General features: G+C 61.3%; 77 protein-coding genes and 4 pseudogenes (1 of these 81 running past the window's edge). 39 read left to right on the top strand and 42 right to left on the bottom strand.

The window, feature by feature from the left end; translation table 11 throughout:
- A partial coding sequence (locus AC1D1B_RS18585) for a BA14K family protein (RefSeq protein WP_477333922.1) occupies positions 1 to 164 on the top strand: 164 nt, incomplete at its 5' end.
- A gap of 913 nt (positions 165 to 1,077) precedes the next feature.
- Here AC1D1B_RS18585 and AC1D1B_RS18580 read toward each other — a convergent pair.
- Positions 1,078 to 1,521 carry a hypothetical protein gene (locus AC1D1B_RS18580; protein ID WP_477333894.1) on the bottom strand — a complete coding sequence of 148 codons (444 nt, stop codon included), beginning with the start codon at positions 1,519 to 1,521 and terminating at the stop codon, positions 1,078 to 1,080.
- A gap of 147 nt (positions 1,522 to 1,668) precedes the next feature.
- Positions 1,669 to 1,917 (bottom strand): annotated as a pseudogene (locus tag AC1D1B_RS18575) (terminase small subunit); the annotation flags it as partial.
- Between the two features lie 521 nt (positions 1,918 to 2,438).
- Between AC1D1B_RS18575 and AC1D1B_RS18570 the strand changes: the two are divergent.
- Entirely contained in the window at positions 2,439 to 2,735 is a 297-nt protein-coding gene (locus tag AC1D1B_RS18570) for a PilZ domain-containing protein (protein ID WP_477333893.1), read from the top strand.
- 286 nt (positions 2,736 to 3,021) lie between these two features.
- On the opposite strand, the gene AC1D1B_RS18565 is transcribed toward AC1D1B_RS18570, so the two are convergent.
- The 3 genes from AC1D1B_RS18565 to AC1D1B_RS18555 form a co-directional block, all read right to left on the bottom strand.
- Complete coding sequence (locus AC1D1B_RS18565) at positions 3,022 to 3,231, bottom strand: hypothetical protein (RefSeq protein WP_477333892.1); 210 nt, start codon at positions 3,229 to 3,231, stop codon at positions 3,022 to 3,024.
- A 150-nt stretch (positions 3,232 to 3,381) separates the two neighbouring features.
- Positions 3,382 to 3,714: a low affinity iron permease family protein gene (locus tag AC1D1B_RS18560; RefSeq protein ID WP_477333921.1), complete on the bottom strand. Its 333-nt coding sequence runs from the start codon at positions 3,712 to 3,714 to the stop codon at positions 3,382 to 3,384.
- Between the two features lie 206 nt (positions 3,715 to 3,920).
- A complete protein-coding gene (locus tag AC1D1B_RS18555; protein WP_477333891.1) occupies positions 3,921 to 4,205 on the bottom strand; it encodes a hypothetical protein in 285 nt (94 codons plus the stop codon).
- A 210-nt stretch (positions 4,206 to 4,415) separates the two neighbouring features.
- Between AC1D1B_RS18555 and AC1D1B_RS18550 the strand changes: the two genes are divergently transcribed.
- From AC1D1B_RS18550 to AC1D1B_RS18540, 3 genes are all read left to right on the top strand, one after another.
- The gene (locus AC1D1B_RS18550) at positions 4,416 to 4,715 is read left to right on the top strand and encodes a DUF1236 domain-containing protein (protein ID WP_477333920.1); all 300 of its coding nucleotides are present in this window, start codon (positions 4,416 to 4,418) and stop codon (positions 4,713 to 4,715) included.
- A 216-nt stretch (positions 4,716 to 4,931) separates the two neighbouring features.
- Positions 4,932 to 5,231: a helix-turn-helix domain-containing protein gene (locus AC1D1B_RS18545; RefSeq protein ID WP_477333890.1), complete on the top strand. Its 300-nt coding sequence runs from the start codon at positions 4,932 to 4,934 to the stop codon at positions 5,229 to 5,231.
- A 94-nt stretch (positions 5,232 to 5,325) separates the two neighbouring features.
- Positions 5,326 to 5,598 (top strand): hypothetical protein, encoded by a 273-nt coding sequence (locus AC1D1B_RS18540; protein WP_477333889.1) that lies wholly within the window; start codon positions 5,326 to 5,328, stop codon positions 5,596 to 5,598.
- A gap of 22 nt (positions 5,599 to 5,620) precedes the next feature.
- On the opposite strand, the gene AC1D1B_RS18535 is transcribed toward AC1D1B_RS18540, so the two are convergent.
- Positions 5,621 to 5,752: a hypothetical protein gene (locus AC1D1B_RS18535; RefSeq protein WP_477333888.1), complete on the bottom strand. Its 132-nt coding sequence runs from the start codon at positions 5,750 to 5,752 to the stop codon at positions 5,621 to 5,623.
- Positions 5,753 to 6,428: 676 nt separating this feature from the next.
- Here AC1D1B_RS18535 and AC1D1B_RS18530 point away from each other — a divergent pair.
- Positions 6,429 to 6,638: a hypothetical protein gene (locus tag AC1D1B_RS18530; protein WP_477333887.1), complete on the top strand. Its 210-nt coding sequence runs from the start codon at positions 6,429 to 6,431 to the stop codon at positions 6,636 to 6,638.
- A gap of 68 nt (positions 6,639 to 6,706) precedes the next feature.
- On the opposite strand, the gene AC1D1B_RS18525 is transcribed toward AC1D1B_RS18530, so the two are convergent.
- From AC1D1B_RS18525 to AC1D1B_RS18505, 5 genes and pseudogenes are all read right to left on the bottom strand, one after another.
- The gene (locus tag AC1D1B_RS18525; RefSeq protein ID WP_477333886.1) at positions 6,707 to 8,785 is read right to left on the bottom strand and encodes a response regulator; all 2,079 of its coding nucleotides are present in this window, start codon (positions 8,783 to 8,785) and stop codon (positions 6,707 to 6,709) included.
- Between the two features lie 10 nt (positions 8,786 to 8,795).
- Complete coding sequence (locus tag AC1D1B_RS18520) at positions 8,796 to 14,507, bottom strand: HAMP domain-containing protein (RefSeq protein WP_477333919.1); 5,712 nt, start codon at positions 14,505 to 14,507, stop codon at positions 8,796 to 8,798.
- 408 nt (positions 14,508 to 14,915) lie between these two features.
- Positions 14,916 to 15,575, bottom strand: a complete 660-nt coding sequence (locus tag AC1D1B_RS18515; protein WP_477333885.1) for a hypothetical protein — start codon at positions 15,573 to 15,575, stop codon at positions 14,916 to 14,918.
- Positions 15,576 to 15,765: 190 nt separating this feature from the next.
- On the bottom strand, positions 15,766 to 16,161 hold the full coding sequence (locus AC1D1B_RS18510) for a response regulator (RefSeq protein ID WP_477333884.1): 396 nt from the start codon (positions 16,159 to 16,161) through the stop codon (positions 15,766 to 15,768).
- A gap of 354 nt (positions 16,162 to 16,515) precedes the next feature.
- Positions 16,516 to 16,708: pseudogene (locus AC1D1B_RS18505) on the bottom strand (plasmid stabilization protein); the annotation flags it as partial.
- Between the two features lie 121 nt (positions 16,709 to 16,829).
- On the opposite strand from AC1D1B_RS18505, the gene AC1D1B_RS18500 reads away from it, so the two are divergent.
- From AC1D1B_RS18500 to AC1D1B_RS18490, 3 genes are all read left to right on the top strand, one after another.
- Complete coding sequence (locus AC1D1B_RS18500) at positions 16,830 to 17,534, top strand: DUF899 family protein (protein WP_477333883.1); 705 nt, start codon at positions 16,830 to 16,832, stop codon at positions 17,532 to 17,534.
- 37 nt (positions 17,535 to 17,571) lie between these two features.
- Positions 17,572 to 18,177, top strand: a complete 606-nt coding sequence (locus tag AC1D1B_RS18495; protein ID WP_477333882.1) for a cupin domain-containing protein — start codon at positions 17,572 to 17,574, stop codon at positions 18,175 to 18,177.
- Between the two features lie 67 nt (positions 18,178 to 18,244).
- The gene (locus AC1D1B_RS18490) at positions 18,245 to 18,970 is read left to right on the top strand and encodes a hypothetical protein (protein ID WP_477333881.1); all 726 of its coding nucleotides are present in this window, start codon (positions 18,245 to 18,247) and stop codon (positions 18,968 to 18,970) included.
- Between the two features lie 196 nt (positions 18,971 to 19,166).
- On the opposite strand, the gene AC1D1B_RS18485 is transcribed toward AC1D1B_RS18490, so the two are convergent.
- The 3 genes from AC1D1B_RS18485 to AC1D1B_RS18475 all read right to left on the bottom strand — a co-directional run bounded on the left by AC1D1B_RS18485 (position 19,167) and on the right by AC1D1B_RS18475 (position 23,287).
- Entirely contained in the window at positions 19,167 to 20,567 is a 1,401-nt protein-coding gene (locus AC1D1B_RS18485) for a phospholipase D family protein (protein WP_477333880.1), read from the bottom strand.
- Between the two features lie 278 nt (positions 20,568 to 20,845).
- Positions 20,846 to 21,199 (bottom strand): hypothetical protein, encoded by a 354-nt coding sequence (locus AC1D1B_RS18480; RefSeq protein ID WP_477333879.1) that lies wholly within the window; start codon positions 21,197 to 21,199, stop codon positions 20,846 to 20,848.
- A 147-nt stretch (positions 21,200 to 21,346) separates the two neighbouring features.
- Positions 21,347 to 23,287 (bottom strand): hybrid sensor histidine kinase/response regulator, encoded by a 1,941-nt coding sequence (locus AC1D1B_RS18475; RefSeq protein ID WP_477333878.1) that lies wholly within the window; start codon positions 23,285 to 23,287, stop codon positions 21,347 to 21,349.
- A 464-nt stretch (positions 23,288 to 23,751) separates the two neighbouring features.
- Between AC1D1B_RS18475 and AC1D1B_RS18470 the strand changes: the two genes are divergently transcribed.
- The 6 genes from AC1D1B_RS18470 (at position 23,752) to AC1D1B_RS18445 (ending at position 28,726) form a co-directional block, all read left to right on the top strand.
- The gene (locus AC1D1B_RS18470; RefSeq protein WP_112564507.1) at positions 23,752 to 23,955 is read left to right on the top strand and encodes a CsbD family protein; all 204 of its coding nucleotides are present in this window, start codon (positions 23,752 to 23,754) and stop codon (positions 23,953 to 23,955) included.
- A gap of 439 nt (positions 23,956 to 24,394) precedes the next feature.
- Entirely contained in the window at positions 24,395 to 25,153 is a 759-nt protein-coding gene (locus AC1D1B_RS18465; protein ID WP_477333877.1) for a DUF4142 domain-containing protein, read from the top strand.
- Positions 25,154 to 25,187: 34 nt separating this feature from the next.
- Positions 25,188 to 25,796 carry a hypothetical protein gene (locus tag AC1D1B_RS18460; RefSeq protein WP_477333876.1) on the top strand — a complete coding sequence of 203 codons (609 nt, stop codon included), beginning with the start codon at positions 25,188 to 25,190 and terminating at the stop codon, positions 25,794 to 25,796.
- An 84-nt stretch (positions 25,797 to 25,880) separates the two neighbouring features.
- Positions 25,881 to 27,992, top strand: a complete 2,112-nt coding sequence (gene katE / locus AC1D1B_RS18455) for a catalase (protein WP_477333875.1) — start codon at positions 25,881 to 25,883, stop codon at positions 27,990 to 27,992.
- Between the two features lie 39 nt (positions 27,993 to 28,031).
- Positions 28,032 to 28,241, top strand: coding sequence for a hypothetical protein (locus tag AC1D1B_RS18450; protein ID WP_477333874.1), 210 nt, complete (start codon positions 28,032 to 28,034; stop codon positions 28,239 to 28,241).
- Between the two features lie 2 nt (positions 28,242 to 28,243).
- Positions 28,244 to 28,726, top strand: coding sequence for an outer-membrane lipoprotein carrier protein LolA (locus AC1D1B_RS18445; protein ID WP_477333873.1), 483 nt, complete (start codon positions 28,244 to 28,246; stop codon positions 28,724 to 28,726).
- A gap of 445 nt (positions 28,727 to 29,171) precedes the next feature.
- Here the strand turns inward: AC1D1B_RS18445 and AC1D1B_RS18440 are convergent, their stop codons facing one another.
- Together AC1D1B_RS18440 and AC1D1B_RS18435 are read right to left on the bottom strand one after the other, a co-directional pair.
- Positions 29,172 to 29,393 carry a hypothetical protein gene (locus AC1D1B_RS18440; RefSeq protein WP_477333872.1) on the bottom strand — a complete coding sequence of 74 codons (222 nt, stop codon included), beginning with the start codon at positions 29,391 to 29,393 and terminating at the stop codon, positions 29,172 to 29,174.
- Positions 29,394 to 29,757: 364 nt separating this feature from the next.
- Complete coding sequence (locus tag AC1D1B_RS18435; RefSeq protein ID WP_477333871.1) at positions 29,758 to 30,234, bottom strand: Hsp20 family protein; 477 nt, start codon at positions 30,232 to 30,234, stop codon at positions 29,758 to 29,760.
- A 970-nt stretch (positions 30,235 to 31,204) separates the two neighbouring features.
- On the opposite strand from AC1D1B_RS18435, the gene AC1D1B_RS18430 reads away from it, so the two are divergent.
- Complete coding sequence (locus tag AC1D1B_RS18430; protein ID WP_477333870.1) at positions 31,205 to 31,531, top strand: hypothetical protein; 327 nt, start codon at positions 31,205 to 31,207, stop codon at positions 31,529 to 31,531.
- Between the two features lie 589 nt (positions 31,532 to 32,120).
- On the opposite strand, the gene AC1D1B_RS18425 is transcribed toward AC1D1B_RS18430, so the two are convergent.
- The 4 genes and pseudogenes from AC1D1B_RS18425 to AC1D1B_RS18410 all read right to left on the bottom strand — a co-directional run bounded on the left by AC1D1B_RS18425 (position 32,121) and on the right by AC1D1B_RS18410 (position 35,895).
- Positions 32,121 to 33,929 (bottom strand): OmpA family protein, encoded by a 1,809-nt coding sequence (locus AC1D1B_RS18425; protein ID WP_477333869.1) that lies wholly within the window; start codon positions 33,927 to 33,929, stop codon positions 32,121 to 32,123.
- Between the two features lie 372 nt (positions 33,930 to 34,301).
- Positions 34,302 to 34,983 (bottom strand): annotated as a pseudogene (locus AC1D1B_RS18420) (class I SAM-dependent methyltransferase).
- A 299-nt stretch (positions 34,984 to 35,282) separates the two neighbouring features.
- Entirely contained in the window at positions 35,283 to 35,516 is a 234-nt protein-coding gene (locus tag AC1D1B_RS18415; protein WP_477333868.1) for a hypothetical protein, read from the bottom strand.
- Between the two features lie 199 nt (positions 35,517 to 35,715).
- Positions 35,716 to 35,895, bottom strand: coding sequence for a hypothetical protein (locus AC1D1B_RS18410; RefSeq protein WP_477333867.1), 180 nt, complete (start codon positions 35,893 to 35,895; stop codon positions 35,716 to 35,718).
- A 710-nt stretch (positions 35,896 to 36,605) separates the two neighbouring features.
- On the opposite strand from AC1D1B_RS18410, the gene AC1D1B_RS18405 reads away from it, so the two are divergent.
- The 4 genes from AC1D1B_RS18405 to AC1D1B_RS18390 all read left to right on the top strand — a co-directional run bounded on the left by AC1D1B_RS18405 (position 36,606) and on the right by AC1D1B_RS18390 (position 42,446).
- On the top strand, positions 36,606 to 38,396 hold the full coding sequence (locus tag AC1D1B_RS18405) for a DUF1963 domain-containing protein (protein ID WP_477333866.1): 1,791 nt from the start codon (positions 36,606 to 36,608) through the stop codon (positions 38,394 to 38,396).
- A 288-nt stretch (positions 38,397 to 38,684) separates the two neighbouring features.
- Positions 38,685 to 38,933 (top strand): hypothetical protein, encoded by a 249-nt coding sequence (locus AC1D1B_RS18400; RefSeq protein ID WP_477333865.1) that lies wholly within the window; start codon positions 38,685 to 38,687, stop codon positions 38,931 to 38,933.
- A 79-nt stretch (positions 38,934 to 39,012) separates the two neighbouring features.
- Positions 39,013 to 40,059 carry a DUF4274 domain-containing protein gene (locus AC1D1B_RS18395; RefSeq protein ID WP_477333864.1) on the top strand — a complete coding sequence of 349 codons (1,047 nt, stop codon included), beginning with the start codon at positions 39,013 to 39,015 and terminating at the stop codon, positions 40,057 to 40,059.
- A 635-nt stretch (positions 40,060 to 40,694) separates the two neighbouring features.
- The gene (locus AC1D1B_RS18390) at positions 40,695 to 42,446 is read left to right on the top strand and encodes an adenylate/guanylate cyclase domain-containing protein (RefSeq protein ID WP_477333863.1); all 1,752 of its coding nucleotides are present in this window, start codon (positions 40,695 to 40,697) and stop codon (positions 42,444 to 42,446) included.
- Positions 42,447 to 42,610: 164 nt separating this feature from the next.
- Here the strand turns inward: AC1D1B_RS18390 and AC1D1B_RS18385 are convergent.
- Positions 42,611 to 42,760, bottom strand: a pseudogene (locus AC1D1B_RS18385) (integrase); the annotation flags it as partial.
- Here AC1D1B_RS18385 and AC1D1B_RS18380 point away from each other — a divergent pair.
- Positions 42,692 to 43,183, top strand: coding sequence for a hypothetical protein (locus AC1D1B_RS18380; RefSeq protein ID WP_477333924.1), 492 nt, complete (start codon positions 42,692 to 42,694; stop codon positions 43,181 to 43,183). The pseudogene AC1D1B_RS18385 and the gene AC1D1B_RS18380 overlap by 69 nt on opposite strands.
- 595 nt (positions 43,184 to 43,778) lie before the next feature.
- Here the strand turns inward: AC1D1B_RS18380 and AC1D1B_RS18375 are convergent.
- The 5 genes from AC1D1B_RS18375 to AC1D1B_RS18355 form a co-directional block, all read right to left on the bottom strand.
- Complete coding sequence (locus AC1D1B_RS18375; protein WP_477333918.1) at positions 43,779 to 45,644, bottom strand: DUF2264 domain-containing protein; 1,866 nt, start codon at positions 45,642 to 45,644, stop codon at positions 43,779 to 43,781.
- An 80-nt stretch (positions 45,645 to 45,724) separates the two neighbouring features.
- Positions 45,725 to 47,011: an ABC transporter substrate-binding protein gene (locus tag AC1D1B_RS18370; protein WP_477333862.1), complete on the bottom strand. Its 1,287-nt coding sequence runs from the start codon at positions 47,009 to 47,011 to the stop codon at positions 45,725 to 45,727.
- Between the two features lie 34 nt (positions 47,012 to 47,045).
- On the bottom strand, positions 47,046 to 48,149 hold the full coding sequence (locus AC1D1B_RS18365) for an ABC transporter ATP-binding protein (RefSeq protein WP_477333861.1): 1,104 nt from the start codon (positions 48,147 to 48,149) through the stop codon (positions 47,046 to 47,048).
- Between the two features lie 43 nt (positions 48,150 to 48,192).
- Entirely contained in the window at positions 48,193 to 49,092 is a 900-nt protein-coding gene (locus AC1D1B_RS18360) for a carbohydrate ABC transporter permease (RefSeq protein WP_477333860.1), read from the bottom strand.
- Positions 49,082 to 50,008 (bottom strand): carbohydrate ABC transporter permease, encoded by a 927-nt coding sequence (locus AC1D1B_RS18355; RefSeq protein WP_477333859.1) that lies wholly within the window; start codon positions 50,006 to 50,008, stop codon positions 49,082 to 49,084. Before AC1D1B_RS18355 ends, AC1D1B_RS18360 begins: the two co-directional genes overlap by 11 nt.
- A gap of 164 nt (positions 50,009 to 50,172) precedes the next feature.
- Between AC1D1B_RS18355 and AC1D1B_RS18350 the strand changes: the two genes are divergently transcribed.
- Positions 50,173 to 51,363: a hypothetical protein gene (locus tag AC1D1B_RS18350; RefSeq protein ID WP_477333858.1), complete on the top strand. Its 1,191-nt coding sequence runs from the start codon at positions 50,173 to 50,175 to the stop codon at positions 51,361 to 51,363.
- An 81-nt stretch (positions 51,364 to 51,444) separates the two neighbouring features.
- On the top strand, positions 51,445 to 52,491 hold the full coding sequence (locus AC1D1B_RS18345; RefSeq protein ID WP_477333857.1) for a LacI family DNA-binding transcriptional regulator: 1,047 nt from the start codon (positions 51,445 to 51,447) through the stop codon (positions 52,489 to 52,491).
- Between the two features lie 41 nt (positions 52,492 to 52,532).
- Here the strand turns inward: AC1D1B_RS18345 and AC1D1B_RS18340 are convergent, their stop codons facing one another.
- Together AC1D1B_RS18340 and AC1D1B_RS18335 are read right to left on the bottom strand one after the other, a co-directional pair.
- The gene (locus AC1D1B_RS18340) at positions 52,533 to 52,691 is read right to left on the bottom strand and encodes a hypothetical protein (RefSeq protein ID WP_181057026.1); all 159 of its coding nucleotides are present in this window, start codon (positions 52,689 to 52,691) and stop codon (positions 52,533 to 52,535) included.
- Between the two features lie 176 nt (positions 52,692 to 52,867).
- Positions 52,868 to 53,170 (bottom strand): DUF982 domain-containing protein, encoded by a 303-nt coding sequence (locus AC1D1B_RS18335; protein ID WP_477333856.1) that lies wholly within the window; start codon positions 53,168 to 53,170, stop codon positions 52,868 to 52,870.
- 193 nt (positions 53,171 to 53,363) lie between these two features.
- On the opposite strand from AC1D1B_RS18335, the gene AC1D1B_RS18330 reads away from it, so the two are divergent.
- The 5 genes from AC1D1B_RS18330 to AC1D1B_RS18310 all read left to right on the top strand — a co-directional run bounded on the left by AC1D1B_RS18330 (position 53,364) and on the right by AC1D1B_RS18310 (position 60,972).
- Positions 53,364 to 54,425 carry a glycosyltransferase family 4 protein gene (locus AC1D1B_RS18330; protein WP_477333855.1) on the top strand — a complete coding sequence of 354 codons (1,062 nt, stop codon included), beginning with the start codon at positions 53,364 to 53,366 and terminating at the stop codon, positions 54,423 to 54,425.
- A gap of 45 nt (positions 54,426 to 54,470) precedes the next feature.
- Positions 54,471 to 56,633 (top strand): amylo-alpha-1,6-glucosidase, encoded by a 2,163-nt coding sequence (locus AC1D1B_RS18325; RefSeq protein ID WP_477333854.1) that lies wholly within the window; start codon positions 54,471 to 54,473, stop codon positions 56,631 to 56,633.
- 134 nt (positions 56,634 to 56,767) lie between these two features.
- Positions 56,768 to 58,549 carry an alpha,alpha-trehalose-phosphate synthase (UDP-forming) gene (locus tag AC1D1B_RS18320; protein WP_477333853.1) on the top strand — a complete coding sequence of 594 codons (1,782 nt, stop codon included), beginning with the start codon at positions 56,768 to 56,770 and terminating at the stop codon, positions 58,547 to 58,549.
- Positions 58,546 to 59,316 (top strand): trehalose-phosphatase, encoded by a 771-nt coding sequence (gene otsB / locus AC1D1B_RS18315; RefSeq protein ID WP_477333852.1) that lies wholly within the window; start codon positions 58,546 to 58,548, stop codon positions 59,314 to 59,316. The genes AC1D1B_RS18320 and otsB overlap by 4 nt, the downstream gene beginning before the upstream one ends.
- Before the next feature lie 198 nt (positions 59,317 to 59,514).
- Entirely contained in the window at positions 59,515 to 60,972 is a 1,458-nt protein-coding gene (locus AC1D1B_RS18310; protein WP_477333851.1) for an NCS1 family nucleobase:cation symporter-1, read from the top strand.
- Positions 60,973 to 61,094: 122 nt separating this feature from the next.
- Here AC1D1B_RS18310 and AC1D1B_RS18305 read toward each other — a convergent pair whose 3' ends face one another.
- The 5 genes from AC1D1B_RS18305 to tpiA all read right to left on the bottom strand — a co-directional run bounded on the left by AC1D1B_RS18305 (position 61,095) and on the right by tpiA (position 66,212).
- On the bottom strand, positions 61,095 to 61,634 hold the full coding sequence (locus AC1D1B_RS18305) for a DUF1697 domain-containing protein (protein ID WP_477333850.1): 540 nt from the start codon (positions 61,632 to 61,634) through the stop codon (positions 61,095 to 61,097).
- Positions 61,635 to 61,649: 15 nt separating this feature from the next.
- Positions 61,650 to 63,287, bottom strand: a complete 1,638-nt coding sequence (locus AC1D1B_RS18300) for a CTP synthase (RefSeq protein ID WP_112561656.1) — start codon at positions 63,285 to 63,287, stop codon at positions 61,650 to 61,652.
- Positions 63,288 to 63,443: 156 nt separating this feature from the next.
- Entirely contained in the window at positions 63,444 to 64,562 is a 1,119-nt protein-coding gene (locus AC1D1B_RS18295) for a L,D-transpeptidase (RefSeq protein WP_477333849.1), read from the bottom strand.
- Between the two features lie 202 nt (positions 64,563 to 64,764).
- Positions 64,765 to 65,259 (bottom strand): preprotein translocase subunit SecG, encoded by a 495-nt coding sequence (gene secG / locus AC1D1B_RS18290; RefSeq protein ID WP_477333848.1) that lies wholly within the window; start codon positions 65,257 to 65,259, stop codon positions 64,765 to 64,767.
- A 182-nt stretch (positions 65,260 to 65,441) separates the two neighbouring features.
- A complete protein-coding gene (gene tpiA, locus AC1D1B_RS18285; protein WP_477333847.1) occupies positions 65,442 to 66,212 on the bottom strand; it encodes a triose-phosphate isomerase in 771 nt (256 codons plus the stop codon).
- A 146-nt stretch (positions 66,213 to 66,358) separates the two neighbouring features.
- Between tpiA and AC1D1B_RS18280 the strand changes: the two genes are divergently transcribed.
- The 5 genes from AC1D1B_RS18280 (at position 66,359) to AC1D1B_RS18260 (ending at position 71,903) form a co-directional block, all read left to right on the top strand.
- Positions 66,359 to 68,254 carry a peptidyl-prolyl cis-trans isomerase gene (locus tag AC1D1B_RS18280; protein ID WP_477333846.1) on the top strand — a complete coding sequence of 632 codons (1,896 nt, stop codon included), beginning with the start codon at positions 66,359 to 66,361 and terminating at the stop codon, positions 68,252 to 68,254.
- A 30-nt stretch (positions 68,255 to 68,284) separates the two neighbouring features.
- The gene (gene trpD, locus AC1D1B_RS18275) at positions 68,285 to 69,295 is read left to right on the top strand and encodes an anthranilate phosphoribosyltransferase (RefSeq protein WP_477333845.1); all 1,011 of its coding nucleotides are present in this window, start codon (positions 68,285 to 68,287) and stop codon (positions 69,293 to 69,295) included.
- A 4-nt stretch (positions 69,296 to 69,299) separates the two neighbouring features.
- Positions 69,300 to 70,148, top strand: coding sequence for an indole-3-glycerol phosphate synthase TrpC (gene trpC / locus AC1D1B_RS18270; RefSeq protein WP_477333844.1), 849 nt, complete (start codon positions 69,300 to 69,302; stop codon positions 70,146 to 70,148).
- Between the two features lie 66 nt (positions 70,149 to 70,214).
- On the top strand, positions 70,215 to 70,697 hold the full coding sequence (gene moaC, locus AC1D1B_RS18265; RefSeq protein WP_477333843.1) for a cyclic pyranopterin monophosphate synthase MoaC: 483 nt from the start codon (positions 70,215 to 70,217) through the stop codon (positions 70,695 to 70,697).
- Positions 70,698 to 71,903, top strand: coding sequence for a molybdopterin molybdotransferase MoeA (locus tag AC1D1B_RS18260; protein ID WP_477333842.1), 1,206 nt, complete (start codon positions 70,698 to 70,700; stop codon positions 71,901 to 71,903). It begins immediately after the preceding gene.
- A 44-nt stretch (positions 71,904 to 71,947) separates the two neighbouring features.
- On the opposite strand, the gene AC1D1B_RS18255 is transcribed toward AC1D1B_RS18260, so the two are convergent.
- The gene (locus AC1D1B_RS18255; protein WP_477333841.1) at positions 71,948 to 72,778 is read right to left on the bottom strand and encodes an alpha/beta hydrolase; all 831 of its coding nucleotides are present in this window, start codon (positions 72,776 to 72,778) and stop codon (positions 71,948 to 71,950) included.
- A 165-nt stretch (positions 72,779 to 72,943) separates the two neighbouring features.
- Here AC1D1B_RS18255 and AC1D1B_RS18250 point away from each other — a divergent pair, with 165 nt between their 5' ends.
- Positions 72,944 to 74,569 (top strand): AMP-binding protein, encoded by a 1,626-nt coding sequence (locus tag AC1D1B_RS18250; protein ID WP_477333840.1) that lies wholly within the window; start codon positions 72,944 to 72,946, stop codon positions 74,567 to 74,569.
- Entirely contained in the window at positions 74,566 to 75,402 is an 837-nt protein-coding gene (kynA, locus tag AC1D1B_RS18245) for a tryptophan 2,3-dioxygenase (protein ID WP_477333839.1), read from the top strand. The genes AC1D1B_RS18250 and kynA overlap by 4 nt, the downstream gene beginning before the upstream one ends.
- Positions 75,403 to 75,491: 89 nt before the next feature.
- Here the strand turns inward: kynA and kynU are convergent, their stop codons facing one another.
- Positions 75,492 to 76,739, bottom strand: a complete 1,248-nt coding sequence (gene kynU / locus AC1D1B_RS18240; protein WP_477333838.1) for a kynureninase — start codon at positions 76,737 to 76,739, stop codon at positions 75,492 to 75,494.
- Between the two features lie 166 nt (positions 76,740 to 76,905).
- Here kynU and AC1D1B_RS18235 point away from each other — a divergent pair, with 166 nt between their 5' ends.
- Together AC1D1B_RS18235 and lexA are read left to right on the top strand one after the other, a co-directional pair.
- The gene (locus AC1D1B_RS18235; RefSeq protein ID WP_477333837.1) at positions 76,906 to 77,685 is read left to right on the top strand and encodes a GntR family transcriptional regulator; all 780 of its coding nucleotides are present in this window, start codon (positions 76,906 to 76,908) and stop codon (positions 77,683 to 77,685) included.
- 219 nt (positions 77,686 to 77,904) lie between these two features.
- A complete protein-coding gene (gene lexA, locus AC1D1B_RS18230; RefSeq protein WP_181057046.1) occupies positions 77,905 to 78,657 on the top strand; it encodes a transcriptional repressor LexA in 753 nt (250 codons plus the stop codon).
- Here lexA and AC1D1B_RS18225 read toward each other — a convergent pair.
- Complete coding sequence (locus tag AC1D1B_RS18225; protein WP_477333836.1) at positions 78,651 to 81,122, bottom strand: ComEC/Rec2 family competence protein; 2,472 nt, start codon at positions 81,120 to 81,122, stop codon at positions 78,651 to 78,653. The two genes, lexA and AC1D1B_RS18225, sit on opposite strands and share 7 nt — an antisense overlap.
- A gap of 122 nt (positions 81,123 to 81,244) precedes the next feature.
- On the opposite strand from AC1D1B_RS18225, the gene gltX reads away from it, so the two are divergent.
- Positions 81,245 to 82,669 carry a glutamate--tRNA ligase gene (gene gltX, locus AC1D1B_RS18220; RefSeq protein ID WP_477333917.1) on the top strand — a complete coding sequence of 475 codons (1,425 nt, stop codon included), beginning with the start codon at positions 81,245 to 81,247 and terminating at the stop codon, positions 82,667 to 82,669.
- 181 nt (positions 82,670 to 82,850) lie between these two features.
- Positions 82,851 to 84,182: a citrate synthase gene (gltA, locus tag AC1D1B_RS18215; RefSeq protein ID WP_477333835.1), complete on the top strand. Its 1,332-nt coding sequence runs from the start codon at positions 82,851 to 82,853 to the stop codon at positions 84,180 to 84,182.
- Positions 84,183 to 84,241: 59 nt separating this feature from the next.
- Here the strand turns inward: gltA and lpxB are convergent, their stop codons facing one another.
- From lpxB to bamA, 6 genes are all read right to left on the bottom strand, one after another.
- Positions 84,242 to 85,417, bottom strand: coding sequence for a lipid-A-disaccharide synthase (lpxB, locus tag AC1D1B_RS18210; RefSeq protein ID WP_477333834.1), 1,176 nt, complete (start codon positions 85,415 to 85,417; stop codon positions 84,242 to 84,244).
- Positions 85,407 to 86,309: an LpxI family protein gene (locus AC1D1B_RS18205; RefSeq protein WP_477333833.1), complete on the bottom strand. Its 903-nt coding sequence runs from the start codon at positions 86,307 to 86,309 to the stop codon at positions 85,407 to 85,409. Before AC1D1B_RS18205 ends, lpxB begins: the two co-directional genes overlap by 11 nt.
- The gene (lpxA, locus tag AC1D1B_RS18200; RefSeq protein ID WP_477333832.1) at positions 86,296 to 87,129 is read right to left on the bottom strand and encodes an acyl-ACP--UDP-N-acetylglucosamine O-acyltransferase; all 834 of its coding nucleotides are present in this window, start codon (positions 87,127 to 87,129) and stop codon (positions 86,296 to 86,298) included. Before lpxA ends, AC1D1B_RS18205 begins: the two co-directional genes overlap by 14 nt.
- 15 nt (positions 87,130 to 87,144) lie before the next feature.
- Positions 87,145 to 87,597, bottom strand: a complete 453-nt coding sequence (gene fabZ / locus AC1D1B_RS18195) for a 3-hydroxyacyl-ACP dehydratase FabZ (RefSeq protein WP_477333831.1) — start codon at positions 87,595 to 87,597, stop codon at positions 87,145 to 87,147.
- 1 nt (position 87,598) lies between these two features.
- A complete protein-coding gene (gene lpxD / locus AC1D1B_RS18190; RefSeq protein ID WP_477333830.1) occupies positions 87,599 to 88,657 on the bottom strand; it encodes a UDP-3-O-(3-hydroxymyristoyl)glucosamine N-acyltransferase in 1,059 nt (352 codons plus the stop codon).
- Positions 88,658 to 88,731: 74 nt separating this feature from the next.
- Positions 88,732 to 89,443 carry the end of an outer membrane protein assembly factor BamA gene (bamA, locus tag AC1D1B_RS18185; RefSeq protein ID WP_477333829.1) on the bottom strand. Its footprint extends 1,661 nt past the window's final position, so 712 of the gene's 2,373 nt are visible here — the last part of the coding sequence; its start codon lies off the right edge, out of view; its stop codon occupies positions 88,732 to 88,734.

The following is an 89,443-nucleotide window of genomic DNA, read 5'->3' as shown; positions in this document are numbered from 1 at the left end:
ATGCAAGCTACTCTTCGATGGATGGAAACGCCTCAACGGACGACGTCCGCCCCCAGCTTTCGGCTGACCATGTCGACTATTGCCTCAGCCGTTACCGCTCCTATCGGCCGGAGGACAACACGTACCAACCCTATTCGGGTGGCCCACGAAGGCAGTGCCAATAGGGGAATTGCCGCTATGGAGCTTCCGCCGATTTCATAGGAACTTCGACGTGTCGAAAGGGTTGAGACCAGTGACGGCGGAGCATTTGTTTGACCCTCAACAGCGATGTCGGGTCACCCTAATTCGCCGTCACGCCCTTCCAAGAAAAACCCCGCCGAAGCGGGGTTTTGTTGTGGGCTGGGCTATGGGCTAATGCAGATACCCCAAAAACCACAGAATGATGATGATTGGTATCGGGATTCCAAGGAGCCAGAGTAGTCCGCCTCTTAGCATTATTTCCTCCCTTTAGTTGGCTGGAGGGGAAACGCTCCTCGATGGGCTTAGTTCCGGCGGCGGACCTGACTAACCGCCCGGCCGGCGCCTTATATCGGGCAAAATCTCCCGCCTGGCGGCGCCGGCCATTTTCTAAGCGGGCGGCCCGCAGGATTTAGATCGGTCGCAGGTCGCCCTAAGCAAATTGGCTGAGTCTGGAGAAGCAAACGTATGAGACGGCGCCAATTGCCTTAAAAGTGGCTTGCGCTCATTCTTAAGTCAGCCAGCACCGCGCCTCGTTCAAGCCAGACTGGTCAGGCCCAGCGACAGCCGCCGCCCCAAGTCCCCTAGACCATGCCGCTGGGCCGCCCTGCGTCCGATAAGACGCGTCGGGCGACGGCGCGCTCCCGACTAGGCGGCTGTGTACCAGTGCCGCCATAGCGAGGCCCGTCGCTGCGCGCCCCCAACAGCGGCGGGCTTTTTTGTATTCGCCTTTGACCAAGGGCCGACTTGCCGGCTAGCCCAAGATCAGGAATATAATCCTCCCGTTGCGGCGATTCCCCTCAAACGGAGTTCGCTACCATGGCCAGAACCAAACCTTCCAAACAGTCGCCTACGGCTGAGCAGCGCTGGGCACACATGGTCGACGCCGTTGCTTGCAGCCTACGCCTTTGCCTCCTCCAACGAGGCATCGTACGCCTGCTGCTCGCGCTCCCATCTTTCGTCCTCGTCAGCTTCCTCTTTGTCCAGTTCCTCCCGTCGCTGCCTGATGGAGTTCATGGCGTCATCATGGCGGCTACGAGCCCGTTCGAAAACGGTATTGGCCTTAGCAATCACTAGCTCGCGTTGCCTGATCTCACGCGCGCGCTGGGCCTCTGCTTTTGCGCGATCGAGGGCCGCACGGTTTTCTTCCTTTTCGAGAGCAGCAGACGCTTTCAGTTCCGCCTTCTCTGCGGATTTCGCGTCGGCTTTCTTGCCGGCGTCTGCGGGTTGCGCACGATCCTCCGGAGCCCGCCGACGCCCCTCGGGTGCTTTCGGAAGCATAGCCTTTTCAGTGAATTCGCCATGCGATCCGACCGGCCGCCGCAACACCACGCCACTACGCATTCCGGCTCGCACAAGGGTAGGCAGGAAGCTCATCGGGCGATTGAGACAAGCGGCCTCCAAGGGGAAACCCGACCGTTGCCATCTCGACAGCGAGAGGCATCCACACGAAGCGCGCGGCTGTGTCCTCGTCGATCTTCTCGCTTGGCACTAGCTTGACCGGATAAATGCCGACACCGTTCGGCTTGGCGTTTTCGACTCCGTGCATCGGGCTGCGGCCTCAGTGCAACCACTTGCGGATGTCGGCAAAGGCATCTTGGCCAGCTCGGCCACAATGCATTCTTGGGTGACACCAAACTCCTGAGCAATACCCGCCTGCCTAGCTGAGATGGCCTCAGCAACCATAACATTCGATAATAGGCGCGATCCCTGCACCTGGGCCGCCAAGTCGCTGTAGTCGGCCCGATTTGCGCCTGTGTGGCATTCAGGTCGATCATGAAATCATCGACGACGCGCGACAGCTTCGCCGTCAACTCGGTTGCTGGCATGGATGGATCTGAGCGAGTGCGCTGAGGTGATTTGATCGGAACAGAGCGGGCCAATCGCCGTTTGAGTCACCGGCAAACCAAGGCAATTCGGCATTGAAAAAGAAACCCCCGCTACCCGTGAATTCGTCAGTCAAACTTGAGCGCACCGATACGGGCTGGCTGCTATTCATTGTGCTGCCAGGATTGGGCGAGACTGGAATAACCGCTCCGCACAAAACATTCGATGAGGCGATTGCCACTGTAAAGGGGATGTTTGAGGTCGAGTAGGTAGTTGCCTGCTGAACTGGTTGTCGAAAGGCGCTTGCTGAACGGACCACGATCTGCGCCTTCGTGCGCTGTTACTCAGGAAAGCAAGACGCTAGGTTTAGGAGGTGCTATGATAGAATTCATTCTGACAACATTGGACGGGCAAAAGCTTCGCGGACAAAATGTATGTCACCAAATCCTCCCTCTGATGACAACCGTCGCCAGCATCGCCAACGTGTGCTGAAAGGCGGGGCGATAATCACCGGAATACAAAATTCGGAGGTCAGTTGCTCACTTAAGAATCAACATGATAGGGGTGCAGAATTACGCGTAGCCGCCGATACAAGGGTGCCGGAGCACTTTCTGCTATACGTGCCAACCGACGGAATTGCCTACCGTTGCGAGGTTCGTTGGCGGCGAAACGACCGCATCGGTGTGAAGTTTACCGGCACCGAGCCAAAACCAAAACTGCATTATGGCTAAGCTGACCGGCGACAAAGCTTCTCCCGTCGGCCCGACCGTCTTGGGGACCAGTCGGCAGCGGGAAGAGTGTGACGTCGCACCGCTGCAGCCTCACCAACTTTCGCGGCTTTGTGCCAGTTCCAGCAAACAAAAAAGCCCGCGCCAGGGAGGTGGCAGCGGGCCAGTTTGGGGAGCGCTAGATGAAAACAGTGCAGATAACTGGCTTGTTTCCCAATGGTTCCGCCTGGCCGACGCGAACGCAGCTCCCGGGCCGGCCAGGCGACACGCAATCGCCCGTTGTTCCTTGCTAGCGCCCGAGCGGCTGTCTGGACAGCGAAACGAGCTCGGCTTCATCGGTTACGCCGACCATGTAATTCGCGATGATCCGCGATGCGATTGCTTCACGCGCTTCCTGTGATTGGCCTGCAACACGAAGCTGCTCGAACACGCGCGCTAACAAATCCAGTTCGGCTGGCTGCAGAATACCGGCGTCAGTCGCTCTCCGTCGGATCGGCATGGCTACCAGCCCCCCCTCGCAAAAATCCTGTAGCGAAGCACTGTGTAGGTCCTCTTCGCCGTGCAAGTGCTTCGCTGTAGCGACGAGCCCCGCACCCATTACGCGCCTGTCGATGTCACTAGCTCCTCACTAAGTAGTTGCAGCGGATGGCTAAACTGTTTTCGCTGCTTCTTCTTCCAGAGTCTGAAGCTTTTCCCGAATTTCCTCCGGCTCGGCATGCTCTAATCCGACTACGTCATTTCTGGTTTCCTGCAGCGAGACGATAATCTCATCAAGTTTGGCGTGGATAGCAGCTGTGTCGCGATAGCCTTGGATCAGCACAACCCCGGTGATCACGATGGCCGCAACCGACAGTGCGTAAGTGACTACATTTGTCAGGCCGAATGGAACCAGCGCCGTGCAGAGCAGCATGGCTATGAGCAGGAAATAAAAACCCGGAGGGCGGGATAGAAAGTCCCCCACCATAAAGAGGAAGCGATTCATATCCAGCCAGACGTCAAAAAGACGACCACTGCCGTGACGGCGACGGAAATAGGCACGGCCGCGAGCCAGCTCGCCTCCAGGAACCAAGTCTCCTTGTCACGAAGCATCGGACATCCTCCTCTCTCTCTCTCTCTCTCTCTGCAGTCTCCGGACAACACCGCCGCTCCTGCTTGGAGCGGCGGGCATTCGCTTTTCTCGATGGAGTATCAGCCGCCACTAGCAGGGGCTGGGGCGGCAGGCTTCGCCGGTCCGGCTGGAGCTTCCACCTTAGGTGCTTCCACCTTAGGTGCTTCTACCTTTGGCGCTTCCGCCTTTGGAGCTTCCACCTTTGGCGCTTCAACCTTGACGTTGATGTCCTGGCCGCCGCCACCATGGATATTGATGACGCCGGTAAATATCAGCAAGACTACGATTGCGATAAGTCCAATAACAACAGCAATCGCAGTGCCGCCGCCACCACCAGAATTAACAACAGTTGGGCCGTCAGCCATGATGTCCTCTCCTTATTAGTTCCTTAGATTTGCATAACGATCGCTACTACATAGCGTTCCACCCCAGGGGCTAGGGTCTACGCGAGATAGGCCTTTAGTCTGATGCACTTCGGACTGAAGCCCCATGACAGGAACAATAGGCCGCTATTCAAGTTCGATTTCCTGGCGAGCAGGCGTGGTGCTGCCGCCATGTTCAACGAGGAGAAAAATATGAGAATGCACCTCACAAGCGTCGCCGCGGCGGCGGTGCTGTTGGCCGGCGTTGGCGCAGTCGCAGCGCAGGATGTCATCATCACACCTGAACAGGACACGGTCGTCCGTGAATACGTGAAAAAGCAGCCGCTCGCCTCGGTGAAGCTCCCCGGCGTCGAACTCAATGTCGGGACCGCTTTGCCTGACACGGTGGAACTTCACGAAGTCCCGAACGTCAAGTATCGGTATGTTGTGGTCGACAACCGCACCGTCCTGGTCGACCCGGGCACCCGGAAAATTATCAAGGTCTACGACTGATCGAATGGCTTGTCGCCCGCCGCCAGTCGGGCGGCGGGCTGCGGATTTCACATCGCGAACCAGGACGATCGAAAATGATGTATGACGTCGAAACTTCGCCAGCTCTTGATGCCCGCTTGGCTGATCTCAACGCTAGAATGCGGGATGCACAACTGACCTCCGATCGCCGCAGATAGGTCGAGGGAACATTTTAGCCATCTCGAATGTTCAAATCTTATGGACAGCCGACACCTACTCTCAGCAGATCAATCAAGAGCAGCACGCGCCATACTGAACTGGTCGCGAGTGCGCCTTGCCGCAAAGGCCAATCTTAGCGAGATGACGATCAGCGATTTTGAGAACGGCGTTAGGAAACCCCGTCCCCACAACATCGCGGCCATGCGCCAAGCGTTTGAGGAGGGCGGAATTATCTTCACCCTGGACGGCACTCCATCGCTGGCCCGCCCTGAAGGTGATAGCGGTCTCGCCACCGACAATAGAATGTGGAGCCGCCGGCAGAGAAAAGCATACGGATAAAGCCCCTTGAAAGGCGTATTGGCAACGCCTTGACGAAGCGTTCGGCCGCGCCAGAATCGTACGCATGGCGCGGGAGATCAATATTGGCGACTAGGTGGCGACCGTTGCCATTGTGAGCAAACGAATCGAAGAGCGCTTGGCGCTTTATATCCCCACCGCCAATTTCCCCTATTCGATCATCGACCCCCACGCCAAGCCAGGGGACAAGATCAGATTCGAGGGTGAAGTTGTGCATGTTGACGACGATCTAGGCCGGGTAACGGTCCGGGCCCTGGGCCGCGTCACGGTCGACGCTGAGACCGTCCATTTGGTAAGGAAGTTCCGCCGGTCGAAAGGCACGACGCCCCTGCGTGATAAGGCGGAATGACTATCGGGCCGGCTCGTTCCGGCTATCGATTTGGGTGATCCTTCGCCATAACCTTGAAAAAGAGAAGGCACGCCGCCAGCGACACACACACGCTCATCAAGTCGTCTGCTGTCAGGCCAGAAAGATAGACGAAATCAAACGCCAGCACGGCCATTGCTCTACCCTATGATTGGCTCGGAAATTTCACGACGATAGAACTGTTAGAGAACACTAATGTTCCGCTAGGTGTGTGGCGGTGCACCCGTCTCAATCCACTCCTTGCCGATAAGGTCTGTCCGACTTTCTGCCTCGACTGCAGATATTGAGAATGAGGGTAACGCCTCTGCTCCTCGCCCTGCCCGATGTAGCCATGCAACTCGCCCAATCTGGCGGCAAGAGTGGCCTCAGCCGCTTTGATCTCCGCCGCTAGACTCGGCCAAGTGCAGATCCTGTTGGGCTGGCGTCATAAAAAGAGCCTCCAACTGGCCGCCTGCCCCATGGTCATCTGGCGATGGACCCGCCGATCTAACATGCGTTGCCATTTCACGGTCGATTACCCTCAAACCGTTCATCCAGGAACTCCGGCGAGCGTGGCTCAGCCGAAAGGCCGCCGACGTGGACGTACTCCCTGTGGAACAGCAGCCATGCATACGCGACCTCGTCGGACCCGCTCCTTCTGTGCGCTATCGCGGCCCGGTGCGGTCCGAACCAACAGATTCCAGGTTACACTTGCCGCAACCGTAGCCCTTTCATTTGGCTAGCATGATGCGATTGCGAAACGGTCGCAGGAACCAAAGCGGTGGACGGGGATTGGTTTATCGAAGGGACGTCACACCGAAGGATTCGGAACGATGGCCGAAATTCTTGATTTTGAATTGGCGACGGCTCGCTTGCGCGTGAAACGAGCCGAACATTCTCTTGAGCGCGCCAACGGATTGCTAAACGACGAAAACCCCGGGGTTTGTCTTAGCCTCGCCCTCTGCGGTCGGATCAGATCCGAACAACGGCGGGTCGATGAAGCAAAACAGCGCTTGGCGACGCTCAATCCGTCGCGTCAGTGAGGTTGTTCCCATGATCGAACGCCGGGCCCTAGAGGCGCACGATCTCCGCCCTCGCTCTTAAAAGGTCTCTACACATGCCGCTGGCCTGTCTTGATGTTTTGGGGCTCAGCATTGGCAATAGCGAGGAAAATGCTTTCGACCAGATCCTTGTCGCGGAAGGGCTTGGCGAGCAAGGGCACGTCCGCCGGTCGATTGGCGATGTCCTCCGCATCTGCATAGCCCGTGATGATCACCGCCGGCCAATCCGAGCGCAGATTGCGCGCGAAGCGTATGACGTCCACTCCAGATACGAGCGGCATTGCAAAGTCGGTTACGATGACGTCGAAATCGGAGGGTGTGCGTTCGATCATGGCCAGCGCCTCCGCTCCTCCCCCCGCGCAGGTCACCTCAAAACCACGTTGGCGAAGCGACTCGGCTGTCAGTTGCCGCAACACGTTGCTGTCATCGATCAAAAGGATCGATGGTTGCTCCGCCGCCAGAAGCGTCTGCCCAACGTCGCTCTCCACCAAGGGGCTGGTTGGCTCCGTTGCGGAGCGTGGCAGCCACAGTTGCATGGCTGTCCCACGATCGACGACGCTGTCGATGCGTAGCGTACCGCCAGATTGCTTCATAAATCCGTAGACGGTGCTGAGACCAAGACCCGTTCCCTTCCCCACGGGCTTCGTGGTGAAGAAAGGCTCGATCACCTTTGCGAGAATGTCAGGTGCGATGCCCGAGCCTGTGTCCTTGACGGTCAAAACGACATAGTCACCTGCCGGAACGTCTTCCCACCGGTTTCCTACCGAACGGTTGTGGGCATGTACTGTTATCGTGCCACCGGTGGGCATGGCGTCGCGAGCATTGAAAACAAGATTCATCAAGGCCAGCTCGAGCTGTCCGGCGTCCACGTGTACAGGCCATACCGCGTCGTCGATCTGCCAGTCGAACCGGATCAGCCCTCCCAAAACGGGGGCCACCAGTCCGTTCATAGTGTCGCCAAGCGCGGCGAGGCGCACCGCTTCCGGCTTCAGAGTTTGACGCCGCGAGAAGGCGAGCATTCGAGTGACAAGATCGGCGCCTTGTTTGGCAGAGCGCCGCAGCAGGTCGACAACCTGGCGTCCCTGATCATCCATTCCCCGGCGCTCGAGCAATCCCAATCCACTGAGAATGGCGGCGAGCAGATTGTTGAAATCATGGGCAAGGCCACCCGTCAGCTTGCCGATCGCGTCCAGACGCTGTGATTGCAGCAACTGGTCCTCGAGGCCGCGCCGCTCGGTGACGTCAAGCAATGTCCCTAATATCTCTGGTTCGTCGCCGTCAGAGCCGTTCGACATCACACCTTGGTCAAGGAAGATGCGATACTCACCATTGGCGCACAACCAGCGGAATTCGCATGTATAGGAGCCGGTGGTTTTTGCCTCCAGCAGTGCTTGCTCCAACCTTGGACGATCGTCAGGGTGGACCCGGCTAAGGCCGAAGGTCGGATCTGAGGTCAGTTCGTCGGGCGAATAACCGGTAAGGCGCTCGACACCTTTGGTGACAAAGCGCGCTGCGAAGGGCGGCTCTGCTGCCCTCGCATGAAAACAGACCGGCAGCGAACTCAAAATGGCAGCCTGCCGTTCCTCCGAGTTGCGCAGGGCCCGCTCGGCCTGAAGCTTGTCCTTCTGCGCCTGGAGTGCCTGCGCCAGCAGCCCCTGCTCGGTCGCTGCGTTTCGCTGGATCTCCAGGGTCTTTTCGTGGAGTTCAACGAAAACCGCGACTTTCGAACGCAGCATGATCGGATCAAATGGCTTGAACACATAGTCGACCGCGCCGGCATCGTAGCCGCGCAGCATGTGAGCCTCCTCCTTGTTGATGGCGGTCAGGAAGATGATCGGCGTGCGCTTGGATTGTTCGCGCTGGCGTATGAGCGCAGCCGTCTCATAGCCATCTATACCAGGCATGAGCACATCCAGCAGGATGACGGCGAAGTCTTCCTTCAGCAGAAAGCGCAGAGCTTCTTCGCCGGATTGGGCGCAGATGACGTCGCCGGTTGTGGCGAGCACTTCGCTGATCGCGAGCAGATTGCGCTCATCGTCGTCCACGGCGAGGATACGGGCTCGCGCCAGCCCCTCGTTTGACTTCAAGAGCTCAGGTTTCCGTACTTTGCTTCTCGCTACCTTTTGCATGGACCGGCCGTCAGTTCACTGCCATGAGCATTTTTTCCGATGTGTCGACGCGTGAGCGGGAACGACCAATCCAGACGCGAAGCAACGCCAGCAGAAGATCAAGATCGACCGGTTTGGCGATGTAGTCCGAAGCACCAGCATCCAGGCATTTTTGCCGGTCGCCCTTCATCGCTTTGGCGGTCACCGAAATCAGCGGGATGTGAGCGATCGCAGGTGTGCCGCGGATGCGCCGCATCGTCTCGTAGCCGTCCATCTCCGGCATCATGATGTCGATCAACGCTGCATCGACGTCGGGAGTCTGTTCCAGAAGCGTGATGCCGTCGCGGCCGCGCTCGGCATGCAGAACCTGGATGTCGTAGGTCTCCAGGACGCTGGTGAGCGAGTAGATGTTGCGGATATCGTCGTCGACGATGAGCACCTTTGCCCCTGCCAGGTCGGACTTGCTATTCTCTTCGACCACTGGCCGTTTTTCTTCGCGGCCCTCTCCGGGCAGCGTTGCCGAAATATGAAGCGCCAGCTGCGCAAAATTCTCGGCCCGTGGCACATCCGCAAGCACCGGATTCAGCGCCAGAACCTGTTCGAGCGCATCCGGATGTGGGGCAAAGAACAGCAACTGCGGCATGGCATCGCCGAACTGGGCAGTGACCTCGTCCAGTGCTTGCGCATTGTCCTTGGCGGAGCGTCCGAAGCCGAGCACGACAGCATCATATGAAGCCATGCCGGCGTCGTCCGCATTTGCCGCGAAACGACCGACCGCGGTCACCGAAGTCACGCCGTCGCGGATCGCTTCGACAAGCGAAAGCCGGCGTTCCGGATCGGGGTCGGCGACGAGAACACGGCGCTGGATGCGCAGCTTCTTGGAATGGATGTCCTGAAACACCTTAATCAGTTCATCCGAGGATACCGGCTTGGTGGAGATGCTGGATGCTCCCTTGTGGGCAAGACCGTCAATGTCCTCTGCGCCGGAGATAACGTGAACAGGAATTCCCCTTGTCTTCTGGTCATGGCGCAACAGATCGAAAAGCACCCAGCCGTCGATATCCGAAAGCCCAAGGTCTAGTGTGATAGCGTCGGGAACCAGTTTGCGAGCCAATGCTAAAGTGCCCGAACCCGCGTTCGATAGCACGCCTTTCAAGCCGGCGGAGCGGGCTAGACCAAGCAGCAACCCTCCAAATGTCGGGTCGTCCTCGACGATCAGAACGACGCGATCGGTCGGCGATATGGAGTCGCGGTCGTCGATCAGCTCAGCCGAAGGGGGACTGCCGAGCGATGCTGGGGCGGCGATAGCGTCTGTCAGCGGAGGCAACACCGATTGCGCCGCCGCCACGCGAGGGCCGGCGAACGGGATGACCAGAGTAAATGTCGACCCTTTGCCCGGCGTGCTTTCGACCCGCAACTCGCCGCCAAGCAAGCGGGCGATCTCCCGGCTTATCGAAAGCCCGAGCCCGGTGCCGCCATATTTGCGGCTGGTGGTGCCGTCTGCCTGTTGAAAGGCCTCGAAAATCAGCTTCTGCTTGTCTTCGGGAATGCCGATGCCGGTGTCGGTCACGGCGATCGCCAGCGCCTTCACCGGCTGTGCGGAGCCGGTCCGGCGCCCGGTCTTCTCGACCCGGAAGTTCAAGCTGACCTCGCCTTGCGAGGTAAACTTGAATGCATTCGACAGCAGGTTGAGGACAATCTGCTGCAGGCGCTTCTCATCCGTGCGGACTGTCTCGGGAAGGGCTGGGTCGACTTTGATGGTAAAGACAAGGCCCTTGTCGGCCGCCAGCTGGCGGAAGGTGCGCTCCATGTGCTGACGAAGATGGGTCACCGGCATATCGTTGATGTCAATAGAGACGGTGCCGGATTCGATCTTCGACAGGTCGAGGATATCGTTGATGAGGCTGAGAAGGTCGGTTCCGGCAGAGTTTATGGTGCGCGCGAACTCGACCTGCTTTTCGTTGAGATTTCCCTGCTGATTGGTGGCAAGCAGGTTGGAAAGAATGAGCAGCGAGTTGAGCGGCGTGCGCAGCTCATGGCTCATATTGGCCAGGAATTCGGACTTGTACTTCGACGTCAGCGCCAACTGCTCGGCTTTCTCCTCCAATGCGCGGCGTGCCATCTCGATTTCGAGGTTCTTGTTTTCGACCTGCTTCTTTTCGTTTTCGAGCAGCTGCGCCTTTTCCTGCAACTCCTCGTTCGTCGTATGCAGCTCTTCCTGCTTCTTGGTCAGTTCGGTCTGACGCGCCTGCAACTCCGAAGTCAGCAGTTGCGACTGCTTGAGGAGACCCTCCGTGCGCATCGTTGCGGCAATGGTGTTGAGAACGATGCCGACGGATTCCATCAGCTGGTTGAGAAACGACTGGTGCGTGTCACGAAATTCGCCGAAGGAGGCGAGTTCGATGACGGCCTTGACCTCGTCCTCGAACAAGGCGGGAAGGATGATGACATTGGCCGGCGAGGCGCTTCCGAGACCCGATGTGACGCGCAGGAATTCCGGCGGCACATTGTCCAGCATGATGGCGCGTCTGTCGGCGGCACTTTGCCCGACCAGCCCCTCGCGCAAATCAAGGCGCTGCTTGATGGCAGCCTTGCTTTCGGCGCCGTATGACGCCGCCAGCTCGAGGTAGGATTCTTCCTCGTCGCGATTGGTGACGTAGAACACCCCGTATTGAGCGTTCACCAGCGGAGCGAGCTCAGACATGATGAGCCGCGACACAGTCGCGAGGTCGCGCTCGCCCTGCAGCATGCGCGAAAACCGGGCGAGATTGGTCTTCAACCAGTCCTGCTCGGCATTCTTCAGCGTCTGATCCTTCAGATTGCGGATCATTTCGTTGATGTTGTCCTTGAGCGCGGCGACCTCACCGGAAGCTTCGACGCTGATCGAGCGCGTCAGATCGCCCTTGGTGACCGCAGTCGAGACTTCGGCGATGGCGCGAACCTGGGTGGTCAGGTTGGCGGCGAGCTGATTGACGTTGTCGGTCAGGTCGCGCCACAGGCCGGCCGCACCCGGCACACGCGCCTGCCCGCCGAGCTTGCCCTCGATACCCACCTCACGGGCGACATTGGTCACCTGGTCGGCAAAGGTGGCGAGCGTTTCGATCATGCCGTTGATGGTATCGGCCAGCGAGGCGATTTCGCCCTTCGCGTCCACCGTCAGTTTGCGCTTGAGATTGCCTTGCGCGACCGCTGTCACGACGTCGGCGATGCCACGCACCTGGTTGGTCAGGTTCGTCGCCATCAGGTTGACGTTGTCGGTTAGATCCTTCCAGGTGCCAGCGACGCCTTCGACACGCGCCTGTCCGCCGAGCTTGCCCTCGGTGCCAACCTCGCGCGCCACGCGCGTGACCTCGCCGGCGAAGGAGTTGAGCTGGTCCACCATCGTGTTGATAGTCGATTTCAGCTCGAGGATTTCGCCCTTCACATCGACCGTGATCTTCTTCGACAAGTCCCCGCGTGCAACGGCGGTGGTGACTTCGGCGATGTTGCGGACCTGGCCGGTCAGATTCTCGGCCATAGAGTTCACATTGTCGGTCAGGTCCTTCCACGTGCCGGCAACGCCACGCACCTGCGCCTGGCCGCCGAGCTTGCCTTCTGTACCTACCTCGCGCGCCACGCGCGTCACCTCCGAAGCGAAGGAATTGAGCTGATCGACCATCGTGTTGATCGTGTCCTTGAGCTCCAGGATTTCTCCGCGGACATCGACGGTAATTTTCTTCGAGAGATCGCCGAGCGCCACGGCCGTGGTCACCTCGGCGATGTTGCGCACCTGGCCGGTCAGGTTGGCGGCCATGGCATTGACGTTGTCGGTCAAATCCTTCCAGGTACCGGCGACGCCGCGCACCTGCGCCTGGCCGCCCAGTTTTCCGTCGGAGCCGACCTCGCGCGCCACACGCGTCACCTCTGATGCGAAGGAATTCAGCTGGTCGACCATCGTGTTGATGACGTCTTTGATCTGCAGGATTTCACCGAGAGCATCGACGGTGATTTTCTGCGTCAGGTCGCCAGTCGCGATAGCCGTCGCAACCTTGGAAACGTCGCGCAACTGCACCGTCAAATTGCCCGCCATGGCGTTAACGTTGTCGGTCAGATCCTTCCAGGTGCCGCCGACGCCCTCGACGTGAGCCTGTCCACCGAGCTTGCCTTCCGAGCCCACTTCGCGAGCCACACGGGTGACTTCAGATGCGAAGGAGTTCAACTGATCCACCATCGTGTTGACGGTATCCTTGAGCTCCAGGATTTCGCCCTTGACGTCGACGGTGATCTTTTTCGACAGGTCACCACGCGCCACAGCCGTAGTCACCTCGGCGATGTTGCGCACCTGACCAGTCAGATTGGCGGCCATAAGATTGACGTTGTCGGTCAGATCCTTCCATGTGCCGCCGACGCCCCTCACCTCGGCTTGGCCGCCGAGTTTGCCTTCGGTACCGACCTCGCGCGCCACACGGGTCACTTCGGAGGCGAAAGAGTTCAGCTGATCGACCATCGTGTTGATGGTGTCTTTGAGTTCGAGGATTTCGCCTTGAACGGCGACCGTGATCTTCTTCGACAGGTCGCCCGATGCGACAGCCGTCGTCACCTCGGCAATGTTGCGCACCTGGCCGGTAAGGTTTTCGGCCATCGAGTTGACGTTGTCCGTGAGATCCTTCCAGGTGCCGGCGACGCCGCGCACCTGTGCCTGCCCGCCCAGCTTGCCCTCGGTGCCGACCTCGCGCGCCACGCGCGTCACCTCGCCGGCGAAAGAATTCAGCTGATCGACCATGGTGTTGATGGTCGACTTCAGCTCAAGGATTTCGCCCTTGACGTCGACGGTAATCTTCTTCGACAGGTCGCCCAAGGCCACTGCCGTCGTCACTTCGGCAATGTTGCGCACCTGGCCGGTCAGGTTCTCAGCCATGGAATTCACATTGTCGGTCAAGTCTTTCCACGTGCCACCGACGCCTTCGACCCGGGCCTGGCCGCCAAGCTTGCCCTCAGTGCCCACCTCGCGCGCCACGCGCGTCACTTCCGAGGCAAAAGAGTTGAGCTGATCGACCATTGTGTTGATGGTGTTTTTCAGTTCGAGGATTTCGCCTTTGACGTCGACGGTGATCTTCTTCGACAGGTCGCCCGAGGCGACCGCGGTCGTGACCTCTGCGATGTTGCGCACCTGCCCGGTTAGGTTTGTTGCCATGGCGTTGACGTTGTCGGTGAGATCCTTCCACGTGCCCGCCACACCCTTGACCCGGGCTTGGCCGCCGAGCTTGCCTTCGGTGCCGACCTCGCGCGCCACGCGCGTCACCTCCGAGGCGAAGGAGGCCAATTGGCCGACCATGGTGTTGACGATCTTGCCGATGCGCAGGAATTCGCCGCGCAGGGGTCGGCCGTCAATTTCGACCATCATGGTTTGCGACAGGTCACCCTTGGCAACGGCGCCGATGACGCGGGCAACCTCAGCCGTCGGCTGAACCATGTCTTCAATGAGATCGTTGACGGACCGAACGCTGGATTCCCAACTGCCGGTGGCGTTGCGCACCCGGCCGCGCTCACCGATCCGCCCTTCCTTGCCGACGACCCGGCTTAAGCGCTCGAATTCGCGCGTCACCTGGTGGTTGAGATTCACGATTTCGTTGAACGTTTCAGCGATCTCCGAATCAACGCCTTCATACACATTGTCGATACGGACGGAAAAATCACCGCGCCGAAAGGCTTTTAGAGAATTTAGAATGGTTCGACGGTCCAACTGCTTTTTGGATGCCTGCACGGTCACAGCGCCCCTCCCGACCCTAATGGATTATGCTGGATAGTTTGCCCGCCCCCTGTGGCCAAATGGTACATCCCGCCGCAATCCCCCAAACGCAGCACTTCCACTTTTGTTCCGCAGCAGTTCGGCGCTTCAGATGCCGGGAAGCAGCGCTGCGGCCGACTCCTCGGGATTTGATTACTGCGCTTCGCCGAAGGGCCTGCCGATGACCCGCCATTCCTGAAGGATGTCAGGTAGTCGAACGCCAAATTGGAGCCGAACCATCGGGCTCGTCGGTGGCAGCCCAAAGCACTCGCTCCACGACTTCCAGCTTATGCAATCCGCGCCTTCAGATTACGCCCGTCCCGCCATTAGCGCCAAAAACGCTTCCCTCGGTGTAGGTGACTTCTCCGGACGCACCGATTCCGATTAGCGATTTCGCTGATCGTCGTGCGGGTCCGCGCGGCCGAGATAGTCGCTGGCTGCGGTCAATACGGCCAGGAACGCAGCAGCATATCTGGCAAAGCCGAAGGCCTGGGCGGCGGCCACTTTGGCACCGCGCGCATGCTCAGCGATAAACGTGTCCGCTGCATCCTGAACTTCAGCCCCAACCTTGCCGAACAGGGCGCGCTCTTTTGCCGTGGGCTTAAATGCCTTGCCAATAATGTGGCCGATCAACAGGCCCCCCGCAGATCCAGCGAGCACCCTCGCCCGCGTTAAGTTTGTGATCGCCTTGCGCGGATTGGCGTCGTAGCGAATTGACGCCGCATCCGAATGCGTGGAGCCGGCAAACTGGTCTACAGCGTCACGATCGGCGCCTACTGGGCCGCGGGCACTTCGCCTGCCCGCATCGAATAGCGCAACTGCGCCCAGCGCGATCGCTGCGGCGGCGCCGCCGTTATCCTTCACAGCGTCGGACACACCGCCAAGGGCCTTCGTAACCTTCTGCTTCGCGTACCGGGTCGACGCATCGACCAGATTTCGGGGCTGCAGGCGCCGGCTTATTTCGCTGACAGGCTCAAACAAAGCCTGCCGCTCTGTTCGGCTTTGCAGCATGATCTCTCGCATCTCTTCATTGGGTTGAGCCAAAACGCATCCCCTGTTTTAAAGCTGCGATTCGGTGCGCACCTGGTTGACGGTCTCGACCGGCGCGACGATGAGCAGATCACCGGCAAGAGAGCCGAATTCATCCAACGGAATGGTACAGGACCCGCGCAGCCGCGGGAGGCATCAACCTAGACCAAGGATTGCCACCCTGAACCTCGACAACCTCGGCCGGTTAGGCGATCTCTGTTGCCACGGGTGGTTGTTCGTTCAGCAGCGTCGACAACGCCGTAATGATTTGCGGCAAAGCATATGGCTTGGAGATCATCACGCTGCCAGGAACGCCCTGAGCGCCCCAGTGCATGGCACCATCGCCACTCGCGTAGATCACAGGGATGGTCGCATTGGTTTGTCTCAAATGCCGAGCGATTTCCCAACCGGACTTGCCTTCCCCTAAGCGGACGTCTGTTACTAGTGCTTTGAACTTCGATGGGTCCGCATCGAACGCGGCAATGGCCTTCGCGGCGTCATTAGCGGAGACGACTTCGAAGCCAGCTTCCGTTAAAGCCGCCTGGACGTCGAGCAGGATTAGCGGTTCGTCTTCAACGACCAGAACTGCAATCTCGTCCATCGTGAAAATGTCCCCGTTGCCACTACTACGGATCAACCGCTAGTTGGTTCCATAGCAGGTCTGGGCTGGGCGTCCATTTTCAGCTGAACCGGCTCCGCGTTGTATAGCACTTGACCAAGATCCCACATATAGAGCGCCTGGCCTCTTCGTGTTCAGATCAAACCATCCGACTGTCTACTTTCGAAAGCGCCGATGCCGTTAAGGAAGCCCTATCGACTTTTTGGTCGGTCGCGAATGCAGTCAGCGGGCCGAATGCTTCTTCGCCGAGATCGAGCACACTAGAAATGTCTGTTATCCCCCGATCTCGTTGACGAGGCGGGGTTTCATAGCTGTCCTCCGGACATATTTGCTCGGTCATGCGGCGTCCCGGTTGGGCGTTGCGGCAGCTTTCTTCGAACGGCTCGCGGCCGAGCGTGAGGCTGATGCCTTGCCACCCTTCTCGCCACTATTGTACGCTGCCGGGGTGACCGGTGTGTTTGCCGTGCCCGGAGCCGCCCTCTTTCTTGCCGCCGCCGTCATCCTGGTTAACGGCGGCCCATGCGCGTCGCAGCTTGGCGCGGGTCCCGGGGACACAACCGATCCTGAGACAGGAGGATCGTTGACTTTCGAGCGGTCCGCCCAAAATTGCATGTGGCCCGCATTCCCGACGGACATCTTGGAGACCTCTCATGGGTATCGGCACACTCAAGCCCGCCGACGCACTGGCGGGAAAAGCCCGGACACCTTTTCCTGGCGCGAGCGATGAATACCGCAAGGCACGACAGGCGCTTTTGACGGACGAGATCGAATTTCGTCGGCATATGACCCGCGTTGCCGACCGGCGCAGAAGCCTGCCTGATGGACCGGTCATCGAGAAAAATTATCGCTTCAAGGATGCGAACGGCGCCGATCTCGGACTGCTCGAGCTTTTCGGCGACAAGGACACACTCGTGACCTACTTCTGGATGTTCGGGCCGAAGCGCGAGCGCCCTTGCCCGATGTGCACGAACTGGCTGGGTTCGGTGAACGGAAATGCCGCTGACATCAAACAGCGCGTCAGCCTGAAGATTCTTGGACGCAGCTCGGTCGAGCGCCAGATCGCGTTCGCCAGGGAACGCGGTTGGCGCGATTTGGATTTTGTCCAGACAGTCGGTGACGACTATGCCAACGATCTCAGGCTGATCAACGCCGACGGCACCGAGAACCCAGCGCTGGTCGTGTTCAAGCGCGACGGTGAGCGAGCACGGCTGTTTTGGGCGAGCGAGATGGCGACGGAGATGGCCGACCCCGGACAGGATCCGCGAGACGCTCCAGATATCGCGTCACTCTGGTCAATCCTTGACCTTACCCCCGGCGGACGCGGAACAGATTGGTATCCGAAGCTCAGCTACTAGGGCTCAGGCGCGGCCAGTCCGAACGCAAGGTTTCGATATGAGCATTCTTGAGAGCGTGAAGAAAGCCGTCGAGAAGGTCACCGGTGTGGCGAGGCCAGGGAAGAAAGACCTCGTCGGTCTCGTCAGGCAGCGCAAAGCGAATGCGTTCCGTTTCCAGGATGATGGCCTGGTGCCCAATCATCCGGCCTGGCCGCTGGTCGTCTACCGGGGCGCCGTGACGCTGCCGGACGAATTCGATCCCGCCGCCGTCATGGAAGCGCTCTTCCGATCCAATGGCTGGGGCGATAGCTGGCGCAATGGTATCTACGATTACGTTCATTACCACTCGCGGATACACGAAGTGCTCGGCGTCGCACGCGGCACCGCCAAGGTACAATTTGGCGGCAAGAAGGGCCGGACCCTGTCCCTGAAGGCGGGCGACGTGGCGATACTGCCGGCCGGCACGGGTCACCAATGCCTGGCCGCATCCGTCGATTTCCTGGTCGTCGGCGCATATCCGCCTTTTGGAACGTACGACGAATGCACGACTGCCGACCAACATAAGGACGCGCTCGCGACAATTCCCAAGGTTGGCCGTCCGCGCAAGGATCCAGTTTATGGAAGCAAAGGCCCGCTTCTGGGGCTTTTCCAACGCGCTCGTTAACCGCTCAATGGCGGAACGAAACCAGAGCTGAACAATTGTGAATGCGAACCCGGTCGAGACTGTTCGCATGTCCAAGATCAATGACGAGTGGAAAGTTGGGCCGCACGGTCAACTCGAAAAACTCGACGATGGCCTGCTAACCGTTGCAGGTGAAATCCAAATGCCGCTTGGACACTTTCCTCGCCGAATGACTGTGGTTGGATTGACCGGACGACGCACTGCGATCTGGAGCGCCATTCCTCTTGCCGAGCCAGAGATGCTGCAGATCGAAGCTCTGGGTGCTCCATCTTTCCTTATCGTTCCCGGCACGAGGCATCGTCTCGATATCAAACCGTGGAAGCTTCGCTACCCGCAGGCGAAGGTTCTCTGCGCGCCAGGCGCGCGGGACGCCGTGGAGCAGGTACTGCCTGTAGATAGTACAGCAGACATTCTCGACGATGCCTCCGTTCGCTTTGAGCCTGTGCCAGGCATTGCTGAGAAGGAGGCCTCGCTCATCGTGCGCCGCAAGGGCGGCACGACGCTGGTGATCAATGACATCCTCGCCAATGTGCGCCATCCGCACGGTGTCGGCGCACACATTATGGCACGCGTGCTGGGCTTCGGTGTCGATGGTCCGAGAATGCCACTGGTCGGCAAGTGGATGTTTGTAAAGGATCGAAAAGCGCTCGCTGTTGCTTTCCGCAGATGGGCGAACGAACCTAGCATGGTGCGGATCGTCGTTAGCCACGGCGACATTATCGCCGACCAGCCCCGCAAGGTTCTCAACCAGGTAGCAGAGGACTTACAGCGCTGAACTGGAGGCGCCCCTGCTTCACATTACCGGCTGCCATTCTCGCTTGCGCTTCCCATGACGATGGGCGCTCCATTTGAGGATTTAGACCAACTCTTTCGGAACGCTGTGATGGGTAGGAGGTTCCTCGGACCGCAACCTCGTGTCGGGCGCCTCTGGGGGCGGGCATATTCCGGAACAGGCAAACTTGTGTTGCCGGCTAGAGCTGAGATTCAACGGGAAGATGGCGGACCAGGGCCGCCAGTACACGGCGAAAAAATCCGGCTTCTGGTTCATGCGTATAGTCTCGCAGCTTGCCTTCGTCGCATCCATGCCAGTGCAGAACATCGTGTTTGAGTTCGAGCCGATAGCTAGCCTCCGGAGATATCTCTGATTGGAATCGATTCCGCAGCTCAGCGACCAATTTCGCATCCTCGAAGAGCACGCCCATTTCCGAATTCAATGACACTGACCGCGGATCGAAATTGAAGGAGCCGACGAAGCCGGTCTTGTCGTCAACGGTGAAAGCTTTCGTATGCAGACTGGCACCCTTTGAACCAAACACCGAGATTGCCGGCTGACGGCTGAACGGCTGAAGCTCGAAAAGTTTGACGCCGTTCCTCAGCAGCCGCTTGCGATAGTTTGCGTAGGCGCCATGGACCGCGGCGACGTCTGTGGCGGCCAAGGAATTGGTCAGAACCGAAACGTCAACACCGGCGCCGACAAGATCCAGCAAGATCGCTGTGCCTCTTTTGCCGGGGATGAAATAGGGCGACACAATTTCCAGACACCCGCGCGTCGATTGAATGATGGGACGCAGCTCTTTCATAAGCCAGCTGCGACGTCTCCAGCCACGAACCTTCTCTGGTGGGTCGGAAATAACCCGCACGCCCTCCACCCAATGAACGTCGTTGCTGGCCGCGATAAACTCTGCAATTGAGCCTCGGTCACCAATGCCGTTCAGAAATTTTGAGTCGGCATCGGGATCGCTTCCATCAAACAATTTGACATGCTCATGCTGGGCCACTGAACCAAGTGTTTTGATTGGCTTGGCTTCCTCGCACGCCCAGAAAGCATCGAATATCTCCGAGGTTTGCTGTACCGCATGGCCCAGGAGCAGCATGTCGAGGTCCCGGAAATTGGTCTCGGCCGCATCGAAATAGGCATCGCCAACATTCCGGCCGCCGACAATGGCAAACCTATCGTCGGCGATCCAAGCCTTGTTGTGCATACGTCGTGTTAGTGCAAAAAGCCGCAACAGCACTTCCACACCACGCATGATCCGGCCGCTCCTGATGCCGCTCGGGTTGAACAACTTCAATTCGATGTTTGGATGATTGTTGAGCGCCAGATAGGCAGCATCGTTTTTGCGCAGATTGACGTCGTCAAGGAGCATGCGCACCCGCACGCCGCGCTCAGCGGCTCGAAAAACCTCCTGCAAGAGCAAGCGACCGGTGTGGTCATCGTGCCAAAGGTAATACATCAGGTCGAGGGTGCGCACTGCACTCCGTGCCGCCAGCACGCGCACAGCGAAAGCGTCATAGTTGTCCGAGACAAGCAGCAACCCGCTCTTGCCGGCCTTGATGTTGTCGTCTGCGGTTTGAGAAACCGATACGTCCATGAAAATTGGCCACCCTCGGACGGCAGTCGCAGCCGGCCTTGCTCCAAATCATAGCAAGAACTTTTGAGGGGTAATCTGGTTGCATATGCAGCCCTCCTATAGCCCGGAGCTTCGACCGACCGTTGGGAACGAGCTGCCCCTTAAGTCGACGCCTATCGCTCCGAAAATGTCTCGCCACCGGCAACGGACTGTTGATCAGCGCGCTGCCTACACGCGCCACGCTCGCCCCGGCTTTCCGAAGGCAAGCAAGGAACCTATGGTTTTGTCGTCCTCGCCAATCAACTTTGCATAGAGTGCAACAGAGCCTGCATATGCTCTTCCAGGTCGAGCTCGCCACGCGCCTCGACCTTCAACAGATAGTCGGCCTTGGCTCGGCGGTCACCTGAGGCGGTCGCCGGATGGGAACAGACGGCCAGCAGTGCTTGCTGTTCGATTCGGTCTGCAATCATGCGATCGTGCCAAGTGCCCCCTTCTCGATGAACAACCTGCAGAAGCGCGGCATAGGCAGTCTCATGGGCCGCGATCAGCACCTGCAGTTGCGGTGCGGTAGCTTCGCTCCGCGCCAGAGATGGTTCAACAACGGAGGCAACGGCCGCGAAAGCGAGGAGTGTACGACGGGTGACTTTGGGCATGCGTCATCTCCTTACTGTCAGCTAATTTCCGCCACATCATATCATTGGCGGAACCGTTCGCGGAGGTGCTCCGCTAATCAAGCACATTGTCTGCTGACAAGACGAGCGCGTTTGAAATGGATGACTGATCGACAGTGCGAGGGAGCTTCATCGCTGAAGAGCGATGTCCATCGCCTTTTCCAAGTCCTCACCAAAAAAGGGCTTGGCCAAACGGGTCGCGCTTGTCTGTGTGCCGGATGGAAGTTCAGCGTAGCCCGTGGCTAGAATTGCAGGAAGGTTGGGCCGCTCGGCTCTAGCCAGTTCTATGAGCTCGGCCCCTGTCATGCCTGGCATCGCGTGATCCGTGATCAGAAGATCCAGCCCCGGTTCACCCTTCAAAATCTCTAAGGCCCGCGCGCCTGTGCCTGCCTCCAAAACCCTATGGCCGAGATCCTCCAGCAATGCGACCGTGTTCATCAGGACGAGTGGGTCATCGTCGACGGCCAAGATTGATATCGCATGCCGGCTTGATGAATTGGGCACAGGCGCTTGAGCCTTTTCGACCTGAGGCTCCGGTGCCAAAGCTGCAGGAAGCCAAATCTCTACCGTCGTTCCGGCGCCAAGTTGACTGTGAACGACAAGCCCGCCTCCCGACTGCTCTGCAAACCCCTGAGCCATTGCGAGACCCAAACCCGTCCCTTTACCGACGCCTTTGGTTGTAAAGAAGGGCTCAGTCGCCCGCGACAGCGTTTCCGCGTCCATTCCTTGGCCAACGTCTTTCACCGAGAATCGGACGTAGCGACCGGGCTTGAGCTTGTGAAGGTTGAAAACGTCCAACTCCTCAGCCTCAGCGCTAATGACAAGCGACCCGCCAGAGGGCATCGCATCTCGCGCATTGACCGCGAGATTCAAAAGCACTGACTCCAGCTGATTGGGGTCAGTGACAACGCTCGGCAGTGACAATGGGAATTGGGTCAAAACAGGTATAGACGGACCGATTGCCCTCTCAAGCATATCCGTCATCCCGCGAACGAGATCAGGAATGGAGATAGTTTGTTGATCGAGGTCTTGGCGGCGTGCAAATGCCAACATTCGCTGGGTTAGTGAAGAGCCCCTTTCTGCAGCCCGCAAAGCGTTGTCCACGAGAGACACCAGTTTCGGATCATTGGACAGGCGCCTTCGTATCATCGAAAGGCTGCTCTGGATCACCATCAAAAGATTGTTGAAGTCGTGCGCGACGCCGCCGGTCAGCTGACCTATGGCTTCCAGTTTTTGGATCTGAAAGAGTTGTTCGCGGGTTTGCTCCAGCTCTCTCTGAGCCTTACTGCGCTCGGTCACGTCGCGCGTGATTTTGGCAAAGCCAATCAGTTCCCCGCTGTCATTTCTGATTGAATCGATTATCACATGAGCGAGAAACGTCGTTCCGTCCTTGCGCAAACGCCAAGCTTCACGCTCGAAACGACCTTCCTTTGCGGCTATCGCGAGGCTCTCTTTTGGAAGTCCCGCTTTACGGTCAGCCTCAAGATAGAAGCGCGAAAAATGTTCGCCTAGAATCTCGTCGGCCTTGTAGCCTTTGATGCGCTCCGCGCCCAGGTTCCAGCTGGTTACAAATCCCTTCGGGTCCAGCATGTAAATTGCATAGTCGGCAACGCTCTGGACCAAAATTCGAAACTGTTCTTCGCTGGTTTTCAGTGCCTGTTGAGCGGTTTGTCTTTCAGTCAGGTCCCGGGTGATTTTGGCAAATCCGACTACAGAGCCGTCGGCGCCACGCACGGGATCGATAACCACGTGCGTCCAGTACTCCGTGCCGTCCTTGCGAACGCGCCACCCTTCGGCCTCGAACCGTCCTTCAGCAGCAGCCGTTTTCAGCGCAAGCTCGGGCAACCCGGAGGCCCTGTCCCCCTGCCTGTAGAAGACTGAGAAATGTTGGCCGATGATCTCAACCGCGCTGTACCCCAAGTCTTTTTGCGCGCCGGGGCTCCAACTGCTTACGATGCCGTCTGCATCGAGTAGGTACACCGCATAGTCAGTGATTGAATCAATCAGCACGCGATACCTGTCCTCTACCGGAAACGAAGAGGTCGGCTGTTCGATTGACAATTTTTGCAAAGTTACTGCTCCCCTAACAGGTAGAAACGCTTGTTCAAACCCTTGGTTCCGCTATGCCAAGGCCCGCCCACCTTCCGAAGCTCTGGTCGGTCTTCGGCGCCGACGTGCTTCCGCGCAGGCAATTGCTGACGCGGATTTCAATGTCGTCTCAGCGGGCAATATCGCGTCGACCATTTCCAGCTCTCCTGGCGAAAATCTAGAGCGGGTAAGGCGCAGTCAGGCCTCCGCGTCGCGCAAGTGCTTTAAGCGACCGATCATCCATTGAGTTCCCGGGCGCCCCTGCCCTTCGGCGGCGGATCAGCCTGCTCCAATTCAGTTCCGGCGATGAGGCTTTATCCAAATGAGCAGCGCCAAGCGGCTTGCCTGCCTCACGCTCGACGCCGAGCAGATGCAACATGCCTATTACGGGAACCTCGCACCGCAAATGGCGTTTCAACTGAAGTGCAATCAAGGAGGCTAAGGCCATGGATTGGAACCGCGTTGAAGGGAACTGGAAACAGGTCAAGGGCAAGGTCAAAGAACAGTGGGGCAAGCTCACTGATGACGATCTCGACCGCATCGCCGGCAAACGGGATCAGCTCGAAGGTAAGATCCAGGAAAGATATGGCATAGAGAAGGACCGCGTCCGGAGAGACGTCGACGACTGGTATTCAATGCAGGGTTGGTAGACTCTGTCTGGCAGGGGCGCTTAGGCGCCCCTGATTTTCTCGCCCGCCTAAAACCCCCGCGCTCGGCATAATATCTATGATTGTTCCTGGGACGCGCTGGCGATGGGGCGGCTTACCGAGACGCCCGCAGGTTGATCGCGGCGGCGAGAGAAGGGAGTTGCAGTCCCGCCATTGCTTTCGCGGCATTCAAGGCGGCTGCAATCGACCAGCGCCTGTTGCAACCGACAAACAAAAGTTCTGCACTCAAGATGTTGGACGACGTGACCAAGGACCTGCGGACCTATTAGTCTCAGCACGCAGAAAGCCTGCTGCCGGACGACGAACCGCTTCCAGGAAAGCAAAAAGCCGATCGCCCGCATAATCAGTTGCGCGCCGGAACAAAGCCCTCCGGCACTTGTTAGCTCCTCAGCACGATGGGTGCCTAACGAGGATCCTATTCATGAAAACCCGTATGCTTTTGGCTCTGTCCACGGCCACAGCCATGACCTTCGCCCTGCCTGCTTTCGCTGCCGACAGCGCGCAGGATTCTGTCAACAGGGCCGCGGTCGGCGGCATATTCGAAGTCGATTCCAGCAAGATTGCCGTGGGCAAGGCCCAGGACCAGGGCGTCAAGGATTTCGCGCAGCAGATGGTCGACGATCACGGCGCGGCCAACGCCAGGCTCGAGACCATCGCCGGTGAACAGAAACTGACGGAGCCCAAGGAACTGGACGCCAAGCACAAGGCCGATCTCGACGCCTTGCAGAACGCCAAGGACGACAAGCCCTATGTGCAGATGCAGCGCGATGCGCATTCCGAAGCGGTCACGCTGTTCGAAAGCTACGCCAAGCATGGCGACAATGCGCAGCTGAAAACCTTCGCCTCCGAGACCTTGCCGACGCTCAAGATGCATCAGGAGATGATCGAGAAGATTGCCGCCACCGGCGCTTCGACCACGGGCGAGGCAGCCCCCGCCACGAGCTCGACCACCCCTGCCGTAACCACGACCGACACCGCAAACCCCGCTGCCCCCGTTCCCGGCGCCAACAGCTTCACCGAGGACCAGGCCAAGACCCGCATCCAGGATGCCGGCTTTTCCGACGTGTCGAAGCTGACCAAGGACGACAAGGGTATCTGGCGCGGACAGGCGACAAAGGACGGCAAGAACACCGCCGTCGCGCTCGATTACCAGGGCAACGTCGTTGCGGGCGCCAACTGAACCGACTGACCTCAGAACGAGGAGATAGAAAACCATGAAGACCGTAACCGGACTTTTCGACAACTACGAAGATGCCTCCGATGCCGTCGGCGAACTGGAAGCCAGCGGTGTTCCGCACGCCGACATCAGCATCGTCGCGAACAATTCAGAGAATTGGTATGACGACGACGACGACACCTCCAAGGCGGCTGAGGACGCAGCCGGCGGCGCCGGCGTTGGCGCCGTCATCGGCGGCGCCGGCGGGTTGCTGACCGGGCTCGGCCTCATGGCCATTCCGGGTGTCGGTCCCGTTGTGGCCGCAGGCTGGCTGGCCGCCACGGCGGTTGGTGCTGTCAGCGGCGCTGTCGTCGGCGGTGCGGCCGGCGGCATTGTTGGGGCGCTGACCGATTCCGGAGTGCCTGAGAAAGATGCCCATGTCTATGCCGAAGGCGTTCGGCGTGGCGGCACGCTGGTGACCGCCAAGGTCAGCGACGAACTCGCCGAAGAGGCCGAGCGTATTCTTGGCCAGTCCAACTCGGTCGACCTGCAAGAACGCCGCAGTGCCTATGAAGCCGACGGCTGGACGCGGTTCGATGCTGATGCCGATCCCTACGGCGACATCGAGGCTGAGCGCGACAGAATACGCAACGCCAGCCCTCTCTGATCACCGAGCCCCGTCGCGAAAGGCGGCGGGGCTTCGTCATATCAACACCCAGGAACCTGTGCACTCGCTCCAAGGAATCCATCCATGACCAAGTCTCCAAGCCGCGTCAGCAACCAGGCTGTCATCCACGACCAGAAACTGGTTCGAGGCGAAGGGGGCGAATTGCATCAGATTGCCGAGGGCGACATTCGCGTCCTCACCACCGCCCAGGGCGGACCAGTATCAGACGACCAGAATTCTTTGAAGATCGGCGCGCGCGGACCGACGGTGCTCGAAGACTTTCATTTCCGCGAAAAGATTTTTCACTTCGACCACGAGCGTATCCCCGAGCGCGTCGTGCATGCCCGCGGTTACGGCGCGCACGGCTACTTCGAGACCTATGAGGCGCTGGCCAAATACACCCGCGCCGACATCTTCCAGCGCGCCGGGGAAAAGACGCCAGCCTTCGTGCGCTTCTCCACCGTCGCCGGCAACAAGGGATCGTTCGACCTGGCGCGCGACGTGCGCGGCTTCGCCGTCAAGCTCTACACGCAGGAAGGCAATTGGGACATCGTCGGCAACAACATTCCGGTGTTCTTCATCCAGGATGCGATCAAGTTTCCCGACCTTGTTCATTCTGTGAAGGAGGAGCCCGACCGCGCCTTTCCGCAGGCGCAATCGGCGCATGACAATTTCTGGGATTTCATCTCGCTGACGCCTGAGTCCATGCACATGATCATGTGGGTGATGTCGGACCGGGCGATCCCGCGCTCCTTCCGCTTCATGGAAGGGTTCGGCGTCCACACCTTCCGTATGCTCAACGCCAAGGATGAATCGACCTTTGTCAAATTCCACTGGAAGCCGAAGCTCGGCCTGCAATCGGTGGCCTGGAACGAGGCGGTCAAGATCAACGGCGCCGATCCCGATTTCCATCGCCGCGATCTGTGGGACTCGATCAAGGCCGGCGCGTTTCCCGAGTGGGAATTGCAGCTGCAATTGTTCGACCAGGACTTTGCCGACAGTTTCGATTTCGACGTGCTCGACGCCACCAAGCTGATCCCCGAAGAGATCCTGCCGCCGATCCCGGTCGGCCGCCTGGTGCTCGACCGTATGCCTGACAATTTTTTTGCCGAGACCGAACAGGTCGCGTTCATGACGCAGAACGTTCCGCCCGGCATCGACTTCTCCAACGACCCGCTGCTGCAGGGGCGGAACTTTTCCTATCTCGACACGCAGATCAAGCGACTAGGCAGCACCAACTTCACGCACATCCCGATCAACGCGCCGAAATGCCCGTTCCACAATTTCCAGCAGGACGGTCATATGGCCATTCGCAATCCAGTCGGGCGGGTGAATTACCAGCCGAATTCGTTCGGCGAAGGCCCACGGGAATCGCCGCAGCGCGGCTTCCGCTCGTTTCCAGAAGCCGAGCAGGGTCCTAAACAGCGCATCCGCGCCGAAAGCTTTGCCGACCATTACAGCCAGGCGCGGCAGTTCTACATCAGCCAGACGCCGCCCGAGCAAGGCCATATCGCGGCCGCTCTGACCTTCGAACTCAGCAAGGTGCAGACGCCTGTCATTCGCGAGAGGATGGTCTCTCACCTGCTCAACATCGACGAAGGGCTGGCGACGAAGGTCGGCGACGGGCTTGGCCTGAAGGCAATGCCGAAACCGGCCGATGTGGCCATTGCCACCAGGCAGGATCTGACAGCTTCACCTTCGCTCAGTATCGTCGCCAACGGCCCCAACCGTTTCGAGGGCCGCAAGCTCGGCATACTGGTGACCGACGGCAGCGATGCCGCACTGCTTAAGGCGCTGACCGCCGCGCTGACCAAGGCCGGCGCGGTGTTCGAGATCATCGCCCCGAAGGTCGGTGGCGCCAAAGCCAGCGACGGCAGCCTGATCGAGGCGCAGCAGATGATCGGCGGCGGGCCGTCCGTGCTCTACGATGCGGTCGCCTTGCTGCCGTCCAAGGCGGCAATGGCCGACCTGGTCAAGGAATCCACGGCCCGCGATTTCGTCGCCGACGCTTTCGCCCACTGCAAATTCATCGGCTATGTCGAGGCCGCATTGCCGCTGCTCGACAAGGCAGGCATTGCCGACAGCCTCGATGAAGGCTGCGTCGCCCTTTCCGGGCCCAAGGATGTCGCCGGCTTTATCTCGGCTCTCGGCGCGCTGCGCTTATGGGCGCGCGAGCCGAAGGTGAAGATGGCGTAGCCGCGCGTCGTCCCAGGTAGCACAAGCAAGGAGTTCGACATGAACGATGACAGCGACCGAACGAAGGTCACGGGCAAGGCGTTGCGGGTCAACAACAACAGCGCGGACGAGCGTGACGCATCCCCCTTTGCCGGCGGCGCCGGAGCACAAGCCGCGGAAGGTCGAGGGCAACTCTCTGCGGGTGAACGACAACAGCGTCGCGGGAGAAGAGCCCGTCCCTCGCCAACAACCCCTGCTCGCAAGGAATGAGTGTGGCGGGCGAGCCCGTAAACTCGCCGGCCGCCACCGCTAGCGCATCAACCCCGCCGCGAGGCAAGATTCGATTCAATTTTGCCGGCCAATCAGGGGTCAGCGTAATAGCCGACGGAAAATCGGTGGTCGTCTATAATAAAAAACTTAAGACATCGCGGCTCTATTCGCTCTCGAAGACGCCGCTCAAGCTGCTACTCGACAACAAGGTCGACTTTTCCGGCAGCCACCTCAAAAGCATCAAAGAAGAAGGCGATCTGATAACTATTAAGCTGGGTGACAAGTCAGCCTATGGCAATTCGAACATTTCGATGATGTTTGACAGGAAATCACTCGATTTACGAAAATGGAGCCTTACCGATGAGAAGGGACTAACCACAACGGTGACTATCTTTAATGTAAAACTAGGCGTTCCATTCGCCGAAGGAACCTTCACTATCGATTACGCGGCAAACCGCGAGTACAACACCGCCAAGTCGCGGTGAAGTCGGTGACCGATCTCTCAGGCAATGCCGCCCCGGAGACAGCGGACGAATCGCATCGCTTGCCGCCCCAGAACCGTAGCGCCAGTTAGCCTGGAGGGAGGTAGCCTGAGGGCTGCAACTTGCGCAAAGGTCAAGCAAACGCCAAATGCGTGACCAGGCCCTTCCTTCAATCATTAAGAACGGAACCTTCTCGATCATTCAAGGTCGTCCGAGTGTTTGTTCACCCAGACTGGAAACGACGAACAGCCCGTCTCGGCCCCCTCCGAGACGGGCTATTTGCAATGAAGTCGAACCTGTATGGAGAAGAATATAACATTTTCAAACGCCGTTGAGCCAAAAAGCCCGCGCCTCTGGCGGAGAGCGCGGGCTCCGATCGAGTTTGCGACCCGATCTCAGCAGAGAGCGAGGGGTCGTTATCTGCCCTCGATATTACTCTTAGCGCCAGCTATGTTCCAAAGAACCGGCGCGAATGGAAGCCGCATGGCATCAGGCCCACCGGCGGCCCACCCATCCTCAAACCAATGCCGGCTCTGGCGACGCCATCGCCCGCCACCGCCTCTTCTCGGGACGATTGCACGGTAGGCCGGACAGGGTGGAGGATCATCGTCATCATCCCGCCGGCGACGATGCGGCCAAGGCGCCCGCTTGTCCTGACGGCGTCGAGCATGCGGCGCTCCCCAAAGCGTGCGATTTCGATTTGGACGGTTGTCATCCGACACGCCGTCCAGGGTCTTTAACGCGCACAGGATGTCGTCGATCGTGGCTATCGCTCCATTCTCCAGCCGACGCAGCAGAGGTATCCCGGGAACCGAGCAGGCGTCGGACGCCCAGGAAGCCAAAATCGCCCGCTTCTCGGCAGCAGTCAGATCCGGAAGGCCTACAACGTCTTCAGGATGGGCAATCCCTTGTTGAGCCGTGTTGCATTTCCGATTTGGCAATAATTCGTGTCCGGTTGTCATCTCCATTCTCCGCAATCTGTGCCTCCCGGCTGGGCCGGGAGGCGGGACCGCAGTCTTGCGTTATCCGCGGAATTAGGCGACTTGGCGCTGTCGCTCCGTATCCTGGCTGATCTGCTGTTGCTGAGCGGGGGCTGCAGCACTCGACGAAACGAGACCGATGCGACGCGGCTTCAATTCCTCGGGGATTTCGCGAACGAGGTCGACTGAAAGCAGACCGTTTTCCAGCGTGGCCTTCGCAACTTTCACATAGTCCGCCAACTTGAAGACTTGCTTGAAGTTGCGGGTCGCCATGCCGCGGTGCAGGATCTGCCGATCGCTGTCTTCGGGCTGCTTCTGGCCGATCACGACCAGTTCCGGCCCGTGCTGGGTCAACTCGACTTCGTCGGGACGGAAACCGGCGATGGCCATTGTTATCCGGTAATCGTGGTCGCCGGTCTTCTCGATATTGTAAGGCGGCCAGTCCGAGCGCACGCTGTTGTCGAGCATGTCGAAGAGACGGTCGAAGCCGACCGTTGTGCGATAGAGTGGAGCGTAATCAAAGCTTCTCATAGCCATATCCTCCGTAAAGCAACATGGGATACAAGCAGCGTCGCAGCGTCACTGCGACGCCCGTTTTGTCGAGCCTAAGCCTCGACGGCAAACGATTTGGGAATGACCCGGAAATCGTTCAAGAGCCGGAATGGATTTTTTTCGCGGCTTCCCCGACACCTTTAACTTCGAACAAAAGCTCGACCAAACCTCGGCTTGGGATTGCCGGAGCAACCACTCTGCAACGTGGTATGCACAACCGGGAAGCTATTTCCAGTTCTTGGAGGCGGCGGTTGTACCGGCGCTATCGACGCTGCCGCCTAGTCGCCGCGTGGGGGCGCGGATTGTCCCTGCGTAGTCTGGCGATCCTGGTGACAACGACCGCTTGAAGCGGGGCGCCCGCGCCGCCTTAGTCTAGGCCCGAGTTTCGGTCGCTGTTTTGTTAGTACCAGCAGCAGCAGCGACGGTCTCGGCCTTTTGGGCGTGGTCCGAAGCGATTTTCAGTAGAATGGAAGCCGTTGCGTCGGCCGTCCACCCCTGCGCTTCTGCGGCAGTCACCAAGGCCGCAAAGGCTGCTTCCAAAGCCACCTCGCAGTTGACCTCCCTGTCTGGGCTGTTCTCCCGCAAGATTGGTCCTTCAACGGCTTGGGACATCTGAAAAGCGGCTGGCCGCCGAAAGGTTTCTCTTGCCACGGTTTTGCGCCGCGTCGTGTCCCCCATACCGGTTGACAGTCTGCATCTCTGGCCGAGCCCCCCGCTGGCGTCTCTTTGCCTTCCACTGTGTCCTCGATCTTTACCCCTCTCCATCGCCACCACTTCCGCCGCATAGTTGCAACCCGGGCACAGCTGGCGGCGAATGACACTTCCTGACTAAAACACGGCAGGGGCGCCCGTTCTCAGTGCTCGATGATCTGTGTGATGTCGAGGGAACAACCGCTGCTCCAGAGCGTTTTTGTCCCGACGGGACATTCTCAGCTCATGGAGAGTTGTGATGTTAAGAAAACTGGTTCTCTCATCGGTGATCGCAGTCACTTGTGCTGCCGCCGCCGTCCATCCGGCAAACGCCGGCGGTGTCATCATCGGCTTTGGTAGTGGTTATGGCGACGATTATGGAGACAATTACGACTACTATGGTGACAGTGATCGGTACCCCGACTATTACGGTCAACGCTATTCCCAATACGACGACATGTATGACAATGGCTATAGACCCCGTTACTACCATCGGCATCATCGACACCATTGCCGCGTGGTGCTGATCAAGCATTGGCGTCATCACCACCGCGTCATCGAGCGAGTTCGAATCTGCAGGAGGTAATGGTATCAGGTCCGGCCAATCTGGACGGACTGAGCGCTTGAGTTCTACAGTTCTCGTAGCCGATAAGGGTACTTAACGCAGGTGGTCCGCTCGATCGCGGAGACGTTTCCGCTCGGGCGGCCTGCCGTTTTTCAGACGGACATGACGCTGGCTTTCTCGGCAACAATTCTGCCCTTTGCCAGCTTCGCGGTCGGTAGGTGGCCATGCTTAACGACGAACGGACGACCAAGCGCCGCGCGCACCACGCAGTGGGCGGGTACATTCTGGGGGAAGTTCAAGTCCCGCATCAAACACCCGCGCGCCGGCGGCGAGGCAGTCCCCGCATTTTGATAAGAGCCGGCGGCTTGTGCCTCAGGTACCCGTCGCTCTCAGGTGGACTAAGAGCGACGGGCGGTGTTGCCTGAAAATGCGGAACTGCTACTTTAGCCGCAAGCGGGATGCTAAAACCGCTGGGTAAATGAAGTCTTAAAAAGCCCCGTCGGGGTTTGAAAGACAAGCATCTTCCGTCATCGGAGCAGGCCGGGCATTAGTCCCTTGGCGCAAGTGTCTCGCGATTCGGGAGCCATTACCGAATCGCGAGATGTCTTGGTCAGTTGGAACTGGCGACGGGGGCCACAAGTGGCGTGATGCGGCGAATAGCGACGCGGCGGTTCTGTCGTTCGGGTCCTGTCGTGTTCACCTTAAGATAGCGCTCGCCGTAGCCTTGGGTCGTCAGGTTCTCTGGCGCGATGCCAAAGGCATTGGTGAGGGCCTCGGCAACTGCCTCGGCTCGCTGGTCGGACAAGGCCAGGTTTGCATTGTCGCTACCGACGGCATCGGTGTGGCCCTCGATCAAGAAGGTTTCCGCCGGGTTCTTCTTCAGCAGCCGCTCCATTGCGTCCGCAACTCCTTGCAGCTTTTTGACTTCGCTGTCCGAGATCGTCGCCGAGCCGGAGTCGAAATTCAACGTGTCGAGATCAACGCGCCGGGCGATGTCGCGCACACGCGCCGAGCGTTTGACCTCATCGACCGAGTAGAGGCGCTGGACCTTTTCCACGGGCGGTTGCTCAAGGAAGGTGTAGTAGTCGCCAGGATCCTCTACCAAATCCGACTCCAGGATGTATTGCTTGCGCGGGATGGTTAGCCGCATCGGCGGCAAGTCATCTCCAGGGTCGCGCCAATCCTGCACGTCCTGGTAATACCGCTCGTCGACATAGCTCAACACATACTCGCGACCGTCGGGCGTGATGCGGGAGCGCTGGATGACGTCTCCATTGCGGTTGCGGATGGTGACGATTTGGTTGCCGTTGTCACGAACGATCGTCTCGCGGGTGCGGCCGCCCGGCAGATCCTCGTAATACACGTCCTTGGCACCACGGTTCATGCGCGGCGCTTCGTTGCTTTCGACGATCGTCTGGTTGTTGAACTGGATGATGACCCGGCCGCCAATTTCCGTGAGGACATCGGCGCCTTTTGGACGCTCCGGCGCTTGGGTGTCGGGCGCCTTTTCACGGCGAGTGCCCTTTTCGTTCGTCACCGGAACGATCTTCTCCGGCTTGATCTCCTGCTGCGCTGACTTGTCGTCGGCAGGTGGTGGTGCGGCATCTGCGGGGGCGGCCGCAGGCGCGGTGGCCTCATCGCTGCCGCTCTGCGGGGCGACCTTGCCATCCTTGCCCGGACGTTTCGCGTCCTTCTGGCTGTCCAGGATGGGGGCAGCGTTCGGATCGGCTGGCGCCTCGCCCTGGACTGGCTTTTCGCTTTGGGCGGGCGCGGCCGGCTCACCAACGGCCGGTTTTCCGCTGGCGGGGGGCTGCTCGGTTGAAGGTGGGGCTTTTGTCACGGGCTGGTTTGGTGCAGGCTGCTCGGCGGCAGGCTGCTCGGCGGCAGGTTTTTTCGTAGGTTCCGCCGGCTGTTCGCCCTGGGCAGGCGCAGGCTTAGCGGTCGCAGCAGGCGCCTGGGGAGCCGTGGTGGGCAAAGGCGCCTGATCCGCAGGTGGCTGGGCTTGCTTGCCTGCCGGTTCGTCTGGAGCCTTATTGGGCGCAGGCTCGGCTTGCGGCGCCGGCTCGGCCGGTTGAGCAGGCTGTTGCTTCGCGGACGGTTCAGCCGGTGCGGTGGATTCTGGAACGGGAGGTGCCTCAGACGCCGGGGCTGCCTCTTTTGGCTGCTCCTGCGGTTTAGGAGCAGGCTGTGCTTCGGTCGCTGGAGGTGGAGCAGCGTTTTCGGACGGAGCCTGCTGCCTTAGCGCGCAGGCTTCGGCGGACTCGCCCTCCTTACATTTCAACTTGATAAAAATCGGCGGTGCGGATGCGGCGAACCGTGCCGCGCCGAATGCTGCGCTGCTGAGCGAGCCCCCGAACGGCGCTGACGCGATGAGCAACCCGAGTGCGGTGCTGGCCAAAATCTTTGGTCGGCTTGTCATTTAAATTCTCCGTGTCGTGTCCCGTCGCTATCCAACTGGGCACTGGCACATTGGTTCCCCGTCAAGGATCGAATGGCGCGCTTGCCAGCAGACACGACAGGCGGATCAATCGCTACTCCCTCTGATTGGCACTAATTGTTGCTATTTCTATCTGGTAATCAGCGATACCGGCCGGGCCGCCTCACAAGATCCGCGTAAGCCCAAACTGAACCCTTCTGGCGCAATCCCGTTTGGCCGCACTAACCGTAGGCATAATAACCAGCAATCTCGAATCTGAAGGCATGCGCGGCTGCAACCTGGTGGTGTGCAAATGCGCCTCGGCTCAGAGGCTGGTCGCTACCTGATCGTGATCGAGAGCGCTGAGACCGCGCGTCACCGTCCATAAATGTCGGCCCGCGTCGGCGGCAGGCCGCTTGGACCCCGCGCGCGCTTGGTGACGACGGTCTGGAAAATCTGTGCCGAGGCGCGTTCGAAGGTGATCGAGCAGCCGGTGAGATAGAGCAGCCAGAGGCGCGCCTTGGCCTCACCCACCTCGGCGACCGCCTCGTCGAAGCGTGCCTGCAGCCACTCGGCCCACAGCCGGCAGGTGCGCATAATGCTCGCGCAAATTCTCGACATCGTAGACGAGGAAGCCATGCGCCTCGAGATTGCCGAGCGTCATCCCGATTGTGTCGAGTTCGCCGCCCGGAAAAATGTATTTGAGCAGCGCCTTGAACTCCGGCCCCTTGCGCAGGGTCTTCTTCAAATCGCCTTTGCTCCGCCTTGTGATGGCGTGGTGCAGATAGATGCCGCCGGGCTTGAGCAGGCGATGGACGGTCTTGAAATAGGTGGCGTGGTTGGCGAGGCCGAGATGCTCGAACATGCCGATCGACGATATCTTGTCGAAGGAGCCGGTGAGATCGGCGTAGGATTTGATCTCGATGGTGATGCGGTCAGCCGGTGATCCTCGACGACGCGGCCTATGACGCTTGGCTAGATCCGGCGACGCCGGTCGCCGCGGCGAAAGGCCTGTTGTTTGGCGAACCTCGACGGCGAGCTGCAGTAGCAAGCCCATTGAGCTGCCGCCTCCAGAAGCTGCCGTTTGTCTAGGCACCGCCGAGGTCGCTGCGGAGACAATCACAAGTCAGTTGGAAACGAATGTCACTTGAAGAGTAGAATGCCTTTCAAACCATTCAGTGACGCAAGACCGAAGGTCGTGCCTAGTCTCTGGCGCGCATTGGCCGGTCTTCTGGCCAGGCAGCTTTTGCCCACCCGACCGCATCGGAGTAAGATCGCTGGTTTCTAGGGTTCTCGGTCCGTCCGCGATAAGTTGCAGAGTGATCGGCAATCATTAGGACGCAAGGGCTCACCTCACTAAGCGTCACCGCTCACTCGGCCTGCGATGGCGAATGCCTGTAGGTTTTTGACCTTTCCGTGGTCTTGGTCGGCGTTAGCGATAATTGAAAAGAACGCAGCGTGGACGATGTCTTTCTTTGACGCGTCCGGGTGTTCCTTCCTTGCCGCCTTCAATAGTTTTCTCGGCGTCATATCTGGCGTCACAATCCGCATCAGGATGTTGCTGATCGTCTGTAATTCCGTTGCATCCATTGGGAAACTCCATCCACGGCTCCCCACGAGTTTAGCAGAGCGCCATTGTTAGCTGAAACTAAATTGACGTTACAATGAGAGACGGGCCAGCGCTCCGGCTGGGTCGGCTGTCTCATAAAGACGGAAGCGCTTCGCCACAATGCCGTCAACCGGCTGGCCGGCCAGTGCCGCTCGGTAATGGGAAAGTCGTGCCGACAGTTCAGTCTTCCTTCAAATCTTCGGCTTCGTCCTTAAGCTTGGCCCAGTCGGCACCATGCTTCCGCAACAAAGCGCGCGCCTGTTTCGGCGCAACTTCGGCAATTTCCGTCAGGTGCTCTACCTCCAGCTCTTGCCCCTTTACCACGCGGCTCACCTTCTTCTTTTTTTCTTTGGTAGCCATTTCCTCTGTCCTTCTCTCGCATCGTCGGATGAACGAGGACCGGGAAGAGTGGTTCCGGGTCGCGCACCGTCGCTTGCCCGCTTGAAGTCCGGCCACATAGGGGACTTAGCAAAAGTCGCGGATCTCCCACTCCAGCCACATGAAGGGCCTGGAGGACGTATTAACATCGTTGATTTTATTGGTTTTTTCGTGGGCCAAAATCAGAAATCTTCCCGTATAGTTCCGTATGCTCCCGCGGCAGCCAAACAGTCGAGTTTAGGGACAACGGAGCTTGCTGGCCAAGCTGCAGACGACGATCCAACTGCAGAGACGAACAATATCGGCACCTGCTAGAGCGCCTTCGCCTCACCCGAAACGCGCGCAGACCTCATCGACCATAGCCAGCAGCACCTGATCGTGGCGAAGATCGCCGTAGTGAGGGCGGCTTCGATCTCGCGCGATCTGTTCAGGTGATGCCACCAATCGATCGGGTGCGCATAATGTGGGTTCTCCCACTAGTTCCTGTCTGACCGACGGGCGATTGATGACCAACACCTTGGTATCATTGTTTCAGCTTCAATGACGCCAGATACCTAGAATAGAGCATCTGAGGAAAGTCCTCGAATCCGGGATGCCCGTCCCCGAGTGCGACAGGCTGGACTTGACGTCGCAGCCATACGATCTTCGGTGCGGGGTCACTTTCGACGCGATAGCTCGTGGCGGGGACACAAATGCTCGATGCAATCCTTACCTTCATCGCCACGTTGTTAGTCGCGGTATTCGCGATGATAATGCTGCTGGCCGGCGTCGAGACATGGCACGGCGCGATGATCGAGCCGCTTCTCCTGCGCCGAACGCTCCTGCTTCTCATCCCGATAGTAGGGATCGGCCTGGCGTTTCTTCAGGCTCGCCGCAGCCTACGTAAAGCTCGAGCGAAACGCGTGGCGGCGGATTCCCGCGAGAATGCCCGCGCGGCCGGGCGGGCTCGCCCTGCCGCGGACCTCGCTCGCCCGCGCACCAAGGCTGCCGACGGCGACGTCGCCGCAAAGATGGCGGCGGAGTCCCAGGCGCAGGCCAAACGCTCCGACGATGCCCACAAGGCGAAGATCCGCGCGCATGTCAAGCGCAAGGCACCGCCCACCAGCGATGCCGACCGCGCGGCGATTGCGCTCGCCTCGCGCGCCTGCCTTGCCATCCGCCACGTCTTCCCGCCGCGCCACCCGCAGGGCTCGATGAGCTTTTTCGGCGGCGTGCCGCTGGCGCCCGACGATCTGGACTGGCCGATGATCCACAACCGCAAGGGGCTGCTCGAGCCGCTCACCTTCATGGGCCAAGTCGACCTCGGCGCGCTGCCCGACGGGCCGGCACGCTCGGTGCTCCCCGCGCACGGCTATCTTTATTTCTTCGCGCCGATGTCGGGCAATTTCGACGTCGATGCGGGCCACTTCGTCGTCCGCTACGTCGAGGGCAAGGCCCGCAAGGACTGGGGTCCTCAGCACAATCCCGGATTTCTGGAGCCGATCGACGGCGCCGAGAACGCCCGCTACCGACATCCCTGGCTGACCTGGCACGACAAGCCGGAGAAGGTCTATCCACGCTTCTATCCGCGCATCGAGATCGAGCTCGGCTGGTTGGAGGACGTCGCCGAAGTAGAGGAAGGCGATCCGGATGCCGGCGACGGCTTCCCATGGGAGGTCGCCAAGCAGCGCCGCCGCCAGCAGCTCGTCGCGTTTCACGGCGCGCCGGTCTCCTGGAACAACGCGCTCTCCGCGCACGACAAGCCCACGGACCGGCTCTGGATCCCCTTCGAGGGTTTTCCGACCAACCGCCGGACGGCGGAGGTCCTGCTGGGTTACCTGAAGTCATACATCAAGGAGGAGACCATCGGGATCAAGGCTCGGCTCGACACCCTGCCGGCGAGGTTCGAGGACCCGGAGGGGTCGCGGCTCTCCGCCCTGCTCGAACGCTACGCGCAATTCGAAAAGGACCGCTGGCGGATTTTTCAGTTGGCAACGACCGGAGAGGCCCAGCGTGGCAAGGCGCTCGACGAGAACCAGCGGACCGACCTCCTTGCTCTACTCGAGGAATTGCGCGCCGGCGCGCTGCCGGAAGGTGTGCTCGAGCGCCACTATACACACAAGCGCTTGCCTATGGTGCTGAACGACTGGATCGCGAGGGCAGCGGTCGAAGGCGCCGAAAGCGCGCTCGCCGATCCGGACGGGATCGCGCAGGTGCCCGACGCTGTCGTCGAGGCGCTCCGCTACCGGCACAGCGTGCTGCGCGATCCAGACTTCAGCAAGAACGGCTCATACGCACAGCACCAGATGCTGGGCCGCGGCGTCGCCATCCAGGACGCGGCCGAGTTGATGGCGCCCGAGCACATCCTTCTGCTCCAGCTTCGCTGGGACAATGCGCTCGACTGGCACATGGGCGACGCCGGCGCGGCGCAATACTGGATCCGTCCGGCCGACCTAGCGGCGCGGCGCTTCGAGAACGCCGTGCTCACCTTCGAGAGCCACTGAAGCGAGGGTGTCTTACGCGGGCGCTGGTCGGCCCGCTGGACAGCCGGCGATAACGGGTGGGGTTAGATGGCATCCGGCAATGATAGGCAGTTGCTCGCCCCAGCTGTTCGCGCGTTGGGAGTGCTCGACCAAACGGCCCTGACGAAAATCGGCATTTAAGGGGCGCGCTGGGACGAGGAACATGCGACTTACTTCAGGGGCAATCTCGTCCCGGCGGTTGTGGCAGCACATGGATGGACGGAGGAGGTAGTCGCTTTCGCTCTCAAGGCGATGCTCCGTGATAGCGACATGGCAGGTGATGTCTGGCGCAAGCTCGGGATGCGGACGGCTATGGAAGAATCCGTTTCGCCGGAAATATTCGTCGCTCGTATCGTTTCCGAGCTGAAGGCCGACCCGCGCGAAGAGAGTTTTCGCTTCGGACACTATTCTCTGTTGCGACTCTGGGAGTCGGCGACGGAGCGAACCGCTTGGGAAGAGCGGTTGTTTGCCGAACTCGATCGGCTGACGCCTGAGGACGATGGGCGCGACGGCAGGTGACGACGATTGAGATTGCCCGTGTCCCGAAAAGCATACGCGCGGTTGTCCAAGGGTCTCGTTAAAGGCATTCTACGCGGGCATGGATGACTATATCAGCAAGATTGTTCAGCTTCGCCCATTAATGACCCAAGCTCGAGTCGACGAGACATTTCCGCGCGAGAAGTGGTCCGAACACAGTCGTGGCGGAAAGTTCGGCGTGCAGTTCGGCTTCGGGCAAAGCGCGAACAACGATCCCAGCGGAATCGCCAGCGACCACATCGTGGAAAAGATCGAATTCAGATCCCCTTTTCCGGGTTCTATCAGCCTCTACGGCTTCGTGATCGGGATGGCTCGATCGGACGCCGACAGCGAGATCGCCAGACTCGGCCTTGCCACGATGGAGATCACCCATCCCGATGTCAGGTATCTCAGCGGCAACACGGATGACGGGTTTGAAATCATGTTGATGTTCAGGAAAGACTCGCTCGAGCAACTGACCATCTGCCAACCCGGTCATTCGAGGATCATGGACGCCCGGCAAGCGTTCTGGAAGGAGCGGTCGGAGAAGGAACGAAAGCGACGCGAACTCGCCAGCGCCTGGAAATATATAAGCGCCGACGACGACGCCATGCTCCTGACCTGGGCGAAACATTGCCAGCCATGGGACGACTACTCGCCAAGCGAATTCGTGCGCTATGCAAATTGGCTGCGCCAAGCCGATCCCGATCAACGCCATGTGGCGGCGCTGAACTGGAATTGGGATTACGGCCTGGCGCCGCTGCTCTGGATCACCCGGCGCGAAGACTGCGATCTGGCGACGGCCTTGCACGTCTTCTTTGGCAGTAGCCCGGAGTTTTATCTGCAGTTCGAAGGCGACCGGTCTCGCGTTGCGGAGAAGCAATCAGATTTGACGACATTCGACATGATGATGGACATCAAAGCTCGGATGGAACGCGGCTTCTATCAGCGCTCGGCGATCCAGTTCGACTTGTCACGGAACCTCGAGATCATCACCCGGTACAAGCCAACACTCGGCCAGCTGGCCGCGGTCCTTCCGGCCAACCTTCCGACAAGCGGTGCCGGACGCCGCATCGCGCACGAAAACCGGTTCGGAGGCTTAGACATCCCAGCGTTCGGGATCAACTGATCAGCGTCGACGCGTCTCCCGGTGCGACTCTCGGCCTTGGACGACCGATCGTAAGTGGTCCCTAGTAGTTTGACTGAGCCCAAAGAGTTTTTCCGTTCGAGGCAGCGGGGGGCAGTGCACTAGCTGCAACGCGAATGCCCCGCCGGCAAAACGGACAACTTGCATGTCCGGAACTGGCGCAACCGCGACCTCCAGCTTGGTCGCCGGATCGTCTGCTTTCAGGCGGCTTCAGAGCTCACCTTAACGGCCGACATGAGGCGCATTGCTGTCCGGCCGTTTTGGGCCGCTTCCTGACTGTCCGGTTTCGGGGATCGCCCAGCGGTAAGCTGCCGTTCTTCGCCCGACCCCATTGCGGACATCGACGCGCCGCCGCTTCAACAGCGGCTCAGCGCCCCCTTCCCGCCATAGAGGCTGGTCGCACCATTTCCCGCGAGCAGTCGTTCCACTAAAAAGGCCGTGGGCGGCAAGCCGACTGCCAGGTCTTAGGCAGCAGCGTCGAAAAATCTTACCTTTAGTGGTCAGGGCGGTGGGCAACCCGCCCTCTTGGCCCATTCGACAAATCCGGCCAGATGGACATGTCCGCGGCGTCGCAATACAATTACGGATAGTTCCTGCCTTGGGGGCCATCGCACAGCATGGCTGAACAACGCGCTCAACGTCGCCTTGCCGCCATCCTGGCCGCCGATGTGGTCGGCTATAGCCGCATGATGCAGCAGGACGAAGCCGGCACGCTAGCGATACTGAAGGATCGACGGAAAACCGTTCTCGAACCGACGGTCGCCAATCACGGTGGCCGGATCTTCAAGCTGGTAGGTGATGGTGCTCTCATTGAGTTTGCCAGCGCTGTGGACGCAGTCGAGTGCGCCGCACGGCTGCAAGAACGCATGGCTGCCGGAAATGCTGACCAGTCGGACGGTCTCCAGATCGTGCTGCGCATTGGAGTCAACCTGGGCGACGTCGTAGTCGACGGCGATGATCTCTACGGGGACGGCGTGAATATTGCGGCGCGGTTGGAAGCCCTTGCCGATCCCGGCGGCGTTTGGATTTCAGAAGACGCTTACCGGCAAGTTCGAAGTAAGCTCGCGCTTTCGTTTGACGATCTTGGTGCTCGGGTTCTCAAGAACATCGCCGAACCGGTCCGCATCTATCGGGTCACAAACACGCCGGCAGTGACGGTTACGGCGACGACCACTTCGACACCTGAGAAGCCTTCGATCGCCGTGCTGCCGTTTGCCAACCTGTCGGGCGATCCTGAGCAGGACTACTTCGCCGATGGAATCGTCGCGGACCTCATCACCCAACTGTCGCGACTGCGCGATCTGCTGGTCATTGCTCGGAACTCGACCCTCATGTTCAAGGGCCGAACTGTGCGGGTTCAGGATGTGGCGCACGATCTGGGGGTACGCTTTATCCTTGAGGGGAGTGTGAGGCGCGCAGGGAACAGAATTCGCGTAACGGCTCAGCTGATCGATGGCGCGTCGGGTGGGCATGTTTGGGCCGAGCGCTATGACCGGGAGCTCACCGACTTTTTCGAACTTCAAGACGAAATCACCAAAGCCGTCACCGTTGCACTCCAGGTTAACTTGACCGAAGGCGACACAGCGCGGATCGCGGCCGAAGGGACCCGCAACTTGGAGGCGTGGGAAGCCTTCCTGCAGGGCCAGACCGCAATACTGAAGTTCACAAAGCTCGACAATATCCAAGCACGATTCTTCTACGAACGAGCCGTACATCACGATGCAAACTATGCGCTCGCCTTCGTTATGCTGGCGCACACCCATTGGTTGGATGCGCGGCTTGGCTTCACCCCCGATCCGGCGATCTCTCTTGGGCTAGCAAAGGCGGCCCTTCAGCGTGCGGAGGACCTTGTAGGCGAAACCGGCGCAGTTCTGCACTACAAGGGAAATGCTGCGCTGATGGAGTGGCGCCACGATGAAGCCCTTGAATTCCACCGCCGCGCGGGCGAACTGGCGCCGAGCGACGCCTACTGCGCGGCCGCATTCGGCATGACACAGGTCTATAGCGGCGATTTTCAGGGAGCCATAGCAACCCTGAAAACCTCGCGGCGACTCAGCCCATACGCCATCAACTGGGCTATCTACTACCTCGCCTGGGCCGATCTCTGGCAGGGCGATCTGGAGCAAGCGCGGTCCGATGCTGCGCTCTACCTGGCGCGCGAGCCACACGAGCCTTTTGCCTACATCTTATCGGCAATCACCGCTGCCGCCACTGGCCGGCTCGACGCCGCCCGCGGTCACATCACTGTCCTGCTTGGCAAGCATTCGGAGATGACTCGCTCTGGTGTTGCCGCCGCACAGTTCTATCGCGATCCCGAGCGCCTGCAGCGAATTATGGCTTGGCTCGAGGATGCGGGTCTGCCCGAATGACAGGAATTTTCTTGGTCACTTTCTACAGGTCTGTATGTGACACGAAGCGGTCACTAGCACCTCGCCACCGGACTGACCGCTTTCCACCCCATGGTGGTCGGGGCCGTTGAGATTGATAACCCGTCGAAGCGGTCATCCGCGTCGCGCCGGATGACCGCCCAACGTCAGATTTCGGTCCGCTCTGCCAAGAGCAGCGCGTCCTCCACGTCGACCCCCAGATATCGGACCGTGTTCTCAATCTTAGAATGTCCGAGCAGTATCTGGATGGCGCGGATGTTTCCCGTCGCCTTGTAGATCATGGATGCCTTGTTTCTCGGCCGCCCGCGGAAGAGCTTTTGGCGACTGGCTTCGTGCATTATGATTGTCACCGCAATTGCGGTGAGCAAGCTGCCAATGACCCGGATGGCAAAAGCAGACAGGTCACTGGATGGTTGCCTCATGGTGCAGACCTGATCCTCCATTCGGTCGCCATTATTGGAAACCAATGGATCTGTCTGACGCCGCAGTTAGTGCCTTCGCCGAACAGGTTTGAGTTCATTCCTGACCCTCATCTTGAGTGGCGCAATGCAGATGGCGGCACCACCCGGACAGCATTCCGTCATGGGAATGAAGTAACGAAAGCACTTCGCAGGGAACCAGGCCGTCATATCCGTATGCGTGACGAATTCCAGGCTCTCGTCGCAAGGGGACATTCGGTGATCGAAGCCAGAGATCTGATGGCAACGTCCGCTTTTTAGGAGATCGAACGTCGGTTCGGAATGACCGGAATGAGGCGCGAAGCAGCCGTTCAGAACGTAGAGAAACTTGGAGGAGCGTGTCGACGCGCGCTATCAGGAAGGAACACGTGCCAGAATTCGAGGCCTTTCCAAATTATCCAAAAACCGAATCTAGGGTCCCGTTTGTCCACAAGCACTCGCAATTCCGGCCGAGGTGTCACCCAGAAAGTTCGAAAGCTTCCATGAACCCCAGGCGGACTGGACGCTGCGGAGGACAATGAGGTTCACGGATATCCCGGAGAACATCCGCGTTGGAGCGGTCACTCTCGTCGGCAGAAGAGCGTCCGAAAGGGTTGTCGGCGGCTCAATCGTTGGAACGAAAAAAGAAGAGAAGCAGAACTTTCGTGTGCGATTCTTGCACACAACATCTCGTAACTAGCTGATTATATTGAGATATCCATCCAATCCATCATCGGGGCGACCGAAATCCGGACGCTTTTGTAATCGTTTTCTTGCATTCGTAGTGGCTTTGCCGCTGCAGACGGTTCGAATTGCCGCTCACATAGGCGATTTCGCGGCATTTTCCTACCCATGGCGCCGCGGCGTTCAGACCACCCTAGTTGCGTCTCATCAGCGTGACCGGTTTCCCCTTGGTCGCGACGAGTGCATGAAGAGCGCGCGGATCGGGTTTCGGCGGCAATGCCTGAAGTGCCGCGCGCGCGGCTGCCGGGTTGCCGAGCGCGATCACCGCGCAGCTCAATACGCTGCGGCCCGCTCGAATTTTGACCGTCAGCTGCGGGACGCAGGTCTTGGGCGCGACGAGGTTGGTGTTGGGCTGGGCCAGAAGCACCTTTCCGGCACGCCGGACCGATGGCGAAAGGTCGATCAGGGCGGAGAAATCCGAAGGGGTTTCAAGGATTGCCGAACCGTCCAACGCTTCAAATGCACCGGCCGACCCGTCTATGCGCGGAATGGCGAAACCGCCTTCCGTCGTGCGCAGGTCACGCGGCGTTTCGATCCGATGAACACGCACGTGGAAATCGCCATGCCAATATAGCCAGGTCTCGACCTTGACGTCCCGATAGGGCCGCCAGCGCGAGAACAGCACACCGTCGGCAACCATTGCCTCCTCATTGTCCTCGCGGATTCGGAAATGGAGGCCGTCCTCGCTGAAGCCGATCATGTTGTCGAGAACGGCATCGGCAAAACGGGTCTGATCGCTTTCGATGCTGAACCCGTAGCGCGCCGAGTAGGCGAACTTCGAGTATTTTTGCGAACCGAAACGGGCCCATGTATCGCTTGGCCCCACTTGCTGGCCGCCCGATAGCGCGATCGCATCGCCGGGCGGATTGGCGATGATCATTCCGGGGTGGATCTGGACGCAAACATCTTGCCGTTCGGGACAATTCTGTTCCCTCGCGGCCCAGAATGGATGCTCGGCAGGCAAGGCCAGCGGCAGGAATGCCTTCAACGCCCAGTAAGGCGATTGCGGCGAATTGTATGGCTCGCACATCAACAGGTTCGGATAGCCGTATCCGACGGGAAGGATGCCATCCCGGGCGGCCATCGGCTGTTTCGCCCACCAACGCAGATTGCGCAGATAGAAGCCCTTGAGGTCACCCCACGGCAGCGCCTCTTCGTCGGCGAAGGCGAGCGCGCCGAAGAAGCCGGCAATCGCAAAACGATACGTCATGGAACGGCCGAAGACGAGGGCCGGGCCGTCGTCGGCAAACCAGCGGGACATGTCGTCGGCGATCAGCCTGGCGCGCTGACGGTAGGCCTGTGTGTGGCCGCTGCCGTCGAGCACGGCAAGGATGAGGCCGTAGAATTGGAACGCGAACGGAACGTAGTGGTCGGCGCGGCGCGTGTCGCCGTCGCTGTACCAGCCGTCGCCGAGGTACAGGGCTTCGAGCTCGGCGATGTATCGTTCGTCCAGGCGGCGATCGTGGTCGGCGCCGACCGCATTGAGCCCCATGCCGATCAGCAGGCGAAAGAACTTCCAGTTGTTGCCGCCAAACACACATTCGTGGCCACGGCGGAGATAGACCGCCACATTGGCGCGGGCATTCGCGTCGAGCGGCTCCCAGATCTTGTCGGCAACGAGCCGCAGGGCAAAACCGATCGCCGCAAGTTCGACAAGCCGCTGGTCGCGGTCGCCGGGCGTGCCCCAGTATTCGGGATGGCCGGGGTCGGTCCCCGCCGCAAGGCCGCGCGCGATCGGCGCCCAATCGATCCAGTCGGCACCTCCGACCTGCGCCGGAACCAGGCCCCAGAGCAGGCGGGAATAGCCTTCAAGGTCCGCCGCCGCCTGACCGAAATGAGCCGCGGTCGCCTCGATGCGTATGCGCGCACCGCCTTTGGAGCGGTATTTTTCGACGGGGAGCGCGAGAACCTTCAGCGCCGCTTCGACGTCGGCCCGGGTCTCGAGCGGATTACCCGCCCACGGTCGGAACAAGGAATCGGGGTAGATGTCATCACGCATGAGCTGCCTGCTGTGCCAAAAAGGTTGGCGCGGCGCCAACTGGGAGGTAGCGCGCCGCGCCGGTCAAGGGCCAAGAACTCTTAGCCCTTGAGGATGCGTCCGGCCTCGGCGACCAGTTGCTCAGCGGCATCAGCCGGCGTCAACTGGCCAAATGCGAGCTTGTCGGCAATCGGGCGGAAAGCACGCTCCTCGAACTCGGAAGCGCCCAACGGAACCGGCGGCGGATAAGGCCCGACGCGGCCGGCAATGGCCGCGATATAGTCTACCGTCTTCCTGGCGACCGCATCGATTGTCGGGGTGACGACACTGCGCACGTCGAGGTTGACCGGCACGCCACGCTCGACGCCCAGTACCTTGCCGGCTTCAATGTCGTTGACGAAGAAGTCGATGAACTGGGCAGCGATATCTGGGTTCTTTGCGGTGCTGGCGATCGACCAGTGCAGACCCGGCCGGTAGAACAGGCCCGACGGCGCCGTTTCAGACAGAATAGGCAATGAGGTGATTTCAAGCGGGTTTTTGGTGACCGCCTGATAGGCCGGCAGCTGGTTGGAAAAGGCAATCGCCATCACGGCATTGCCGGTCGAGAGCGGGTTGGAATCAACCAGCAGCTTGTCCAGCGCCTGGATCTCGGCAGGCACGCAGCCGCGATTACTGGCGAGGCTGTCCCAGTAGCCATACCAGTCCTTGGCGTCATTCGCGTCGAAACCGATCTTGCCATCCTCGGTGAACAGCTTCTTGCCGCGCTGCACCAGAAACGCGTTGAAGGCATAATTGTAGCGGCAAGCGTTGCCGACAGCCCACACGTTCTTCTTGCCAATGGCCTTGGTCAGCTCGATGCAGGTCTTGGCGAAATCATCCCAGGTGGTTTTCGCCGATGGCGGCGCAATGCCGGCCTGCTTGAAGACTTCGCTGTCATAGAGCAGCGCAAAGGCGTTCAGCGAAAGCGGCATCCCGGTGACCTTGCCATCGACCGTACCCAGATCGAGCACACCCTTGGCCAATTTGTCGGTGCGAATGACCTTGCCGAGATAATCGTTCAGCGGCAGGTTCGTGCCCCGGCGGCTGTAGTCGGCGAAACGGCCCGGCTCCAGCTGGAAGATGTCGGGAGCGTTGCCACCGGCGATCATCGTCGTCAGCTTCGGCCAATAGTCGGCCCCGCCGACCTCGCCATTGATCTTTACGCCGGCATGCGCGGCTTCGAACAGTTTGGCGACGCCGAGCGTCCGCTCCGCCCGGGCGGGCGCTCCCCACCAGTAAAGGCGCATGGTCGCATCCTGCGCCAGCGCTTTCAGGATTGGCGTCTGAGACATTGCGGCGGCACCGCCGAACAGCAGTCCGTTGCGCAGAAGTTCGCGTCTGTTGAGCATGCTTTCCTCCCTGAAAGAATGGATCGTGGTTGTTTCAGCCGTCGACGCGGCGACCTTCGCTGTCGAAGAGATGGCAGTGTTTGGACCCGGTGCAGACGTCCAGCACATCTCCGGCGGCAATTCGTTGTTGGCCTTCCAGCGCGACCGTCATCGATTGCTTGTCGGCCAGCCGACCATAGGCGATCGTCTGGCCGCCGAGGTGCTCGACATGGACCACCGTCAGCGAACCGAGTTTCAGTCCCCCGCTGTCGCCAGCCCGCCCCCTGCTTTCGCCAATATGTATGTGCTCCGGCCGCACGCCGAGGCTGAGCATTTCGCCTGGAGTGGGCGTATCCGTGGCCGGTACCACCACTGTCGATCCGGCCAGATCGACAGCCAGACCATCGCTGCCCAATGCGCCCGCACGAACCTCGAGGAAATTCATCTTCGGCGAGCCGATGAAGCCTGCGACGAAACGATTGACCGGCCGGTTGTAGATTTCGAGCGGCGTGCCCTGCTGCTCGATGACGCCGGCACGCAGGACGACGATGCGGTCCGCCAGCGTCATTGCCTCGACTTGGTCGTGCGTGACGTAAATCATCGTCGCGCCGATGTCGGCGTGCAGCCTGGCGATTTCGACGCGTGTCTGAACCCGCAACTCGGCGTCGAGATTGGAAAGCGGTTCATCGAACAGGAAGATCTTCGGATCCCGTACGATGGCGCGGCCGATCGCGACGCGCTGGCGCTGGCCGCCGGAAAGCTGCTTGGGCCTGCGGTCGAGCAATTGCGATATCTGCAGGATGTCGGCCGCCTTACGCACGCGCTTGTCGATGTCGGCCTTTGGCATGCGCGCCGTCTCGAGCCCGAACGACATGTTCTTGTAGACGCTCATATGCGGATAGAGCGCATAGGACTGGAACACCATGGCGATGCCGCGTTCGGCAGCCGCCTTCTCGTTCATGCGCTTGCCGCCGATCGACAGTTCGCCGCCGGAGATCGGTTCAAGACCGGCAATCATGCGCAACAGAGTGGACTTGCCGCATCCGGATGGACCCACAAAGACGACGAACTCGCCGCTGCCGATCTGCAGGTCGACACCGCGGATGATCTCGGCGGCGCCGAAGCGCTTCTGGATCTTGCTCAGGGCCAGCGTGGTCATGTCATGTCACCTCGTTGAAAGGCTGGTGTCGCCGGGTTGCCGGTCATCGCTTCATGCCCGTCGTCGCGATGCCTTCGATCAGCAGGCGTTGGAACAGGATGAACAGGATGAAGATCGGCAACACCGTCAGCGTCGACATTGCGAGCAGCGCGCCCCAGTCCGACTGGGCGGTGGCGTCGACGAAGGTGCGAAGTCCGAGCTGCGCGGTGTAGTTCTCGATGTCGTTCAGATAGATCAGCGGCGCGAAGAAATCGTCCCAGGTCCAGATGAAGGAGAACACCGCGGCGGTCGCAAGCACCGGCATCGACAGCGGCAGGATCACCTTCAGGAAGATGCGCAGCGGCCCGGCGCCGTCCATGATTGCGGCCTCATCCAGTTCGCGCGGAATGCCGCGAAAGAACTGCACCATCAGGAAGATGAAGAACGCGTCGATGGCGAGGAACTTCGGCACGACCAAAGGCAGGATCGTGTTCACCCAGCCAAGCTTCAGGAACATCACATATTGCGGGATCAGCAAGGCGTGCTGCGGCATCATCAGCGTGCCGAGCATCAAGGCGAACCAGAAGCCGCGCCCTTTGAAGCGGAGCCGCGTGAAGGCATAGGCGGCCATCGAGCAGGAGAACAAATTACCGACCACGACCAGAACCGAGATGAGCAGCGAGTTCAGGAACATCTGGCCGAAGCCGACGCTCAGGCCGGTCCAGCCGCGCCGGTAAGCATCGAGCGAGAAGTCTTGCGGGATGAGCGAGGTCGAGGTGAAAATCTCGTTGTCCGGCTTGAACGAACTCGCGACCATCCACAGCATCGGGTAGAGCATGATGAAGCTCACCGCGATGAGCAGCGCGTAGAGCAGCGCACGCACCATGACCGAGGAACCCTGCCCCGTTTCGGCTACCGTTGCTTCCCCGATAGCGGCCGATGAAGAGACCGCATCAGTCGTCATAGTGCACCCAATATCTGGCGGTCAGGAACGACATCGCCGTGAAGAAGGCGATGATGAGCACCAGTACCCAGGCGAGCGCCGACGCGTAGCCGAAGCGGAAATTGATGAACGCCTCCTGATAGAGGTAGAGCGTGTAGAAGAGCGTCGAGTCGATCGGCCCGCCGGTGCCGTCGCTGATCACGAAGGCCGAGGTGAATGCCTTGAACGCATCGATGGTCAGGATCACGGCGTTGAAGAAGATGACCGGCGTCAACAGCGGCAGCGTTATCTTGAAGAATTGCCGGCTGCGGCTGGCGCCGTCGATGCTTGCCGCCTCGTACATGTCTTGCGGGATTTGGCGCAAGCCGGCGAGAAAGATGATCATCGACGAGCCGAACTGCCAGACCGCCAGCAGAACGATCGTGTAAAGCGAATAGGATGGATTGGATATCCAGCTCGGTCCCTCGTAACCGAAGAGACCATTCAGCGCCTGATTGAGCAGGCCGTCGCCGGCGAAGACTTGCCGCCAGAGCACCGCGATTGCGACGCTGCCGCCGACGAGCGACGGCAGATAGAAAATGGCGCGAAACAGCGACAGGCCGCGCAGTCCCTTGTTCAGCGCAACTGCGACTGCCAGCGCGAAAAGCAGTTTTAGCGGCACCGACAACAGAACGAAGGTGAAGGTGACATTCATCGCCGTCCAGAAGCGCGGATCGTCGGTGGCAATGCGGAGGTAGTTTTCGGCGCCGACCCAGTTCGGCGCCGACATGCCGCTGTAGTCGGTCATCGAGAAGTAGAGCGAGACCAGCGCCGGCCCGAGAGTCAAGGCGAAGAAGCCGATGAGCCATGGCGCGAGGAAACCATAGCCGGCCAGCTGCTCTCGCAGACCAGAGCGGTCGCGAGGCGCCTTCACTTCGAATGCGGCGACCGCCGACATGCCATCTCTCTCCCTGCGGCTCACGAACGCCGATTTTCCAAACCGGACGCCTCCGATGCTGGGCAAATTAGGATTCGAAAGTTTTGTCGTCAAGAGAAAGTTTCGCTATTGACAGAAATTTAGTCGATATGCGAAATGACTTGGAGTTGAACAAGGTCAGCAAAATGGGCGTCGAACGAAGCAGCTATTTCCAGGCCGTCGAGGTCACCGATCCGGATCCACAGCGCGACCGCCGCCAGCAGGCGCTGGCCCGCTGCATCGAGCGGCTGCGCGCCACGATGCCGGTCATCGGCCTGCGCAATCCCAAGATCGGCCTCGCCGACAACACATGGAGCTATTGCGGCCCTTATGATTGGGTGATCAGTTTCCAGGCCGGACAATTGTGGCTGGCGCTGCAGCTGACGGGCGATCCGGTTTTCCTGAACGCCGCCCGCGCCCGCCGTCCTGTGTTCCGGGGCATTCTGGCCAACCACAATGCGCAGGATCATGATCTGGGTTTTCAGTTCTCGCTGGGCTGCGTCTCCGATTGGCTGATGACCGGTGATCGGGAAGCCCATCGGATGGCGATCGATGCCGCGACAGCCTTGCTGGGGAGATATCGACCTGAGGGTCGCTATATCCAGGCCTGGAACGCACGTTCCATTCATGGCGGGACGCGTGCCGAATTTGCCAATGGCCGCGTCATTGCCGACACGATGCAAAACCTCGCGCTGCTCCACTGGGCGCATGGCGAGACCGGGCGCATGGACTTTTACGATGTCGCCGAGGGACACGCGGCAACCACGCTGAAACATGTGGTTCGCGCCGATGACACCAGCTTCCACACCTTCGTTTTCGATACCGCCAGCGGAAAACCGCTGCGTGGCGAGACCCATCAGGGCTATGCCGACGGTTCCTGCTGGTCGCGCGGTCAGGCCTGGCTGATCCATGGCTTCGCGCAGTGCGCCACCACCACCGGCAACCCGCTCTACCTGGACGCGGCCCGCCGCCTTGCCGCCAAGGCGGAGGCGTTGATGGAAACCGGCGGCGTCCCGGTCTGGGACTACTCAGTGCCCGATGCAGCCAACGCGCCGCGCGACAGTTCCGCCGGCGCGATCATGGCTGCCGGCGTGTATATGCTTGCCCACCAGTGTGAGCCGGAAGAGGCCGCGCGCTGGCGCGCTTTTGGGGCGCGCCTGCTTGCCGGACTGCTCGACAGTTGCGATCTCACCGAAGATGCGGAAGCGCAGGGCATGCTCGCGCATGGCGCCGCGCATGTCACTGCCGGCTTTTCAGACAACATGCTTCCCTACGGCGATTATTATTTCATGGAAGCCTTGATGCGTTCACTTGGGCACACCCAGTTCTTTTGGTAGAGAATCAATGGCAATACACAGTAACCTGCCTGTACGACGATCAGGAAATCAGCAAACCCAGCATCGGAAGCAACATTCCTGATGGACGACGAAGTCAACGCCCCTACCCTTCGCGACATTGCCGATGCGGCTGGCGTTTCGGTGGCTTCCGTTTCGAAGGTTCTCAACAACAGGAGCGGCGTTGGCGAGGAGAGCCGGCGCAAGATCCTCGATATAGCCGAGCGTTACGGCTACCAGGGCAAGACGGCGCGGTCGCTGCATAAAGCGGGTGTCGACAGCGTCGCAATGCTGATGCCGGCGGAATTCTATTCGCGTTCGCAGTTCTACGAGGACGTCATCCGCGGCGCCCTGGACGAGGCGGCCGCCCATTCGCTGAAGATCGACGTTCGCCTGATTTCCCTCGATTCGGTGGTGGCCGAGGTGGAGGAGCTGCTGCAGGCCGGCAAGACCGGGGCGATCGTCGCGATCGGCCTCGACCAGCCGGAAGCGCTGGAAAGGATCATCGCCAGCAAACTGCCTGCCGTTCTGATCAACGGCATGGACCGCACGATGCGCCTGAACAGTGTCCTGCCCGACAACTGGTCAGCGGGTTGGCTGGCGACGCAGCGCCTGTTGAGCGCCGGGCATCGCGAGATCGTTCATGTCGCACTGCCGCACCGTCTGTCCTTGCGCCGCCGGCTCGAGGGTTTCAGGGTTGCGCTCGAGGAAGCCGGCATCCGGTTCGATCCGCAGCGCCATGTCCTGGACCTGTCCAGATTCGGCGTCCAGGAATCGCAGACGCAGCAGGTTGTCCGGCAAGCGCTGCAGGATGGCAGCCTGGCCGATGCAACTGCCTTTTTCTGCAGCACCGATATCGTGGCGCTGGGCGTCATGCAGGCGCTGCAAAGCAGCGGCTTCTCGGTTCCAGAGGATTTTTCCGTCATCGGCCTCGACGATATCGCGGTCGCCCTTCATAGCCGCCCACCCCTGACGACCATCCGCATCGACCGGCTCGAACTGGGCCGTGCCGGCATACAGATGCTGATGAAACGCATCGCAGATCCGGGCGCGAACATTGTGCGCGTCAACATCGGCGTGCAATTGGTCGAACGCGCCACCGTCGGCCCGGTGCGAAAAACGGCCCGGTGAGAGCATCTGTGGGTATCGCTGCCCGATAGACAGGGAACGGCTCAATTCGAGCGTCTGTCGATGTAGGTGTAGACGCCGGCCCCGATGGCAACTGCGCCGACTGTGATCACGATCGATGGCGCGCCCATCAAACTGGCGAGGACCGCCCAGATGAGGGCGATGACGATAGCGCCGAGTGTTCCCAGGATCAGTCTCGGCAATGTCTATCCTCCACGTGCGGACCGTCCGTGGATTGGTCGTCAACCACCGGTCATGCGCAGCATGAAAGCACAGTGTAGCCCGTCAGGTGAAGGGCCACGCGGGCATACTCTGGTGCAAAAAAGCCGCCCGAGCCACTACGGCGCAGGACTTCAATAATAAATGGCTGAACCGGCGCCTAGCGCCTCAGCGCGTAGACTTCGGCTATGCTTTCGCCGCCCATTGGCAGCGCCATGTCGTCGTCGAGCAGGCGGGTGATACGGGCAAAGCCGGTGAAGGCCTTCCTTGCCTCCTCAGGCGACATCCGGCCCGACAGGGCCGCGGAGCAGCAATTCAGGGCGCACTGATACACAGGCCCACGCCGTCCCGACGGCCATTTCTGCAGAAAGACCATTGCTTCGGCAACGCTATCGACTTCCTCGACGGGGTGTCCCTGCCCGCGCGCAATGCGCACCGGCGTAAAGAAATGCAAGCGGTCCATTTTGTTCTCTCCCTGGTCGGCCGCAGTGCGAACCAACCTTATTAAATTCGCAGACCGCGCATTGGTTCCCGCTTGTTGCAAAAAAATTTCGCGCTGGTCGGCTTGGGGTAGCCGGCGGCTAGCTTTTGTCCGGAACGTTACGCCAGCTGATGCATTTCGTTCCCGTATTAGCCTTTGAGGGACAGTTCAGCCCATGCGCATTGCCCACGTCGCCCCTTTGCACGAATCCGTGCCGCCCAGGCTCTATGGCGGCACTGAGCGGATCGTTTCCTATCTCACCGAAGGGCTGGTCGAACTCGGCCACGAGGTGACGCTGTTTGCCAGCGGCGACAGCCACACCTCGGCCAGACTGATACCCGGACGCGAACGCGCGCTGCGCCTCGATCCGCGACCGCTCAAGTCGGAGACAGCAGCGCACCTTGCGATGCTGGCCGATGTGAGGAATCGAGCCCACGACTTTGATATCATTCATTTTCACCTCAGCCATTTCCTGCATTTCTCGTTCTTCGAGACCATGCCCGATAAGACGGTGACGACGCCGCATGGCCGGCTCGATTATGTCGATCTGGCGCCGGCCTATGAGCGCTTCCCACGCTTTCCCCTGATCTCGATCTCGCGCAGCCAGAGAAGCGGGCTCGCCAATGCCAATTGGCTGGCGACCATCCACCACGGCCTGCCGGCCGGGCTCTATCAGCCGACATTCGAGCCGCCGGCGGACGAACCATATCTCGCTTTTCTCGGCCGGCTGTCGCGCGACAAGCGGCCGGACCGCGCCATCGACATCGCCTTGCGCTCCGGCATGAAGCTCAAGCTGGCGGCCAAGATCGGCGATGACGATCGCGCCTATTTCCATGAGACGATCGAGCCGCTGATCGACGGCGACCGCATCGACTATGTCGGAGAGATCGCCGAGGACGAGAAGGCTGAGTTTCTCGGCAATGCGGCCGGGCTCTTGTTTCCGATCGACTGGCCCGAGCCGTTCGGTCTTGCCGCGATCGAGGCGATGGCCTGCGGTACGCCAACCATCGGCTGGAACTGCGGCGCGCTGCCGGAAGTCATCGACCATGGTGTCACTGGCTTTATCGTCGATTCGCTTGATGACGCCGTCGCCGCGGTGCTGGCACTGCTGCAGCTCGACCGGCGAAAAGTGCGCGCGGTTTTCGAAAAGCGGTTTTCCGCCAACAGGATGGCCCGCGATTACCTCGCTGCCTATGCGCGCCTCATTGGCACTTCGGCTGAAGCAAAGGCGTCGTGAATGACGGCAAATGGCTCCAAGGCCGAAAACAGAGATTTGTGACTGATGACCCAACTTGACGAGCGCAAGCTCGACCCCGCCGTGGCCCTTGCCTCCCTCGACGACACCGCGCCGCGCGAGCCGCACCGGCTGTTCGCGCTGAAGCAAGGCGACTGTTTTGCGGTGGCCGATGCCTATGGCGATATCAGGGGCGCCGGCGACGGTTTCTTCCGCGACGACACGCGCGTGCTGTCGGAGTTCCGGCTGACCGTCGGCGGCCGGCAGACATCGCTGCTCGGCGCCTCGCTCAGCCAGGACAATGTGCTGTTCACCAGCAATTTGACCAACCTGCCGATGCAAAGCGTCGGCGGCCGCGACATCCCGCAAGGCGCCATCCACATCGAACGCGTCAGGCTGCTGTGGCAAGATCGACTGTTCGAACGCATCACCCTGTCCAACTACAGCCAGGAGCATTCGGCGATCCGCATTTCGCTGCACTTCGCCGCCGATTTCCGCGACATGTTCGAGGTGCGCGGTTCGACCAGGCCGAAACGCGGCATGGCGCATGCGGCCGAGATCGAGGCTACCTCCGTCGTGCTGCGTTACGACGGGCTGGACGGTCTGGCGCGCGTGTCGGCGATCTCGTTTTCGCAGGCGCCGGACCAGCTGAGCGCCGAGCGCGCGGATTTCCTCATCGCGGTGACCAAGCGCAGCAGCAAGGTGCTTTATGTCGAGGTCGGCCCGGAACTGGCGGACCCGCCCGACCGCGACCGTTTCCGCGCTGCCGCGGCGCGGGCCCGTTTCGGCATGCGGGCCAAGCGCCGTCATGGCGCCACGGTGCACAGTTCAGGCCGCGTCTTCAACGACTGGGTCGAGCGCGCCCGCGCCGACGTGGCTCTGCTGACCACAGAGCTTTCAACCGGCCCCTACCCCTATGCCGGCATTCCCTGGTTTTCGACGGCTTTCGGCCGCGATGGCGTGATCTCGGCGCTGCAGATGCTGTGGCTCAATCCCGGCCTGGCGCGCGGTGTGCTCACCTTCCTCGCCCAGCACCAGGCCACCGAGACATCGCCATTCAGCGACTCGCAGCCCGGCAAGATCATGCATGAGACGCGCAAGGGAGAGATGGTGGCGCTGCAGGAGCTGCCCTTCGGCCGCTACTACGGTGGCGTCGACACCACGCCGCTCTACATCCATCTCGCCTGCGCCTATGCCGAGCGCACCGGCGACATGGACTTCATCGCCAGCCTGTGGCCGTCGCTTTGCGCCGCCGCCGAGTGGACCGAGGAAGCGAGCCGAAAGACCGGCTTCGTCACCTATCAGCGCGCCGCCGAATCCGGCCTCGCCAACCAGGGCTGGAAGGACAGTTTCGACTCGGTCTTCCACGCTGACGGGCGCATTCCCAAAGGACCGATCGCACTGGTCGAAGTGCAGGGCTATGTCTTTGCCGCCTTCAGGGGGCTGGCTGCACTTGCTCGCCGCCGCGGAGAATTCGCGCAGGCCGAGCACTGGGAAAACCGCGCCGAAGAGATGCGGATCGCCGTCGAGCGCGATTTCTGGCTGGACGATCTCGGTTTCTATGCGCTGGCCATCGACGGCGCCGGCGAACCTTGCAAGGTGCGCACGTCCAATGCCGGCCATCTGCTCTATGTAGGGCTGCCCGAGCCGGCACGGGCGCAGATGGTCGCCGACCAGTTGCTTTCGGCGTCCTTCCAGTCGGGCTGGGGGGTGCGGACGCTGGCCGACGATGCGGTGCTGTTCAACCCGATGTCGTATCATAACGGCTCAATCTGGCCGCATGACACGGCCCTGTGCGGCGCCGGCCTGGCGCGCTTCGGTGAGCGCGAGAGCGTGGTGCGGCTGATGAGCGGCACGTTCGAATCGGCCGTGCATTTCAACATGCGGCTGCCGGAACTGTTCTGTGGCTTTACCCGCTCGGTCGGCGAAGCGCCGATCGCCTATCCCGTCGCCTGCCTGCCGCAAGCATGGTCGGCCGGCTCGGCGTTCATGCTGATGCAGGCCTGCCTCGGTCTGGAGATCGACGGCTGGAATGGCGAAATCCACGTCACGCGGCCGAGGCTGCCGATCGGCATCGACACGCTGACGCTCAGGCATCTGGGCGTCGGCGAAAAGAAGGTCGATCTTACCTTCCAGCGCGTCGGCGACCGCGTTGTCGCCTTTCTCGCCGACCGCCATGAAGGGCTGGTTCCGCTGATCGTGCGAAGTTGAACTGGGTCATTTTCACGGGAACCGATCGCAGTTTTGTGCGTTGCAAAATGACAGCTGCCCACGGCCAGCCGCCGGCGAGCGTGTTCAAATTCAACGAAGAAGAATGACCGCCGAAGGCGGAGATTGGCAATTCAATGACAAATTATGGCGTCGACATGCTCTGGATCGTGATCCTGGCAAGCCTCGGCCTATCCGCCCTCGCCGTTTTGTTTTCGATATCCCCGCAGCGCGGCAGCCACGCACCAGTCGCTCGAATGGCAGGCGAGGATGTGGCGGCGGAAGCGGCACGCAAAGTCATGCGCGAGTTCGAAAAGAACGGCCAGTCGGTCGATGCAGCATTGGTGACATGGTCGCCCGAAATCTTGCGCAAAATCCTCGCTGACGATCTGCCGGACGCACAGGTCATCGTCGTCTCCAACCGCGAACCTTACATCCACAACGTCAAGGACAATGGCGTCGAGCTGGTCGTGCCGGCCAGTGGCTTGGTCTCGGCGCTTGAGCCGATCACCCGCGCCTGCGGCGGCACCTGGATCGCTTATGGCGGCGGTAGCGCGGACCGCCTCACCGTCGACGACAACGACCGGGTGCCGGTGCCGCCGGACAAGCCGTCCTACACGCTGCGCCGTGTCTGGCTGAGCGAGGAGGAGTATCAGGGCTATTATCTCGGTTTTGCCAATGAGGGCCTGTGGCCGCTCTGCCATATCGCCTTCACCCGGCCGATCTTCCGCGCCTCGGACTGGGAGGCCTATGAGGCCGTCAACCGCAAGTTTGCCGATACGGTGGTGGCCGAGGCGCGCAACGAGCGGCCTATCGTGCTGGTCCAGGATTACCATTTCGCGCTGCTGCCGCGCATGATCCGCGAGCGCCTGCCGGAGGCGATCATCATCACCTTCTGGCATATCCCCTGGCCGAACTCGGAAGTCTTCAGCATCTGCCCGTGGCGTGAGCGCATTCTGGAGGGGTTGCTCGGCAGCTCGATCATCGGCTTCCACACCCAGTTTCACGCCAACAATTTCACCGAAAGCGTCGACCGCTTCCTGGAAAGCCGAATCGAACGCGCCGATGCGGCAATCTCCTATGGTGGCCAGACAACGCTGGTACACGCCTACCCCATCTCCATCGAATGGCCGGCCGAACTGCTGGCAAAGCTGCCCACGGTCGAGGAATGCCGCTCCCGCTTGCGCGACCGGTTCAGCTTACCGCCGGACGTCAAGCTCTGCATCGGCGTCGAGCGGCTGGACTACACCAAGGGCATCCTCGACCGGTTCCATGCGCTGGACGAACTGTTCACACGGCACCCTGAATGGATCGGCAAGTTGGTCTTCCTGCAGATCGCAGCGCCCAGCCGGGGCACGCTGCCGGCCTACCAGCAACTGCACGATGAATGCATGCGCCATGCCAACGACCTCAACCAGCGCTATGGCAGCAGTGACGGCTACAAGCCGGTCATCATGGTGGCCGAACATCATTCGCAGCAACAAGTCTACGAAATCTATCGCGCCGCAGACATCTGCATGGTCACCAGCTTGCATGACGGCATGAACCTCGTCGCCAAGGAGTTCGTCGCCGCGCGCGACGACGAGCAGGGTACGCTCTTGCTCAGCACATTCGCCGGCGCGTCGCGCGAATTGCTGGAGGCGCTGATCGTCAACCCTTACGACGCGGCGATGATGAGCGAGGCGCTGCTGCAGGCCCTGACCATGCCGGCGGAAGAACAGCGCGAGCGCATGCGACGCATGCGCGAGAATGTGCGTGACAACAATGTCTATCGCTGGGCCGGCAGCATGCTGCTGGACGCGGCGCGGCTACGCAAACGCGGCGATCTCGACCGGGCGACAGGAGCCGGCGAGCGGCCTGCAAGCACCGACACCAACATCGTCTCGCTCGTCGAGCGCATGCACAAGGTGGCGTCATGACCAGCCTGCCAACCGCTCCCAACCTGCCTGCAGGACAATGGGCACTTTTTCTCGACATTGACGGCACCTTGCTGGAACACGCCGCTCATCCCGACGCCGTTTCCGTCAGCAACGAATTGCGCACTCTGCTCGGTGCCATCGACGAACGACTGGACGGTGCCGTCGCCTTCATCACCGGCCGCTCGGTTGACGTCGCCGACCGCTTGTTTCATCCCCTGAAACTGCGCGTTGCCGGCCTGTATGGGCTGGAACATCGGCCGACACCGGACGGTCCGGTCGTCGCGGCGGATGCTCCCGCCGATATGGCTGCCCTTGCCGACGCCATTGAGGCCGAGCTGGATGACGGCCGGGTTCATATCGAGCGCAAGGGTCCGATCCTCGCCATTCATACGCGCGCGGCGCCGCATCTGCTGGCCAGGGCCACTCAGCTTGTCGAGCAGGCATTGGCCGAACTTCCCAAGGGCTACCGCGTCATTCCGGGAAACGCCGGCGTTGAGCTCATGCCACTTGAAGCAGCCAAGGGCGCTGCCGTGCGGCGCTTCATGGCAATCCCACCCTTTGCCGGAAGGCGGCCGGTTTTCCTCGGTGACGACACCGCTGACGAAAACGGTTTCGAGGCGATCAACGAAGCCGGCGGCATCTCGATCAGGGTCAGGCCGCGAGGCTCCACCGTGGCTCAGTACGGGCTCGATGACGTCACCCGCGCGATAGGCTGGCTTGCCGCCAATTTCGAAACGTCACCGGTGTTGAATCGCAAAGCGTCGTGATCGCGGCAGCCAGCAGATCGAATCAAGACGTGCGATTGCGCCCCGTCTCCGACAAAGGCCGATAGATAAGCGCGATTCTCGTTGAATATCTTTAAGGTCAAAGCCGGCAAATGGATTGCTTGCCGGTTCCCCCGCGTCAGGCCTAACCTGCGCAGCCAACGCATGGAGGTGCGTTCGGCAAAAGGGGAGGAATTCACCGTGACAATACAAGGCGCATCGCCTGGCCTTTACAATGAGGACCTCGCTCCGGCGAAGGTGCGGAATTGGGGGCCATTCTCGATCTTCAACGTCTGGACGTCGGACGTTCACAGCCTGTGGGGCTATTATCTCGCTGCCAGCCTGTTCCTGTTTTGCGGCGGCTTCGTCAATTTCATCATCGCCATCGGCATCGGTTCGCTGATCATCTACGTGCTGATGAACATGGTCGGCTATGCCGGGGTGAAGACCGGCGTGCCCTACCCCGTGCTGGCGCGCGCCTCCTTCGGCATCTGGGGCGCCAACATTCCGGCGCTCGTGCGCGCCATCGTCGCCTGCTTCTGGTACGGCGCACAGACGGCCGCAGCTTCCGGTGCGATCGTGGCGCTGTTGATCCGCTCGCAATGGTTCGCCGATTTCAACGCCAACACGCATTTCCTCGGCCATAGCGGCCTCGAAGTGATCTGCTTCGTCGTCATCTGGGCGCTGCAGCTCTTGATCATTCAGCGCGGCATGGAAACGGTACGCCGCTTCCAGGATTGGGCCGGCCCGGCGGTGTGGGTGATGATGCTGATCCTGGCGATCTATCTCTGCGTCAAGGCCGGGACCTTCGCCTTCACCAGCGACATTCCGATGGACGTGCTGCTGGAAAAGACCAAGGACGCCGGCGTGCCGGGCACGCCCGGTTCGTGGACGGCGCTGTTTGCGGTGGCCGCGATCTGGGTCACCTACTTCTCGGCGCTCTATCTCAACTTCTGTGATTTCGCCCGCTATGCGCCCGACCAGGCGTCGCTGCGCAAAGGCAACATCTGGGGCCTGCCGGTTAACCTCATCCTGTTTTCGATGGTCGCCGGCGTCACCACCATCGCCGCCTATGACGTCTATCACGAGGTGCTGCTGCACCCCGACCAGATCTCGGCCAAGTTCGACAGCTGGTTCCTGGCAGCACTCGCCGCACTCACCTTCGCGGTGGCGACGCTCGGCATCAATGTGGTGGCGAACTTCGTCTCGCCCGCCTTCGACTTCTCCAATGTCTTTCCCCGGCAGATCGATTTCAAGAAGGGTGGCTACATCGCGGCCGTGATCGCGCTGCTGCTCTACCCCTTCGCGCCGTGGGATGGCGGCGCTGCGCATTTCGTCAACATCATCGGTGCGACGATGGGACCGATCTTCGGCGTCATGATGGTCGATTACTACCTGATCCGCAAAGGCGAGGTCGACGTCGAGGCGCTGTATCGCGAGGATGGCGAGTTTCGCTTCCAGGGCGGATGGCACGTCAACGCCTTCATCGCCGCCGGCATCGGCGCCATCTTCTCGTCGATCCTGCCCAACTTCACCAACTGGCTGCCGTCCTGGTGGGGCGTCTATGGCTGGTTCTTCGGCGTCGCGATCGCCGGCGCCATTTACTACGTGCTGCGCACTGCGGCGCTGGGTGCAGGGGCAAAGACAGCAAAGGCATGAAATGAGGGAGTAGGCAGTAGGTGCCAGGGAATAGAGACCTACTGCCTACTGCCTACTGCCTACTGCCTACTGCCTACTGCCTACTGCCTACTGCCTACTGCCTACTGCCTACTGCCTACTGCCTACTGCTCCACCATCTCAGCCAGCTTGCGCACCGTGTTCCAGTTGCGCGCGGTGCCGATGCCCATGCGCTTGTGGTTCATCGCCGCGAGCAGCCGCGAGCTTGGCCGCTCGCGCGAAAAGACAACCCAGATGTCGCCGTCGACCGAAGCCACCTTCTCGTCGTCGGCGGCATAGGCCTGGAGCGCTGCGGCTGCGTCGGCAGGCGCCGGCTTGCGCATGATGCGCACCGCCACTTGATCGCCAGTTTCAGCCGACTCGGCCGGGAACGGATTGCCGGCGGCGAGCTTCAGCCAGCCCTCGGCAGTGCGCACGATGATGACGACATGGCGGCCGAAGGTTTTTTCGAAGGCCGTTTCGAGCCGCTGTTCCAGCCTGGCGATATCCGTCGCCCGCGCCTCGAAGACCAGATTGCCGGTCGCGACCAGTGTGCGGGGATTGTTCAGCCCGAGGCTTTCGGCCATCGCCTTGAGGTCGGCCATGACGACCCGGCTGCCTTCGCCGAGGATGATGCTGTAGAGCAGCGCGACATAGGTTTGCATGGCAACGCGGCCTGCTTAGACCAGCCGCGACTGATCCACCGCGGCCGAGATGAAGCTGGCGAACAGCGGATGCGGCTCGAGCGGCCGGCTCTTCAGCTCCGGATGATACTGCACGCCGATGAACCAGGGATGGTCAGGATATTCAACCGTCTCCGGCAGCACGCCGTCGGGCGACATGCCGGCAAACACCAGGCCGCAATCTTCCAGCCGCTCCTTGTAGTCGACATTGACCTCGTAGCGGTGGCGGTGGCGCTCGGAAATCTGGGTGTCGCCGTAGATCTCGGCGATCTTCGAGCCCTTGGTGAGCTCGGCCTGATAGGCGCCGAGCCGCATGGTGCCGCCGAGGTCGCCGGTCTCCCGGCGCTTCTCCAGCATGTTGCCTTTCAGCCATTCGGTCATCAGGCCGACGACCGGCTCGTCGGTCGGGCCGAATTCGGTCGACGAGGCGTGCTCGACGCCGGCGAGCGAGCGCGCCGCCTCGATGCAGGCCATCTGCATGCCGAAGCAGATGCCGAAATACGGCACCTTGCGCTCGCGCGCGAATTTGGCCGCCAGGATTTTGCCTTCCGAGCCGCGTTCGCCGAAGCCGCCGGGCACCAGGATGCCATGCACCTTTTCCAGCCACGGCGTCGGGTCTTCCTTCTCGAAGATCTCGCTTTCGATCCAGTCGAGCTTGACCTTGACGCGGTTGGCCATGCCGCCATGTGACAGCGCCTCGATCAGCGATTTGTAGGCGTCCTTGAGGCCGGTGTATTTGCCGACGACGGCAATGGTGACCTCGCCCTCCGGATTGTGGATGCGGTTGGATACCGCCTGCCAGGGCTCCATGCGCGGCTTGGGCGCCGGATCGATGCCAAAGGCGGCCAGCACTTCCGAATCAAGGCCTTCCTTGTGGTAAGCCATCGGCACGTCATAGATGTGCGGCACGTCGAGCGCCTGGATGACGGCACTCTCGCGCACATTGCAGAACAGCGACAGTTTTCTGCGCTCTTCCTTGGGGATGGCGCGGTCGGCGCGCACCAGCAGGATGTCGGGCGCAATGCCGATACCGCGCAGTTCCTTGACCGAATGCTGGGTCGGCTTGGTCTTCAATTCGCCGGCCGTCGGGATGTAGGGCATCAACGTCAGGTGAACGTAGACGGCGTTGTTGCGCGGCAGGTCGTTGCCGAGCTGGCGGATGGCTTCCAGGAACGGCATCGCCTCGATGTCACCGACGGTGCCGCCGATTTCGCACAGAACGAAATCATAGTCGTCATTGCCGTCGAGGACGAAATGCTTGATCTCGTCGGTGACGTGCGGGATGACCTGGACGGTGGCGCCGAGATAGTCGCCGCGCCGCTCGCGCTCGATGATGTTCTTGTAGATGCGGCCGGTGGTGATGTTGTCTTGCTGATTGGCCGAGCGACCGGTGAAGCGCTCGTAATGGCCAAGATCGAGATCGGTCTCGGCACCGTCATCGGTGACGAAGACCTCGCCATGCTGGTAAGGCGACATCGTGCCGGGATCGACATTGAGGTAAGGGTCGAGCTTTTTGATGCGTGCGCGATAGCCTCGCGCCTGCAAGAGAGCCCCAAGGGCCGCTGCGGCAATGCCTTTTCCAAGTGAGGAAACCACGCCGCCTGTGATGAATACATATCGCGCCATGGGAGTCATCGCTTAACGCGGCCGAATTGATTCCGCCAGAGAAAAAACCGCCGCTGAGGCTTTTTCCAGAGAAGGCGCGATAGTCCCGAGCTGCGAGACTGTTGTTTTCAGTCAAAACAAAAGGGCCGGCAGAAGCCGGCCCCTTTCGGCATGATTGCGAAAGCGTCAGATGATGACGACCTTGGTGCCGACCCTGACGCGGCTGTAGAGGTCCATGACGTGCTCGTTGATCATGCGGAAGCAGCCATTGGAGGCGCTGGTTCCGATCGACTGCGGCGCAATGGTGCCGTGGATGCGCAGATGCGTGTCGTGCTTGCCGTCATAGAGATAGATGGCGCGGGCGCCGAGCGGGTTCTGACCACCGCCGGGCATACCGTCCTTGTACTGGCCATAGTGCTTGGGCTCGCGCTTCTGCATGTCCAGCGTCGGGATCCAGCGCGGCCATTCCTGCTTGTCGCCAACGGCAACCGTGCCCTTGAACTGCAGGCCTTCGCGGCCGACGGCAATGGCATAGCGGCGTGCGGTGAAAGCCGATTCAACGAGGTAGAGGCGGCGCGCGCTGGTATCGATGACGATCGTGCCCGCTTCGTAGCCGCTGAATTCCACGTCCTGTGGCACGAATTCCGGCTTGACCTTGAACTGCTTCTTGGCTTCGCGCTTGGCGAGAGCCTGGTCGAGAGCCCGTGTCTCGGGGAGATAGGCAATCGAGGAGGCAGAGGACGTACCGCCGAACAGGCCGGCGAACAGCCCGCCGCTTCTCGGCTTCTGGCCAGGGGCTTCGCTGCGCAATTCGCCATTGTTGCCGGCCAGCGCGACGTTCATCGCTTCGGCCGGGAGTGGTTCGGCCGACGGGATCGGCTCGATCGGGGCGATCGGATCAACCGGAACGATGATCTTGGTGGTCTTCTTGCCCGGTTTGGCGTCGGCGACCACGACCGGCTTGCCCTTGCTGGCCAGGAATGCCTGGCGCTGGGCGTCGGCCTTGGCTTTCGCCGCATCACGCATCGCGAGCTTGCGGGCCTCGAGCGCCTTGGCGCCGGCAGCCGCCTTGTCGGCGGCGATCTTGTCTTCGAGCTTGCTGATCTGAGCCAGATCATCCGAGCTCGGGTTTTTCTTCTTCTTGAGAAGCTTCAGCTGCGCCGCATCGCTTTTGGCGGCGACGTTGATGATAGCGGTTTTGCCAACCGCCTGCGGTGAGGTCATTGCCGGAGTGCCGGCGAAGGCCGCGGAGCTCATGCCGAGTACGGCACAAAACCCCATGAAAATGAAGCTGCGAAGCTGCATAGTGAAGATCCGATCGTTCAATGCTTGTTGCCCACGGCGTCGCCCGGCGCCCCCCAAGGGCGCAGAAAGTGCCGCGCGCAATCTATAATCGAAGTGCCGGAGAGGCCTCAAGCGGAACGCGTGGTCGAATCTTCGTGATCATGCGCCATTTACCGCGACTGTGTTGAAACAACAACAGATCGCGGCATTTGACCCTATCCGACTACTGGTTCGGAACCTGCGGCGTGACCGGCAAGGTGACGCCGTTGGCAGCCGGCGGCGTCGCCGAATCGGTCGCAGGCGCCGGAGCGGTGGCGGGAGCCGTCGCCGGGGCTGTGGTGGCAGGAGCTGTCGCCGGAGGCGTCGTGGCAGCACCGTTGCCGGCAGGCGGCGTCGTGGTGCCGGCGGGCGGCGCTGGTGGCGTCGTGCCGGGCAGCTGGTTGAGCACGCCATTACCGCTGTCGGCCGGTACGCGGTCGAGAATGTCGATCGGCTTTTCGCCGTAGCGGGCAACGATCGAGAGTGTCAGGGACGTCACGAAGAAAGCCGCGGCCAGGATCGCCGTCGCCCGCGTCAGCGCATTGGCAGCACCACGCGCGGTCATGAAGCCGGAACCGCCGCCAATGCCGAGACCACCGCCTTCGGAGCGCTGCAGCAGCACCACGCCGACAAGGGCGAGCACGACCATGAGGTGGATGACGATCAGTACGGTTTCCATATTTTATCCTGGCAAGCCCTGCCGCTCCCTGGCGATCAGGGCCGGTGATTTGGAGGCGGCTCCATACAATGCTTTAACGGCATTTCCAAGCCCGTGGCCGGAATATGGGAAGCAATGCGCCCTTTGCAACGATTTCGGCCGCAGCGCGGCGTTTGATCAAGTCGGCGACGGAGCTACCGACCCTACGCGATATTCTCGTAGGCCTCGGCGATGGCGAGAAAATCCGCCGCCTTAAGGCTGGCGCCACCGACGAGCGCGCCGTCGACGTTTTTGACGCCGAGCAGTTCGACCGCATTGGACGGCTTGACCGAGCCGCCATAGAGGATGCGGATCTTGCCGGCCACCGAGGCGCCCAGCCCCTCCGACAGTTTTTCGCGGATATGCGCATGCGCTTCGGCCACGTCGGCGGCGGTCGGCGTCAGGCCGGTGCCGATCGCCCATACCGGCTCGTAGGCGATGACGGTGTTGGCTGGCGTCGCGCTAGGCGGCACCGAGCCGGCGACCTGGCGCGACAAGACGTCGAGGGCGGCGCCCGCTTCACGCTCGGCCTTGGTCTCGCCGATGCAGATGATGGCGACCAGTCCCGCCCGCCACGCCGCCGACGCTTTGGCCTGGACAATCGCATCGTCCTCGCCGCGCTGCTCGCGGCATTCGGAATGGCCGACAATGACGTGGCTGGCGCCTGCATCTTTCAGCATCTCGGCCGAAACACAGCCGGTGAAGGCGCCGCTCTCCTTGATGTGGCAATCCTCGCCACCAGCCCGCACCGGCGTGCGCGACAGGATTTCGGCCGCGTGCGACAACAAGGTGGCGGGCACGCAGACCAACGCTTCGGTCTCGGCGTCGAGCCCGCTCATGAAGCCGTTGCCGATCATCCTGAGCTCGTTCAGCGAGGCGCTGGTGCCGTTCATTTTCCAGTTGCCGGCAACGAGCGGTCGAATTCCTGGCGTCATGGGATCTGGTTCTCCGGGCTACATTGGGGTCCCGCCCTCCCTATCAAAATCAGGCCACAAAGCAATCGACAGTGAGCCGGAAGGGCGCTATTGCGCTTGTTTCAGACTCGGGCGCACACGAAAGTGCGGAAAAATCGGAAGTAACAATGCTTGGTATTCTGAGAAGCGCGGCGGGGACCTGGGTCGCGAAGACCCTGCTGTTACTGCTGGTGGCAAGCTTTGCCGCCTGGGGCGTCACCACCCGCTTGGCGGGCGGCTTCCTGGCCGGCCATCACGCGGTCATAACCGCCGGCAGCACCACCGTGTCGATCACCGAATACCGCCTCGCCTATGATCGCCAGATCAACATGCTGCAGCAGCAGATCGGCCAGCGCATCAGCCGCGAGCAGGCCAAGGCCTATGGCATCGACAACCAGGTGCTGGCGCAATTGGTGTCGGGCGCAGTTCTCGACGAACAGGCGCGCAAGCTCGGGCTTGGCTTCTCCAAGGACAAGCTGGCTGAACTGACGCGGCAGGAACCCGCCTTCCAGGGCCCGAATGGCCAGTTCGACCGCCGGTTGTTCGAATCGCGGCTGCGCGAGCTCGGCATGCGGCCGGAGGACTATCTCAAGAACCGGTCCCAGGTGGCGGTGCGCCAGCAGATCGTCGAGGCGGTTTCGGACGGCCTCAAGGCTCCGGACACCTTCTTCAAGGCGGTCGCGCTCTATCGCGGCGAAGACCGCACCATCGACTATCTGACCTTGCCGAAGGCGATGGTCGAGCCGATCGAGGCGCCATCCGACAGCGTGCTTCAGGCCTATTTCGAGGCCAACAAGAAAACCTACGCGGCGCCTGAATACCGCAAATTCTCCTATGTCCGGCTCGAGCCTGAAGACATCATGGATGTCAGCGCCGTGACCGACCAACAGGTTGGCGATGACTACAACAAGAACAAGGGGCGCTACACCACGCCGGAAATGCGCACCGTCGAACAGCTGGTGTTTCCGACGCTGGATGCCGCCAAGGCAGCATCCGATTCGCTGAAGACGGGCGCAACCTTCGACAAGATCGTTATCGCGCAGGGCAAGACCCAGGCCGATACGCTGCTTGGCACGCTCTCCAAGGACAAGATCAGCGACAAGGCGGTCGCCGATGCCGCATTCGCGCTTGCCGTCAACGAAGTCAGCCCGGTCGTCCAGGGTACGTTCGGCCCGGTGCTTTTGCGCGTCACCGATATCAAGCCTGAAGTGGTGAAGCCGCTGGCCGAAGTGTCGGACCAGATCCGCAAGGATCTGGCGTTGGGCGAAGCAAGCCGCATCCTGCTCGACGTGCACGACAATTACGAAGACACCCGCGCCGCCGGCAGCACGCTCGCCGAAGCCGCGGCAAAGCTGAAGCTCAAGGATGTCACCGTCGAGGCCATCGACCGCACCGGCCTCAAGCCGGATGGAACCATCATCAAGGATCTGCCGGCATCGCCGGACCTGATCAAGGCGGTGTTCGAGGCCGAACCCAACACCGAGAATCAAGCTCTGACCACGACCAACAATGGCTTCGTATTCTACGAGCTGACATCGATCACGCCGGCGCGCGACCGCACGCTGGACGAGGTTCGCCAGAGGGTGGTGGCGGACTGGACGACAGAGGAAACGACCAAGCGGCTGACCGCAAAGGCTGACGAACTCGAAAAGCGCCTCAAGGCCGGCACCACGCTCGACGTCATCGCGGGCGAACTGAAACTCGAAAAGCAGACCAAGCGCGGCGTGAAGCGCGAGGCCGACGACGTCGATTTCGGCAAGGACGGCGCCGCAGCGATGTTCGGCGTCGGCGAAGGCGGCACCGGGCTGATCCCCTCGCCCACCGGCGAAGGCCAGATTCTGTTCAAGGTGGCCGAAGTGTTCGAGCCGGCCGGAGCCGACGCCAGTTCGGTGCCCGACGACGCGCAGAAATCCTTCACGCAAGGCATGTCCGACGATTTGCTCGACCAGTTGGTGGCACAGTTGCAGACGCAGTACGCCGTCAGCGTCGATCAGGCCGCCGTTGCCCAAGCTCTTGCCCAATGAACGGCTTGGCTCAATGAACGTCTTAGCCCCATGAGCGCCCTGAAGATCCATATCGCCAAGGTCGCTACCGGCAGCGCGTTGACCTTTGAGGAAGCGCGCGAAGCCTTCGACATCATCATGTCGGGCGACGCGACGCCCGGCCAGATCGGCGGCTTCCTGATGGCGCTGCGTGTACGCGGCGAGACGGTGAGCGAGATCTCCGGCGCCGTCGCCACCATGCGCGCCAAGATGCTGCGCGTCGAAGCCCCTGAAGGCGCCATCGACATCGTCGGCACCGGCGGCGACAACTCGCATTCCGTCAACATCTCGACGGCTTCGGCCTTCGTCATCGCCGGCTGTGGCGTGCCGGTGGCCAAGCATGGCAATCGCGGCCTGTCGTCGCTGACAGGCGCTGCCGACGTGCTGGTCGCGCTCGGCGTCAAGATCGATATCCCGCCAGAGGTGATCGGCCGCTGCATCCGTGAGGCCGGTGTCGGCTTCATGTTCGCGCCGGCGCATCATCCGGCGATGAAGCATGTCGGCCCGACCCGCGTCGAACTCGGCACCCGCACCATCTTCAACCTGCTCGGACCGCTGTCCAACCCGGCCGGCGTCAGCAGGCAGATGGTCGGCGTGTTCCTGCCGGAATGGATCGTGCCGGTGGCCGAGACATTGAAGGCGCTGGGCACAGACCATGCCTGGGTCGTCCATGGCGATGGCTATGACGAAATCACCACCACCGGTGAAACGCAGGTTGCGGAACTGGCCGGCGGCGAAATCCGCCATTTTACGCTTACCCCGGAAGCGGTCGGCTTGCAGCGCCATACCAAGGACGAGTTGCGCGGCGGCGACGCCGCCTACAACGCCAAGGCGTTGCGCGACATGCTGGGCGGTGCTGCCGGCGCTTATCGCGATACGGTGCTGATGAATGCCGGCGCCGGCATGGTGGTGGCCGGCAAGGCGACGACGCTTGCCGACGGCATGGCGGCGGCGGCACAAGCCATCGACAGCGGCCGGGCGCTAGGCGTGCTCGACAGGCTGGTCGCGATTTCGAACGGATAGGACCGTGGCTGACATTCTGCGCAAGATCGAGGCCTACAAGCGCGACGAGATCGCAGAAGCGAAGGCGCGGATACCGCTGGCCGAGATCAAGGCGCGGGCCAAGGATGCAGACGCGCCGCGTGGGTTTCTGAGGGCGCTCGAGGCGAAGCGCAGATCGGGCAGTTTCGGGCTGATCGCCGAAATCAAGAAGGCGAGCCCGTCCAAAGGCTTGATCCGCGCCGATTTCGATCCGCCGGCATTGGCGAAGGCCTATGAGAAAGGCGGCGCCGCCTGTCTTTCGGTGTTGACCGATGCACCGTCCTTCCAGGGCGCGCCGGAATTTCTCACCAATGCGCGCAAGGCAGTGTCGCTGCCCGCGCTGCGCAAGGACTTCCTGTTCGACCCCTACCAGGTCTACGAGGCTCGCGCCTGGGGCGCCGACGCCATCCTGATCATCATGGCCAGCGTCGATGATGCCCTGGCGAGCGAATTGGAAGCGACCGCATTCGAACTCGGCATGGATGCGCTGATCGAAGTGCATGACGAGGCCGAAACGCAGCGCGCGGTAAAACTGTCGTCGCAGTTGATCGGCATCAACAACCGCAATCTGAGGACATTCGAGACCAGCCTTGGAACCTCGGAGCGGCTGGCGTCGATGGTGCCCGGTGGCCGCTTGCTGGTCAGCGAGAGCGGCATTTTCACCCACGACGATTGCCACCGGATGCAAAAGACCGGCATCAGCACCTTCCTCGTCGGCGAGAGCCTGATGCGGCAACAGGATGTGGCGGCGGCAACGCGCCTGCTACTGACGGGCAAGGCGACGGATGCATCGGCCCGAAAATCGGAATCGATTTTCGGAGAGCACGATGCATAGATTCAAAATGATAGAGCGTACTTTGTGCGTCCGTACGGACGCACGTCGCCCTATGGTAGCCTGAGAATGACAAGCGCCCTCACCCATCTCGGCGCCAAGGGCGAGGCCAATATGGTCGATGTCGGCGACAAGGAAGAGACGACGCGCACGGCGATCGCCGAAGGCTTTGTCTCGATGCGGCCGGAAACCCTCAAGATGATCCTCGACGGCGACGCCAAGAAGGGCGATGTGCTGGGCACAGCGCGCATTGCCGGCATCATGGCGGCCAAGAAGACACATGAGCTGATCCCGCTCTGCCATCCACTGCTGTTGACCAAAGTGTCGGTCGACATCGAGCCGGATCCAGGCCTGCCTGGCCTCAGAGTCACCGCGCTCGCCCGCGTCACCGGCAAGACCGGCGTCGAGATGGAGGCGCTGACCGCGGCATCGGTGGCGTGTCTGACCATTTACGACATGGCCAAGGCGGCCGACCGCGCCATGGTGATTTCCGGCATAAGGCTGGTGGAAAAGACCGGCGGCAAGTCCGGCGACTACAAGGCGGGTTCGTAAATGGCGCTGGTTCCGGTCGCCGAGGCGCTTCAACGCCTCCTCGAAGGCGCTGTGGCGCGGCCGGGTGAAAGCGTCGCGCTGGCGGATGCGGCCGGCCGGGTGCTGGCGGAGCCTGTCGTGGCGCTGCGCACCCAGCCGCCTTTCAACGCGTCCGCCATGGACGGCTATGCCGCACGAGCCGAGGACGTAGCATCCGCCCCGGCGCGGCTTTCGGTGATCGGCATGGCGCCAGCCGGGCGCGGCTTTGATGGCACTGTCGGCAAGGCGCAGGCCGTGCGCATCTTCACAGGCGCGCCGCTGCCTGAAGGCGCAGACACCATCGTCATCCAGGAAAATGTCCGGGATCTCGGCGGCGGCCAGATCGAGGTGACCGAACCGACGGCGAAGGAACGCAACATCCGCCGCCGCGGGCTGGATTTTGCGCAAGGCGACGTGCTGCTGGAAAAAGGCCGCGTGCTCGATCCGGCCGCACTCTCGCTGGCCGCATCGGCCAATCACCCGACGCTGAAGGTGGTGCAACGGCCGCTGGTCGCCATCATTGCCACCGGCGACGAGTTGCTGCCGCCGGGCAGCGCGCTTGGCCCAGACCAAATCATCTCGTCCAACGCCTATGGCGTCGCCGCTGCCGCGCAGTCTGTCGGCGCCCGCGCGCTCGATCTCGGTATCGCGGCTGATCGCAAGGAAGCTATCGCGGCACTGGTGAAAAAGGCCGTCGCTGCGAAAGCCGACGTCATCGTCACGCTCGGCGGCGCCTCGGTCGGCGACCACGATCTTGTGCACGACGTGCTCACCGGCGAAGGCATGAAGCTCGATTTCTGGAAGCTCGCCATGCGCCCGGGCAAGCCGCTGATGTTCGGGCGTCTCGGCGACATCAGGTGCATCGGCCTGCCCGGCAACCCGGTGGCGAGCCTGGTCTGCTCGCAGCTGTTCCTGAAGCCGCTTTCGGCGCAACTTGGCGGCTGCACCTTCCGGCAGGACATCCGGCAGGCGCAGCTTGGCGCCGCGATGCCGGCCAATGATCTGAGGCAGGACTATGTGCGCGCCGTGGTCCGGGAAGAAGCCGGCGCACTGGTGGCGACGCCGTTCGGCATCCAGGATTCCTCGATGCTGCGAATGCTGGCCGACGCCAACGGCTTGATCGTGCGCGAGCCCTTCGCTCCGGCGGCAGCCGTGGGCGCCGGGTGTCGCGTCCTGATGCTACGCTGAAGATCAAGCGTCCAAGCCATTAATTTTAGAGATGAAACTGGTTTTTATTCGGCAAGCAATGTCCGCGTCAGCGGATGTGTCGGATCGGCAAGCCCGTCGACGATGTCGTAGTGATGCCGGTCGGGTTCGACCACCGCGCTGGTGGTGGCGCCAAGGCCGGTCCAGATGTTGGCCAGCAACGCATTCTGGCGCAGGAACTCCGAGCGCTCACCGCCGCCGGCCCAGCAGGTGATGCGTGCGCCCTCCATCGGGCGCAGCAGCGCCGGGCTTTCGGCCAGTGCTTCCGCTTCATCGATGGTCAGTGTCGCATTCATGCCGGTGCGCATGATCGGCCGGAGGTCATGGACGCCGGAGATCGAGACGACATTGCGCACACGGCTTGCTACGTCGGCGGCCAGAGGCGTCGTTGTCGTCACCATCCTCGAGGCGAGATGGCCGCCGGCGGAATGCCCGGTCAGGATCACCGGCCCGTCGACCATCGCCGCCGCCTTGCCGATCGCCGCCGCAATTTCCCTGACGATGCCGGAAATGCGTATGTCGGGACAAAGCGTGTAAGTCGGCATTGCTACGGCAAAGCCCTTTGCGACCGCGCCGTTGGCCAGATGCGACCAGGCATTCTTGTCGAATGCCTTCCAGTAGCCGCCATGGATGAAGACGACGAGCCCTTTGGGCATGGCATCGGGAAGGAACAAATCGAGCCGGTTGCGCGGGTTGTCGCCATAGGCGATGTCGAGCTTGGCCCGACCGGCCGCCGACAGTGTGTCGCGAAAAGCCTGCGCCGGTGCGTCCCACGCGGCCGGCCAGCGATCGCTGCCGGCGATGTTGTCGCCGTTGGCGTAGGCATTGTCCCAATCGGCAACACGGTGTTCGAGCATCTGCACCCTCCCAGATGACTTCAGTTCAGTCGACAGGAATGGCCGCCGGCAAAGGCGACGTCAATGCTCCACCCTAAAAACATTTTAGGCTTGAAACAAATTTCGACTGGTGCGATCCTGTGATTGTTCAGCCGTGGGCGTGAGGCAGACAGGGGCAGCCGAAAAATGCTTGGGCCATCAGCGCATATCGACACATTCACGCGCGACAACCTGCCGCCGCCGGATCAATGGCCGGAGTTTCTGCTCGACGGCTTCCACTATCCCGACCACATAAACGCCGGCGTTGAATTGACCGACAGGCTGGTCGAAAAGGGCTTTGGCGACCACACCGCGCTGATCGGCAATGGCCGCCGCCGCACCTACAAGGAACTGTCCGACTGGACGAACAGGCTGGCCCATGCGCTGGTCGAAAATTACGGCGTCAAACCGGGCAATCGGGTGCTGATCCGTTCGGCCAACAACCCGGCCATGGTCGCCTGCTGGCTGGCCGCCACCAAGGTTGGCGCGGTGGTCGTCAACACCATGCCGATGTTGCGTGCCGGCGAACTCGCCAAGATTGTCGACAAGGCGGAAATCACAATCGCACTTTGCGATACAAGGCTGATGGACGAGATGACCGCCTGCGCCAAGGGCAGTGCGTATCTCAAGCAGGTCATCGGCTTCGACGGCACGGCCAACCATGACGCGGAACTCGATCGCGTCGCCCTCGACAAGCCGGTCACCTTCACTGCCGTCAACACTGGCCGCGACGACGTCGCCCTGCTCGGCTTCACCTCCGGCACCACCGGTGTGCCGAAGGCGACGATGCATTTCCACCGCGACCTGCTGATCATCGCTGACGCCTACGCCCGCGAAATCCTGGAGGTGACGCCGGACGACATCTTCGTCGGCTCCCCGCCTCTCGCCTTCACCTTCGGTCTTGGCGGGCTCGCCATCTTCCCGTTGCGCTTCGGTGCCGCGGCGACGTTGCTGGAACAGGCGACGCCGCCCAACATGATCCACATCATCGAGACCTACCGGGCGACCATTTCCTTCACCGCGCCGACCGCCTATCGGGCGATGCTGAAGGCCATGGATGAAGGTGCTGACCTGTCCTCGTTGCGCGTCGCGGTTTCGGCCGGCGAAACACTGCCGGCGCCTGTTTTCGAGGAATGGACTGAAAAGACCGGCAAGCCGATCCTCGATGGGATCGGCGCCACCGAAATGCTGCACATCTTCATCTCCAACCGCTTCGACGACATGAAGCCAGCCTCCACCGGCAAGGCCGTCGGCGGCTATCAGGCACGCATCGTCGATGACGAGATGCGAGAGGTGCCGCGCGGTTCGACAGGCCGCCTGGCGGTGCGCGGCCCGACCGGCTGCCGCTACATGGCCGATGAAAGGCAGAAGGAATATGTCCGCGACGGCTGGAACCTCACCGGCGACACTTTTACCCAGGACGAGGACGGTTTCTTCCATTTCGCCGCGCGCTCCGACGACATGATCGTCAGCGCCGGCTACAACATTGCAGGTCCCGAGGTCGAAGCGGCGTTGCTTTCGCATCCCGATGTCGCCGAATGCGCCGTCATCGGCGCCGAGGACCGCGAGCGAGGCCAGATCGTCGAGGCGCATATCGTGCTGGTGCAAGGCGTGACGCCGGACGCATTGACCGTCAAACGCCTGCAGGACCACGTCAAGGCAACGATCGCGCCTTACAAATATCCGCGTTCGGTAAAGTTCATCGATGCCTTGCCCAAAACCCAGACCGGCAAAATCCAGCGCTTCCGGTTGCGCGCGGAGAAGAGCAATTGAGCGAGCCGCACGATCCGGCGTCCGATGGCGCGCAGATGTCGTTCGATGAGCGAATGTCCTACAGCGACTATCTGCACCTGGAGAAGGTGCTCGACGCGCAGACGCCACTGTCTTCTGCCCATGACGAGATGCTGTTCATCATCCAGCATCAGACATCGGAATTGTGGATGAAGCTGGCCTTGCACGAGATCGGCGCCGCGATCCGCGCGATCCGCGCCGACCGCCTCGAACCGAGCTTCAAGATGCTGTCTCGCGTCGCGCGCATCTTCGAGCAGCTCAACAATGCCTGGGACGTGCTGCGCACGATGACGCCCAGCGAGTACACCGAGTTTCGCGACGCGCTCGGCCAATCCTCGGGCTTCCAGTCCTGGCAGTACCGCGCCATCGAGTTCATGGCGGGCAACCGCAACCTCGCCATGCTCGGCCCGCACAAGCACCGGCCAGAACTTACGGACAGACTGGAAGCGATCCTGGCCACGCCGTCGCTCTATGACGAGGCGCTGCTGCTCCTGGCGCGCAACGGCTTCGACATCGGCGCCGACGCCAGGCGCACGGACTGGCGCGAGACGCGCGCAGAGAACGAAGAAGTGCTGGTTGCCTGGCAAACCGTTTACCGCGACCCGCAGCGCTACTGGATGCTCTACGAACTGGCCGAGAAGCTGGTCGACTTCGAGGATTACTTCCGCCGCTGGCGCTTCAACCACGTCACCACGGTCGAGCGCATCATCGGTTTGAAGCGCGGCACCGGCGGCACCTCAGGCGCCTCCTACCTGAAGAAGATGCTGGAGGTCGTGCTGTTTCCGGAGCTCTGGACGGTTCGCACCCGGCTCTGAGCTCTTTGTTTGGCGCAATTCCCAAGGCAAAGCGCAATGCGCTTTTCCCGGGAAAACCGCGTCACACTTTTCCTGGAATTGCGCCGGCTTCAGGTAACCGCGGTCTTCGCCGCGAAGCGGGCGTCCTGCCACGCGCCGGTGCGCAGAATATCCTCCAGCACTTCGACCGCCTGCCAGACATCGCCATAACCGACATAGAGCGGTGTGAAGCCGAAACGGATAGTCGACGGCGCCCGGAAATCGCCGATCACGCCGCGCTCGATCAGTGCGCGCATCACCTGATAGCCGTGCGGGTGGAGGAATGACACCTGGCTGCCACGCTGGCTGCCGTCGCGAGGACTTTCCAGTTCAAGCCCGTAGGCGCCGCATCTGGCTTCGACGAGCTGGATAAACAGGTCGGTCAGCGCGATGCTCTTTTTGCGCACCGCCGTCATATCGACATCGTTCCAGATATCGAGTGCGCCCTTGAGCGCCCGCATCGACAGCACCGGCTGCGTTCCGCACAGAAAGCGGCGGATGCCGCTGCCGACGGCAAAGCCCTGCTCGAAGGCAAAGGGCCGCGCATGGCCCCACCAGCCGCTGAGCGGCTGGTGGACATCGCCATGGTGGCGCGCGGCAGCATAGATGAAGGCCGGCGAGCCCGGGCCGCCATTGAGGTATTTGTAGGTGCAGCCGACGGCGAAATCGGCGTTGGCACGGTCGAGTTCGACTGGCAAGGCGCCGGCCGTGTGGCAGAGATCCCAGATGATCAGCGCGCCGGCGTCATGTGCCTTGCGCGTCAGCGCCGCCATGTCGCGCAACTGGCCGGATTTGTAGTTGACGTGGTTGACCAGGATGACCGCAACGCTGTCGTCGATCAGCTCCTCGATTGCGGCGGCGTCGACACCCTCCAGCCGCAGCCGCGTTCCCGGCCGGGTCGAGGCCACGCCTTCGGCCATGTAGAGGTCGGTCGGGAAACTGTCGCCCTCGGCAACGATGACCGACCGATCCGGCCGCATGCCGAGCGCGGCGTGCAGCAGCTTGTAGATGTTGATCGAGGTTGTGTCGCAGACCACCGTCTGCCCGTTGGCCGCGCCGATCAGTCGTCCGAGCTGATCTCCGAGTTCCACCGGCATGTTGAACCAGCCTGCGGTGTTCCAGGCGCGAATGAGATCCTGCGCCCATTCCCGCGTCGCGGCCTGCTGCAGTTCGCTGAAGACGGCTGGTGACGCGGCACCCAGCGAATTGCCGTCGAGATAGATCACGCCCTCCGGCAAGACAAAGCGTTCACGCATGGAACGCAGCGGATCAGCGGCATCCATAGCTTCGATTGCAGCGAGATCGGGTGTCATGCTCATGATCCGGTGCCCTCCATGGACAAACGCACTCGGCGGAGCCTGCCCGCCCAAACATGCCGGCGATCTTGAGCGGTCCTCCGGAAGCTGTCAAACATTATATATAATTTACGCAATGAAAGGCTTTGATATATAATCATCAGCCGAGCAATCTGTCTAATGGGTCACGATGCTGGATGACGAGCAGTCCTCGAAGACGGAAGCGGCCTATCGGCTGCTCAGGCGCGATATTCTTGCGACCCGGCTGGCGCCTGCCGCGCCGTTGAAGCTGAGCACGCTGCGCGGCACCTATGGTATCGGCTGGACGCCGCTGCGCGAGGCGCTGTCGCGGCTGGAGGCCGAACGGCTTGTGACGGCCATCAGCAACCGTGGGTTTGCGGTCGCTCCCGTCTCTCGGGCGGAGCTCGAGGACTTGTCGCGTGCGCGGCTGGTGGTCGAACTGCCCTTGCTGGTGGAATCGATCGAGAAGGGCGACCGTCAGTGGGAAGACGCGGTCGTTACCGCCCATTATCGTCTCTCACGGTGTGGGTCCGTTCTCGACGATCCCTCCGATGATGCCGTCGACGTGTGGTACGAAAAACATGATGCCTTCCACGCGGCGCTGCTCAATGCCGCGACATCCAGCTGGCTGCTGCGCTTCAATGCGACGATCTCCGACCAATTGCATCGCCATCACCGCTTTCTGGGCCTGGCCCCAACGCTGCGCGCGGCTGCCGGCCGCAAGGATGGACACCAGAAGGCCATGGAGGCCCTGCGCGACGCCGTGGCGATCGAACACCACACCGCACTGATGGAAGCAGCCCTTGATCGCGACACTGAGCGCGCAAAAACACTGATGACCGTTCACATCGGCTACACGCTGCAGGTCTATGCCCAGAGTGAACCGGGCGGCGCGGCGGATGCGGCGCAGCCCCACCCGAAAAAGCAGCGGCGATCGGGCAAGGCGTGAACCAGCCCAGATGACGCAGACCCTCGGCACTTCAGTCTCGTTTAACACCGTTGCCGGCAAACGAGCGCAGGCGCTGTCTGCGGCGTGCCGATGTTAAGCTGAACAAAACGTCAACACATTCATTAAACTTTAAATGGTTGCGGAACACAACTGGAACAGATAGTGTTTGTTCTGGGTTTGTTTTTTCCGATTCTGGTTTCAGAACCCCGGGGGGCCGCGATGCTGACGCGTAAACAACATGAGCTTCTGATGTTCATCCATGAACGCCTGAAGGAGAGCGGAATCCCGCCGTCTTTCGACGAGATGAAGGAGGCGCTGGACCTCGCCTCCAAGTCCGGCATTCACCGCCTGATCACGGCGCTCGAGGAGCGCGGTTTCATTCGCCGGCTGCCGAACCGGGCGCGCGCGCTGGAAGTGCTGCGGCTGCCCGACTCGATCGCGCCCGGCCTCAATGCGGCGAGGAAGTTTTCGCCAAGCGTCATCCAGGGCAGTCTCGGCCAAGGTGGCGTGGGGCAAGGCGGTCTCGGCCGGCAGATCAAGCCGGCCTCATCGTCGCGTTCGATGTCCGCCGGCAATGACGATGCGGTTTCCGCGGTGTCGATCCCGGTGATGGGACGCATCGCCGCCGGTGTGCCGATCGACGCCATCCAGCACCAGACGCATTCGATCTCGGTGCCGCCGGACATGATCATGGGCGGCGAACACTACGCGCTTGAGGTCAAGGGCGACTCGATGATCGAGGCCGGCATTTTCGACGGCGATACGGTCATTATCCGCAATGCCGACACCGCCAGCCCCGGCGAGATCATCGTGGCACTGGTCGACGAGGAGGAAGCGACGCTGAAACGCTTCCGCCGCAAGGGCGCCTCGATCGCGCTGGAAGCCGCCAACCCGGCTTATGAGACGCGCATCTTCGGGCCGGATCGGGTCAAGGTGCAGGGCAAACTCGTCGGATTGATCCGGCGTTACTGAACCGGCTCAGGTTTGTACGCCGGCTTCGCCGACCTTTCAGGCTGCTTGTAGGGCGGCAGGCCGCGCGCTTCGCGTGAGAAGCGGCGTTGCTCGTGCCAGGGACGATAAGGCTTGTCGACGGCGAAGCGGATGGTTGGCGCTGTCGCGGCCAATCGCGGATCGAAGAAGACGGCGGCACTGCCGTGGCGGGCAAGCTGCTTCTTCGTCACGACCAGCACCAGCGGGTCGCGGCACGGATTGTAGGCGGTGGCATCGTCGATGACGATCAGGCTCGCGAAAGCGCAGGCCGGCCGGGCCGTCTTGCGATCCTTCGCCAGCGCGATGATGGCACCGGATGGATGCCGAGCAATGCAGAGATCGCTCCTGCAATAGAAGGGCGCGCCTGGCGGCAGATCGAGTGGATCGAGATCGAACCGCGTGTCTGTTGCCTCGAATATCTCAGGCGGGATAATCGTTTCGGCCCTCAGCGCGCGTTTCCAGTTATCTGTGGTGAATTCGTTGAAGCGTTCGCGATTGAGCGCGAGTTCGCCGCCACCGATAGGCACAGCCACCAAATGCGCATCCTCGGAAATGAGCACATCAGGCGTGCGCACCTGCGGCACCGTCAACAGGCCGGCCAGCGCGAAGGGAATGGCCGCCAGCCTCAGCCAGGTGGTGGCCATGGTTGCAATGACGAGGGCGACCGCCACCAGCAGCACCGAGCGGATGGAGATCAACCCGACGGCATCGACCGGCGAGCGCTCGGAAATCCAGGCCGATATAGCGATCATCGCGGTCAGGCCCTTGCCCATCACATAGAGGAACGGCCCATCGGCGCCGAACGGCATAGCCAGCGCGCTGAGCACGGCGAACGGCATGACCACCAGCGAGACGATCGGCATTACTGTGAGATTGGCGAGTAGGCTGAGCGGCGACACGCGCTGAAAATGCCAGATGGCAAACAGCACGGTAGCACTGCCAGCGATAATCGAGGTCATGGCAAGGCCGCCCATGGCCAGCAGGAATTTTCGCGACAGGAAGCCGACAAAGGAGCGTTTCGCCGGCGGCGGCCTCACCTTGTCGGCGCGGTAGTCGGCCCAGCCGGCATAGGCGCCGACGAGCGCGGCGGTTGCGGCAAACGACATCTGGAAACTGGGGCCGACGACCTCATGCGGCGACACCAGGATGACGGCGATGGCCGAGATCGCCAGATTGCGCATGGTGAGCGCAGCACGGTCGAACAGCACCGCGACGAGCATGACCCCCAGCATGATGAAGCTGCGCTCGGCGGCAACCACGACGCCTGAAATGACGAGATAAGCGGCGATGGAGACAAGGGCCGCGGCGGCCGCATATTTCTTGACTGGCCGGCGCGAGGAGAAATCCGGAAACAGCGCAAACGCACCCCGCAGCAACGCCATGATGGTGCCGGCAACCAGCGCCATGTGCAGGCCGGAAATGGAGATGATGTGGTAGATGCCGGTGCGCCGCATCGCCTCGTTGACCTCGTCCGGAATGCCGGCGCGCACGCCGACTATCAGCGCTGCGGCAATCTCGCCTTCGGCTCCGCCGATCTTGCCCCTGATATGATCGGCAATGTTTTCGCGCGCATTCTCAATTGCCGAAGAGAGCCGTGCGGTCAGCGGCAGCGGTCCTTGCGCGGCGATGGTTTTGGGATTGCCGAGAAAGAAGCCGCTACCGCCGATGCCGGTGAAATAGCTGTCGAAGGAGAAATCATAGCTCTCCGGCCGCACCGGACCGGTCGGCGGCAACAGCCTGGCATAGCCGGTGATCAGGGAGCCGGCTGTCATATCGGCGGGAACAGTGCGCGCCGAGAGCCTGACCCGCTCCGGCGCGTAGCGCAGCTTGGGGCGAGCGGTCGAAATCACGTCGAGCGTCAGCCTGACGCGGCCGTTTTCCATCTGCTCAAGACTGACGACGCGGCCGGTCAGCCGTGTTTGAATCTCGGAACCGAGCATTTGCGTTCCGGCACGCCAGGTCTCGACCTTGACGGCGACGACGCCGAGCGCGCACAGCATCGCGGCCATAAAACACAGATGCGTCCTCGGCCAGGACCGCGCGACGGCTGCGCAACAGGCCGCGAGCAGCACAATGGCGATTGGCTGGGCAAAGCCCGGCTCGCTGGCCAGCGAGAAGTAAAGGACCACGCCGGCCGCCAGGAAAACCGGCACCAGCAGAAAGGCAACGCCACGGTCGAGTTCGGTGACGGCGGCCACGGCAAGGCTGCGACGGATTGCTGGCCATGTCGAACGGCGTAGCAGCCTGCGCAAACGGATGGCGGATGCGGGCACGGCGACCGGCACCGACGCAGTGTCATCCGGAGACAAAGGCCGGAGGCCAGGTCGCGTCTCGGGCAGCACGACGGGCATCGGCTCGGCATGGGGACTGTCGGCAAACAGGGAGCGTTCGTTGACGCTTGTCGCAGCGCCCTCGCCTTGATCCACGCCCCGGCCACGTCCAGCCATCGGGTCTGCCCCTTGCGCCCCAGACCTCCTATGCTACATGAACGCGCAAAGCGCGAAAGTCCGCGCGATCACGCCCCGCTTTCCAGCTTTGCCCGAGAATTGCCATGTCCAACAAAATAGCCATGTCCAACAGGGTGGTCACCCGTTTTGCCCCCTCGCCCACCGGCTACCTTCACATCGGTGGCGCGCGCACGGCGCTGTTCAACTGGCTGTATGCCAAGCACACCGACGGCACGATGGTGCTGCGCATCGAGGACACCGACCGCGAACGCTCCAGCGCCGCGGCAACCCAGGCCATTCTGGACGGGCTGACCTGGCTCGGCCTGTCCTGGGATGGCGAGGCCGTCTCGCAGTTCGAGCGCGCGCCGCGCCACCGCGAGGTGGCCGAGGAACTGGTGCGCCTGGGCAAGGCCTACTACGCCTACGAGACGCCGGCCGAGCTCGAGGCGATGCGCGAGGCGGCGCGCGCCAAGAGCCTGCCGCCGCGCTACAATGGCGCTTGGCGCGACCGCGCCCCCTCCGAGGCGCCCGCCGGCGTCAAAGGCGCCATCCGCATCAAGGCGCCGACCGAGGGCGAGACCGTGGTGCACGACCGCGTGCAGGGCGAGGTGCGCTTCCCCAACAAGGATCTCGACGATTTCATCATCCTGCGTTCGGATGGCGTCCCGACCTACATGCATGCCGTCGTCGTCGACGACCACGACATGGGTGTCACCCACATCATTCGCGGCGACGACCACCTGACCAATGCCGCGCGCCAGACGGTCATCTACAACGCCATGGGTTGGGAGGTGCCGTCCATGTCGCACATCCCGCTGATCCATGGGGCCGACGGCGCCAAATTGTCGAAGCGGCATGGCGCGCTCGGCGTCGAGGCCTACCGCGCCATGGGTTATCTGCCCGAGGCACTGCTCAACTATCTGGCCCGCCTCGGCTGGAGCCATGGCGACGACGAGGTGATGTCGATCAAGGACATGATCGCCTGGTTCGACATTGGCGACGTCAACAAGGGTGCGGCGCGCTTCGACTTCGCCAAGCTCGATGCGCTGAACGGCGTGCATATGCGCAAGATGGACGACAGAGCACTGCTCGATATCTTCGTCGCCACTCTGCCTTATCTCGAAGGCGGCCCGGCGCTCGCCGCCCGCCTCGACGACACCAGGAAGGCGCAACTGCTGGCCGCGTTACCTGGCCTGAAAGAGCGTGCCAAGACACTGGTGGAACTGGCCGATGGCGCCGGTTTCCTGTTCGTCGAGCGGCCGCTGCCGATCGACGACAAGGCGGCAGCGCTTCTCAATGCCGATGCGCGTACGATCCTGCGCGGGGCACACGCTGCATTGCAGACGGTTTCAGGTGAATGGACGGCCGCAGCGGCGGAAGCCGCGGTGCGCGAGTTCGCGACGGCCGGCGGCCACAAGCTTGGCGCGGTGGCCCAACCGCTAAGAGCAGCCCTGACCGGCCGCAGCACCTCACCCGGCGTGTTCGACGTGCTTGCCGTGCTCGGCCGCGAGGAAAGCCTGGCGCGGATTGCGGATCAAATCGATTAGGAGCGAACTGGCCCAAGAAGATTGGCATTGAAAGGCGCGTTTCGCAGTGCAACATTAGGCCTTGGCCCAATCTGGCACGCACCTCCCAAAATGCGGTGGCGAGTTCGCGCATTCCGGTGATTTCGACGTGTCGTTTGCAGGAATAGCCTTGCCGGCATGAGGAACATGAAGGAGTTTGAGAATGAGCGAAGCTGCGACAAAACTGGAACCCGGCAGCAAGACGACGCACCCGTCGACTGCCACGCTCGAACTGGCCGGCAAGACGCACGAGTTCAAGGTGCGAAGCGGTTCGGTCGGGCCTGACGTCATCGACATCGGTGCGCTCTACAGCACAACCGGCGCCTTTACCTATGACCCCGGCTTCACCTCGACGGCAAGCTGCGAGTCGGCGATCACCTTCATTGACGGCGATGCCGGCATCCTCCTGCACCGCGGCTATCCGATCGACCAGCTGGCCGAACATGGCGACTTCCTCGAAGTCTGCTACCTCCTGCTCTACGGCGAACTGCCGACCAAGGCGCAGAAGGACGATTTCGACTACCGGGTGACGCGCCACACCATGGTGCATGAGCAGATGTCGCGCTTCTTCACCGGCTTCCGCCGCGATGCGCATCCGATGGCCGTGATGTGCGGCGTGGTCGGCGCGCTGTCGGCCTTCTATCACGACTCCACCGACATTTCGGACCCGTACCAGCGGATGGTCGCCTCGATGCGGCTGATCGCCAAGATGCCGACGATCGCGGCCATGGCCTACAAATACCATATCGGCCAGCCCTTCATTTACCCGAAGAACGAGCTGAACTTCGCCGCCAACTTCCTGCACATGTGCTTCGCCGTGCCGTGCGAGGAATACAAGATCAACCCGGTGCTGGCGCGCGCCATGGAGCGCATCTTTATCCTGCATGCCGACCATGAGCAGAACGCCTCGACCTCGACGGTGCGTCTTGCCGGCTCGTCGGGCGCCAATCCGTTTGCCTGCATTGCCGCCGGCATTGCTTGCCTGTGGGGCCCGGCGCATGGCGGCGCCAACGAAGCCGCGCTCAACATGCTGGGCGAGATCGGCCATGTCGACCACATCCCGGAATTCATCGCCCGCGCCAAGGACAAGAACGATCCGTTCCGGCTGATGGGCTTTGGTCACCGCGTCTACAAGAACTACGATCCTCGTGCGAAAATCATGCAGAAGACGGCACATGAAGTGCTGGGCGAACTTGGCATCAAGGACGATCCGCTGCTCGACATCGCCATGGAGCTGGAAAAGATCGCGCTGACCGATTCCTACTTCATCGAGAAGAAGCTCTATCCGAACGTCGACTTCTACTCCGGCATCACGCTGAAGGCGCTGGGCTTCCCCACCACCATGTTCACCGTGCTGTTTGCGGTTGCCCGCACCGTCGGCTGGATCGCGCAGTGGAAGGAGATGATCGAGGATCCACACCAGAAGATCGGCCGTCCGCGCCAGCTCTATACCGGCGCCCCGGAACGCGACTACGTGCCGATTGCGAAAAGATAGGGAATAGTGAGTAGGCAATAGGCAATAGCCAATAGAAAGAAAGCCCTACTGCCTACTGCCTACTGCCTACTGCCTACCACGCACCGCATCACCACCTCCGCGGCAATGTCGCCGGAGGGCTTGTCGGCGGCCATGCGTCTGGCGACTTCGGCAAAGCCGTCCTTTTGCCAGGTGCGATAGGCGGTGTCTGAAAACAGAGCCTCGAGTTGCCGCGCCAGATAACGCGGCCGCACATACTGGTTATAGTGTTCCGGCACGATCGCCTGGTCGGCGATCAGATTGGGCAAGGCGGCGCTCCACACCGTCACCAGCCCCTGAACCATGCGCATCACCGGATCGAGCCGGTAGCATGAGATCATGGGCACGCCCGATAGCGCCAGTTCCAGCGACACTGTTCCAGATGCAATCAGCGCCGCATCGGCCTTGCCGAAGGCCTGCCATTTGCGCTCCGCATCGAGGATGATCTCAGGCTTTTCATCCCAGCGCGCCACCGACGTCCTGACCAACTCGGCGACATGCGGCACCGTGGGCAACAGCAGGCGCAGGCGGTGTCCGCGCGCCCGCAGGGCCGAGACTGTCTCGCCGAACGGTTCGATAAGCCGGCTCACCTCACCGCGCCGCGACCCGGGCAGGACGAGCAGCGTCTTGATGCGGTCACCCGAGAGATCGCGTGGCTGGGCTTGCGCCCTGGCCGCGCTCATCACGCCCGGATCATGCGTAAGGCGGTGTCCGACATAGGTGCCGGGCGGGCCGCCGAGGCGGCTCAGCTCCTTCACCTCGAAAGGCAGGATGCACAATATGTGGTCGACATAGGGCTTCATCGCCGGCGCCCTGCCCGGCCGCCACGCCCAGACGCTCGGGCAGACATAGTGGACGATCGGGATCGAGGGATCGGCAGCGCGGACTTTCTTGGCGACACGCAGCGAAAAATCCGGGCTGTCGATGGTGATGAGACAGTCGGGTTTTTCAGCGGCAACGGCACTTGCCGTCTGGCTGATGCGCCGCATCAGGCGCGGCAGGTCGCGCAGGATGGCGCTGAGCCCCATCAGCGCGATCTCGGCTCCGTCGAACAGCGGCACCAGCCCTAGCGCCTGCAGATGCCGCCCGCCAATGCCGACCAGCCTGATATCGCGCCCGGTCATGCGTTTCAGCGCCTGCACGATGTCGGCGCCCAACAGGTCACCGGACTCTTCGCCGGCGACGATGGCGATCTTCAGCGGCTTCTCAGTGGCCATGGGCAGGCTCCGCGGCCGGCAGGCCGAACACGAAAAGGCCGAGTGCATTGGCGCGCGCGATAACAACGGGGCCTTCAAGGATCAGCGAACGGCCGGCTTCGACGGCAATGCCGGCAAGCCCGGCGGCGTGTGCCGCCTCGACCGTCTGGGGACCAATGGACGGCAGATCGGCACGCAATTCCTGGCCGGGCTTGGCGCATTTGACCAGGACACCGCGCGTCTTGCCGGCGAGCCTGCCATGGCCGCGCAGTTGTTGCGTCCGCTCAAGGAGTCCATGGGTGCCCTCGACGCCTTCCAAGGCAATAGCGCGACCGCCGATGGCAATGGCCGCCTGGCCGATGTCGAGCACACCGATGGCTTTTGCTGCCGCATGTGCCGCCTCGATATCGCGCCAGTCGGACTTTCGCGGCACTGCCTTGGTCAGCGCCCCTTCGGCCGCGACAAGCCGGGGCACGACCTCATGTGCGCCGACGACTTTGACGCCGCGCGCCTCCAGGCCGCGGGTCAATATCTTCAACAGGCCGTCATCGCCACGCGCAAGCGCCATGGCGACCGAGGGTATCAGCGCCAATAGCCCAAGGCTTGGGCGCATGTCGACCAGCCGCGGCCTGCGCCTGATCTCGCCGGCAAGCACCAGATGGGTGATCCGCCGGCGCCGCAGCAACGCAACCAGCGAGCCGATGTCTTCAAGGGCGAGGCTTTCATGCTCGTAGATTGTGAGCTCGGACTGACGGTCGGCCTGACCTTCGACCAGGATGATGACGGGCGGATGTCCGGCCTCTGCCAGGCCGGCGGCAACTTCGACCGGCAGGCTGCCGCCGCCGGCAATGATGCCGACCCTGGCGTCCGGCGCGAGATCGAGGCCCGTTGATCTGGCCTCAGTCTTCGTCATCGGCATCGTCGCCGGCGCCACCTTTAAGCGACGGGACGGCATAGTGCCGCTTGCCGCGACTGGCGATGAAATCGATGATTTTCATGGCGGTCGGCGACGAGGCGAACTCGGCCTTGGCGAATTCGATGTTTTCGCCGACGGTGCGGGAGCGGTCGAAGATCGTCTTGTAAGTCTTGCGCAGCACCTGGATTTCGGCGCGCGACAGGCCGGAGCGCTTCAGGCCGATGATGTTGAGGCCCCGCAGGCTCGCGCGGTTGCCGACGGCAATGGCGTAGGGGATGACATCGCCGACGATTGCTGAGCAGCCGCCGAGAAAGGCGTTGTCGCCGATACGGACAAACTGATGAACGGCTGTCAGGCCGCCGATATAGACATTGTTGCCGACCTCGCAATGGCCGCCCAAGGTGGCGCCATTGGCAAAGGTGGCGTTGTTGCCGACGACGCAGTCATGAGCAATGTGAGCATAGGCAAGGAAATTGCCATTGTCGCCGATGGTCGTCTCGCCACGGCTGGAATCGGTGCCGAGATGCATGGTCGCGCCTTCGCGGATCGTGCAGTTCTGGCCGATAACCAATGTGGTGCGGCCGCCCTTGTGCTTGGTGTTTTGTGGCGGCCCACCCAGTGTCGCCATCGGATAAACCTTGGTCCCGGCGCCGATGGTGGTAGCACCCAGCACCGAGACATGGCTGACCAGTTCGACGCGGTCACCGATCACGGCGTCAGTGCCGACGTAGCAGAAAGGCCCGATAGAGGCGCCGTCGCCGATTTGGGCACCGGCCTCGATAACGGCCGAGGGATGGATTGAAGTCTGTATTTTCATGAGCATTTCGAACCGTCAGCCGGTAACCATCATAGCCGAGATCTCGGCTTCAGCCGCCTTGGCGCCGTCCACCATCGCCTCGCAGGCGAATTTGAGCAGGTTACCGCGCATCTTGATTTTCTTGACGTGGATCTTCAACTGGTCGCCCGGAACGACCGGTTTGCGGAATTTCGCATTGTCGATGGTGAGGAAATAGACCAGCGAAGGCTTTTCCGTGTTGAGGTTGCGGATGCAGATTGCGCCCGCCGTCTGCGCCATGGCCTCGACGATCAGCACACCCGGCATCACCGGCTGGTCCGGGAAATGGCCCTGGAAATGCGGCTCATTGATGGTCACGTTCTTGATGCCGATGGCCGAGTCGTTGCCGTCGATCTCGACGATGCGGTCGATCATCAGGAAGGGATAGCGATGCGGCAAAAGCTTCATCAACCCCAATATATCGACTGCTTCGAGCGTCGCCGGCACCATCTCAGCTACTTCCCCCCTCGCCCTGCTTGCGTGTCCTGGCGAGCTTTCGGAGCATGGCAATCTCGCGCATGGCTTCCGCCATCGGCTGCGCCGGATAGCCACCCCAGATCTCGCCTGCCGGGACGTTGCTCATAAACCCACTTCTCGCCGCAAGCTTGGCCCCTGATCCTATGGTCAAATGATCGGCAAGCCCTACGCCGCCGCCCATGGTGACACCATCGCCGACGACGACGGAGCCGGAAATACCCGAAAGCCCGGCTATAATGCAATTGCGGCCGATGCGAACGTTATGGGCGATCTGCACCAGATTGTCGATCTTGGTGCCTTGGCCGATGACCGTATCCGACATGGCACCGCGATCGACTGTCGTGTTCGAGCCGATTTCAACATCGTCCTGGATGATGACACGGCCGATCTGCGGCACGCGCTCGGGTCCTTTGGCGCCGCCAACGAAACCGAACCCGTCCTGGCCGATGCGGGCGCCACCATGGATGATGACGCGGTTGCCGATCAGCGCATACTGGACGCTGACGCCTGGACCAATATATCCATCGCGGCCGATCTGGCAGGAGGGGCCGATAACGGCGTGGGGCGCAATGACCGTTCCGCTGCCGATGGAAGCGCGCGGGCCGATGACCGCTCCGGCCTCGATGATCGCCCCGGCCTCGATATGCGCCGAGGCATCGACGTGAGCCTGCGGCGAGACCCCGGTTTCGCTGGTCATCGGTCCCGGAGTTGCCGCCATCGGGAACAGCAGCCGTCCGACCATGGCGAAAGCCTGTTGCGGCCGAGGATGGACCAGAACCGCAATGCCGGCCGGCGCCTTGGTTGCAAATTCGGCCGGACACAGCACGGCCGCCGCCTTCAGCGACTGCATCAGCGCGAAATTGCGCCTGCCGTCGACGAAGACGAGCGCGCCCTCGCCGCCTTCATTGGCTGGCGCCAAGGCGTCGATCGAAATGTGGGCAAGGTCCGAATCGACAAGCGCCGCGCCGGTCAGATTCGCGACTTCGCCGGCCGTATACCGGCGTGAGGGCGCGAAGAACACCGGATCGGTCATTCCAGAAGCAATATCCAGCTAAGTTGGGTCAGTCTCTTCCGGACCCAACGGCCCGGAAGCATCGTTACCCGCAGTCAGAAGCGGCTCGACATGCCGAAGTTGAATTCCTGCACGTCGTCGGTCGACTCTTTCTTGACCGGGATCGCGTAGTCGATGCGGATCGGGCCGAAAGGCGATGACCACAACAAGCCGACACCAACCGAGGCGCGCAGCTTCATGTCAGTTGAAGCTTGAGTGACCCCGACGGTGTCAATCTTGCTGCCGTACAGTGTGGCGGCATCTGCAAACACTGCGCCACGCAGGCCGAAGCTTTCCGGAATGACCGGTACTGGGAACTGGGCTTCCGCCGACGCATTGAAATAGGTGGTACCGCCGAGGTGGTCACCCGTTGCAATATCCGCAGGGCCGATACCACCATACTCGAAGCCACGGATCATGCGGTCGCTGCTCTGGAACTGATCGAAGATACGCAGGCCGTTATCGCCATAGCCCGCAATATGGCCAGCGCCGCCTGAGATCAGGCCGACCAGATCCAACTGTTCGGACAAGGTCTGGTAGACAGTGCCACGACCGGTAACCTTGACGAATTTCGCGTCACCACCAAGGCCGGCCACTTCCACAGTCGTGGTGGCGTAGATGCCTTCATGCGGGCTCTTCATGTCGTCGATGGTGTTGTAAACCAGCCCAAGGCTGACCGACGACTTGATCCACGGGCTTTCGTCAATTCCCTCGACGATCGCCGGAGATACGTCGCAGTCGGCGTCGGGAACCCCATCGTGAGGCGTG

It is taken from the genome of Mesorhizobium sp. P2_C5_2 (genome assembly GCF_056404535.1).
The sequence above is the reverse complement of the archived record's forward strand: the minus strand, read 5'-3'. Positions and strand labels throughout refer to the sequence as shown.

What these genes read in the sequence shown, in the direction of transcription:
- AC1D1B_RS18580 (WP_477333894.1), bottom strand. Translation starts at nt 1,521, where the DNA reads ATGCGTAGTGGCGTGGTGTTGCGGCGGCCGGTCGGATCGCATGGCGAA.
- AC1D1B_RS18570 (WP_477333893.1), top strand. Translation starts at nt 2,439, where the DNA reads ATGTCACCAAATCCTCCCTCTGATGACAACCGTCGCCAGCATCGCCAA.
- AC1D1B_RS18565 (WP_477333892.1), bottom strand. Translation starts at nt 3,231, where the DNA reads ATGCCGATCCGACGGAGAGCGACTGACGCCGGTATTCTGCAGCCAGCC.
- AC1D1B_RS18560 (WP_477333921.1), bottom strand. Translation starts at nt 3,714, where the DNA reads ATGAATCGCTTCCTCTTTATGGTGGGGGACTTTCTATCCCGCCCTCCG.
- AC1D1B_RS18555 (WP_477333891.1), bottom strand. Translation starts at nt 4,205, where the DNA reads ATGGCTGACGGCCCAACTGTTGTTAATTCTGGTGGTGGCGGCGGCACT.
- AC1D1B_RS18550 (WP_477333920.1), top strand. Translation starts at nt 4,416, where the DNA reads ATGAGAATGCACCTCACAAGCGTCGCCGCGGCGGCGGTGCTGTTGGCC.
- AC1D1B_RS18545 (WP_477333890.1), top strand. Translation starts at nt 4,932, where the DNA reads ATGGACAGCCGACACCTACTCTCAGCAGATCAATCAAGAGCAGCACGC.
- AC1D1B_RS18535 (WP_477333888.1), bottom strand. Translation starts at nt 5,752, where the DNA reads ATGGCCGTGCTGGCGTTTGATTTCGTCTATCTTTCTGGCCTGACAGCA.
- AC1D1B_RS18530 (WP_477333887.1), top strand. Translation starts at nt 6,429, where the DNA reads ATGGCCGAAATTCTTGATTTTGAATTGGCGACGGCTCGCTTGCGCGTG.
- AC1D1B_RS18525 (WP_477333886.1), bottom strand. Translation starts at nt 8,785, where the DNA reads ATGCAAAAGGTAGCGAGAAGCAAAGTACGGAAACCTGAGCTCTTGAAG.
- AC1D1B_RS18510 (WP_477333884.1), bottom strand. Translation starts at nt 16,161, where the DNA reads ATGGACGAGATTGCAGTTCTGGTCGTTGAAGACGAACCGCTAATCCTG.
- AC1D1B_RS18500 (WP_477333883.1), top strand. Translation starts at nt 16,830, where the DNA reads ATGGGTATCGGCACACTCAAGCCCGCCGACGCACTGGCGGGAAAAGCC.
- AC1D1B_RS18495 (WP_477333882.1), top strand. Translation starts at nt 17,572, where the DNA reads ATGAGCATTCTTGAGAGCGTGAAGAAAGCCGTCGAGAAGGTCACCGGT.
- AC1D1B_RS18490 (WP_477333881.1), top strand. Translation starts at nt 18,245, where the DNA reads ATGTCCAAGATCAATGACGAGTGGAAAGTTGGGCCGCACGGTCAACTC.
- AC1D1B_RS18485 (WP_477333880.1), bottom strand. Translation starts at nt 20,567, where the DNA reads ATGGACGTATCGGTTTCTCAAACCGCAGACGACAACATCAAGGCCGGC.
- AC1D1B_RS18480 (WP_477333879.1), bottom strand. Translation starts at nt 21,199, where the DNA reads ATGCCCAAAGTCACCCGTCGTACACTCCTCGCTTTCGCGGCCGTTGCC.
- AC1D1B_RS18470 (WP_112564507.1), top strand. Translation starts at nt 23,752, where the DNA reads ATGGATTGGAACCGCGTTGAAGGGAACTGGAAACAGGTCAAGGGCAAG.
- AC1D1B_RS18465 (WP_477333877.1), top strand. Translation starts at nt 24,395, where the DNA reads ATGAAAACCCGTATGCTTTTGGCTCTGTCCACGGCCACAGCCATGACC.
- AC1D1B_RS18460 (WP_477333876.1), top strand. Translation starts at nt 25,188, where the DNA reads ATGAAGACCGTAACCGGACTTTTCGACAACTACGAAGATGCCTCCGAT.
- katE (WP_477333875.1), top strand. Translation starts at nt 25,881, where the DNA reads ATGACCAAGTCTCCAAGCCGCGTCAGCAACCAGGCTGTCATCCACGAC.
- AC1D1B_RS18450 (WP_477333874.1), top strand. Translation starts at nt 28,032, where the DNA reads ATGAACGATGACAGCGACCGAACGAAGGTCACGGGCAAGGCGTTGCGG.
- AC1D1B_RS18440 (WP_477333872.1), bottom strand. Translation starts at nt 29,393, where the DNA reads ATGCTCGACGCCGTCAGGACAAGCGGGCGCCTTGGCCGCATCGTCGCC.
- AC1D1B_RS18435 (WP_477333871.1), bottom strand. Translation starts at nt 30,234, where the DNA reads ATGAGAAGCTTTGATTACGCTCCACTCTATCGCACAACGGTCGGCTTC.
- AC1D1B_RS18430 (WP_477333870.1), top strand. Translation starts at nt 31,205, where the DNA reads ATGTTAAGAAAACTGGTTCTCTCATCGGTGATCGCAGTCACTTGTGCT.
- AC1D1B_RS18425 (WP_477333869.1), bottom strand. Translation starts at nt 33,929, where the DNA reads ATGACAAGCCGACCAAAGATTTTGGCCAGCACCGCACTCGGGTTGCTC.
- AC1D1B_RS18415 (WP_477333868.1), bottom strand. Translation starts at nt 35,516, where the DNA reads ATGGATGCAACGGAATTACAGACGATCAGCAACATCCTGATGCGGATT.
- AC1D1B_RS18410 (WP_477333867.1), bottom strand. Translation starts at nt 35,895, where the DNA reads ATGGCTACCAAAGAAAAAAAGAAGAAGGTGAGCCGCGTGGTAAAGGGG.
- AC1D1B_RS18405 (WP_477333866.1), top strand. Translation starts at nt 36,606, where the DNA reads ATGCTCGATGCAATCCTTACCTTCATCGCCACGTTGTTAGTCGCGGTA.
- AC1D1B_RS18400 (WP_477333865.1), top strand. Translation starts at nt 38,685, where the DNA reads ATGGCAGGTGATGTCTGGCGCAAGCTCGGGATGCGGACGGCTATGGAA.
- AC1D1B_RS18395 (WP_477333864.1), top strand. Translation starts at nt 39,013, where the DNA reads ATGGATGACTATATCAGCAAGATTGTTCAGCTTCGCCCATTAATGACC.
- AC1D1B_RS18390 (WP_477333863.1), top strand. Translation starts at nt 40,695, where the DNA reads ATGGCTGAACAACGCGCTCAACGTCGCCTTGCCGCCATCCTGGCCGCC.
- AC1D1B_RS18380 (WP_477333924.1), top strand. Translation starts at nt 42,692, where the DNA reads ATGTCCGAGCAGTATCTGGATGGCGCGGATGTTTCCCGTCGCCTTGTA.
- AC1D1B_RS18375 (WP_477333918.1), bottom strand. Translation starts at nt 45,644, where the DNA reads ATGCGTGATGACATCTACCCCGATTCCTTGTTCCGACCGTGGGCGGGT.
- AC1D1B_RS18370 (WP_477333862.1), bottom strand. Translation starts at nt 47,011, where the DNA reads ATGCTCAACAGACGCGAACTTCTGCGCAACGGACTGCTGTTCGGCGGT.
- AC1D1B_RS18365 (WP_477333861.1), bottom strand. Translation starts at nt 48,149, where the DNA reads ATGACCACGCTGGCCCTGAGCAAGATCCAGAAGCGCTTCGGCGCCGCC.
- AC1D1B_RS18360 (WP_477333860.1), bottom strand. Translation starts at nt 49,092, where the DNA reads ATGACGACTGATGCGGTCTCTTCATCGGCCGCTATCGGGGAAGCAACG.
- AC1D1B_RS18355 (WP_477333859.1), bottom strand. Translation starts at nt 50,008, where the DNA reads ATGTCGGCGGTCGCCGCATTCGAAGTGAAGGCGCCTCGCGACCGCTCT.
- AC1D1B_RS18350 (WP_477333858.1), top strand. Translation starts at nt 50,173, where the DNA reads ATGGGCGTCGAACGAAGCAGCTATTTCCAGGCCGTCGAGGTCACCGAT.
- AC1D1B_RS18345 (WP_477333857.1), top strand. Translation starts at nt 51,445, where the DNA reads ATGGACGACGAAGTCAACGCCCCTACCCTTCGCGACATTGCCGATGCG.
- AC1D1B_RS18335 (WP_477333856.1), bottom strand. Translation starts at nt 53,170, where the DNA reads ATGGACCGCTTGCATTTCTTTACGCCGGTGCGCATTGCGCGCGGGCAG.
- AC1D1B_RS18330 (WP_477333855.1), top strand. Translation starts at nt 53,364, where the DNA reads ATGCGCATTGCCCACGTCGCCCCTTTGCACGAATCCGTGCCGCCCAGG.
- AC1D1B_RS18325 (WP_477333854.1), top strand. Translation starts at nt 54,471, where the DNA reads ATGACCCAACTTGACGAGCGCAAGCTCGACCCCGCCGTGGCCCTTGCC.
- AC1D1B_RS18320 (WP_477333853.1), top strand. Translation starts at nt 56,768, where the DNA reads ATGACAAATTATGGCGTCGACATGCTCTGGATCGTGATCCTGGCAAGC.
- otsB (WP_477333852.1), top strand. Translation starts at nt 58,546, where the DNA reads ATGACCAGCCTGCCAACCGCTCCCAACCTGCCTGCAGGACAATGGGCA.
- AC1D1B_RS18305 (WP_477333850.1), bottom strand. Translation starts at nt 61,634, where the DNA reads ATGCAAACCTATGTCGCGCTGCTCTACAGCATCATCCTCGGCGAAGGC.
- AC1D1B_RS18300 (WP_112561656.1), bottom strand. Translation starts at nt 63,287, where the DNA reads ATGACTCCCATGGCGCGATATGTATTCATCACAGGCGGCGTGGTTTCC.
- AC1D1B_RS18295 (WP_477333849.1), bottom strand. Translation starts at nt 64,562, where the DNA reads ATGCAGCTTCGCAGCTTCATTTTCATGGGGTTTTGTGCCGTACTCGGC.
- secG (WP_477333848.1), bottom strand. Translation starts at nt 65,259, where the DNA reads ATGGAAACCGTACTGATCGTCATCCACCTCATGGTCGTGCTCGCCCTT.
- tpiA (WP_477333847.1), bottom strand. Translation starts at nt 66,212, where the DNA reads ATGACGCCAGGAATTCGACCGCTCGTTGCCGGCAACTGGAAAATGAAC.
- AC1D1B_RS18280 (WP_477333846.1), top strand. Translation starts at nt 66,359, where the DNA reads ATGCTTGGTATTCTGAGAAGCGCGGCGGGGACCTGGGTCGCGAAGACC.
- trpD (WP_477333845.1), top strand. Translation starts at nt 68,285, where the DNA reads ATGAGCGCCCTGAAGATCCATATCGCCAAGGTCGCTACCGGCAGCGCG.
- moaC (WP_477333843.1), top strand. Translation starts at nt 70,215, where the DNA reads ATGACAAGCGCCCTCACCCATCTCGGCGCCAAGGGCGAGGCCAATATG.
- AC1D1B_RS18260 (WP_477333842.1), top strand. Translation starts at nt 70,698, where the DNA reads ATGGCGCTGGTTCCGGTCGCCGAGGCGCTTCAACGCCTCCTCGAAGGC.
- AC1D1B_RS18255 (WP_477333841.1), bottom strand. Translation starts at nt 72,778, where the DNA reads ATGCTCGAACACCGTGTTGCCGATTGGGACAATGCCTACGCCAACGGC.
- AC1D1B_RS18250 (WP_477333840.1), top strand. Translation starts at nt 72,944, where the DNA reads ATGCTTGGGCCATCAGCGCATATCGACACATTCACGCGCGACAACCTG.
- kynU (WP_477333838.1), bottom strand. Translation starts at nt 76,739, where the DNA reads ATGAGCATGACACCCGATCTCGCTGCAATCGAAGCTATGGATGCCGCT.
- AC1D1B_RS18235 (WP_477333837.1), top strand. Translation starts at nt 76,906, where the DNA reads ATGCTGGATGACGAGCAGTCCTCGAAGACGGAAGCGGCCTATCGGCTG.
- lexA (WP_181057046.1), top strand. Translation starts at nt 77,905, where the DNA reads ATGCTGACGCGTAAACAACATGAGCTTCTGATGTTCATCCATGAACGC.
- AC1D1B_RS18225 (WP_477333836.1), bottom strand. Translation starts at nt 81,122, where the DNA reads ATGGCTGGACGTGGCCGGGGCGTGGATCAAGGCGAGGGCGCTGCGACA.
- gltX (WP_477333917.1), top strand. Translation starts at nt 81,245, where the DNA reads ATGTCCAACAGGGTGGTCACCCGTTTTGCCCCCTCGCCCACCGGCTAC.
- gltA (WP_477333835.1), top strand. Translation starts at nt 82,851, where the DNA reads ATGAGCGAAGCTGCGACAAAACTGGAACCCGGCAGCAAGACGACGCAC.
- lpxB (WP_477333834.1), bottom strand. Translation starts at nt 85,417, where the DNA reads ATGGCCACTGAGAAGCCGCTGAAGATCGCCATCGTCGCCGGCGAAGAG.
- AC1D1B_RS18205 (WP_477333833.1), bottom strand. Translation starts at nt 86,309, where the DNA reads ATGACGAAGACTGAGGCCAGATCAACGGGCCTCGATCTCGCGCCGGAC.
- lpxA (WP_477333832.1), bottom strand. Translation starts at nt 87,129, where the DNA reads ATGAAAATACAGACTTCAATCCATCCCTCGGCCGTTATCGAGGCCGGT.
- fabZ (WP_477333831.1), bottom strand. Translation starts at nt 87,597, where the DNA reads ATGGTGCCGGCGACGCTCGAAGCAGTCGATATATTGGGGTTGATGAAG.
- lpxD (WP_477333830.1), bottom strand. Translation starts at nt 88,657, where the DNA reads ATGACCGATCCGGTGTTCTTCGCGCCCTCACGCCGGTATACGGCCGGC.